Origin of the sequence: Zunongwangia endophytica (assembly GCF_030409505.1) — a bacterium.
In the GTDB taxonomy this organism is placed as follows: Bacteria; Bacteroidota; Bacteroidia; order Flavobacteriales; family Flavobacteriaceae; genus Zunongwangia; species Zunongwangia endophytica.
In genome coordinates this window covers 230,687-346,029 of sequence record NZ_JAUFPZ010000002.1, presented here as the reverse complement: position 1 = coordinate 346,029, position 115,343 = coordinate 230,687, and the positions used below count along the sequence as shown (strand labels likewise).

91 protein-coding genes (2 of these 91 running past the window's edge) are annotated in these 115,343 nt (G+C 34.9%); 40 read left to right on the top strand and 51 right to left on the bottom strand.

What is annotated here, in order from left to right:
- The 21 genes from ilvN to QWY91_RS01615 all read right to left on the bottom strand — a co-directional run.
- Positions 1–244: the beginning of an acetolactate synthase small subunit gene (gene ilvN, locus QWY91_RS01715; protein ID WP_290231101.1), read on the bottom strand. Its footprint begins 296 nt before the window's first position; the window shows 244 of its 540 coding nt (coding positions 1–244); its start codon is at positions 242–244; its stop codon lies beyond the left edge, outside the window.
- Positions 244–1,977 (bottom strand): biosynthetic-type acetolactate synthase large subunit, encoded by a 1,734-nt coding sequence (ilvB, locus tag QWY91_RS01710; RefSeq protein ID WP_290231098.1) that lies wholly within the window; start codon positions 1,975–1,977, stop codon positions 244–246. Before ilvB ends, ilvN begins: the two co-directional genes overlap by 1 nt.
- Positions 1,978–1,988: 11 nt before the next feature.
- On the bottom strand, positions 1,989–3,662 hold the full coding sequence (ilvD, locus tag QWY91_RS01705) for a dihydroxy-acid dehydratase (protein WP_290231096.1): 1,674 nt from the start codon (positions 3,660–3,662) through the stop codon (positions 1,989–1,991).
- Positions 3,663–4,112: 450 nt separating this feature from the next.
- Positions 4,113–5,633, bottom strand: a complete 1,521-nt coding sequence (locus QWY91_RS01700; RefSeq protein ID WP_290231094.1) for a carbon-nitrogen hydrolase family protein — start codon at positions 5,631–5,633, stop codon at positions 4,113–4,115.
- An 86-nt stretch (positions 5,634–5,719) separates the two neighbouring features.
- Positions 5,720–6,346, bottom strand: a complete 627-nt coding sequence (locus tag QWY91_RS01695; RefSeq protein WP_290231092.1) for a response regulator transcription factor — start codon at positions 6,344–6,346, stop codon at positions 5,720–5,722.
- Positions 6,347–6,864: 518 nt separating this feature from the next.
- Complete coding sequence (locus QWY91_RS01690) at positions 6,865–7,716, bottom strand: 5-oxoprolinase subunit C family protein (protein ID WP_290231090.1); 852 nt, start codon at positions 7,714–7,716, stop codon at positions 6,865–6,867.
- A gap of 1 nt (position 7,717) precedes the next feature.
- Positions 7,718–8,452: a 5-oxoprolinase subunit PxpB gene (pxpB, locus tag QWY91_RS01685; protein ID WP_290231088.1), complete on the bottom strand. Its 735-nt coding sequence runs from the start codon at positions 8,450–8,452 to the stop codon at positions 7,718–7,720.
- On the bottom strand, positions 8,449–9,186 hold the full coding sequence (gene pxpA / locus QWY91_RS01680; RefSeq protein ID WP_290231085.1) for a 5-oxoprolinase subunit PxpA: 738 nt from the start codon (positions 9,184–9,186) through the stop codon (positions 8,449–8,451). Before pxpA ends, pxpB begins: the two co-directional genes overlap by 4 nt.
- A 105-nt stretch (positions 9,187–9,291) precedes the next feature.
- Entirely contained in the window at positions 9,292–10,503 is a 1,212-nt protein-coding gene (locus QWY91_RS01675) for an Nramp family divalent metal transporter (protein ID WP_290231084.1), read from the bottom strand.
- A gap of 1 nt (position 10,504) precedes the next feature.
- On the bottom strand, positions 10,505–11,659 hold the full coding sequence (locus QWY91_RS01670; RefSeq protein ID WP_290231082.1) for a DUF2891 domain-containing protein: 1,155 nt from the start codon (positions 11,657–11,659) through the stop codon (positions 10,505–10,507).
- Positions 11,660–11,744: 85 nt separating this feature from the next.
- Entirely contained in the window at positions 11,745–13,280 is a 1,536-nt protein-coding gene (locus QWY91_RS01665) for a YifB family Mg chelatase-like AAA ATPase (RefSeq protein WP_290231080.1), read from the bottom strand.
- A 54-nt stretch (positions 13,281–13,334) separates the two neighbouring features.
- The gene (locus QWY91_RS01660; protein ID WP_290231078.1) at positions 13,335–14,192 is read right to left on the bottom strand and encodes an N-acetylglucosamine kinase; all 858 of its coding nucleotides are present in this window, start codon (positions 14,190–14,192) and stop codon (positions 13,335–13,337) included.
- A gap of 97 nt (positions 14,193–14,289) precedes the next feature.
- Complete coding sequence (gap, locus tag QWY91_RS01655) at positions 14,290–15,288, bottom strand: type I glyceraldehyde-3-phosphate dehydrogenase (RefSeq protein WP_290231077.1); 999 nt, start codon at positions 15,286–15,288, stop codon at positions 14,290–14,292.
- Between the two features lie 17 nt (positions 15,289–15,305).
- Entirely contained in the window at positions 15,306–16,292 is a 987-nt protein-coding gene (pfkA, locus tag QWY91_RS01650) for a 6-phosphofructokinase (RefSeq protein WP_290231075.1), read from the bottom strand.
- Between the two features lie 123 nt (positions 16,293–16,415).
- A complete protein-coding gene (locus QWY91_RS01645; protein WP_290231072.1) occupies positions 16,416–17,861 on the bottom strand; it encodes an alpha-amylase family glycosyl hydrolase in 1,446 nt (481 codons plus the stop codon).
- Positions 17,862–17,863: 2 nt separating this feature from the next.
- Positions 17,864–19,711, bottom strand: coding sequence for a glycoside hydrolase family 13 protein (locus QWY91_RS01640; RefSeq protein ID WP_290231070.1), 1,848 nt, complete (start codon positions 19,709–19,711; stop codon positions 17,864–17,866).
- A gap of 270 nt (positions 19,712–19,981) precedes the next feature.
- Positions 19,982–22,093 (bottom strand): glycoside hydrolase family 97 protein, encoded by a 2,112-nt coding sequence (locus tag QWY91_RS01635; RefSeq protein WP_290231068.1) that lies wholly within the window; start codon positions 22,091–22,093, stop codon positions 19,982–19,984.
- A 38-nt stretch (positions 22,094–22,131) separates the two neighbouring features.
- Positions 22,132–24,432: a glycoside hydrolase family 65 protein gene (locus QWY91_RS01630; protein WP_290231066.1), complete on the bottom strand. Its 2,301-nt coding sequence runs from the start codon at positions 24,430–24,432 to the stop codon at positions 22,132–22,134.
- A gap of 12 nt (positions 24,433–24,444) precedes the next feature.
- Positions 24,445–25,101 (bottom strand): beta-phosphoglucomutase, encoded by a 657-nt coding sequence (pgmB, locus tag QWY91_RS01625; protein ID WP_290231064.1) that lies wholly within the window; start codon positions 25,099–25,101, stop codon positions 24,445–24,447.
- 24 nt (positions 25,102–25,125) lie between these two features.
- A complete protein-coding gene (locus QWY91_RS01620; protein WP_290231063.1) occupies positions 25,126–26,481 on the bottom strand; it encodes an MFS transporter in 1,356 nt (451 codons plus the stop codon).
- Positions 26,482–26,619: 138 nt separating this feature from the next.
- Positions 26,620–27,642 (bottom strand): LacI family DNA-binding transcriptional regulator, encoded by a 1,023-nt coding sequence (locus QWY91_RS01615; RefSeq protein WP_290231061.1) that lies wholly within the window; start codon positions 27,640–27,642, stop codon positions 26,620–26,622.
- A 237-nt stretch (positions 27,643–27,879) separates the two neighbouring features.
- Here QWY91_RS01615 and QWY91_RS01610 point away from each other — a divergent pair, with 237 nt between their 5' ends.
- From QWY91_RS01610 to QWY91_RS01580, 7 genes are all read left to right on the top strand, one after another.
- Positions 27,880–30,807, top strand: coding sequence for a SusC/RagA family TonB-linked outer membrane protein (locus QWY91_RS01610; protein WP_290231058.1), 2,928 nt, complete (start codon positions 27,880–27,882; stop codon positions 30,805–30,807).
- Positions 30,808–30,818: 11 nt separating this feature from the next.
- Positions 30,819–32,441, top strand: a complete 1,623-nt coding sequence (locus QWY91_RS01605; protein WP_290231056.1) for a RagB/SusD family nutrient uptake outer membrane protein — start codon at positions 30,819–30,821, stop codon at positions 32,439–32,441.
- Positions 32,442–32,457: 16 nt separating this feature from the next.
- A complete protein-coding gene (locus QWY91_RS01600) occupies positions 32,458–33,603 on the top strand; it encodes a SusE domain-containing protein (RefSeq protein WP_290231054.1) in 1,146 nt (381 codons plus the stop codon).
- A 51-nt stretch (positions 33,604–33,654) separates the two neighbouring features.
- The gene (locus QWY91_RS01595; RefSeq protein ID WP_290231052.1) at positions 33,655–35,094 is read left to right on the top strand and encodes an alpha-amylase; all 1,440 of its coding nucleotides are present in this window, start codon (positions 33,655–33,657) and stop codon (positions 35,092–35,094) included.
- 368 nt (positions 35,095–35,462) lie between these two features.
- Entirely contained in the window at positions 35,463–38,015 is a 2,553-nt protein-coding gene (locus QWY91_RS01590; RefSeq protein WP_290231050.1) for an adenosylcobalamin-dependent ribonucleoside-diphosphate reductase, read from the top strand.
- 230 nt (positions 38,016–38,245) lie between these two features.
- The gene (locus QWY91_RS01585) at positions 38,246–39,355 is read left to right on the top strand and encodes a hypothetical protein (RefSeq protein WP_290231048.1); all 1,110 of its coding nucleotides are present in this window, start codon (positions 38,246–38,248) and stop codon (positions 39,353–39,355) included.
- Positions 39,356–39,457: 102 nt separating this feature from the next.
- Entirely contained in the window at positions 39,458–40,333 is an 876-nt protein-coding gene (locus QWY91_RS01580) for a sterol desaturase family protein (RefSeq protein WP_290231046.1), read from the top strand.
- Between the two features lie 29 nt (positions 40,334–40,362).
- Here QWY91_RS01580 and QWY91_RS01575 read toward each other — a convergent pair whose 3' ends face one another.
- Complete coding sequence (locus QWY91_RS01575) at positions 40,363–41,250, bottom strand: hydroxypyruvate isomerase family protein (RefSeq protein ID WP_290231044.1); 888 nt, start codon at positions 41,248–41,250, stop codon at positions 40,363–40,365.
- A 100-nt stretch (positions 41,251–41,350) separates the two neighbouring features.
- A complete protein-coding gene (locus tag QWY91_RS01570) occupies positions 41,351–42,055 on the bottom strand; it encodes an NUDIX hydrolase (protein ID WP_290231043.1) in 705 nt (234 codons plus the stop codon).
- A gap of 124 nt (positions 42,056–42,179) precedes the next feature.
- On the opposite strand from QWY91_RS01570, the gene galK reads away from it, so the two are divergent.
- On the top strand, positions 42,180–43,343 hold the full coding sequence (gene galK / locus QWY91_RS01565; protein WP_290231041.1) for a galactokinase: 1,164 nt from the start codon (positions 42,180–42,182) through the stop codon (positions 43,341–43,343).
- Between the two features lie 22 nt (positions 43,344–43,365).
- Positions 43,366–44,403: a UDP-glucose--hexose-1-phosphate uridylyltransferase gene (locus tag QWY91_RS01560; protein ID WP_290231039.1), complete on the top strand. Its 1,038-nt coding sequence runs from the start codon at positions 43,366–43,368 to the stop codon at positions 44,401–44,403.
- 87 nt (positions 44,404–44,490) lie between these two features.
- Here QWY91_RS01560 and QWY91_RS01555 read toward each other — a convergent pair whose 3' ends face one another.
- From QWY91_RS01555 to tilS, 5 genes are all read right to left on the bottom strand, one after another.
- On the bottom strand, positions 44,491–46,173 hold the full coding sequence (locus QWY91_RS01555) for a sodium/sugar symporter (protein ID WP_290231037.1): 1,683 nt from the start codon (positions 46,171–46,173) through the stop codon (positions 44,491–44,493).
- A 179-nt stretch (positions 46,174–46,352) separates the two neighbouring features.
- Positions 46,353–47,339 (bottom strand): aldose epimerase family protein, encoded by a 987-nt coding sequence (locus QWY91_RS01550; RefSeq protein WP_290231036.1) that lies wholly within the window; start codon positions 47,337–47,339, stop codon positions 46,353–46,355.
- Between the two features lie 54 nt (positions 47,340–47,393).
- Positions 47,394–49,214, bottom strand: coding sequence for a DUF885 domain-containing protein (locus QWY91_RS01545; protein ID WP_290231034.1), 1,821 nt, complete (start codon positions 49,212–49,214; stop codon positions 47,394–47,396).
- A 6-nt stretch (positions 49,215–49,220) separates the two neighbouring features.
- Positions 49,221–51,074 (bottom strand): CocE/NonD family hydrolase, encoded by a 1,854-nt coding sequence (locus tag QWY91_RS01540; RefSeq protein ID WP_290231032.1) that lies wholly within the window; start codon positions 51,072–51,074, stop codon positions 49,221–49,223.
- 233 nt (positions 51,075–51,307) lie between these two features.
- Complete coding sequence (gene tilS, locus QWY91_RS01535) at positions 51,308–52,618, bottom strand: tRNA lysidine(34) synthetase TilS (RefSeq protein ID WP_290231030.1); 1,311 nt, start codon at positions 52,616–52,618, stop codon at positions 51,308–51,310.
- 293 nt (positions 52,619–52,911) lie between these two features.
- On the opposite strand from tilS, the gene QWY91_RS01530 reads away from it, so the two are divergent.
- Positions 52,912–54,060, top strand: coding sequence for a zinc-dependent alcohol dehydrogenase (locus QWY91_RS01530; protein ID WP_290231028.1), 1,149 nt, complete (start codon positions 52,912–52,914; stop codon positions 54,058–54,060).
- A gap of 74 nt (positions 54,061–54,134) precedes the next feature.
- On the opposite strand, the gene QWY91_RS01525 is transcribed toward QWY91_RS01530, so the two are convergent.
- On the bottom strand, positions 54,135–55,442 hold the full coding sequence (locus QWY91_RS01525) for an anthranilate synthase component I family protein (RefSeq protein WP_290231026.1): 1,308 nt from the start codon (positions 55,440–55,442) through the stop codon (positions 54,135–54,137).
- Positions 55,443–55,447: 5 nt separating this feature from the next.
- Positions 55,448–55,981 (bottom strand): NADPH-dependent FMN reductase, encoded by a 534-nt coding sequence (locus tag QWY91_RS01520; RefSeq protein ID WP_290231024.1) that lies wholly within the window; start codon positions 55,979–55,981, stop codon positions 55,448–55,450.
- 159 nt (positions 55,982–56,140) lie between these two features.
- Here QWY91_RS01520 and QWY91_RS01515 point away from each other — a divergent pair, with 159 nt between their 5' ends.
- On the top strand, positions 56,141–57,013 hold the full coding sequence (locus tag QWY91_RS01515; RefSeq protein WP_290231023.1) for an aldose 1-epimerase family protein: 873 nt from the start codon (positions 56,141–56,143) through the stop codon (positions 57,011–57,013).
- A gap of 72 nt (positions 57,014–57,085) precedes the next feature.
- Positions 57,086–58,429: a DEAD/DEAH box helicase gene (locus QWY91_RS01510; protein ID WP_290231021.1), complete on the top strand. Its 1,344-nt coding sequence runs from the start codon at positions 57,086–57,088 to the stop codon at positions 58,427–58,429.
- 245 nt (positions 58,430–58,674) lie between these two features.
- Here QWY91_RS01510 and QWY91_RS01505 read toward each other — a convergent pair whose 3' ends face one another.
- Positions 58,675–59,736 carry a sensor histidine kinase gene (locus QWY91_RS01505; protein WP_290231020.1) on the bottom strand — a complete coding sequence of 354 codons (1,062 nt, stop codon included), beginning with the start codon at positions 59,734–59,736 and terminating at the stop codon, positions 58,675–58,677.
- Positions 59,737–59,838: 102 nt separating this feature from the next.
- Entirely contained in the window at positions 59,839–60,912 is a 1,074-nt protein-coding gene (locus QWY91_RS01500; protein WP_290231019.1) for a serine hydrolase domain-containing protein, read from the bottom strand.
- 238 nt (positions 60,913–61,150) lie between these two features.
- On the opposite strand from QWY91_RS01500, the gene QWY91_RS01495 reads away from it, so the two are divergent.
- Together QWY91_RS01495 and QWY91_RS01490 are read left to right on the top strand one after the other, a co-directional pair.
- Complete coding sequence (locus QWY91_RS01495; protein WP_290231017.1) at positions 61,151–61,549, top strand: hypothetical protein; 399 nt, start codon at positions 61,151–61,153, stop codon at positions 61,547–61,549.
- 69 nt (positions 61,550–61,618) lie between these two features.
- Positions 61,619–62,329, top strand: coding sequence for a LytR/AlgR family response regulator transcription factor (locus QWY91_RS01490; protein WP_290231015.1), 711 nt, complete (start codon positions 61,619–61,621; stop codon positions 62,327–62,329).
- A gap of 114 nt (positions 62,330–62,443) precedes the next feature.
- On the opposite strand, the gene QWY91_RS01485 is transcribed toward QWY91_RS01490, so the two are convergent.
- The 3 genes from QWY91_RS01485 to lpdA form a co-directional block, all read right to left on the bottom strand.
- Entirely contained in the window at positions 62,444–63,589 is a 1,146-nt protein-coding gene (locus QWY91_RS01485) for a sensor histidine kinase (RefSeq protein WP_290231014.1), read from the bottom strand.
- A gap of 315 nt (positions 63,590–63,904) precedes the next feature.
- Complete coding sequence (locus QWY91_RS01480; protein ID WP_290231012.1) at positions 63,905–65,128, bottom strand: alkaline phosphatase family protein; 1,224 nt, start codon at positions 65,126–65,128, stop codon at positions 63,905–63,907.
- A gap of 117 nt (positions 65,129–65,245) precedes the next feature.
- Positions 65,246–66,658 (bottom strand): dihydrolipoyl dehydrogenase, encoded by a 1,413-nt coding sequence (gene lpdA / locus QWY91_RS01475; RefSeq protein WP_353958660.1) that lies wholly within the window; start codon positions 66,656–66,658, stop codon positions 65,246–65,248.
- 312 nt (positions 66,659–66,970) lie between these two features.
- On the opposite strand from lpdA, the gene nhaC reads away from it, so the two are divergent.
- The 13 genes from nhaC to QWY91_RS01410 all read left to right on the top strand — a co-directional run bounded on the left by nhaC (position 66,971) and on the right by QWY91_RS01410 (position 79,422).
- Positions 66,971–68,455 (top strand): Na+/H+ antiporter NhaC, encoded by a 1,485-nt coding sequence (gene nhaC, locus QWY91_RS01470; protein WP_290231008.1) that lies wholly within the window; start codon positions 66,971–66,973, stop codon positions 68,453–68,455.
- 163 nt (positions 68,456–68,618) lie between these two features.
- Positions 68,619–69,257, top strand: a complete 639-nt coding sequence (locus QWY91_RS01465; RefSeq protein ID WP_290231006.1) for a peroxiredoxin — start codon at positions 68,619–68,621, stop codon at positions 69,255–69,257.
- 108 nt (positions 69,258–69,365) lie between these two features.
- Positions 69,366–69,680: a thioredoxin family protein gene (locus tag QWY91_RS01460; protein ID WP_290231003.1), complete on the top strand. Its 315-nt coding sequence runs from the start codon at positions 69,366–69,368 to the stop codon at positions 69,678–69,680.
- A complete protein-coding gene (locus QWY91_RS01455; RefSeq protein ID WP_270062001.1) occupies positions 69,661–69,912 on the top strand; it encodes a DUF6952 family protein in 252 nt (83 codons plus the stop codon). Before QWY91_RS01460 ends, QWY91_RS01455 begins: the two co-directional genes overlap by 20 nt.
- 138 nt (positions 69,913–70,050) lie before the next feature.
- Positions 70,051–70,551 (top strand): thiol peroxidase, encoded by a 501-nt coding sequence (tpx, locus tag QWY91_RS01450; protein WP_290230998.1) that lies wholly within the window; start codon positions 70,051–70,053, stop codon positions 70,549–70,551.
- A gap of 1 nt (position 70,552) precedes the next feature.
- Positions 70,553–70,921 carry a diacylglycerol kinase family protein gene (locus QWY91_RS01445; protein WP_290230996.1) on the top strand — a complete coding sequence of 123 codons (369 nt, stop codon included), beginning with the start codon at positions 70,553–70,555 and terminating at the stop codon, positions 70,919–70,921.
- 84 nt (positions 70,922–71,005) lie between these two features.
- Positions 71,006–72,001 (top strand): alpha/beta fold hydrolase, encoded by a 996-nt coding sequence (locus QWY91_RS01440; RefSeq protein WP_290230994.1) that lies wholly within the window; start codon positions 71,006–71,008, stop codon positions 71,999–72,001.
- Positions 72,002–72,116: 115 nt separating this feature from the next.
- On the top strand, positions 72,117–74,531 hold the full coding sequence (locus QWY91_RS01435; RefSeq protein WP_290230992.1) for a DNA translocase FtsK: 2,415 nt from the start codon (positions 72,117–72,119) through the stop codon (positions 74,529–74,531).
- A 16-nt stretch (positions 74,532–74,547) separates the two neighbouring features.
- Positions 74,548–75,189, top strand: coding sequence for an outer membrane lipoprotein periplasmic chaperone LolA1 (gene lolA1, locus QWY91_RS01430; RefSeq protein ID WP_290230990.1), 642 nt, complete (start codon positions 74,548–74,550; stop codon positions 75,187–75,189).
- Positions 75,190–75,199: 10 nt separating this feature from the next.
- The gene (locus QWY91_RS01425) at positions 75,200–76,645 is read left to right on the top strand and encodes an LptF/LptG family permease (RefSeq protein ID WP_290230988.1); all 1,446 of its coding nucleotides are present in this window, start codon (positions 75,200–75,202) and stop codon (positions 76,643–76,645) included.
- A gap of 35 nt (positions 76,646–76,680) precedes the next feature.
- Entirely contained in the window at positions 76,681–77,829 is a 1,149-nt protein-coding gene (ribB, locus tag QWY91_RS01420) for a 3,4-dihydroxy-2-butanone-4-phosphate synthase (RefSeq protein ID WP_290230986.1), read from the top strand.
- Between the two features lie 531 nt (positions 77,830–78,360).
- On the top strand, positions 78,361–78,990 hold the full coding sequence (locus QWY91_RS01415; protein ID WP_290230984.1) for a SanA/YdcF family protein: 630 nt from the start codon (positions 78,361–78,363) through the stop codon (positions 78,988–78,990).
- Positions 78,991–79,065: 75 nt separating this feature from the next.
- Positions 79,066–79,422, top strand: coding sequence for a phage holin family protein (locus tag QWY91_RS01410; protein ID WP_290230981.1), 357 nt, complete (start codon positions 79,066–79,068; stop codon positions 79,420–79,422).
- Here the strand turns inward: QWY91_RS01410 and QWY91_RS01405 are convergent.
- Entirely contained in the window at positions 79,409–80,548 is a 1,140-nt protein-coding gene (locus QWY91_RS01405; protein WP_290230980.1) for a PepSY-associated TM helix domain-containing protein, read from the bottom strand. The two genes, QWY91_RS01410 and QWY91_RS01405, sit on opposite strands and share 14 nt — an antisense overlap.
- 97 nt (positions 80,549–80,645) lie before the next feature.
- Positions 80,646–83,108: a TonB-dependent receptor gene (locus QWY91_RS01400; RefSeq protein ID WP_290230978.1), complete on the bottom strand. Its 2,463-nt coding sequence runs from the start codon at positions 83,106–83,108 to the stop codon at positions 80,646–80,648.
- 208 nt (positions 83,109–83,316) lie between these two features.
- Between QWY91_RS01400 and QWY91_RS01395 the strand changes: the two genes are divergently transcribed.
- Complete coding sequence (locus tag QWY91_RS01395; protein WP_290230976.1) at positions 83,317–84,108, top strand: HAD family hydrolase; 792 nt, start codon at positions 83,317–83,319, stop codon at positions 84,106–84,108.
- A 35-nt stretch (positions 84,109–84,143) separates the two neighbouring features.
- On the opposite strand, the gene QWY91_RS01390 is transcribed toward QWY91_RS01395, so the two are convergent.
- Together QWY91_RS01390 and QWY91_RS01385 are read right to left on the bottom strand one after the other, a co-directional pair.
- Entirely contained in the window at positions 84,144–84,893 is a 750-nt protein-coding gene (locus QWY91_RS01390; RefSeq protein WP_290230974.1) for a hypothetical protein, read from the bottom strand.
- A 37-nt stretch (positions 84,894–84,930) separates the two neighbouring features.
- Entirely contained in the window at positions 84,931–85,842 is a 912-nt protein-coding gene (locus tag QWY91_RS01385) for a L,D-transpeptidase (RefSeq protein WP_290230972.1), read from the bottom strand.
- 459 nt (positions 85,843–86,301) lie between these two features.
- Between QWY91_RS01385 and QWY91_RS01380 the strand changes: the two genes are divergently transcribed.
- Positions 86,302–87,240, top strand: coding sequence for an oxidoreductase (locus tag QWY91_RS01380; protein ID WP_290230970.1), 939 nt, complete (start codon positions 86,302–86,304; stop codon positions 87,238–87,240).
- A 93-nt stretch (positions 87,241–87,333) separates the two neighbouring features.
- Here the strand turns inward: QWY91_RS01380 and serA are convergent, their stop codons facing one another.
- Positions 87,334–89,226: a phosphoglycerate dehydrogenase gene (serA, locus tag QWY91_RS01375; RefSeq protein WP_290230968.1), complete on the bottom strand. Its 1,893-nt coding sequence runs from the start codon at positions 89,224–89,226 to the stop codon at positions 87,334–87,336.
- A 326-nt stretch (positions 89,227–89,552) separates the two neighbouring features.
- Here serA and QWY91_RS01370 point away from each other — a divergent pair, with 326 nt between their 5' ends.
- The 3 genes from QWY91_RS01370 (at position 89,553) to QWY91_RS01360 (ending at position 95,204) form a co-directional block, all read left to right on the top strand.
- The gene (locus QWY91_RS01370) at positions 89,553–90,776 is read left to right on the top strand and encodes an exonuclease SbcCD subunit D C-terminal domain-containing protein (RefSeq protein ID WP_290230966.1); all 1,224 of its coding nucleotides are present in this window, start codon (positions 89,553–89,555) and stop codon (positions 90,774–90,776) included.
- 2 nt (positions 90,777–90,778) lie between these two features.
- Positions 90,779–93,802, top strand: coding sequence for an AAA family ATPase (locus tag QWY91_RS01365; protein ID WP_290230965.1), 3,024 nt, complete (start codon positions 90,779–90,781; stop codon positions 93,800–93,802).
- A 124-nt stretch (positions 93,803–93,926) separates the two neighbouring features.
- Positions 93,927–95,204, top strand: coding sequence for a carboxypeptidase-like regulatory domain-containing protein (locus QWY91_RS01360; protein WP_290230963.1), 1,278 nt, complete (start codon positions 93,927–93,929; stop codon positions 95,202–95,204).
- A 148-nt stretch (positions 95,205–95,352) separates the two neighbouring features.
- Here QWY91_RS01360 and trhA read toward each other — a convergent pair whose 3' ends face one another.
- The gene (gene trhA / locus QWY91_RS01355; RefSeq protein ID WP_290230961.1) at positions 95,353–96,006 is read right to left on the bottom strand and encodes a PAQR family membrane homeostasis protein TrhA; all 654 of its coding nucleotides are present in this window, start codon (positions 96,004–96,006) and stop codon (positions 95,353–95,355) included.
- Positions 96,007–96,256: 250 nt separating this feature from the next.
- Between trhA and QWY91_RS01350 the strand changes: the two genes are divergently transcribed.
- Positions 96,257–96,499 (top strand): hypothetical protein, encoded by a 243-nt coding sequence (locus QWY91_RS01350; RefSeq protein WP_290230959.1) that lies wholly within the window; start codon positions 96,257–96,259, stop codon positions 96,497–96,499.
- A gap of 43 nt (positions 96,500–96,542) precedes the next feature.
- On the opposite strand, the gene QWY91_RS01345 is transcribed toward QWY91_RS01350, so the two are convergent.
- The 3 genes from QWY91_RS01345 to QWY91_RS01335 are packed head-to-tail and all read right to left on the bottom strand — an operon-like array spanning position 96,543 to position 100,812.
- A complete protein-coding gene (locus QWY91_RS01345; RefSeq protein WP_290230957.1) occupies positions 96,543–97,811 on the bottom strand; it encodes a glycosyltransferase in 1,269 nt (422 codons plus the stop codon).
- Position 97,812: 1 nt separating this feature from the next.
- Positions 97,813–99,660, bottom strand: coding sequence for an ABC transporter ATP-binding protein (locus QWY91_RS01340; protein WP_290230955.1), 1,848 nt, complete (start codon positions 99,658–99,660; stop codon positions 97,813–97,815).
- Between the two features lie 27 nt (positions 99,661–99,687).
- Complete coding sequence (locus tag QWY91_RS01335; RefSeq protein WP_290230954.1) at positions 99,688–100,812, bottom strand: glycosyltransferase family 4 protein; 1,125 nt, start codon at positions 100,810–100,812, stop codon at positions 99,688–99,690.
- Between the two features lie 410 nt (positions 100,813–101,222).
- Between QWY91_RS01335 and QWY91_RS01330 the strand changes: the two genes are divergently transcribed.
- From QWY91_RS01330 to QWY91_RS01315, 4 genes are all read left to right on the top strand, one after another.
- Positions 101,223–101,588, top strand: coding sequence for a hypothetical protein (locus QWY91_RS01330; RefSeq protein WP_290230952.1), 366 nt, complete (start codon positions 101,223–101,225; stop codon positions 101,586–101,588).
- Between the two features lie 154 nt (positions 101,589–101,742).
- Positions 101,743–102,294, top strand: coding sequence for a hypothetical protein (locus QWY91_RS01325; RefSeq protein WP_290230950.1), 552 nt, complete (start codon positions 101,743–101,745; stop codon positions 102,292–102,294).
- On the top strand, positions 102,294–102,710 hold the full coding sequence (locus tag QWY91_RS01320) for a hypothetical protein (RefSeq protein ID WP_290230948.1): 417 nt from the start codon (positions 102,294–102,296) through the stop codon (positions 102,708–102,710). The genes QWY91_RS01325 and QWY91_RS01320 overlap by 1 nt, the downstream gene beginning before the upstream one ends.
- Before the next feature lie 123 nt (positions 102,711–102,833).
- A complete protein-coding gene (locus QWY91_RS01315; RefSeq protein WP_290230946.1) occupies positions 102,834–103,286 on the top strand; it encodes a glycine zipper domain-containing protein in 453 nt (150 codons plus the stop codon).
- Positions 103,287–103,405: 119 nt separating this feature from the next.
- Here QWY91_RS01315 and QWY91_RS01310 read toward each other — a convergent pair whose 3' ends face one another.
- Entirely contained in the window at positions 103,406–104,509 is a 1,104-nt protein-coding gene (locus QWY91_RS01310) for an SGNH/GDSL hydrolase family protein (protein WP_290230944.1), read from the bottom strand.
- 177 nt (positions 104,510–104,686) lie between these two features.
- On the opposite strand from QWY91_RS01310, the gene QWY91_RS01305 reads away from it, so the two are divergent.
- Together QWY91_RS01305 and QWY91_RS01300 are read left to right on the top strand one after the other, a co-directional pair.
- On the top strand, positions 104,687–105,439 hold the full coding sequence (locus QWY91_RS01305; RefSeq protein WP_290230942.1) for a hypothetical protein: 753 nt from the start codon (positions 104,687–104,689) through the stop codon (positions 105,437–105,439).
- 278 nt (positions 105,440–105,717) lie between these two features.
- Positions 105,718–106,776 carry a succinylglutamate desuccinylase/aspartoacylase family protein gene (locus QWY91_RS01300; RefSeq protein WP_290230941.1) on the top strand — a complete coding sequence of 353 codons (1,059 nt, stop codon included), beginning with the start codon at positions 105,718–105,720 and terminating at the stop codon, positions 106,774–106,776.
- A gap of 76 nt (positions 106,777–106,852) precedes the next feature.
- Here QWY91_RS01300 and QWY91_RS01295 read toward each other — a convergent pair whose 3' ends face one another.
- From QWY91_RS01295 to QWY91_RS01270, 6 genes are all read right to left on the bottom strand, one after another.
- Positions 106,853–107,989 carry a cytochrome-c peroxidase gene (locus QWY91_RS01295; protein WP_290230938.1) on the bottom strand — a complete coding sequence of 379 codons (1,137 nt, stop codon included), beginning with the start codon at positions 107,987–107,989 and terminating at the stop codon, positions 106,853–106,855.
- Positions 107,990–107,992: 3 nt separating this feature from the next.
- Entirely contained in the window at positions 107,993–109,585 is a 1,593-nt protein-coding gene (locus QWY91_RS01290; protein WP_290230936.1) for a DUF6850 family outer membrane beta-barrel protein, read from the bottom strand.
- Positions 109,586–110,935, bottom strand: a complete 1,350-nt coding sequence (locus QWY91_RS01285; protein ID WP_290230934.1) for a DUF4876 domain-containing protein — start codon at positions 110,933–110,935, stop codon at positions 109,586–109,588.
- Between the two features lie 16 nt (positions 110,936–110,951).
- A complete protein-coding gene (locus QWY91_RS01280; RefSeq protein WP_290230932.1) occupies positions 110,952–112,064 on the bottom strand; it encodes a TonB-dependent receptor domain-containing protein in 1,113 nt (370 codons plus the stop codon).
- Positions 112,024–113,613 carry a carboxypeptidase-like regulatory domain-containing protein gene (locus QWY91_RS01275; protein WP_290230930.1) on the bottom strand — a complete coding sequence of 530 codons (1,590 nt, stop codon included), beginning with the start codon at positions 113,611–113,613 and terminating at the stop codon, positions 112,024–112,026. Before QWY91_RS01275 ends, QWY91_RS01280 begins: the two co-directional genes overlap by 41 nt.
- A gap of 626 nt (positions 113,614–114,239) precedes the next feature.
- Positions 114,240–114,602 (bottom strand): hypothetical protein, encoded by a 363-nt coding sequence (locus tag QWY91_RS01270; RefSeq protein ID WP_290230928.1) that lies wholly within the window; start codon positions 114,600–114,602, stop codon positions 114,240–114,242.
- Positions 114,603–114,927: 325 nt separating this feature from the next.
- Between QWY91_RS01270 and QWY91_RS01265 the strand changes: the two genes are divergently transcribed.
- Positions 114,928–115,343 carry the 5' end (the start) of a sensor histidine kinase gene (locus QWY91_RS01265; protein WP_290230925.1) on the top strand. It continues 676 nt past the right edge of the window, so only the first 416 of its 1,092 coding nucleotides appear in the window; it begins with the start codon at positions 114,928–114,930; its stop codon lies beyond the right edge, outside the window.

The window sequence follows — 115,343 nt, the reverse complement described above, 5'->3', positions numbered from 1 at the left end:
CATCGGTATGATAAAAAGCTTTAATCACTTCTATTTGCTTTTCAATCTGACCGATTATTTTTTTGACTTGCTCCTCGGTAACCTCTATTACGATAATAAAACGCATTACTTCTGGCACCTCACTTGGCGACGCCGTAATACTTTCTATATTAATATGTCTCTTTAGGAAAATAGCCGCTATTCGGCTTAATAGTCCTAAGTTATTTTCGGTATATATTGAAACGGTGAAATTTTTCTTTTCCATTATTCTAAAATTATATCTGAAACAGAAGCACCTGTAGGCACCATTGGGAAAACATTTTCTTCCTGTTCTACTTTAACTTCTAGGAAGTAAGGTTCTTTCGATGCAATCATCTCTGCAACTGCATCTTTTAGCTGGGATCTATCGGTTACCCGTTCGGCTTTAATATGATATCCTTTTGCTATGGTCACAAAATCGGGATTAGTCATTTCTGTAGAAGCATATCTTCTATCAAAAAACAGCTGTTGCCATTGTCTAACCATTCCTAAAAATCCGTTGTTTAAAACCACAATTTTAACCGGAACTTTAGTTTGAAAGATTGTTCCTAATTCCTGAATAGTCATTTGATAACCTCCATCACCAATCACAGCAACAACTTCCCGTTCTGGTGCTCCCATTTTTGCTCCAATAGCTGCTGGCAATGCAAATCCCATAGTGCCTAGACCACCACTAGTGATATTACTTCTGGTTTGCTTAAACTCTGCATATCGACAAGCCGCCATTTGGTGCTGGCCTACATCTGAAACAATTATAGCTTTACCGTCTGTATTTCTATTGATTTCCTGAATAACCTCAGCCATTCCCATATCTTTCTTATTCACATCAAGATTTAGGCTTATAACTTTATCGTATTCAATTTTGTATAATTCTTTGAACTTATTATGCCACTCTTTATGTTCTTTCGGCTTCACTAATTCTAAAAGCGATTTTAGAGTCTCTTTTACATTACCTAAAACAGGAAAGTCAGCTTTAACATTTTTATCTATTTCCGCAGGATCGATTTCCATATGGATAACTTTAGCCTGTTTAGCATAATAATCTAAATTACCAGTTACCCTATCATCAAAACGCATCCCAATAGCGATAAGTACATCACATTCGTTAGTTAAAACATTTGGGCCGTAGTTCCCATGCATGCCTACCATGCCAACGTTTAAAGGATGTTTAGTTCCTAAGGCAGAAACACCTAAAATTGTCCATGCCGCAGGAATCCCTGTTTTTTCTACAAATTCCTGAAAAAGCGATTCTGCTTCACCAAGAATTACTCCCTGACCATAAACAATTAATGGTTTTTTTGCTGAATTTATCGCTTCTGCAGCCTGCTCCATCTGAGCCATATCAACCTCAGGATTTGCCTTATAACTACGTATTCCTTTACACTTTTTATAGTTGAATTCTAATGAAGCGAATTGCGCATCTTTAGTAATATCAACCAAAACCGGCCCTGGACGACCCGATTTGGCTATATAAAATGCCTTAGCAATAACTTCGGGAATTTCTTCTGCTTTTGTTACTTGGTAATTCCATTTAGTAATTGGTGTGGAAATACCTACAATATCGGTTTCCTGAAAAGCATCGCTACCAAGTAAATGCGATCCAACTTGCCCGGTAATACAAACCATTGGCGTCGAATCGATCTGAGCATCGGCTATACCTGTTACTAAATTAGTTGCACCTGGTCCTGAAGTCGCCACTGCAACTCCTACTTTCCCTGTTGCTCTTGCATATCCCTGTGCTGCATGAGTAGCTCCCTGCTCGTGTCTTGTAAGGACGTGGTGAATTTTATCCTGGTATTTATACAATTCATCATACACCGGCATAATGGCACCGCCAGGGTAACCATAGATCGTTTCTACACCTTCCTCTAACAAACACTTAATTACTGCTTCTGCTCCAGAAACTGTGGTTGATGTATTTGTCGATGTCTTTTCAAAACTAGCTGTTTTTACTTCCATAATTCACCTTTTTAAAACTCATCGGTTACGCAACCTTTGGATGCCGATGAAACTGTTCTCGCATATTTATATAACACACCCTTACTAAATTTTAATTCGGGTGCTGTCCAGCTTTTTCTTCTTTCTTCTATTTCTTTATCAGTAAGATCTGCATGGATAGAATCGTCTTCTGCACTAATTGTAATTTTATCTCCATCTTTCAGTAAAGCGATTAAACCGCCTTCCTGAGCTTCCGGAGTAATATGTCCTACCACAAAACCATGCGTTCCGCCAGAGAATCTACCATCGGTAATTAAAGCAACGTCTTTCCCTAACTTTGCTCCCATAATTGCTGAAGTTGGTTTCAGCATTTCTGGCATACCAGGACCTCCTTTTGGACCTTCATACCGAATGACGACGACATCACCTTTCTTTACTTTTCCTTCTGAAATTCCGTCGTTCGCTTCGTATTCACTTTCAAAAACTTTAGCAGTTCCTGTAAAACTCATTCCTTCTTTTCCGGTAATTTTTGCTACCGATCCTTCTTCAGCTAAATTTCCATGAAGAATTCTTATATGTCCCGTTTTTTTAACTGGCTGATCTATAGAATAAATTACATCCTGACCTTCTTCTAAATCTGGTACATTCTCAAGATTTTCAGCTAAAGTTTTTCCAGTAACCGTCATACAATCACCATGTAATAAACCATGTTTTAGCATGTATTTTTGTACTGCAGGTATACCACCAATTCTATGAATATCTTCCATAGCGTATTTTCCACTTGGCTTCAAATTGGCTAAAAATGGCGTACAGTCTACGATTTTACCAAATTCTTCTATTCCAAGATCAATTTCTGCTGAACGTGCGATAGCTAAAAAGTGAAGTACCGCATTTGTAGAACCTCCAAGAAGTGTTAGCAATCTTATTGCATTCTCTAGAGATTTTTTAGTTACTATGTCCCGAGGTTTCAAATCCTTTTCTATTAGGAGTCGCATCGCCTCACCTGCCTGAATACTTTCGGCCTTTTTTTCTTCTCCTACTGCAGGATTAGAACTATTATAAGGTAATGACATTCCCAGCGTTTCAATTGCTGAAGCCATAGTATTTGCAGTGTACATTCCGCCACATGCACCAGCACCTGGACAAGCTTTTTCGATTACACTATCGTATTCTTCTTTATCTATATCGCCACTAACTTTTGCACCCCAGGCTTCAAATGCTGAAACAACATCAAGTTTTTTACCATTATGGCATCCTGAAGCAATTGTTCCTCCATAAACTAAAACCGAAGGTCTATTTAAACGCAACATCGCCATTAAAGCACCAGGCATATTTTTATCGCAACCTACAACAGTTACTAAGCCATCGTAAGACATCGCGTTTACCACAGTTTCCATAGAATCTGCAATAATATCTCGCGAAGGCAGGGAGAAACGCATTCCAGGAGTTCCCATAGAAATACCGTCACTTACCCCAATAGTATTAAATATCAAGCCTACAAGATCTGCAGAAAGCGTACCTTCTTTTACCAGTTTTGCAAGATCATTTAAGTGCATATTACAAGGGTTACCTTCGTACCCAGTACTCGCAATACCCACAAATGGTTTATTGAAATCTTCTTTAGTTAAGCCTATGGCATGAAGCATGGCTTGTGACGCCGGTTGGGAGTCACTCTGAGTTAAAATACTACTATACTTATTATTCATTACCTATTTTTCTCTTCTCGTTATATAAAATTACCTTCTTCAAAATGTCTCTATATTTTCGCTCAGTTTTCTTAATTGTCTTCGAGCACACTTTTAATCAAATAAACCACTGAATTACAGATTATTATATCGATCATTGTTACGATTGCTGAAATTCTTAAAAACATTCAATTGCTTCAATATTTAACAATAACTATTACAGTATCCCTAAGCAATAACAATTTTTCACACCAATGAGGTATTTGAAATTATTAAAATCAGATAAATTAAAAACTGAGTATAAAAAAAGCCATCTCGAAAGATGGCTTTTTTTGCTATAATAGTACACATCTTTCCCCGGTCAGGTTTTCAAAATGAAAATGACTTCAATAATCGAAGAAATAATGCGCTTGTTTTCTAAATTCATAAGATAAACTTAAGTATAAATTTTGAAGTAATTCCTCTGAAAATCTATTTTTTCAGTTTAATAGTATATAAATCTTTTCTTCGATCTTTTAAATTTCGAACACTTCCGAAATTATGCAGTTCTTTTAGTAGATCTAGATCAACATCGGCCAATAATGTGCTTTCTGTATTTGGAGTTGCTTCTGCTTTAACACCATTAACCGGAAAAGCAAAATCAGATGGAGTTAAAACCGCACTTTGTGCATATTGAATATCCATATTATTCACTTTTGGCAAGTTCCCTACAGATCCTGCTATCGCAACATAACATTCATTCTCCACTGCTCTGGATTGCGCACAAATTCTCACTCTGGAATATCCATTTTGAGTATCTGTCATAAATGGCACAAATAGAATATTCATTCCTTCTTCAGCTAAAAGCCTTGGTAATTCGGGGAATTCTACATCGTAACAGATAAGTACACCAATCTTTCCACAATCGGTATCGAAAGTTTGTAATTTAGTGCCTCCCTTCATTCCCCAGGCAGATTCTTCAGCCGGAGTTATATGCAATTTCTCGTATCGCTCGTAACTTCCGTCGCGACGACAAAGAAATCCTACATTATACATATGTTCACCAATTACCTGTGGCATGCTTCCGGTAATAATGTTTATGTTGTAATTAATCGCAAAATCAGTAAAAACCTCTAATAATCTTTCAGTATAAGTTGAAAGCCCTCGAATTGCTTCTGCTTCATTTAAGTGATTAAATTCAGCCATTAGCGGCGCATTAAATAGTTCAGGAAAAAGGATAAAATCGCTTTGATAATCACTTACCGCATCTACAAAAAATTCAATTTGTGATACTAGCGCGTCAAAATCTTTAAATAATCGCATCTGCCATTGCACCAAACCTAATCTTACAACAGTTTTTGTGCTTTCAATTAGTTTTTGAGGTTTGGTATAATAAATATTATTCCATTCCATTAAAACCGCATATTCTTTGCTTTCGTGATCTCCTGAAAGGTATCCTTTAATGACTTTCTTAACGTGAAAATCATTCGATAACTGAAAAGATAAAACAGGATCATGAATTTCCTGTAATTTCACCTTTTCGATATACTTTTTGGGTGTGAGCTCGTTGGCGTATTTCGCAAAGTTGGGAATGCGACCTCCAAAAACAATCGACTTCAGATTAAGTTGTTCGCAAAGTTCTTTTCGAGCTTCATACAATCGTCTCCCAAGTCGTTTACCTCGATATTCTGGATGTATAAAAACATCAATTCCGTATAGAACATCTCCGTTTTTAGAATGCGTCGAAAAATTATCGCCTCCTATAATATCATCGTAGGTGTGATTTTCATCAAATTTTTCATAATCTACGATAATCGAAAGTGCGCAACCTGCAATTTTGTTATCGATCACGATACAAAACTGACCGTCTGGGAATTTTTTGACTAGGGTTTTTATTTCAGCTTCACTCCAGTAATCTTCTGGCATGCCGCTGTAGCTTTTAATCATTGAAACTTTTAGCTCTTTATAATCCTGAACTTTTAGGTTTCTAAGCTCTATTGTTGGTGTCTCCATCTTATAAATAGAATGTTTAATTCTGGAAACGAAGATACTATGTAAATCTTTACATTATCTAAAAAAGACGCTAAAACAAACGAATATTATATAGTACAATAATGATTCTTAATTGCATAAACTGCAAGACCTACCCTGCTTTTTATATTCAGCTTATTAAATAGACTTTCGCGATATCCATCGATGGTTTTTGGACTAAGATTCATTTCTGAAGCTATTTCCTTGTACGTCATTTCTGAACAAACATACTTTAGTAATTCTACTTCTCTTTCAGAAAATTGATCTTTGATGCGCTCTCTCTTAGCCAGCTCGTCCATTGCTTCCCGATCTACAAAATATCCTGTGGTTACCACATGATCTAAGGCCAACTTAAACTTATCTGGATCTATATCTTTTAAAAGATAACCTCTACACCCAAAACTAAGCATTCTTAGTAGCGTTTCTTCGTCATCTTCCATGGTGAGTGCCATTGTTTTTTGCTTCGGAAATTCACGTTTAAGCCACTGCATCGTTTGTAGCCCATCCATCACTGGCATACGAACATCTAATAATATAAGATCTGGCCGAAGATCCATTTTTCTTAGATTATCCTGAAGTTCCTTTCCGTTGGTAAAAACTCCTTTTACGCGATAATCTTTATACGAATTAATCAAAACCTTTAAGGATTGACCAAAAAGCGCATGATCATCAACAATAACTATCGATTTACTCATATTACTTACTAGGTTTGCTTTGGATGTTACAAAGATAAAGAAGTTAAACAGCTAAGAAAGATATTTAACGCGAAACGATAACAAACATTGCCCTACAACCATGAGAATAATTACATTCAGAAAATTAAAAATCAACCTCTCAAAATAACCTCACATTTGCCTGTAAAATTTCTTTTTCTAAACTAAAATGATATTAATTTTCTTCCCTAATCTACTTTTCCTACCATTTTAGTGTGCTTTAGCCGATTTTAAAGTTAATGCTAATCAATTATTTTTTAACGTTTTTGACAAAAAAGTGCTTTTAAGACAATCCTGAACGTATTTTTTAACGTTTAAAAGAATTTTTAACGAAAACAGGGGTTTTTCCCCTTTGCCATACGAATCTTTTAAATTACTTTTGAAGTATCATTTTAGTTAGCTAAGGTGTTTTGGGGCAAAAAAGTGTCGATAGAATGTGAAGTAATTCTGAGTAGGGTCTTTATTACTTCGTTAAACGTCTAGTCGGCACTTTTTTATTTTTATATAGATTCTTCAAAAGAAAACTTCACTTTTTCGTTAGTCAATTTTTGTGCAATAGCATTAATTCCGTTACTCGTTAATTGCAATACTCTGGGATAACCGCCTGTAGTTTGACAATCCATCATTAAGACAATTAATTTGCCAGAAGGCGTTAACTGAACTGTTCCTGGCAGCACCGGTCCTGTTATTATAGGATCTAAATTATTTTCTAACTGTTCCTTCAATTGTATCGCCATTCTGTTATTATTTTGATCGATACTAAATGCTGAAGTTCTTAATACCTCTTTTTGACTTTCTGAAAGCGCATCAAATTCTGGTCCTTTGTCAACTTCAACTTCATTAGACTCTAAATAACTTTTCTCAAACTTTAAGGACGCGTTAGTTTCAATTTTACTTACTGCATCTTCGTTAAAAGCAATCTCCATTCCTTTTTCAAGCTTAGAAAATTCAGTAATACTTTCATACCAACTTTTACTTCCCAAAACCTCTTCAGTAGTAAAACCTCCAGAAATCGCAAGGTACGCTCGACATCCTAAAATTCTTCTTCCAAAACGGAGAATATCACCTGCGGCAATTTCGATAATTTCATTATTCTCTACTTCTTCCCCATTTAATTTTGGTGAAAGATAGGCTCCCGAGATTACAATTTTTGTAGCTACAGAAAATTCTAATTTTGGTCCCATCATCGTAATTTCCAAAACAGAATCGTTCGCATCGTTCCTCAACATTAGGTTTGCAGTACGTGCTGCATATCGATCCATAACTCCGCTTACAGGAACACCAAATTTCATGTTTCCGAATCTTCCATAATCCTGAATACTGCTAAAAAGTCCTGGTTGTAAAACTTTCATTTTACCCATTGCGATCTTGTTTTTTTAATTGATATTTCCCTTGTTTTACCTCTTCTTTTATCTGGCTGAATTCTTCTCGATCTACGCTTTTAAATTTGATGTAATCTCCCGCTGAAATTTCCGTTGGAATTTCTTGATTTTTATCAAAAAAATCGATTGGGCAATTACCTATAATTTGCCATCCGCCGGGACTTTCTTTTGGATAAATTCCGGTTTGATTTTCACCTATCCCCACGGCTCCTTTTTCGATCTTCATCCGGGGTTGTGATTTTCTTGAAATTTGAAGCTTTTTATCAAGCCCGCCCAAGTATAAAAATCCGGGTAAAAAACCCATAAAATAAACGCGATATTCCGGCTGCGTATGCAATGAAATTATTTCTGAAATAGTTATGTTTTTCTCTTCACTAATTAGTTCTAAATCTATCCCAAATTCAGCATCGTAACATACCGGTATTTCAAGTAAACGACTATTATTATTTTTTGTATTATTGTCTTGTTGAAAAACCGCTTTTACAGCCTGAATATCACCATAAACATCCTCTATAGTGACAAAGTAATTAATTAATATCGAGTTATATGTATTAATTACTTCAACCTTTTGTTTAATAAACAAGTTTTCAATCGCTTTCTTATAAAAGAGAATTTTATCCAGCAATTTTTCACTAATAATTTGTTCAAACTGAATTAAAATGGCGGTATCTCCCAGTGGTGTTATTTGTGGTAATTCCTTACTCATGTGTTTTTAATCTTTATATTTTCTTCTGAAAAACGCTGATGCAAAAATCTTAGAATTTCAACCGAATTCTTAGTGTCGCTATGAAGGCAAAAAGTAGCTGCATTACAAGGTAGATTTTCGCCATTTTCAATAGTAATTTTACCATGCTTAAACATGCTAAAAACATGTTTAAAAACGGCCTCTTTTTCTTCAATTACCGCATTGGTTTTAGACCTGCTCACCAATGAATAATCAGCCTCATAATTCCGATCTGCAAAACCTTCAAAAATGATATTTATTTTCCCTTTTGCGACTTCAGAAATAACAGAATTTAATGGTACAAAAAGGCTAAAACCAGCATCTATTTCAAGCAAACTTTCCACTATAATTTTAGCGATTTTTTCATCTTTTGCAGCATCATTATATAACGCTCCATGCGGTTTTACATGATGGATTTTCACTCCTTTGTCCGAAGCTATTTTTTGTAATTCTAAGACCTGATTTTGGATACTACTTTTAAGTTCTTCCGTAGAAATTTGCATTGATTTTCTACCAAAATTAGCTTTATCTGGATACGAAGGATGCGCTCCTATCTTGGTATTATTTGCAATAGCCAAGTCTACAGTTTTCGACATAGTTTCCACATTTCCTGCATGGCCACCACAGGCAATGTTACAACTGGAAATTAATGGCATTAGTAAGTGATCGTAATCGCCACCTTCGCCAAGATCACAATTAATATCTATTTCTTCCATAGTACTTTTTTGATAGAAAATTTAATATAAAGGTTTTTCGATAAAAAAGTGTAAAAGAAATGATAAGCCTTCAATTGCATATATTTTAATTATAATCGAATGAATTTACCACACGGTAATAATAGATTTGACTCCCAAAAATATGGCAATGGTTATCACCACAAAACCGAAAATATTCTGAAGAAGTGAATTTTTGTTATTACCTAATACCGAATCTTTATTGACCACCCAAAACAAGAAAATAGCAATAACGGGAAGTAAAATTCCGTTTGCGATTTGAGCAAACTGAATTAGTTTTATTGGCTGAATTTTTAAAGAAGAGCAAAATATACCTACAATGAGAACGAACGCCCAAACTGCCTTGAATTTTACAGACTTCAGGTCCGTTTTCCATCCTAAACAACCTTTAACCACATAGGCTGCAGCAAGAGGGGCGGTAATTGAAGATGTAATTCCTGCGGATAGCAAACCAATCGCCATAAACCAAGTGGCGTATTTACCAAAAACAGGTTTTAAACCTTCAGCTAAATCTATTGCACTATTTACACTTTCCAATCCTGAAGCTGCACCGCAAACCAATATCGCCATTGAAACGATACCACCTAAAACAATTGCTATGATCAATTCAATCTTAGCTGTTTTAAGATACTTTTTATCTTTCCACTTCTCACTAACTAGTGATGCGTGCAAAAATAGATTGTACGGCACGACAGTAGTTCCTACTAAAGCAATAACGCCTAGAATCCCTGTAGATATATTATTGGGAATAAATCCACTTAGTAATTGGCTAATATCAGGTTTTACTACTATAGCTGTAATTATAAAAGCCAGACTCATTATAAGAACTAGCGCAATAAAAATCTTCTCGAGCACTTTATAATTCCCTATCCATAGAATTATAAAAGCAATACTACCAACCAGCAGGCTCCAAAGATTAATATCGAAATTAGCGAAGCTTAGATATTGCTCTCCAAATACCACTTGTAATCCTAAGACTGCTCCTGTAATATTGCCGGCTTCGTAAGCCGCATTTCCTATAACAATTGCAGAAAATATTAAACCTAAGGCTAAAAACCGCGAAACTGGCTTTTTAAGCTCTGCACGAATATTATCACTTAGCCCTTTCTGAGAAACAACACCAAGCCTGGCCGCCATTTCCTGTAAAATGATGCAAGAAAAAATGGAAAGTAATAATGCCCAAAGTAAAGAATAGCCAAAGTTGACTCCGGCTAAAGTACAGGCCGTAACGGTTCCCGGACCTATAAAAGCAGCAGAAACTAAGACTCCAGGCCCTAATTCTTTCAGATAATTTTTCAAATTACTTTTTATCTCTGCTTAACGCATAGATCGCAAAACTTCCTAACCAATGGCCGCCTTCGTACGAATCTCCTACCAGATTAGGAAAAGAATAAGATAAATGACTATCGGCAAGTGAGCTTAAATGGCTAAACTTTTCTGGATAGGTATCAGCTAAGCCATTAAAAACCCAAGCTCGACTAAAATTTAGACCGTCTAAGTGTACAAGTTTACCATCACTTCTATCAGATACCTCGCCTACTTCAATAGAGAAATCTTTATTCATAAGTTCTGGCATAAAATCTTCTACCCATAGAAAAAATGCATTTTTAGGCATGATTCTTCGCATAATATCTACTTCTTCTAGACATGGCGATAAGAAGTCGTAACCACTAGGCTCCCAGGCGATCGGACAATTATCATCTTTTAAATAAAAATCTTTAGCTCTTTTAGAGATGATTTCCTGAAGCTCTTTATTTTCAGCAGCTACCGCGTAATCGTAAGCGAAACCTAAACCGAAAGCGGTGTTGGTATGCTCTCCAACTCTAATTGGATAGTTTAATTTTGGTAAGAATTCTAGATATCTCGATACAATTAAATCGGTAAGTGGTTGTAGATTTTTATCAAGCTTGGTTGCCATTGGATCATCCCAGGTTTTCAATTCTTCTGCAAGTTTTAAAAGCCACGCCCAACCATACGTTCTCTCATAACTTAATGCTTGGGGTCTTTTAAAGTATTCTACTTCAGACTTGATATTTTCAGCCGTTAAAGAGGCTTCCAGTTTTTGACGAATTTCATCTGCTTTTTCAAGATTTGGGAAACTTTTTAAAAGTGCCACCAACGACCAATGCCCATGCACCGAGCTATGCCAATCGAAACAACCAAAAAATGCAGGGTGCAATTCTTTTGGTTCCCCCATGGCTTCAGCATTTTCGAGCGTCTGACTCAATTTATTAGGATATTGCGTTCCAACGCATTCTAATGGGAGTTCTGCGAGACGATTTGCTTCTTCCAGCGTAAAATCGATAGTAGTTTCAGGAATTATAGTCTCGGTAATTGAATCTATATCTATAATGGAATCAGAAGAGGTTTCCTCGGTTTGCTCTATATCACTGGCTGTTTCCTTTTTGCAGCTAAAAAGACCAAAAGCGACAAAAACAAGCACTAATTTTTTCATGAATTGGGATTGATTGAAAATTCAGGAACAATTTATCAAAAATTAATTACAAAAATTTAAAGGTCTTGCTAAAAAGAAAAAAGATTTAGCCTAACCACCCCTCTCTGTCTAAGCTTCTATATTGAATCGCTTCGCTTATATGCATTGCTTTAACATCTTCGGAAGCTTCTAAATCGGCAATTGTTCTGGAAACCTTTAAAATTCTGTCGTAAGCCCTTGCTGAAAGATTTAAGCGCTCCATCGCAGTTTTCAGCAGTGCTTTTGAAGCCGAATCTAATTTGCAGAAACTTGAAATCTGTTTAGTTCCCATCTGGGCGTTATAATGAATATTGTCAAAATCAGCGAATCTCATTGTTTGAAATTCTCTGGCAGTAGTCACTCGTTTTCGAATGTCAATACTACTTTCTCCTTTACGCTCATCACTTAATTTATCGAAAGGAACCGGAGTTACTTCAATGTGAATATCTATTCGATCCAAAAGCGGACCGCTAATTTTGCTTAAATAGCGTTGCATTTCTGCAGGTGAAGAAGTTACTGGAGCATCAGGATCATTAAAATATCCACCGGGACTAGGATTCATACTTGCAACTAGCATAAAACTGGAAGGATAAGTCACCGTAAATCTAGCTCTAGAAATGGTGACTTCTCGATCTTCTAAAGGCTGTCGCATCACTTCTAAAACACTGCGTTTAAATTCTGGTAATTCATCTAAAAATAAAACACCGTTATGCGAAAGGGAAATTTCTCCCGGCTGCGGATAAGCCCCACCGCCGACAAGTGCAACGTCAGAAATAGTATGATGTGGACTTCTAAAAGGTCGCTGCGCCATTAAACCATGATCTTTTATTTTACCGACAACACTATGAATTTTCGTCGTTTCAAGTGCTTCATGCAAAGTCATGGGTGGCAAGATGCTCGGTAATCTTTTAGCCAGCATGGTTTTACCGGCTCCGGGTGGGCCAATTAAAATAATATTGTGCCCGCCTGCTGCGGCAATTTCCATACAGCGTTTAATAGACTCCTGTCCTTTTACATCTGCAAAGTCATGCTCAGGATGATCTAAATGATTATAGAACTCTTCTCGAGTGTTGATGATGGTCTCAGGTAATTCTGAAGCTTTATCAAAGTGATCGCAAACTTCCTTTAAATTATTTACACCAAAAACTTTAATATCTGAAACTATCGCTGCTTCTTTTGCATTTTGTTCTGGTAAGATGAAGTGTTTAAAACCTTCCTGTTTCGCCTTTATGGCAATAGGAAGTGCTCCCTTGATGGGTTGTAAACTTCCATCAAGGGATAACTCTCCCATTATAATATATTCTGAAATATTTTCGGCTTTTATCTGGCCAGAAGCTGCCAAAATACCGATAGCAAAAGTTAGGTCGTAAGCCGATCCTTCTTTTCGAAGATCGGCGGGAGCCATATTCACTATAATCTTTTTTCCCGGAAATTTGAATCCGTTATTTTGTAATGCTGCTGCAATTCTAAAACTGCTTTCTTTTACAGCATTATCTGGTAATCCTACTAAATGGTAGCCTATGCCTTTGTCTATATTTACTTCAACTGCAACAGTTGTTGCTTCTACTCCAAAAACAGCACTACCATAAACTTTTACCAGCATTTAAAGAAAGTTTCTCTAAATCTAGTAAATTATATCCCTTCAGTCAACTGTAATTTAAGCAGTTAACACATTTTTACGATAGTGTTCTACTAATGCATCGATAGGACGTCTTACAATATTCCCTACTTCTATACCGTAAGGTTGAAGCACTGCTTTAATGATGTCTTCACTAAAATAAGCAATAGTACCTATAAAATGTACCGGTGTAGTACGACATTCTGGGTAACAAAGTACTCTAGAATGTATAAAATCGGTTAATCCTTCGTGTACTAGTTTGTAGAAATATCCATTTCTTTCATTAGCAAAAATAAATTCTGCGAAAGAAGCTAAATAAGTATTTGGATTATCTTTTTGGTAGATATTTCTCTTTATTTCATCACTAGTTAAATCAAATTTTTCTTCAAATTTAACTGCTAGTTCAGGAGGCATTCTTTTGTAGTAATAATCGCGAATTAATCTTTTTCCGAAGTAATTACCACTAGCTTCATCCATCAAGATGTATCCTAAAGATGCTACAGATTGATGAATATTCTCTCCATCAAAATAACAAGAGTTAGATCCTGTTCCTAGAATACAAACGATACCAGGTTCTGTAGTAGCAGCGTAAACAGCAGCGACCATATCTTCTTTTACCATTACATCATCTGCATTCGTAAAGAAATTACCGATGATTCCTGCTAATAGCGCACTAGGCTTTGCGGTACCACATCCTGCACCAAAAAAGTGAACGCGTTGTACTTTGTCTTTTACTTCCCTTAGGTCAGCATTTTCTTCTATACGTTGTTCTAATACTATTTCTGGGAATACAGCCGGATTTAATCCTTTAGTTCTGGTTTTAAAAATCTTTTCTCCGGAAGCGTCCATTAAAATCCAGTCGCACTTTGTAGAGCCACCATCTGCTATTAGTATCATTTGTGTTAAGTATTGATTAGAGATAAAAAAGCCTGAAAAACTATGCAAATTCAAGATATTGAATTACCGCACAACTTTTCAGGCTCAAATTAGTTAATTATAGAGAAGCTACGTGAGCAGCTAAATCGATAAGTTTTGAAGAGTATCCATACTCGTTATCGTACCATGCGATTAACTTGAAGAAGTTATCGTTAAGTGCGATACCAGCTTCAGCATCAAAGTTACAAGTATGAGCATCTGATACATAATCCTGGCTTACAACAGCCTCGTCTGTGTAAGAAATTACACCTTTGTAATCTCCACCAGCTGCTTTTTTGAAAGCTGCTTTAATTTCTTCGTAAGAAGTAGCTTTTTCAGTTTTCACTGTAAGATCCACAACAGAAACATCTGTAGTTGGAACTCTAAAAGCCATTCCAGTAAGTTTTCCTTTAAGTGAAGGAATTACTTTAGTTACAGCAACAGCAGCACCTGTAGAACTAGGGATAATGTTAGCCATAGCACTACGTCCTAATCTAAAGTTTTTCTTAGATGGAGAATCTACTGTAAACTGAGTTGAAGTAGATGCATGAACAGTTGTCATTAAACCTTCTACTAAACCAAACTCATCATCAATCACTTTTGCAAGTGGTGCAAGACAGTTTGTAGTACAAGATGCGTTAGAAACGATGTCCTGATCTGCAGTTACTTCGTTATGATTTACTCCCATTACAAACATTGGAGCAGTTTTAGAAGGTGCAGAAATTACAACTTTTCTAGCGCCTGCTTCAAGGTGAGCTTTTGCATTATCTAAATCTGTAAAGATACCAGTACAGTCTAAAACAACTTCTACTCCTGCATCTTTCCATTTAAGGTCTGCCGGATTTTTTTCAGAAGTTACTCTGATAGTTTTTCCGTCTACGATAAGACTTCCGTCCTTTACTTCAACAGAACCTTTAAATTTACCGTGTACAGAATCATATTTTAAAAGATAAGCCAAATGATCTACATCTAATAAATCGTTGATAGCTACTACTTCTACTTTCTCACTTTGAGCTGCTATTCTAAAAGCAATACGCCCTATACGGCCAAAACCGTTAATTCCAATTTTTGTACTCATTTTTCTATTTTTAAAATTTAAACTGAAGTGATGTCTGCCACCCTCCTTAATTCTTTATCATATTTTGCCTCACCATCGATAGCGGTGGTAAGTGGAACGCGAACAACTTTTTGATGGCTTAAGCCAATCATAACTTTAGAGTCCCCGTCTATCAAAGCTTCTACAGCTCCTACTCCTAATTTGCTGGCAAGAACGCGATCAAAACAACTTGGTCTTCCTCCTCTTTGTATATGTCCTAAAACAGATACTCTAATATCGTAACCTTCTAGCTGTTCTTCTACATGTTCTGCGAGCTGAAATATATTCTTTCCGCTTTTCTCACCTTCAGCAACTACGATAATACTAGAAAGTTTACCGGACATTTTACTTTTTCTAAGCGATTCAAGCATTCGCTCTAATCCCTCATCTTCTTCAGGAATTAAAATCTCCTCAGCTCCTGCTCCAATTCCACTATTTAGTGCAATATCACCAGCATCTCTTCCCATAACTTCAATAAAGAATAATCTATTATGAGAACTTGCTGTATCTCGAATTTTATCTATTGCATCGACAACTGTGTTTAAAGCAGTATCATAGCCTAAAGTAAAATCTGTACCACTAATATCATTATCAATTGTGGCCGGAATACCGACTATTGGAAGATCAAATTCCTGGCTAAAATATATTCCACCAGTAAAAGTACCATCTCCGCCTATAACAACCAAAGCGTCAATGTTATTTTTTGTTAATTGCTCGTAAGCTCGTTTTCTGCCCTCTTTGGTTTTAAACTCCATAGAGCGAGCAGATTTAAGGAAAGTACCACCTTTATTTATGACGTTACGTACAGATCTGGCATTCAGCTCTTCGAAGTCACCTTCCATTAAGCCCTGATAGCCACGATATACTCCAACGCAGTCAATTTTATAAAAAGAACAAGCTCTAACGACCGCTCTTATTGCGGCGTTCATTCCGGGGGCATCGCCACCAGATGTTAAGACACCAATTTTCTTTATTTTATTTGCCATCACCTCAAATCTATTTTAAATCTTAATTATAACCTAATTTAAGACACAACTAAATCGATTGCGGTTAATAACTAATAAAAACAGCCTCAAAATGAGACTGTTTTTAGGATTTTGTGAATTTTCTTATCGGTTTATTAAAATTTTATATTCCCAAGGAGAAAATAGCAATTTTTGATTTTCTTCTATTACGAAAACTTTTTCGTTATTCATATAATCAATAAATTCGCCATTGAGATTGATTTTAAACTCTTTATCCTTCCCACTCAAATTTCCGATAAAAATAACCTCTTCATTATTTTTCTTTCTTTTGAAACTGAAAATTGTATTCTGAGCCAAATTTTTAATTTCTAAAAAGTCAGCTTCCGTTTTTGAACCATCTAAAGCCGGACTTTCATTTTTCAGTGAGCCAAGTTTCGATAAAATCGGCCAAAATTTACCTCTTTGATGATTAATGGTATCTTTTTCAAAAAATCGTAATCTTTTTTGCATGTCATACTCTTGTCCGCTGTAAATTAACGGCATTCCAGGTAATGTAAAGGTTAAAGCCGTCATTACTTCAGCGGCATCTCCCATTCGTTCGTTTAATGTTCCATTCCAACTGTTTTCATCATGATTCGTGACAAAATTCATAAGGTAATCGTCCTCCTGATAAGTGGTATCAATTTTCTCCATATAATCGCTTAGATCCTTAGCATTTTGTTCTCCCTGCGCAATTGCATTTAAAATATGATGTCCTTCCCAGTTGTATCCCATATCAAAAGCTTCTTCAAAAAGATCTTTATCTTCAGATTCTGCTAACATGAAAATCGGTTTCACCTGTTTGATTTCTTTTACCGCAGATTCCCAAAACTCCGTAGGTACTTCTCCGGCTACATCACATCTGAATCCATCGATATTCTGTTCTTCTACCCAATAACGCATCTCCTTACGCATTTCATCCCATAATTCTTTGTTATCGTAACTAAGATCAGCGACATCTGTCCATCCCCAGCTTTCACCGGTTTCTGGATTTATAGGATCGATAATTTCACCCGCTTCGTTTTTTGTATAAAATTCTGGATGTTCTTTAATCCAAATATGATCCCAACCGGTATGATTTGCTACCCAATCCAGTATTACATAGATATCATTCTCATGTGCCGTTTTTACTAATTTCTGAAAATCTTGCAGCGTTCCAAATTCAGGATTAATCCCAGTATAATCTGAAATTGCATAATAACTACCTAAAATCTTTTCGCGCTCCTTGGGATCTTCAATTTCCTCAGCAAACCTACCATCGGCAGCTTTTCTTTTTACTGAAGATATCGGATAAACCGGCATTAACCAGATTACCTTTACGCCTAACTCTTTTAACTGCGGAATATCCTTTGTAAACTCATTAAAAGTACCTTCTGGCGAATATTGCCGAATATTAGCTTCGTAAATTACCGATTGTCCTAAAATACTATCATTTATCGGAGCCAATTTTTGAGCTTTTTCACTCTCATTTTTAACCGGCTTTTCTGAAGCTTCGTTTTTACAGGCTGCAAACATTGTTAATGCTAGCGCCGCTATTATAAATCTTTTCATTTTTATTGAAGTTGAATTAATAGGGCATCCTGTGCACGAATGCTTAAATTTTCTTTTAGCTGAATATCTTCTCCTGAAATAATTTCTTTCCCAGATGTCGAATCTTGAATTCCCTCAGCATATTTTTTTAGATCTAAAGTCTGTTCTTCAGCACTGTTATTGATCACCACCATTACGCGATTTTCATCGTTATACCTAAAATACACATACACATTATTTTTAGGCAAAAACTGAAGCATTTCACCAAACTGCAGTGCTTCATTTTCTTTTCTGAAATTCAACAATTTTGAAGTTAAATCGAAATATTGCGACTGAGTTTCCGTTCTTTCTTCCGCAGAAAAAGCAGATTGTTTATCACCTTTCCAACCACCAGGAAAATCCTGTCGAATTGCACCATCACCTTTTCCTTTATCGCCACGCATTCCTATTTCATCTCCATAATACAATTGCGGAGTACCTCTTACCGTAGCAATCATCGTCATTGCCATTTTATATTTTTGAAAATCACCATCATAAATTTCATTAAATCGACCGGTATCATGATTTCCCATAAACACCATTAGATTATCGGTATCAGCATATAAAAAATCATTCACAAAATTGTCATAAGCTTTAATCATTCCGCGATCCCAACTGGCATCTTCCTCATGGAACATCGAGGTTATTGCATCATGAAGCGTAAAATCCATCACCGATGGTAAATTAGAATTGTAATCCTGAATTGCGCCTATTGGGCTATCTTTTTGCCAATAACTAATTTGCGCCTGGTCGTGCATCCAAACTTCACCAACGATATTAAAATATGGATATTCATCCATAATCGCTTTTGTCCATTTCGCGATGCCTTCTTTATCATTATAAGAATAGGTATCTACACGAAATCCGTCTAATCCTGAATATTCGATCCACCAGATCGCGTTCTGAATCAAATAATTAAGCACCAACGGATTACTTTGATTTAGATCGGGCATTGTACTTGTAAACCAACCATCTACACAATATTTAAAATCATGTTCCGATTTGTGAGGATCGTATTGCGTAGTCATTCTATAATTTGAATTTTCATAACCCGGGAATTGATGTATCCAATCGTAAGTTGGTAAATCCTGGATCATCCAATGTTCACTACCCCAATGATTGGTTACATAATCCATAATTAGCTTCATATCCTTTTTATGAAGCTCATCGGCTAAGCGCTTATAATCTTCATTAGTTCCGTAACGGGGATCGATCTTGTACACATCACTTTGCGCATAGGTATGATAAGAATATCCTGCATCATCATCTGCCAGTAAAGGTGTACTCCAAAGCGCGGTAATCCCAAGATCATCTAAATAATCCAGATTATCGATCACCCCTTGCAAATCACCACCATGACGACCTCCTTGCTTAGAACGATCGGCTTTTTCCTGCATTTCTGGCGCGGAATCGTTTTCTGGGTTTCCGTTCGCAAAACGATCTGGCATAATTAGATAAATCGCATCACTTGCATCAAAACCTTCTCGAAGCGCGGAACCTTCAGTTCTTTCTTTTAATTCAAAAGTTTTTTTGAGGTTCTTTTTTCCTTTTTTACTAAAGGTAAATTCGTAATCTCCAGCAGCAAGATCTCCAGAATTGATAGTGACAAACACATAATTTGGATTCTCAGTTTTTCTGATATTATTGATGATTACCTCATCTTCGGTGGAAACCTCATACGTTCCAATATCTTTTCCGTAGAACATAATCTGAAGTTCTTCCAGATGCATATCGCTCCACCAAAAAGGCGGCTCCATTTTATCGATTTGAGCTTGCGTAATTCCTGAAAATAACATCAGGAATAACATAAGATTATATAATTTAGTTTTCATTTTTTTGTTTTCAGCTTACAGCTTTTAGCGAATAGCTATCAGCCGTTAGTTTGGGTTAAATAAGATTTCTGGACACTAATTTTAATTCGTGGAAAGATTTCTGCGCTTCACTTTGTTTCAGTCGAAATGACAACGTATTTCAATAATAATTCAAAATTTAAGATTCAATATTAATTTTCAAATTGACACATCTGCACATTTTCAAATTAAGCTCATCTATTTTCTTTAATCTAACAGCGTAGCGATCTAAATTCTAAATATCACTTCTAGTTATTTTTTCTCAAAAATGCTTATCGCATAACCGCCACCAGGCGCTGAAGTAAGTTTTAAAGTTGACTTGCTAGTTACGGTTTTCGTGGTGATCTTATAAGCCTGTGGATTGGTTTTGTAATGTGCATCTTTAGCATCAGCATAAATCGTCGCTTCATACTTTTTACCATCTTCTAAGAAATCAAGCTTAATTTTTGATTTTCTGGATTCATTTCCATTCACATTTCCAACAAACCAATCTTGGGTTCCCTTAGCTCTTCTCGCTACAGTAATATATTCTCCAGGTTCTGCTTCTATATATTTACTTTCGTCCCAATCTAAAGCTACATCCTTTATAAACTGAAAAGCATCTGGAAAACGCTTGTAGTTTTCAGGAAGATCTGCTGCCATTTGCAGCGGACTATACATCGTTACATAAAGTGCCAACTGATTGGCCAAGGTTGAGTTTACATGCGAATTGTTATCTGGATTGATCTTGCTAATATCCATCTCAAAAATCCCCGGTGTATAATCCATTGGTCCACCAATTAAACGGGTAAATGGAAGAACGGTCACGTGATTTGGCTTAGAACCACCAAACGCCTGAAACTCGGTTCCTCGTGCAGATTCGTTTCCAATTAAATTGGGCCATGTTCTACGCAATCCTGTAGGTCTAACTGCTTCGTGCGCATTTACCATAATATTATAATCGGCTGCTTTTTTAACCGCATATAAAAAATGATTTATCGCCCATTGTCCATAGTGATGCTCACCTCGTGGCACAATATCCCCAACGTATCCACTTTTCACCGCAGGATAATCATACTTATTCATAAACTGATACGCCGTATCTAAATGACGTTCGTAATTACGAATTGAAGATGAAGTTTCATGGTGCATAATCATTTGTACGCCTTTAGATTCAGCATATTTATGTATTCCTTCCACATCAAAATCTGGATAAGGTGTTACAAAATCGAAAACATAATCTTTAGAATGTCCAAACCAGTCTTCCCAGCCAACGTTCCAGCCTTCAACTAATACGCCATCAAAACCATTTTCAGCAGCAAAATCTATATATTCTTTTACATGCTCGGTTGTAGCACCATGTTTTCCGTTAGGCTTAGCATTTTCAAAATCGGTTTCGTCTAATTTTACAGACGGAAATTCATCGGTGTAATTCCAGGTACTTTTTCCGGTGATCATTTCCCACCAAACACCAATATATTTCATTGGTTTGATCCAGGAAGTGTCCTCAATTTTATTAGGTTCGTTAAGATTTAGTGTGATGTTAGACGCTAAAATATCTGTCGCATCATCACTAACCATAATTGTTCTCCAAGGAGAATTGGCTGGCGCTTGTAAATACCCTTTATTTCCTATCGCATCTGGCGTTAGCCAGGATTCAAAAACAAGATTCTTTTCATCTAAATTCAGATTCATTAAAGAATATTCCTTTAAAGCAGCTTCATGAAGGTTGATATAAATTCCGCTATCAGTCTTCATCATTAATGAAGTCTGTACCCCTGTTTTTGCAAATTGTTCTTGAGAAGCATTATCAGTCAAAGCTTCATCGAATTTATTGCTAATTTCAGAAAGTTTAGATATGGTATAATCATACTCCTGAGAATCGTAATCTCCAGGAATCCAATAGGCAGTATGATCTCCCGTCATCGCAAACTGAGTATGTTCTTCTTTGATTACGAAATAAACGAGATTATCTTGCTGCGGAAACTCGTAACGAAAGCCTAAACCATCATTAAACATTCTAAATCGAATTATCATTTTTCGATCTTCTGAAGGCTGATTTATTGTTACTGCCAACTCGTTGTAATGATTTCTAATTTCAGCCTGTTCTCCCCAAACCGGCGTCCAGGTATCATCAAAATTCGATGTTTTTGAGTCAGAAATTTCAAATCCGCTCATTAAAGATGCTGAATCGTCCTTAAGTTCTAAACCAAGTTTACTGGTTTTAATAACTTCTTCTCCCTTGTAAAATAATTGATACGCCGGAGTTCCGTTTTCTTTTAAACTGAATTCCATCTTAAGGTTACCGTCAGGAGATTTTAACTCCTGAGCCTGCAATCCTAAAACAGAAAAACAAATTGTAATTACTGCTATAATATTTTTCATCTATAAAATTTTTTAATCAAATACCTCTAAAAGGCTTTTTAGCTATTTACGGTGTTTTGCACATTCACCTGTTCTCCGTTTAATAATACGTTCATTGGCTCATTTCCATCTACAGAAAATGTAGTCTCATTTTTACCAATATTGATCTTTAAAATCTGGTTTCTAAAGTTTATTTTAAAGCTGAAACTATTCCATTGCTCCGGTAATTGTGGCGTAAACGATAATTTTCCATCTACTACGCGCATTCCTCCAAAACCTTCTACAATACTCATCCATGTTCCTGCCATACTGGTAATGTGGCAACCTTCTTTCACTTCGTGATTATAATCATCTAAATCCAATCGCGATGTTCTTAAGTAAAAGGTATAGGCCTGGTCCATTCTGCCTAATTTCGCTGCCTGAATACTATGTACACATGGTGACAATGAAGATTCGTGAACCGTAATTGGCTCATAAAAATCGAAATGCTTCTCTAAGTTTTCTTCGGAAAAATGATCTTCAAAAAAGTAGAAACCCTGAAGCACATCGGCCTGTTTAATGTAGCAACTTCTTAAAATACGATCCCAACTCCAATTTTGGTTAATTGGGCGTTGTTTTTTAGTGAGCGTGTTTACCGGTTCGATTTCTTTATCTAAAAAACCATCTTGCTGAAGGTAAACGCCAAATTCTTCAGAATATGGAAAATGCATATTTTTAGCTACCTCATTCCATTTGGCAATCTCTTCAGCTTCCAAATTGGTTTTAGCCATTATTCGGGCATAATCTTCAGCATAATCAGCTTTAATTTTCTCGATATTTTCGATACAATATTCGATACACCATTTCGCTAAATAATTAGTGTAAAAATTATTGTTCACGTTATTTTCGTACTCATTAGGACCGGTAACCCCAAGAATCACATACTTATTTTTGTTTTTACTGAAGTTAGCACGTTGCTGCCAAAACCTTGCAATTGCAATCATTACTTCTAAGCCCATTTCTGGTACGTAGCTATAATCGCCTGTAAAACGAACATAGTTGTAAATGGCAAAAACCATAGCACCGTTACGGTGAATTTCTTCAAACGTAATTTCCCATTCGTTATGGCTTTCTTCACCATTCATCGTTACCATCGGGTAAAGCGCTGCACCATTATCGAATCCTAATTTTTGTGCATTCTCTTGAGCTTTTTCTAAATGATTGTAGCGATACGTCAACAAATTTCTAGCGACCTGCTGATCTTTAGTTGCCATGTAAAACGGAATACAATACGCCTCGGTATCCCAATACGTACTACCGCCATATTTCTCACCGGTAAATCCTTTAGGACCAATATTTAATCGCTCATCTTTCCCTAAATAAGTTTGATTAAGCTGAAAGATATTAAAACGTATTCCCTGTTGCGCTTTTACATCACCATCAATTGTGATATCTGCCATTTCCCAGATGTTAGCCCAAGCGTCTTTTTGCTCCTGAAGTAATTGTGCAAAACCTGATTTTGTAGCTTTTTCGAGTACATTTTTTGCTGCTGAAATTAACGAATCTTGCTTATGATTCATATCAGTTACATAACCGGCATATTTTTGAAGCGCAATTTTTTCTCCTTTATTTACTTTAACAGCATAAGCAATACTCACATGATCTTCAGTTTTATCGACTTCACCTTCAACCTGAATTTTTTCTCCATCTAGGGTGATTTCAGACTGCATGTACGTGCCAATGTGATATTCTGTCTTTAAAGTCTTAGAAACAACAAAAGCCTGATTGTTTTCAGCTTTAACGGCTAAAGTTTCCCAAAAACGTTCTTCCCAATTGGCATCGCGGTTGGTAATCCCGCCGTCCAAATACGGACTGAATTTTACAACTGCATCATCATTTAGGACCTCAACTTCATAATTTATGGCTCCTAATTCATCATTTACAATCGACAAAAAACGAGTTGCGGTTACTTTTACTTCAAGATCATTAGGCATCACTGCTACAAAACTTCTTTTGTGATAGCCTTCTTTCATATTCAATTCACGAATAAAATCTTTAACTTCTTTACAAGTGTTTAGATCTAAAGCTTCCTTATTAATGTGAACATTGACACCTATCCAACTTGGAGCATTTAATACTTTTGCAAAATATTCTGGATAGCCGTTTTTCCACCAGCCAACTTTAGTTTTATCGGGGTAAAAAACTCCGGCGATGTAACTTCCCTGAAAAGTCTCCCCTGAGTATTGCTCTTCAAAATTGGCACGTTGCCCCATAGCTCCGTTACCTAAACTGAATAAACTTTCTGAAGATTGAACGTGAGAAGCGTCGAAACCTTCTTCTATAATGGACCATGCATCTGGTTTAATATAATCCTGATTCATTGTTAATTGTATTTATTTTTGGAGTAGATTTTGTAAAAATTCAATCGAGATTTCTGTAAAATCCTTGAAAATATAATCGGCTTCGTGAAGTGTTTTTTCTTCACCAATACCAATACTTGTCATTTTGCCTTTATTGGCTGCCTGAATTCCTGCAACCGAATCTTCGAATACGATACAATCTTGCGGAGCAACATTCAACTTTTCAGCAGCAATTAAGAAAACTTCAGGATCTGGTTTAGCTTTGCTAACATCTGTACCGTCAACAATAGCATCAAAACCATCCTTTAAATCGATTTTCTCTAAAATATGGCGTGCATTTTTACTGGCAGATCCCAGTGCATAAGGGATATTTTGTTCTTCTAAATAATCCAAAACTTTTTGAACTCCCGGAAGCACTTCACCTTTATCCATCTTATTTACATAAGACAGATAATTCTCATTTTTTAATTGCATTTGGTGATTAAACTCTTCTTCAGAAAGTTCTTTATTTCCCCAATTAAGAATCTTCTTTAGAGAATGTACACGACTTACTCCTTTTAACTCTTCATTTTGTTCTTTGGTAAAATCGAAACCAAGATCATTTGCCAGTTTTTTCCAGGCTAGAAAATGAAATTTGGCGGTATCTACAATTACACCATCAAGATCGAATATGATAGCTTTTTGACTCATATTAGTAGTATGTTCTTTTTAAATTTAGTTTGTGACTTGTTCGTCTACATCGTCTATTCTTATGGTTAGAAGCGCAGCAATAAGAAAGGCTCCACCGCTCATCATTAGCGCATAAATGGGATTTCCTCCGAAAAGGTATTTAACCATAGGACCACCTATAAGAGCATTTATGATTTGGGGAACAACAATAAAAAAATTGAAAATCCCCATATACACTCCCATTTTTCTTGGTGGGATAGCTCCGGCTAAAATTGCATAAGGCATTGCAAGAATACTTGCCCAAGCAATACCAATCCCCATCATACTTAAGATCACCCAGTTTTCATCTGGCATAAAATAAATAGAAAGCAATCCTGCTGCTCCGACGATTAGAGAAATAATGTGTGTCCTTTTTCGTCCGACTTTCTTCGCTATTACCGGTAAGAAAAATGCAAATACTGCAGAAACGGCATTATAAACACCAAAGAGAATCCCAACCCAATCCCCGGCATCCTGATAGGTTTCGCTACTAGAATCTGATAGTGGTAATCCATAAATGTGATGTGCTATAGCAGGAGTAGCAAATACCCACATTCCAAATAATCCAAACCATGAGAAAAATTGTACCCAACTCAGCTGGCGCATAGTATGCGGCATTTTTACAAAATCAGTAAAAATATCAGTGATTTTAGACTTTTCTTCATCTGGAACTATATTGCCTGGTTTGTCTTCTTGGGAATGGAAATTTTCTAATTCCTCTGGACTATACTCTTTGGTAGTAAAAACAGTAATCAATATACTTATCACTAAAACTACAGCCCCAATTATAAATGATAATAATAGATTTAATGGAATTTCTCCTTCAGCAGCGCGATTAGTAAATCCAATCCAGTTGGTTAAGACATACGGTAACCAAGATCCTATTACAGCACCAATACCAATTAACACCGTTTGAATACTGAATCCTAAGGTACGTTGATCGCTAGGTAAATTATCTGCAACAAGTGCCCTAAACGGCTCCATTGCAACATTAAAAGAAGCATCCATGATCATTAGCATACCAGCGCCCACCCACAAGGATGGCATAATGGCAATAAATAGATCGGCATTGGGCATTAGTATCAAACCAATAGCGGCTAGAATCCCTCCGGTTAGAAAAAATGGGCGACGTCTCCCTAATTTGGTCCAGGTACGGTCGCTATAATAACCAATGATTGGTTGAACAATTAAACCTGTAACAGGAGCAACTATCCAAAACCACGAGAGATGTTCGACCTCTGCACCAAAAACCTGAAGGATACGGCTGGCATTTGCATTTTGTAATGCGAATCCCATTTGAATCCCGAGAAATCCGAATGTCATATTCCAGATCTCCCAGAAACTTAATTTGCGTTTCTGCATATCGTAATATTAAATGGTTACGATAAGCACTAAGACTTATCAAAACTTACTTTTGGTAGGAAGTAAAAATATAAGTTCTGATAAATTAACTAATTTGGCGATAAATATAGCTAATTAATTAAAAATAGCGATATTAAATCATTTTTTTGTTGATTCTCTCTCTATTAGACCTGTTTCAACTATAATCGTCTTATAGCTTTCTTCTTCTTGTGGAGATTTCTCTAATTTTTCAATTAATAATCTGGCCGCTTCCTCTCCCATTCGGCTACCATGCTGACTTATGGTTGTTAAACTAGGTATAAAACGTTTCGATAATTCGCCATCGGTAAAGCCTATTACCTGAACATCTTCTGGTACTTTTTTTCCTTTATTCTGAATGGCTCGTACCGCAGCGGCTGCAAAATGTTCATTTACCGCAAAAAGCGCATCTAATTCAGTATTCTCAATAAATGAAGCAATCTCTTCGTCTACACGATCCATATCTTCTATTTTCAGAATAAAGTTTTGATTTACTGGTAAACCATTGTCTTCTAGAATCTGGGTATAGCCATGAGTTCTTAACTTGCCTACACTTACGTAATCTACGGTAGAAATAATACCAATATTCTTTGCTCCTTTATCAATTAAGAACTGAACAGCCTGCTTCGCTCCTCTTACATCGTCAATAATTACCTTATCTGATGGTACTTCTTCTACCGATCGATCAAATAACACCAATGGCATGCCTTGATTTACTACTTCAATTAAATGATGGTAATCTCCTTTTTGCATGGTTTCTTTAGCCACCGATAGAATAAAACCGTCGATGCTTCCGTTGGCTAACATCTCCATATTCAGCACTTCTTTATCAAAACTATTATCAGATAAACAAACCATTACACTATACCCCATCTCATTGGCTACATGTTCTATCCCGCTAATTACAGTAGTAAAAAAATGATGTACGATTTCTGGAATAACGACTCCTATCGTCTTAGTCTTTCGATTCTTTAGACTAAGAGCGATATTATTAGGTTTGTAGTTGTACAATTTAGCAAACGCCTGTACTTTTTGTCGAGTATCTTCTCCGATCTCAGGACTGTCTCTAAGTGATTTTGAAACAGTTGAAATGGATACATCAAGTTCTCTTGCAATTTGTTTCAACGTAAGTTTTGGCCTCATAAATTTAGAATCTTCTTCTTTGAATCGCTTTCAATGTAAAAATAGCAATAAACAGGACTTTAATTTTACAAATTGAGTAAAAATACAGTTCAAAATCGAAAAGTTGTCAACACTACATCGTTGTAGTGACTGTTTTTTGAGATATCCGCAATTTTTATGTCTTTATTTTACATAGTTTTAACCTCAGGAAGTAAAAATATAAAGTTTATAATCTAAGTGAAATTCAATAGGAAATTTATGAGAACATTTATTAAAAGCACATTGTTTTTGCTGTTTATGCTGCCGATGAGCTTTTTTGCTCAAAATTCCGTTTCAGGAACGATAACAGAAGCCGAAACTGGCATGCCTGTTCCTGGAGCAAACGTAATTTTGAAGGGAACAAGTAATGGAACCATTACAGATTTTGATGGTTTATACACGATCGAAAACCTTGTAGTTGGAGACACGATAGTTTATTCTTTCTTAGGCTTTGCTACAAAAGAAATCGAATTTGCAGGTCAAAAAACAATCGATGTAAAGTTAGAAGAAGACCAGGCCACACTAGATGAAGTGGTTGTAGTAGGATATGGTACTGTTCGCAAAAAAGATGCAACTGGAGCTGTAAATCAGGTTTCTACAGAAGACTTTAACCAGGGACAGGTAAACACTGCCGGGCAGTTAATAACCGGTAAAATAGCCGGAGTTACCGTTACATCGGGTGGTGGAGCGCCTGGTGAGGGACAAAATATTAATATTCGTGGAATTGGGTCTATTTCTTTGAATAGTTCTCCGCTTTACGTGGTTGACGGAATTCCATTAGATAACAGTAATGTTGGTGGATCCCGAAACCCATTAGACTTCATCAACCCGAATGACATTGAAAGCATGACGGTATTAAAGGATGCATCTTCTACTGCGATCTACGGTTCTCGTGCTGCAAATGGAGTAATTTTAATTACCACCAAAAAAGGAAAAGGAGGAGAATTCAAATTTAATTATTCTGGCAACACGACAGTTTCAAGACCTACCAATTATGTAGATGTTATGAATGCTGAAGAGTTTACATCATTAGTAAATGAAGTAGGAAATGAAGCGGCGATCGAAAGATTAGGAAATGCCGATATGGATTGGCAAAAAGAAATCTATTCTGAAGCTATTGGTTTTGATCACAATCTAAGTACGACTGGAAATATTGGAGGTTTTATGCCAACTCGTGCATCTCTTGGTTATACAGATCAAGATGGTATTTTATCTGGTGATAATTTCTCCAGAACTACAGGATCTGTAAGCTTGCGACCTAGTTTTATGGAAGGTCATTTAAAAGTAGAGCTTAATGGACGAGGTATGTATACAGAAAATACATTTGCAAATCGTGATGCTATTGGAACTGCTGTAGATTACGATCCTACTCAGGCTATTTACGATGAAAACTCTCCATTTAGCAACTATAATTCCTGGTTAACATATAGTGAAGATGCTGACAGGTTTGTATTAAACAATTTAGCTCCCGTAAATCCTATTGCATTAATTAACGAAAAACATGATGCTGCAGAAGTGCGAAGATTTATAGGAAATGCTAAAATAGATTACAAACTGCATTTTTTTCCAGATTTAACTGCTACCGTAAATGTTGGTTTAGATAAAACGAATAGTAACGGAAGAACTATAGTTTCAGAAAATATGCCTTCTTCGCAATTAGATTGGGATGGATCGTATGTTACTTATAGCAACATTAGTACTAATAAACTTTTTGATGCTTATCTAACTTATGATAAGGATTTTGACGAACACAGTCTTAATGCTGTTCTTGGATACTCTTATCAAAGTTTTGAAAGAGCAGATGATAGTTATAACAGCGAAAGATTACAAGATGGATTTGATCCTGTAGTGATCGATAAAAGCGAGAATACTCTTCTTTCTTATTTTGGAAGAGCAAACTACAATTATGCAGATCGCTATTTATTAACTGCCACTTTAAGAGCCGATGCATCTTCAAAATTAAATCCTGATGATCGTTGGGGATATTTCCCTTCGATGGCTTTGGCATGGAACATCAATAACGAAGATTTCTTTAAATCGAATACGGTAGACCAACTAAAAGTTCGTGTTGGTTATGGAGAGATTGCAAACGTTAACGGTTTAGGCAACTACTTATTTTTAACTCGATATACCGCATCTCAACAAAATGCATACTATCAATTTGGTTCTTCATATTATCAAACATATCGTCCAGAAGCTATAAATGAAGATCTAAGATGGGAAGTTGGTAGAACCATTAATGCAGGAATCGATTATTCCTTATTTGATAATAGAATTTCAGGTTCTTTTAATGCGTATCTTAAAAAAACCGAAGATATGATAAGTTATGTTATTGTAGATCCATTTACCAATTTCTCGAATGGAATTGATAAAAATATAGGTGACATGGAAAATAAAGGAATTGAATTCGAACTGAACGTCATTCCTGTACAAACTGAAGATTTCAAATGGAGTATCGGTTACAATATTGCATACAATAAAAACGAAATTACCAATTTACCAGATCAAACCGAAGTTGGTGGTATTAACGGTGGTACTGGTAACAATATTCAATTACATAAAGAAGGATATTCTCCTTTTAGCTACTGGGTTTACAAACAAGTTTATGATGAAGCAGGACGACCAATAGAAGGTGCTTATGTAGATCGCAACGGAGATAACCAGATAAATGATGAAGACAAGTATTTGTATAAAGATCCATTTGCAGATATAACTATGGGATTAAATATGAATGTAAGTTTCAACAACTGGGATTTAGCGGTAGTTTCTAGAGCAAGCTTAGGTAATTATGCATATAATAATATGGCCTCTGCTAAATCGTACGAGATCAGAGCTACTGAAAATAGTATTCTTACAAATTTACACAGCAATTATTTTGATACGGGTTTCCAGAGTTTAACTGAGACTAACTTACAAAGTGATTACTATGTTCAAGATGCTTCTTTCTTCAAATTAGATAATATAACACTTGGTTATACTTTCGACCAGATTTTTGAAGAATCGAGTCTAAGACTTTATAGCACCGTACAGAATGTATTGACTATTACCGATTATGATGGTCTTGATCCTGAAATCAATGGAGGTATTGATAATAATTTCTACCCTAGACCAAGAACATTTACAGTTGGTGTAAATCTTAATTTCTAAAATAAAGAATAATGAAAATGAATTATATAAAGAAATTAGCACTTGTCATTCCGACACTCATTTTAGTGTCTTGCCATGACGATTTGGATCAGACACCAATCGATCCAGATAGCTTTACAGAAAACGATGTTTTTACTAATGCCGAGGAAGCTAGAGGTGCTTTAGCTAAACTTTATGCAAGTTTAGCCTTAACCGGCCAAGAAGGTCCTTCAGGGCAACCCGATATATCGGGAATAGACGAGGGTACTTCTCAATATTCTAGAATGCTATTTAACTTAAACGAGCTTACGACAGATAATGCTGTGGTAGGTTGGGGTGATCCGGGACTTCCCAATTTGCATGCTATGAGCTGGGGAGCTGGTAATGATTTTACAACAGCGATGTATTATCGACTGGCTCAGGAAGTTTCATTTTGCAACTCATTTATTTCAAATGCATCAGCTTTAGAAGATCCTGTAATAGATTCTTATATCGCAGAAGCAAGATTTCTAAGAGCTTTTGCTTACTATAACCTTATTGATCTCTACGGAAACGTTCCTCTAGTAACCGTAGTTTCAACTGAGTTACCTGCGCAAAATTCTCGAGAAGAAATATTCAATTTTGTGGAAACTGAATTAACTGAAATTCAAGATATTTTAGTGGAAAGCGGTGCAAAAGAATATGGACGCGTAGATCGTGTTGCAGCTTGGGCTTTACTATCTAAATTATATTTGAATGCAGAAGTTTGGATTGGGGAAGATCATAATAGCGATGCTATTACTTTCGCTAATCAAGTTATAAACTCTTCTTACAGCATAAATACAGTAGATGCGAATGGAAACGGTTCAGCTTACGACGAACTTTTTCTTGCTGATAACGATAGAAATGGTGCTCAGAATGAATTTATTTTTGCACTTAATTTTGATGGAAATAATTCTAGAACTTATGGTGGTACAAGTTTTCTTGTTCATGCTGCCATCGGTGGAGACATGGATCCTTCTTCATTTGGAGTTAATGGTGGATGGTCTGGACTAAGAACTACCAAAGCCCTAGTGAATAAATTCGATTATGCAGTATCTGCTTCAGACGAAGATGGAAACCCTACAGAGTGGGCAGATCAAAGAGCGATGTTCTTTACTGAAGGACAAAATTTAGAAATCAATACTATTGCCAACACTTTTAGTGATGGATATGCAGTTACCAAGTTCACAAATATTGATTCTGAAGGTAATGCTGGTAGTGATGAAGGTGGTGACTTTGTGGACACCGATCTTCCTTTAATTAGAATGGCAGAAATCTATCTTACCTACGCGGAAGCGGTAACACGTGGTGGCTCTGGAGGTAACGTTCAGGATGCAGTAGGTTATATTAATGAACTGAGAGAAAGAGCTTTTGGTAATTCTGAAGGCAATATTTCTTCAAGCGATCTTAATACGGACTTTATTTTGGATGAAAGAGCACGCGAATTATACTGGGAAGGACAAAGAAGAACAGACCTTATTCGCTATAACGATTATACTTCTGGCAACTATTTATGGCCATTTAAAGGTGGTTCTAAATCAGGAACCGCTGTAAGTGACTACAGAACTTTATTTCCATTACCAAGTAATATCATTTTGATCAATCCTAATTTAACACAAAATACAGGCTATTAATAAATATCAAGTTACAATGAAAAAGTTAAGACTATTATTCATCGCGTTTATCGCATTATTAAGCTTTACAGCTTGTACCGAAGATGATGACTTTACGTTTACTGCAAAGCCAGATCCCGACGGAATTAATTTTATGAATACTCCTGCGGAAACCTATACATTATCTGCTGCTAATAGCAATAATCTTGCGGAAAGATTTGTTTGGAACGAAGTTGATTTCGACGTTCAAACTCCTGTAAATTACGAACTCCAGGCGTCTACTGAGGAAAATTTTAGTAGTTACGATGTCTTGGGAGACATAACACAAACGAATCTGGCCGTTACTGTAGGACAAATGCTAGAATTAGCAGAGGAAGCTGGTTTAGATAATGATCCTGAAACCGAAGCTCTAAATACTGGCAATGTATATTTCAAAGTTAGAGCTTATGTTGGTGCCAATGCTGGCAACGTAGTAGCGCAAACTTCAGAAATTCTAATGGTATCGGTTACACTACCAGAAGAAACAGGAGATGTTATAGAGCTTAAAAGAGAACTCTATCTTGTTGGAGATGCCACAGCTGCCGGTTGGAACAATAATAACAACAATACACCATTATTTAGAGATGCTGAAAATGATGACCTTTATTATTTTGAAGGACGATTTGCAGGAGGCGCTGATGTTCAAGGTTTTAAACTGTTAGAAAGTTTAGGAAATTGGCAACCACAATGGGGTCTTAACGAAGGTGTCGCTACAAGTAGTGAGGACTTGGATAACGATCCTCAGGCTTTCACTGTAAGTAATGATGCTTATTATAGCTTTACCATTAATGTTGCTGATGGAACTTACTCTTTCGATGAAGTTGATGCTAGTGCATCTGCTACTTATGAAAGCATAGGGATCATTGGTGATTCAACTCCAGCAGGTTGGGATGCCGATACCGACATGACTCAATCTGAGTTTAATCCTCATATTTGGTATACCAAAGATTTCGTGTTTAACGATGGCGAATTTAAATTTAGAGCCAACGATGCATGGGATGTAAGTTGGGGTATCGCTTTAGCAGCAATTAGTGGAGAAACTAATTTAGGAGGTGAAAATATTACTGCAACTCCAGGAACCTATAGTATTTGGTTTAATGATCTAGATGGACGCTTCTTATTAATCCCACAGGTTGCAGAATAAAATTTACTAATAAAAAGGCTGCCATGGCAGCCTTTTTTAACTTCTTTTCTTATGAAAAAAATCACAAGTACACCTCTACTCTATTTTCTGGTTTTGGCTCTTATATTTAGTTGTTCTTCAGATGATGATACGGTTGTAGATTCAGACGATGATAATGGTATGGAGCAACCCGAACCAGTTTCAGCATTAAACTTATCAGATTACGATAATGGATCTAGAGTAATGATGCAAGCTTTTTATTGGGATGTAGAACCAAGGTTTGAATGGTGGAATACCATTTCAGGAAAAATTGAGGGCTGGGCGAATGTAGGTGTTAATCGAATATGGATTCCGCCAGCAAGTAAAGGACAATCTGGTGGATATTCTATGGGTTACGATCCATCCGATTATTTTGATTTTGGAAATTACGAGCAGCATGGTACTATTCCTACACGATTTGGAACTCGTGAAGAGCTAGAAGGTATGATAAGCGTGGCTCACGATAATAATATTGAAGTAATCGCTGATATCGTTTTAAATCATAATTCTGGTGGTGGTTTGGAATACAATCCTTATCGTGAAAGAGATACATACACGCTTTTCGACGAAACTCATGGCAATGCTTCAGGAATGTTTAATAGAGATTACGAAGATTTTTATCCTAATAGCGTAAGCGAATACGATCCGCCAAGTTTATTTTACCAAGAAACAAACTTAGATCATCATAGAGAACGCGTTCAAGACTGGTTATGGAAAGATGAAAATTCTGTTGCCAAATACTATAAAAACGTGATGGGATTTGATGGATGGCGTTTCGATTATGTTCTTGGATTCGAAGATTTTGTAATTCAGGATTGGTTAGAAGAAGTTGGCGGATTTTCGGTAAGTGAACTTTGGGATGGTAATCCTGAAATTATCAGGAATCACATTGATGCTACCGGAAGCGGCGCATTCGATTTTGCTGCTTTTTACACTATGGAACAGGCATTCGATCGCAATGACGATCTTACAGAGCTTACTAATGATCAAGTCTGGCAAACACATCCTGAAAAAGCGGTTACTTTTACCGCAAACCATGATACCGAAAAAGATGATAATGAAGACAACATTATTGCTTCAGAAAATAAACTTAAAGCTTATGCTTTTATAATGACTCATCCCGGGTATCCTACAATTTTCTATTTAGATTATGAAAACCCGGAATTCCAAGAGCAGCTAAATAAATTGATAAGTATTCATAATAGTTTGGCTACTGGATCGGTAAATATTATATATAATGATAACGATGAATATATTATGCAAAGAAACGGCGATGGTAATAATCCAGGGCTTATTCTTTACATAAATACATCCGGAAATGCGAAAAGAAGAACAATTACTACAAGTTGGAATAGTACTATTTTGATGGACTATTCAGAAAATTCTTCCTATTATCCAATGGCAGATGAAAATGGAGAAGTGACTATTGAGGCACCTGCTAATGGCTATGCAATCTGGTCTGTAACTGAATAAAAAAACAGGATTTATTGAAAAAGGGAATAATAGAAATATTATCCCCTTTTTTATTCTTAGTCTATAAACTTTTTAATTATCTAAACAAATACTTCCTTTTTAAGAATGAAAAATTTCAAATTCATTTTTCGCATCAGAAGTTAAAGCTGTTAAAATTCAGCAATATCAAAACCGCCAAATTTTCATTCCATTATATTTTTCTTATTTGTAAACCATCGCCTGTTGATAAATTTTTAATTTATTGAATTTCAATTTATTAACAACTTTCTATTGATAACTTTCGTAATCTACCCCCAGATTACTCTTAAATATTTAGTTACATTTACCTTTCCAAAAATTACCTTCCAAATTTTTAAAAGACGTGATTTATGCCTGTAGAAACAACTCCTAAGACTGCAAAAACATACACTCAGGATGAAGCTTTTAAAGCTTCATTAGAATATTTTAAAGGAGACGATCTTGCTGCTCGTGTTTGGGTAAATAAGTATGCACTAAAAGATTCTGATGGTCATATTTATGAGCTTACCCCTAATGATATGCATCGCAGAATTGCAAAAGAAATTGCAAGAGTAGAGCAACGCTATCCAAATTCGATGTCTGAAGATGAAGTTTTCGATCTTATAAAAGATTTTAAATATATCGTTCCACAAGGTAGCCCGATGGCCGGGATTGGAAATCCTCATCAAATTGCATCGCTATCAAACTGTTTTGTTATTGGCAATGATGGAAGCTCAGATTCTTATGGCGGAATCATGAAAATAGACCAGGAACAGGTGCAACTTATGAAACGTCGTGGCGGTGTGGGACACGATTTATCCCATATTCGACCAAAAAGTTCACCGGTAAAAAATTCAGCGTTAACATCAACAGGTATTGTTCCTTTTATGGAGCGCTATTCTAACTCTACAAGAGAAGTAGCGCAAGATGGTCGCCGTGGTGCTTTAATGCTTTCTGTATCGATTAATCATCCCGATTCAGAAGATTTTATCGATGCCAAAATGGAACAAGGTAAAGTTACCGGCGCAAATGTTTCTGTGAGAATTGATGACGAATTTATGAAAGCTGTAAAAAATCAAACAGCTTATACGCAAAAATATCCGGTTTTCAGTGAAGCGCCTAAATTCAGTAAAGAAATTGAAGCAGAAAAACTTTGGAAAAAAATTGTTCATAATGCCTGGAAATCGGCTGAACCGGGGATTTTATTCTGGGACACCGTAATTAACGAATCGGTACCCGATTGTTATGCCGATCTAGGTTATAAAACCGTTTCGACAAATCCTTGTGGTGAAATTCCGCTTTGTCCTTACGATTCTTGCCGCTTGTTAGCCATCAATTTATTTTCTTACGTTGATGATCCTTTTACAAAGAAGGCAAAATTCAACTATGAGCTTTTCAAAAAGCATATTAGCGCAGCTCAGCGTATAATGGACGATATTATTGATCTTGAATTAGAAAAAATCGACGCTATTCTTGATAAAATTGAAGCCGATCCTGAAAGCGAAGAGGTTAAGGGAGTAGAGCGAAATCTTTGGTTAAACATCAAGAAAAAAGCACAGGAAGGTCGTAGAACAGGAATTGGAATCACTGCTGAAGGTGATATGCTTGCCGGTTTAGGAATAAGATATGGAAGTGAAGAAGGCGTAGCTTTTTCAACCGAAATTCATAAAAATATCGCACTAGCTGCTTATCGTGCTTCCGTAGATACTGCAAAAGAAAGAGGTGCTTTTACTATTTTCGATTCTGAAAGAGAAAAAGAAAATCCATTTATCCTTCGATTAAAAGAAGCTGATGAAAAATTATATTACGACATGTTAGAGCATGGCCGTAGAAATATCGCATTACTAACTATTGCACCAACTGGTACTACTAGTTTAATGACGCAAACAACATCGGGAATAGAACCTGTTTTCTTGCCAGTTTACAAACGTCGTAGAAAAGTAAATCCTAATGATAAGGATTCTCGCGTTGATTTTGTAGATGAAGTTGGCGATAGCTGGGAAGAATATGTGGTCTTCCACCATCGTTTCAAAGAATGGATGAAGATAAATGACCACGATATAGATAGAAATTATACCAATGCCGAGTTAGACGAATTGGTAAAAGCTTCTCCCTACTACCAGGCTACCAGTAACGATGTAGATTGGTTAAGTAAAGTAAGAATGCAGGGAGCTGTACAAAAATGGGTAGACCATTCAATTAGTGTTACGATCAATTTACCAAATGATGTGAGCGAAGAGCTTGTAGGTAAACTTTATTTAGAAGCATGGGAAGCGGGATGTAAAGGAGTTACCGTCTATCGTGATGGCTCCCGCTCTGGAGTATTAATTTCGAATGAAGAGAAAAAGGAAGAAAAGAATGATGCTGAAGGCATATTCCCTACTAAACGCCCACAGGTTTTAGAAGCTGACGTGGTACGTTTTCAGAATAATAAAGACAAATGGATTGCCTTTATTGGTTTAATTGATGGTAGACCTTATGAAATTTTTACCGGATTTTCAGATGATGAAGATGGTATTCTTATTCCGCGTTGGGTTAATGAAGGATTGATCATTAAAAACCGAAATGATGATGGTTCTTCCCGTTACGACTTTCAGTATAAAAATAAAAGAGGTTATAAAACAACTATAGAAGGATTATCACATAAGTTTAATCCGGAATTCTGGAATTACGCGAAACTTATCTCAAGTACGCTTAGACATGGTATGGCGATCGACAATGTTGTAAATCTTGTGAATAGTCTGCAATTAGACACAGAATCTATTAATACCTGGAAAAACGGAGTCGCTAGAGCATTAAAGCGCTTTATCGAAGATGGTACCGTTGCGAAAAAAGAAAAATGTAGCAATTGTAATTCTTCGAATCTCATCTATCAGGAAGGCTGCCTAACCTGTAAAGATTGTGGTTCTTCCAAATGTGGATAAACAACTAAAATAGTTACGTTATAAAAGAGCTGCCAAATGGCGGCTCTTTTCGTTTTAGAATCACTCCCCTAACCTTCTGAAAATTTTATATTTAGCATTTATTTTAATAGTTCTATATCAAGAAAATTATATACTTTTAACCGTTATTTATAACTATTTATTTATTCATTTTTAAATTATAATTTATATCGATCAAATTTACTTATTGGATGCATAATCCATAATCATTAATGAAAATCAAACATTTTTGTATCATCATCTACTTCGCTTTTGTAGGGGTACACAGTCAGGTTTCCAGAAAAGACTGGAAAGAAGGAAATTTAACCTGGAGCGACTTTCAGGAACGTGAAATCGCTTTTGAACATTCTATTTCAGAATTAAAATATACTATTGGGTATACTACGGAAAAACAAAAACGCAAGGATACGGTAATTTTAAGATTACAATCATTCTGTTACATCGATCCGCAGATATCTTGGGTGCATCCAGATTTTAAAACTGAAGAAAACCTAGAGTACAATCAGGTTATATTTGATATTGCTGAATTATACAGGAGAAAATTACAATACGAACTAGATAGATTAGGCTCTTATTATTCAGCTGAAACCGTTTTTCAGAACATTTATCAGAACTTAAATGATGAAGTTGCTATGTTCCAAAAACAAAGTGACTACGGTAGAGACTATGCTGTAATACTACAATGGAAACCCAATATCGAAGACCGGCTGGATATTTATAATAATAATAAATTGCCGGAGTACGAGAAAGCAAACTTTGGAATTGGATTTAACGTAGGCGCGCTCTATAGCTTTCGTACTGGCGAGGTAGAAGAACATTTCGGTAATTCTATAAGCTTTTTATTTGGTTTCGATTTAGCATTTAAAAATTCGATTTTAAATATAAACACAGCGCTATCTGGGGGACGCGTAGAAAATGAATATCTAGGGAACACCTATTGGGAACAAAAAGAACGATTTACGTTGGCCTTGATAGATATTTCTTACGGTTACGCCATAATTGACAATTCGAAATTGAAATTAGCACCTTTTGCAGGTTTCGCAATTACAGAATTTTCACAAAATGATGATGATGATGATGATGATGATGATATAATTATCACTGATTTTAATTTTCTATTTGGGTTAAGTGCCGATTTTAAATTTAGAACTTATATTAATACGGTTCCTAATTTATTTCTAGGAAGAAAAGAAATTTCTTTTAGCGCAATTAGAGCGAAATTATTCGTTTCTAAGAATGATTTTTATGAAGATTTAAATGGATATTCTGTAAATTTATCTATAGGTTATTCTTGGTTCGGAAACATGCTGAAGCCAGATTAAACAAGCCCTGAAAGGCAAACGTTAAAATTTAAAATCTTGTGATCTTAAATTTGTTGATGGAAATAATTTCTGTTATAATTCAAAAAAACAAAAATTACCCCCATGAAAGAGGAAATCACCTTAGATAGTGTTGTTTCCAGTGCCCCCGATTTAATTCTATATGCCGCCCCCCTTATGATTGGTTTGGCTCTTTTAGAATTTTATTACAGCTGGAAAACAAAACGAGAATGGTATGAGAAAAAAGACTTTCTTACATCATTAAGCATCGGCCTGGTTTATGTGCTCCAGGGACTTGTAACCAAATCTATAATGTTTGGATTGGTGTTATGGGTTTATAATATTGTACCATGGAGCATACCAACAAATTGGTTTACGAGCATTTTATGTTTCGTTATTTTAGACTTTTGTAGATATTGGGCGCATCGATATGGACATGAAATTAATTTTTTATGGGCCACTCACGTAACGCACCATAATTCTGAAAAGTATAACTTATCGACATCTTTTAGATTATCCTGGACCCAGCAGATTAAAGTGATATTCTTTATTCCAATCAGTTTTTTAGGATTTAACCCTATCGTCTTTTTTATCTGTCACCAAATTGCTGTGCTTTACCAGTTTTGGATACATACCGAATTAATTGACAGAATGCCTAAATGGTTTAGCTTTCTATTCGTAACGCCTTCCCATCACCGTGTGCACCACGGTCGTAACGAACAATATTTAGATAAAAATTATGGTTCTACATTTATAATTTGGGATCGTTTGTTAGGAACTTTTGAGCCTGAAAGAGAAAAGTCGATCTACGGAATTATAGATCAACCTAAGCATTTTAACCCTGTAAAACATGTATTTCATGTATGGGTGGATATCTTTAAGAATATGCGCCACGCAAGTAGCGTTAGGGAAGCTGCAAGAATATTTGTTGGACCGCCGAGTTCTTTAAAGAAAATTCCGAAGCAACAACGTAGAGATTAAAATATGGAATATGTGATGTATGATCGCGATTATACATCACATATTTTAATTCCTTCTTTTAAAGCTGCCAGTTTATCATCATAAGTAGGTACAAATTCCTGAGCAAGATACCCATCAAAACCGGTTTCTATAATCGCTTTAACTATTGCCGGATAGTATAATTCCTGTGAATCATTAATTTCATTTCTTCCCGGTACTCCGCCGGTATGATAATGATTGATGTATTTATGATGTTTTTTTATAGTTGCGATAACATCACCTTCCATAATTTGCATGTGGTAAATATCATAGAGCAATTTAAAATTTGGCATTTCTGTACGTTTTGCTAGTTTTACGCCCCATTCGGTATGATCACACATATAATCGGGATGATTCACTTTACTATTTAAAAGCTCCATTACTAAATTCACATTGCGTTCTTCAGCATATTCTAAAAGTGGTTTCAAGCCGGTAACACAATTTTTAAATCCGGTTTCATCGTCCATTCCTCTTCGATTTCCAGAGAATACAATCACATTTTTGATCCCTCGTTTAGCAGCCTTTTCGATTAAAGGCTTATAAGATTCCTGAAGATGTTGATGATTTTTAGTTTCATTAAAGCCGTTTACAATATCAGCAAACGTATCGGTGGCCATCGAGCATTTTAATCCATACTTCTCTACCGTATCCCATTCTTCTGGTCTTAAAAGATCAATTCCCGTTAAGCCAATTTTGGCAGCATTTTCAGCAAATTCTTCTAGAGGGATATTTTGGTAACACCATCGGCATGCAGAATGCTTAATGTTATTTTTTAAACGCTTAGGATTTAAGTCTATGGTTTTAGTTTCTGCCTGTAACGTAGAAAACGGACTCAATCCCAAAGCTCCGGCTCCAAGCGTCATGGCTTTAATAGCAGATCTTCGATTGGTTTTGCTCATTTTTCTAAATTTGATTGTAGTTTACAAATAAAGCTTAGAAATTAAAAATACACTTTAAAAGCTATATTTCTATTGAAATGTCAAATATAATCTCAATAAATTAAGCTATTTCAAAATTATAACCAGATTTCGCCAATTTTTGGTAATTCGTATAATCGAATTTATGCAAAAATGCCCCACGTCTGGATCCGCTTTTGTCTTTTTCATTCAGCTTAATCAACAAACCAAGACTCATCAATTTTTTTCTGAAATTCCGATCATCAAGCTTTTTCTGATAAATCGCTTCATAAAGGGATTGTAATTGCGGTATAGTGAATTTTTCAGGAAGAAGTTCAAATCCTATCGGTTGATATCTGGCTTTTCTTTTTAATCGAGCCATGGCATCAATTACCATTTGGTTATGATCCAAAACAAGTTCGGGCAATTCTTCTACATCAAACCAATGCGCGCCATGCTTTTCGGTTAATTCTTTATCGTATTCATCGATTCTAATTAATGCATATTGTGCAATAGAAACGCATCTATAACCTGGATCTCTATCTGCGACTCCGTAAGCTTTTAGCTGTTCCATAAAAACATTGTCTAAACCTGTAATCTCGGCAAGCACACGTTTTGCTGCGTTGCTTACATCCTCCTCCATTCTCACAAAACTTCCAATTAAAGACCATGTGCCTAAAAATGGAGCAACCCTACGTTTAAAAACAAGTAATTTCAACTTTCCGGCATCAAAACCAAAAATAATACAGTCGGTTGCCACATACATCTTATCTTTCTGAACATATTGATCTTTTAAAGTTGGGGTCATAAACGTATTTTAGACAATTTTCAGATAAATATAAGGAAATAGTTGAAAAATAATCTTTTAAAAAGATGAATGTAAAAATTACGTTTATTATATTTGAGTTATAAATTTACTAAAAATAAGCATATTGAGTACTTCAGCAAACGCGCATAATTTACCAGAAACTTTTACCGATTTTAAGCCTGTAATTAAAGTTGCCTCACCAGGAAGAATAAATCTTATTGGCGAACATACAGATTATAATAATGGCTTTGTGATGCCCACAGCCATCGACAAAAAAATCTATTTAGAATTTAAAGAAAATGATACAGAAAGTACGTGTCGAGTTTACAGTGCTACTTATAACGCCTACTTAGAATATGATGCTAATAATCTTTCGATAAGTGAAAATTCCTGGGAGAATTATGTCCTTGGAGTGACTAACGAATTAAAGGCGCTTGGAAAATCTATTAAAGGTTTTGATTGCGTAATTGAAAGTGATCTTTCTACGGGCGCCGGAATAAGTTCTTCGGCAGCTTTAGAATGTGGGTTTGCGTCAGGACTAAATGCACTTTTCAATCTTGGATTAAGCAAAACTGAAATTACCAAATTATCCCAAAAAGCGGAACACAATTTTGTAGGTAATAAATGCGGAATTATGGATCAATATGCATCAGTAATGAGCAAAAAAGATCACATCATTCTTTTAGATTGTGAAAGTTTACATGCTGAATATATTCCGGCAGATTTCAAATCTTGCAAATTACTTTTACTGAATACCAATGTTTCTCACAATTTGGCCGACAGCGAATACAATACTCGCCGACAAGAATGTGAAACTGCGGTTGAAGTTATTCAGCAAAAATATCCTGAAGTAAAAAGTCTTCGTGATGTAAATTTAGAAATGCTTTCAGAATTCGAGGATAAATTAGAAGGAAAGCAATATCAACGCTCGCGTTACGTGATTGAAGAAAATGAGCGCGTGATGAATGCTACAACTGCTATAAAATCTGGCGAACTTAGCGAATTTGGAACGCTGATGTATGGTTCTCATGACGGGCTTCAGCACGATTACGAAGTGAGCTGCCCGGAACTTGATTTTCTAGTCGAATTTTCCAGAGATAAAGATTATATCTATGGTTCTCGAATGATGGGTGGCGGTTTTGGTGGCTGTACAATCAATTTAATTGAAGCCGATAAAATCGACGAATATGTTGCTGAAGCAGCAGAAGCTTACTACAAGAAATTCAATATAAAATTAGATACGATTGCTGTTTTACCGAGTGAAGGGACAATTGTAGAAAAACTTTAATTACTAACCGAAAATCATAAAAATGAGTCACGATATTAATTCGATTCCTCATAGACGATATAATATTTTAACTGGCGAATGGATACTTTGTTCGCCACATCGTACTAAAAGACCCTGGCAGGGAAAAACCGAAAAAGACACCACACCTAAAAAGGAGACTTACGACCCTAGCTGCTATTTATGCCCTGGTAATACTCGAAGCACAGGTGACACTAATCCAGATTATAAAGAGCCTTATACTTTTATAAATGACTTTTCAGCATTATTAATCGATAGCCCTGTAGAAACTCAGGAAAACGGTTTAATGAAAGCTGAAACCGAAGTTGGTATTTGCAAGGTTGTTTGTTTTTCTCCAGATCACTCGCTTACGCTACCTTTAATGGAAGCAGAAGATATTACCAAAGTAGTTAAAACCTGGAAAAAAGAATATGCTGAATTAGGAAGCCAAGAGAACATCAATTACGTTCAGATCTTCGAAAATAAAGGTGCAATTATGGGTTGCAGTAATCCGCATCCACATGGGCAAATCTGGTCACAAATGTCTATTCCTACTGAAGTTCAGAAAAAATCTGCCCATTTTAAAGAATATTGGGAAAAGAATAAATCGAGTCTTTTAGGCGATTACCTTAAGCAAGAATTAGAGGCGAAAGAACGAATTATAGTTGAAAATGAACATTTTGTAGCCTTAGTTCCTTATTGGGCGGTTTGGCCATACGAAATTATGATCGCGCCTAAAAAACATCAGCAGCACATTGGTCAGTTAAACGAAGAAGAAGAAAAAGCTTTTGCTGAAATTCTTAAAAAACTCACCATAAAATATGATAACCTTTTTGAAACCTCCTTCCCCTATTCTAGCGGAATCCATCAAATACCTACAGATGGCGGAGAATACCCAGAATGGCACTGGCATATGAGTTTCTATCCTCCGTTGCTAAGATCGGCTACCGTGAAGAAATTTATGGTAGGATACGAAATGTTCGCAGGACCTCAACGTGATATCACTGCAGAGCAGGCAGCAAAAACCCTACAGAATTTAAGCGATATTCATTATTTAAAATAGTAAACAATAGCATCCAACTAACCACCAATAAAAAATCCCGAAGCATATTTGCTTCGGGATTTTTTTATATCATCTACTTTGTTTGTTCTACCAGAACATAGCATATAGCATCGCAATTATTAAAATGATTGCAAAACTACAAATATTGAAAACTGGTCCTGTTTTAAATAGCCCTCTCGACAACACAATCGATTTCTCCTGAACTTTACCACCAGTTTCAGCATAAGTGATAATTGCCATGATAATCATGGTAAGAATCCATGTAGCCATCATTTGGTGCATAAATGGCCAGGTAATAAATAGTGGAGAATCAATCCATCCATTCGGCCCAATTTTAAAGTATAGCGCTATAGGAATTGAAACTAAAACTCCCCAAATTGCAGCTTTATTGGTTGTTTTCCTCCAGAAAAGACCTAACATAAATACCGCAAGAATACCTGGGCTAACTACTCCCGTGTACTCCTGAATATATTGAAAAACCTGTCCTAAACTTTTTAATTGTGGCGCCAATATTATCGCAATAATAAGCGATATAGTAGCGGTAATTCTACCAACATTTACCAATCCTTTTTCTGAAGTTCCTGCTTTCTTCTGGAAGTAAGGTTTATAAATATCCATCGTAAAGATAGTCGCTGTAGAGTTCAGCATGGAAGCTAAAGAAGAAACGATTGCCGCCGCTAGTGCTGCTAATACAAGTCCTTTTAAACCTGCTGGAATAAACTCTTTAATAAGCCAAGGAGAGGCGTTATCGTTTATGATACTTCCGTTTTCACTAAAGAAAGAAATATCGGTAACACCTTCTGCAATATTACCACCTGCATCAGTATTCATAACGAATGCTATGATTCCAGGAATTACCGTAATAAGCGGAATTAATATCTTTAAAAATCCAGCAAGTACGATTCCGCGTTGAGATTCTTTTAAACTTTTTGCAGCCAGCGTTCTCTGAATAATATACTGGTTGAATCCCCAATAGTAAAGGTTAGCAACCCAAAGACCTCCAACTAAAACAGCAATACCTGGCAAATCCCACCATGCATCTTTACCATTTGGAGTTATGATTTCACCTTTATCTAGAATCATAGAAAATTTCTCTGGTACCTGATCATAAACTTCTGCCATACCAGTAAATATATTACCATCACTAGAAACATGTTCTAATGCAATATAAGTGGTTATAAGACCACCAATTACTAACAATACCACTTGCACAACATCTGTCCACGCTACAGCAGATAGACCACCGTAAAGCGAATAAGCAGCTGCAAATAATGCAAGACCGATAATACATTGCATAAAGATTTCGCCATCACCATTACCGATAATGGTATCTAATGCTGTTGCTCCTAAATAAAGAACTGATGTAAGATTGACGAAAATGAATAAACAAATCCAAAAAATCGCTAAAATCGTCTTCAGGTTCTTACTGTAACGAACTTCAATGAATTCTGGAATCGTATAGAGTTTCTTTTCAATAAAAATGGGTAAGAAAAATTTACCAACTACAATTAAGGTTATGGCCGCCATCCACTCGTAGGAAGCAATAGCTAAACCAAGTGCGAAACCAGAACCGGACATCCCTATAAATTGTTCCGCGGAAATGTTTGCTGCAATTAGAGATGCTCCAATCGCCCACCAAGGCAATGATTTACTTGCCAGGAAATAATCTTCTGATGTATCCCCTTTCCCACGAGAAACCCATAATCCTACACCGATTATAAGTAGACCGTAAGCAATGAATACTATCACATCCAGTAATTCAAATTCCATAAAAATTAGTTTAATTTATTTTTTGAGAAAATATCAAGTGTTGATCATATATCGATGTAGTCTCCCAATTTTAGGAAATTTCACCCTATATCAAATGAAATAAAATTTTCACAATATTATGCTAAAGATATCACTTTTTTAAATTATAACTGTAAAAATTACAGTTATAGTCATTTTCACTATTTTTTGACACTAAATTTGAAGCTAATTCTATTATAATAATCCTCACCCGGCTCTAAAATGCTATTAGGAAAATTTCTGAAATTTGGTGCATCGGGAAAATTTTGTCCTTCAAAACAAATAGAAGGAAATTCTGATATTCTTGTTTGGTAGGTTAAATCGTCAGGAAGCGATTCAGGCGCATACACAACTACTCCGGGTTGATTTGTAGACATATCTAACTTAATTCCGGTAAGCGGTGCAAAAAGCTGAGCAGATAGTTCGTCACCATCACTGTTTAATACAAAAGTATCATCTAGATTTCTATTTCCTATTAATCGATTTTTACCAAAATCTTTAGCATGGCCACGCAGGTTATTCAAATTACCGGTTGGCAATTGTTTTTCATCTATCTCAAGAATCTTATCGGCATTGATTTTCAGAAAATGATCGCTTACACTACCTTCTCCGTTTAGATTGAAATAAGCATGATTGGTTAAATTAACTACCGTTTTTTTATCGGTTTTCGCTTCGTACTCTACAATTAAGTTATTATCCTCATTAAGTGTATAGGTTACAAAAACCTCTAGATTACCGGGATAACCTTCTTCGTTGTGCTTACTAAAGTATTTTAGTTTTACTGATGGATTATCTTCATGTTTTTCTTCTACGATCTCCCAGTATTTATAATGAAATCCATTTTCACCACCGTGTAAATGCACCCCATTTTCCTGATGCAAACTGAGTTCTTTTCCGTCTAATTCAAATTTACCTTCTGTTATTCTCCCAGCATATCTTCCTATAGAAGCACCAAAACATTGATTATGGGTTTTGTTTAGCGCCGATGGCAAATCTTCAATTAGTGGCGAAACAATAACATTCACCATTTTTTGATTTTTATCGTAAAACTTTATGCTACCAATGGCAGCTCCAAAATTTACGATGCTTACTTCTGTATTGGCAGTATTTACTAACTTCACAGTTTTTAACTCCGTTTTATTTTCCAATAGTATCTTATTTAAAGAAAAATCGTTCTGCAAATTTACAGAACGATCAATTATTTATTTGTTATTTTCAATCCAGTTATCAACTTTAGTCTCCAAGACGTTCAGCGGTAATGCTCCATCTAAAAGCACGACATCATGAAATTCTTTGATATCAAAATTATCTCCTAAAGCAGTTTTGGCCTTTTCTCTTAAGTCCAGGATCTTCTTCATTCCTATTTTATACGCAGTTGCCTGCCCCGGCATAACGATATGACGCTCTACCATCTTAATGCAGTCACTTTCGGCATTTGGTGTATTCTCCTTATAATACTCGATCCCTTCTTCTCTTGTCCATTTCTTGTGGTGAATACCTGTATCGACAACTAATCGACAAGCTCTCCATAATTCCATCGCTAAACGTCCAAAATCAGAATACGGATCTTTATAAAAGCCTATTTCTTTAGGAATATATTCGCTATAAAGTCCCCAACCTTCAACATACGCGCCATATCCTCCGTATTTTCTAAACTTAGGAATACTATCTAATTCTTGCGCGATGGCGATTTGCATATGATGTCCCGGTATACCTTCATGATGCGCTAAAGCTTCTAATTGATACGTTGGCATCGCTTGCATATCGTAAAGATTTACATAAAAAATACCAGGTCGCGATCCATCTGGTGCAGGTTGTTGATAGAATGCTTTTCCTGCACTTTTTTCACGAAAACTTTCTACTGCTTTTACTTTAATTTTAGCCTTTGGCTTAGTTAAAAACAGTTCATCTAAACTGCCACGCATTTTATTGACAATCCCTTTGGCATCATCTAAATATTGTGTTTTAGCTTCAGGAGTATTTTCATAATAAAACTGCTCGTCGGTTCTCATAAATTCGAAAAAATCCTGTAGCGATCCTTCAAATTTCACTTCATCCATAATCTTTTGCATTTCCCCATGAATTCTGGCCACTTCGCTTAGCCCATATTCATGAATTTCATCTGCAGACATATTGGTGGTCGTGGTCCTTTTAAGCGCTAACTCATAGAATTTATCTCCTTTAGGAAACTTCCAGGCTCCATTTTCAGTAGTAGCCCGTTTTTGCTGAGTTTCTAAGAGATCGATTAAAGACAAATATGCAGGCTGAACATGTTCTACTAAAGCTTTTTCTGCTTCAGCAATTAACTGATCTTTATCAGAACTTTCAATCTCTAATTTATTGAGCTTCTCCTTAAAGTCTGCTAAAAGTGTACTGGCATTTTCAGACTTCTCGAAAGGTTTCCCCTTTATAATATTGCGACTATCATCAATTACTTTCTCGAAAACAAATTTGGGAGGTACGATACCATTTTGTTCTCTAATTTTAATGCCTCCAATAACCTGTTCAAAAGCTTTTGTAAATCCGTTTAATCTCGAAATATAGGCTTTGGCATCTGCAACTGAATCGATCCTATGATTATTAATTAAAAAAGCAGGAAGATCGGCGTGGTAGCCAAACATTTGATTTACCGGATAGTTATAAAATCGAAATTCATAATCCTCGATTTCATTTTCTACATTTTGCTTATATAATTTATAGCTAAGATTGGATTCTGCATTTAATGAAACTGGATCTATCTTATCGATATAATCTTTGCGCTCTCTCGCCTGTTTTAGCTCTTTTGCATAGCGCAAATGAGAGAAATTATCCCACTTCCCATAATTTGTCTTTCTACCCAACTGGGTTTGCATCATCGGAGATTCCTCCACTTCAATCTCAAACTGATCTTCAAAATATTGATTCAGTTTAGTGGATGCTTCCGCAATCTCTTCTTCAGAATACTCCGCCTGCTTTTGATTTTTGCAAGAACTAATCGCCAAAATGGCAAAAGCAGCACCTATAATTCTTAGATTTCTGAACATTCGCTGTTATCTTTTTAATACTGAAAATTTAATGGCCGAATCACCAAATACGGTGTGTGTCTGTTTCTGAAAATCTTCCTTTTCAGCTCTAAAAATATTATCTACATAGGTTTGAGGATTCAAATCGATTAAAGGAAACCATGTACTTTGAATCTGAATTTGCATCTTATGCCCCTTTTTAAATGTATGGTTTACACCCTGAAGCGTAATATTTACATCGGTCTTTTTGTTTGGTTCGAATGCTTCAGGCTTAGAAAAGCTATTTCTAAAACGTCCTCTCATCACTTCGCTACGTACCATCATGTGGTAGTTACTCATTTTAAGATGATCCATAGTTTCAGGATAATTTTCAGCGTCAGATGGATATACGTCGATTACTTTTACTACCCAATCGGCTGCGCTTCCTGTGGTAGCTACTTTCAACATTGCTTCTATTTCGCCAACTACAGATAAATCTGCATCTAAAACTTCAGTTTCGTAAACCAAAACATCTGGTCTTCGCGCAGCAAAACGTTGATCGCCCGTCATGTATTCTCTTGGAGTGAAAACCGTTTTAATCTCGTTATTATAAGAAACCGGTTTTTCCGGATCGCTTATAAATTCTTGTTTTGTAGCTGTAGGCTGAGTAGTAAGTTCCTGATCATCTCCTAAATAAAATGTTTTTTCTACGGAATTTTTTGGAGGCCATTGATTATAATCTGTCCATTCTCTTTTTCCGGTATCATAGATATGAGCTTCAGCTAAATCTAAAGCACCTTCACCGTTTTGTTTTAAGAAATGGTTGAAGAATTTTGTTTCGTAATCTTGCTGAAATCTAGTTGATAGACTATCGCCAAAGTAAACATTCCCTACCGATTGTCTTCCACTTTCGCGAGCCCAATCCCCATGGCTCCAAGGACCGTAAACTAAAATATTGTATGTATTACTGGTTTTCTCAATCTTTTTGTACTCATTAAAAGGACCGTAAAGATCTTCGGCATCAAACAAGCCACCAACAACCATAACTGCTGGTTTTACATCATCCAAATGCTGAATAATTCCTCTAGATTCCCAAAATTCGTCATAATTAGGATGATCTTTTAGTTGTTGCCAAAATTCGTTGTCTTCTTTATAATATTCATCTAAAGAACTAAGCGGAGTATGCTCTAAGAAAAATTGATATTGATCCTGAGTACCAAGTCCCGGAAGTTCATACCAGCTTTCTGTAGTTGGTTCGTCTTTTTGATATCCAAAAAGTGCTGTTGCTCTCCAATAACTTAATAAGTAAGCGCCATTATGATGAAAATCGTCAAAAAAGAAGTCTGAAATTCCTGCTTGTGGAGATACCGCTTTTAAAGCAGGGTGAGAATCCACCAAAGAGTATACAGAATAGAACCCGGGATAAGAGATTCCCCACATTCCTACATTTCCGTTATTATTATCAACGTTTTTTATTAACCAGTCGATAGTATCGTAGGTATCACTAGATTCGTCGAATTCTTTTGCTTTTTTATTCGGGATATAAGCACGCATATTATCGTACTTACCTTCACTCATCCAACGACCACGAACATCCTGATAGACAATAATATTGCCTTCTTTCATCAAATATTCGTTAGGACCAACTTTAGATCGCATTTGCCCTTCACCATAAGGTCTGGAACTATATGGCGTTCGCTGCATAATCATTGGATATTCCTGAGAGGTATCTTTGGGAGAATAAATAGTCGTGTGAAGCTTAGTACCATCCCTCATTGGGATATCAACCTCTGTTTTGGTATAATGCTCTTTTATATCGTAGGCATCATCGTTTTGAGCGGTAACATGAAAAACAATAAAAAGTAAACAGGTATAAAGAATTGATCGCTGGTATAATCTCATATGTTAGATCTTATTTTTTAATCCATAAAGATAGAAATTACACCGCGAAACTTAAAGGATTTTCTTTCTTAGCTATGTGCTATCAGTAATTACTGCTGATTTTTCGAAGATTATGGTTCTATAGTTATTTCAAAAAATGTTTAATCACTCTAACTTATTCCATATTAGTCTTCACATTTGCAATAAATAAAAGTTGAAATTCACAGCGATCTTTATATCTTCGCTACTTTTGTTTAGTGCGAAACAATCTTTAAAATTCTTTTACTTTTAGAAGTAATCGCAAAACGATTGTCTGCACGTTGATTTACGATCCATACAATTTTATTCTCTGAACAGAGGAGCCAGGTATTTTCTTTTTGCGGCAAGGATAGTTTATTGTCTTTAAAAAAGTCACTGAGTTTTTTACGTCCTTTCATTCCAAAAGGATGAAAAGTATCTCCTTCCTGCCAGCGCCTTAAGGTTAACGGAAATTTTAGCTTTTCATAATCCACATAAATCGTATGATTATTTTTTTCCTGAATTTCACTCACCTCGTGGAAACTTAGCGAACCAGAAGGAATCATAAAATTATCCTCATTTTGGTGAATTTCGTAAGATTTTTTAAGGTGAGATTGATCGATTTTGGTTAAAATTAATTCGTCTCGATCTTTTACCAAACGATGTGTATGCGAAAAAACCATTTTACCAGATTGGGCGGTAAGTAAATGATGTACGTCATCCCATTCTGTAAATCCAAAACTTTTTAAAAGCTGATACAAAACCGCTTTTGTATTTGGTAAACGCTCCAAAAAAAGAACATCTAAAGAATATCCGAATTCGACCTTTTTGACTGCTTTTTTATAAATTATTTCTGTGTAATCTTCGACTAAATTAAGCTGTTGTTTTAGGTAATCCTGAGTATTACTGAAACCTTCCAGAAATTTTGGATTCATTTCTTCCAATAATGGAATAACCTGATGTCTTATCTTATTCCGAAGATATTTTGTAGAAGCATTACTACTATCTTCACGCCACATAATTTTATGTTCTTTAGCATAAGATTCTATCTCATCTCTACTGAAATTCAGTAATGGGCGCAGTATTTTTTCGTTCTCTTCTTTTATTCCTGCCAAACCTTCTGGGCCGGTACTTCTAATAAGATTAATTAAAAAAGTTTCTAGTGAATCATTTGCATGATGCGCCACTAAAATATAATCGGCACCTTCAGAAGCTCGTAATTCTTCAAACCATTGATAACGCAACTCGCGCGCCGCCATTTGTATGGAAAGCTTATGTTCTTCAGCAAATGCTTTCGTATTAAAATTTTGAACATGAACTTTGATATCCAGATTTTGAACCGCTCTCACCACAAATTCTTCGTCTCCATCACTTTCATTATTGCGTAAATTGAAATTACAATGCGCCACTGAAAAATCAAGTTTTGCTGTTTTGCAGAGATGCATTAAAACCATACTATCTACTCCCCCGCTTACCGCAAGAATTACTTTGGAATTAAATAGATAAGGAAGGTTTGATTTTAGATGATTTTTAAAGGCTTTTTCCATAAATCAAATATACGAAAATCGGGTTGCAGAAATTTCAAATTCGGAAATTTAGGATCAAAATTAATGCTGAAAAAAAACACTTCGGAAGTTTAGCATTTTTAGTTTAAAACTACAGATTATTTCAATTTAAAAACATTTTTTATTCTGAAATTTAACTCGATTGCTAAGTTTTAGAATCCTTTTCAGTTAAAATCATAAACTACCCAGTAAACACATGTTAAACTTATTGAAATAGATACAAAAACAGTCTTCCTATCATCTACCTTTAGAATAAACCAAAAAAAATTGAAGCTATGAAAGCATTATGTTATCACGGAAAGGAAGACGTTAGAATCGATAACGTCCCCGATCCAAAAATTGAAGATCCAAGAGATGTTATCATTAAAGTGACTTCTACCGCAATTTGTGGATCCGATCTCCATATTTACGGCGATCTAATGCCTACCATGAAAGATGGTGATGTTCTTGGTCACGAGTTTATGGGAGAGGTTGTAGAATTAGGAAAAGATGTCAAAAAATTAAAAAAAGGAGACCGTGTTGTAGTTCCGTTTACGATTGCCTGCGGAAATTGTGATTATTGCGATGATCACAAATATTCTCTTTGTGACAATTCTAACCCGAATGAAGAGCTTTGTAGAGAAAATTTAGGCCACTCTATTTCCGGACTATTTGGATTTTCTCACATGTTAGGCGGATTTTCTGGAGGACAGGCTGAGTATGTAAGAATTCCTTACGCAGATTTTGGACCAATTAAAGTGCCGGATTCTTTAAGTGACGAACAAAGTTTATTTCTCTCTGATATTTTCCCAACCGGTTATATGGGTGCAGAAAATGCAGATATTAAACAAGGTGATACGGTTGCCATTTGGGGTTGTGGTCCTGTAGGGCAATTTGCAATACAAAGTGCCTGGATGCTAGGCGCAAAACGTGTAATTGCTATAGACGTGGTTAAAGAACGTCTAGATATGGCTGAAAAACATAGTAAGGCTGAAGTTATTAGAACTGTAGATGCAGATGAAGTATATGCCAAACTGATGGAAATGACAGGTGGCAAAGGCCCCGATTGTTGTATTGATGCGGTTGGTGCAGAAGCTCATGGTACAGAAGGTTTCAAAAAAGATCTAGATAAAGGACAGCCAAATGCGTTGGCTCAAATATTTAAATCCTGTAAAAAAGGAGGAAATGTTTCTATACCCGGCGTTTATGTAGGAGAGGTTGATGGTCTACCGATGGGAATGGCAATGAACAAATCCCTTAATTTAAAAATGGGACAAACACATATGCAACATTACCTAGATCCTCTACTTAAAAAAGTAGAAGAAGGAAAAATAGATCCATCTTTTATCATCACACACCGAATGAAATTAAGTGAAGCTCCAGAAGCTTACAAGAAATTTAGAAATAAAGAAGATGGTTGCGTAAAAGTGGTTTTAACACCGTAATCATTCTGAAATTAAAACCTATAAAAAATCCTTTGAAGGAATGCTTCAAAGGATTTTTTTATTTGTATCTCAAACTAAGTTCTATATTGTTCTAAAACCTGTCGCATGGCTTTAGCTTTAACCATACATTCGTCGTATTCTTTTTCTGGAATAGACTGTGCGGTTATAGCACCACCTACCGAAAATGAAGCATACTTAAGTTCTGCATTATAAAGGATACTCCGAATTACGACATTAAAATCAAAATCTGATTCTGGAGTGAAATATCCAATTGCGCCACTGTACAAACCTCTTTTCGTTTCTTCTAGCTCTTCGATAATTTTCATTGCTGAAATTTTAGGAGCCCCAGTCATACTGCCCATAGGAAACGTAGTTTTTAAAACTTCAACAGCAGGAATTCCTTCTGAAATCTCTGCCGAAATTGTCGAAACTAACTGATGTACCTGTTTAAAAGAATAAACTTTACAAAGTTCTTCTACTTTCACACTTCCTTTTGAAGCTGTTTTAGAAAGATCATTCCGCACCAAATCTGCAATCATGATATTTTCTGAACGCTCTTTATTATCTTCAGATAGCTTTTGTGCTTTTTCAGCATCAATTTTTGGATCGCTATCTCTCGCTGCAGTTCCTTTAATAGGTTGCGAAATAACGTGATTTCCTTTTTTCTGAAGGTAACGCTCTGGTGAAGCGCACATCGCGTAGTAATCTTCCAACTTTAGAAAACTAGCAAAAGGCGGATTCGAAATCTCATTTAATTGATCAAAAACCTGAATCGGATTTAAATCGATATCTTCAACATAAAATTCCTGGCAAAAATTAGCTTCATAAATATCGCCACGATGTATATGCTTCAGCATCTCGCCTACTTTCTCTAAATAAGCTTCTCTAGAAAGCCGAGATTGAATATTAATCGATTTTTGTTGATTTTCGGTAATTTTTTCAGCAATTACAATCTCGTTAATTTCAGTAAAATCAAGTTCGATTTCATCATCTACCATTCGTAAATACTGAACTTCAAGCTGATTTCCTTTCAGTAAAAATAATTTTTGAGGCTGAAAAAAATAAAGCTCTGGAAAATGAAGTCCGTCGCTATTCTGACTTTTTAAATACTCCGTATCATTCTTTAAATCATAAGAAAGATAGCCAAAAATCCAATCAGCCGTTGTTTGCTGATATTCTTTCAGTTTCTCAAAAGCATCCTGCGTATCCGTTTTTATTGCAGTAAAAGCTTCTATTGCCAAAACTGCATCGTACTGTCGATAGGTGTCTGGATAAGCATTGCTGTCTAACCAAACCACCTCTTCGCAAGAAGATGCCCAGGATAGCAATTGTTGTTTAAATAAAAGAGGATCTGAAATATCAAATATCGCTTTTGTACGCACACTAATTAAATTTGTTGCGCAAAAGTATTTAATTTTGAATCAATTTCTGATGCTATCTCAGAATTGGTGATTTCTCCTTCTTTAAAGTTATCGTAGAAATTAGGAAAACTTAGCGTTTCCACTACATCTCCTCCAAAAATCCCAAACGCCGTTTTAGCATAGGCCATTGCAGTTGCGGCACCGCTTCCGCCTGGTGATGCTGCTACAAGGAGTATTTTTTTATCGGTTAAAAAACCACGATTATGTCTAGAAACCCAATCGATTAAGTTTTTAAAAACTGCCGAACGACTTCCGTTATGTTCGTTGATTGCGATTATCACGGCATCGTTCTTTTCGATCTCTGCAGCAAAATCTTGTGCTTTATTAGGAATTCCTTTTTCGTTCTCTAGATCTTCTCCATAAAAAGGCAACTCATAATCACGAATATCAATTTGCTCCGTTTTAAAATCAGCCGAAAGTCGATTTAATAAATTAGCTACCAATTGTGCATTTATAGATTTACTGCTATTAGATCCTGCGAATCCTAGTATACGTTTCATAATATTGTTTTTCTAGTCCAAATTTACTTCTAATATAGCACTTGGCTTATTGCTTTCAAAAGAAACATTCTATCTTAATTATAAGAAATATTTATAGTTTTATACTTCTTAATAACCAATTAGAGGTTTTATATTTATCTCCTAAACTAACCAAAGACTATGTACACCTTAAAAAACGACCAATTAGAAGTTGGAATTCAGCATAATGGCGTCGAACTTTGCAGCATTAAAAACCTGGAAAACAAAAAAGAATATATGTGGCAGGCAGATCCCGAAATTTGGGGAAGCCACGCTCCTAACCTCTTTCCGGTAATTGGTGTTTTAAAAGATGGAAAATATAAATTTCAAGGAAGTTTTTATGATATGCCGAAACATGGCTTTGTAAGAAACAATGACAATCTTGAAGTGAAAAATCAAACAGAAACTTCAATTACTTTCATTTTAAAAAGTTCTGAAGCGCTTGTAAAAATTTATCCTTTTAAATTCGAATTTGAGCTAACATTTACGCTGAATGGCAAAACGATTGAAGTTCATCATTTAGTGAAAAACCTGGATAATCAAAAAATCTACTTTCAGGTAGGCGGACATCCAGCATTTAATGCGCCACTATTTGAAAACGAAACTTACGAAGATTACTATTTAGAGTTCGACCAAAATCAAAATTTAGAATCTTACATTTTGGGAGATAGCGGATTAGTAAGCGATCAAACCAAAACAATTACTAAAAACGATAATAAAATCCAGCTTACTAAAGATATTTTTAATGAAGATGCTTTAATTTTTAAAAATATAGCTTCTAAAAAAGTGAGCTTAAAAAGTACCAATCACGGTGAAATTTTAAGTGTTTCGTATAGCGACTTTAAAAATCTTGGAGTGTGGGCAAAACCGGGCGCTCCTTATGTTTGCATTGAACCCTGGTTGGGAATTGCAGATGTTGAAGGTACCGATCAAAACATCGAAACTAAAGAAGGAATTATAGCACTCGCTGCAGAAAAAGAATTTAATGCTAGCTATAAAATTAGCATTGCATAAGATTTATACCGCAAAAGGAGCTAAAACTTTGGGATTCATAACCTACCTTTGCAAAAAATTAAACCTCTCGTTGTGAGTTTTCAAGATCTTAATTTAAATACACCTTTACGTAATGCGCTGGAAGATTTAAACTTCCAAAAGCCAACACCAATCCAGGAACAGGCATTTGCGCCTATTATGTCTGGAAAAGATGTAGTTGGTATCGCACAAACCGGTACCGGGAAAACCTTCGCGTATCTTTTGCCAATGCTAAGAATGCTAAAATATTCTACGCAAAAGAATCCGCGTATCCTAATTATGGTACCAACGCGAGAACTGGTAGTTCAGGTTGTAGAAGAAATTGAAAAACTTACCGCATACATCAACATAAGAGTAGCCGGTATTTATGGTGGTGTAAATATTAACACTCAGCAACAGGAGTTAATGCGCGGTCTGGATATTGTCGTCGCCACACCTCGTAGACTTTACGATTTGGTTTTGCGAAGAGCGGTGCAGCTAAAATCTATTCAGCGATTTGTGATTGATGAAGTTGATGTGATGCTGGACCTTGGGTTTAAATTTCAGGTAAATAATATTATAGAATTGCTTCCTGCCAATCGCCAAAGTATCATGTTTTCGGCAACGATGACAGAAACTGTGGAACAAATGATTAGCGAGAATTTTAAATCTCCTGAAAAGATTTCGATAGCCGTAAGCGGGACTCCGCTAGAAAATATCGATCAGCAAAACTATCTTATTCCCAATTTCAATACGAAAGCCAATCTTTTAAAGCATTTACTTGCTGATAAAGATATTTATAAAAAAATATTGATTTTCATCTCAGATAAGCGAATTGCAGATCGACTTTTTGAAAGTTTGGGACAAAAATTTCCGGGAGAAATAAGCCTGGTACATACCGGTAAAAGTCAGAATTACCGACTTAAAAACGTGAGCGATTTTGATGAAGGCTTAAGCCGAATTATGATTGCGACCGATGTTATGGCACGTGGTCTTGATATCGAAGATGTTTCTCAGGTAGTCAATTTCGATACGCCAAATTACCCTGAAAACTATATGCACAGGATTGGTAGAACGGGAAGAGCCGAGAAAAAAGGACAGGCGCTTTTATTTACTACGGAAGCAGAAATGGATTCTTTGAAAGCGATTGAAGAATTAATGAAAATGGAAGTTCCCAAAGTCGAAATTCCTGCGGAAGTAAAAATTTCTTCAGAATTAATTCCTGAAGAAAGACCAAGAGAAATCGAAATTAACAATCCAAACAAATCACTCGAAGATGGCGGTGCCGCGTTCCACGAGAAAAAGGATAAAAACAAAAAAGTAAATCTTGGAGGATCCTACCGAAGAGAAATTGCTAAAAAATATAAGAAGCCAAAAACTCGCGGTGATAAAAACGCGAACAGAAGAAATAAGAAATAAAAAAAGGAGCGAATTCGCTCCTTTTTAATTTATACCTTAATTCGAAGATAAAACTGCTTAGCTTCTATTTTTCTTTTTCGCTGCTTTGGCAGCCCTCTTTTCTTTAAGTGTAGATGCTGGCTCTTTTTTAGCCGAATTTTTCGATGGTGATTTTTCTTTTGCCATAATTTCTAATAGTTAGAATAATTAGCTAAAAGTAGTAAATCTTATCTTACAAAAATCATAATTTTTTAATTTCTAAAAACTTAGAAATCAGTTGGTATTTTAAGCTGAACTATATAAAAACCCTCCACTTCTGAAATTTCTAAACGATAAGCATCTCCATAAATATGTTTCAGTCGTTTTTGGATATTTTCGAGTCCAATTCCTGAATTGCGATCGAGTATTTCTTTCTGCTCGGGAATCGAGTTTTTCAGCATAAAATTGAGTTGATTTTCAACGATTTCAATCTTCATTTCAATTTTCAAAATTTCTTCAGAAGCCTTTCCATGCTTAAAAGCATTTTCTAAAAAGGGTAGAAACAACATTGGCGGAATTTCGATATTCGACGAAAATTCAGCAATTCGTATTTCAATAGTTAATCGCTCTCCAAAACGCAACTTTTCTAGTTCAATATAATCTTTTAGATGCTGAATTTCTCTTTGCAACGGCACCTTATTTTTCATGGTTTCATATAAAATATAATCGAGTAGATCGGCCAATTTCAATATCATTCCCGGCGCCGAATCTTTCTTTGTGAGCGTGAGCCCGTAAATCGTATTAAGTGTATTGAATAAAAAATGCGGGTGGATTTGCATTTTCAAATACTGTAATTCCTGAATTTTGAGCTGTAATTCGCTTTCTAAAAGGGTGTTTTTTAATTCTTCATTTCTGTTTAAAGTTTTAAAATAATCTTTGACAAGACTAAAACCACAGCCTAAAACAATCACCAAATAGACAGCGAAAAATATAAAAGTTAAGCCTTTAGATACGGGATAATTCCCTTCCCATTCTAATCCCAGGCTCAGTAAATAACCATAAAATGCTGAAAAGATAATTAATGAAGCTGAAATTACCAGCGCATAAAACGAATATAGGCTGAATAAAAAATACTTTCTTCTAACCAAGTAATTTGGCAGAAGTACATAGGAGAACGTATAAGTGGTCCCTATGGTTACCGGCATTAAGGCTAAAGAAAATTGTGCTGAAATCCACAAATCTGAATCTTTGATCGCAAAGAAAAAAGTATAAAAAAACAGTACTGCCAGCCAGAATAAGCCATGCAGTACGACTGTTTTTAATAGTGCTAAAAAAAGCTTCAGTTTCATTCTTTTCAGTAAATGCGGATACTCTTAAATTTTTAAACTCTATAAAACAGGTTGTGCCACCAAAAACGTCAGCAGATCTTATAAATACTCTTTTTATACGTTTCAATACTGAGATTGCATCAATTCTAAGCATAGTTGATCGATGTTTCTAGCATTCTCATTAAATGTTGATACATTCGATAAGATAATAATTCCTATTTCATTCTCAATATCTAATGCAAACATAGTGCTATAGCCACTGGTGCCGCCATTATGCATATACCATTTATTTTCAGGATCTGGTTTTAATATTTTCCACGCCAAACCAACTTCCATCTGATATTCTGGTATTTCAAAAGTAGTTTTTCTGGTTAACTCAAGTTCTTTATTTTCCTGATTAAGTTGCGCTATAGCAAATTTTGATAGATCTTCTACGTTCGATAAAATTCCACCAGCTCCTACTAAAGCATTTAAATCCCAGTTTGCCGTTTTATTGCCATTGCTGTCTAAACCTTCAACTAGATCTGAATTAATATTATTAAGAATGGTAGACGTATTTTTCATATCATATTTTGCTACAATATACTTTTTAAGTAATTCTTCATAGGTCAAATCTGTTTGAACTTCAAGTAAATATCCAAGTATTCCGGCACCTATATTTGAATATTCGTAAGCTGTTCCTGGATCACTAATAATTTCCAGTTTATTCCTCAGCAATTCTTTCAAATCTTCCTTACTATAATTCTTGTAGGGATTAGATTGATCTGCTTTATCTAAATCTAAGTTAGAAGGTAGTTTCGGCAATCCAGAAGTATGATTCGCTAATTGTAAAACAGTAATTTCTTTGTTGCCTATCGGAAAATCAAAATAACTGTGTATAGGTTTATTTAAATCTATTTTGTGCTGAAGAACTAAATTAGCCAATAAGGTTGAAGTAAATACTTTGGTTAAAGAACCAATCTCAAATACTTTATTAGAATTATCTACATATTCTATTGTATCATCTATTCGCTTGGCGCCATAAAAAGATACTTCTCCATTTTTAATAAATGCTATTGAAAGTTCAGTTGCTTTAGGAAAATCTTTAATTTTCTCATCAATAATACTAATTTGACCTTTGGAAATTGATTCTTTAGTCTGACTGATACTAGTAGAATAGATAAAAACTGCAATTGCAATTAGTAGTTTGTGTTTCATAAGAAGCTGTTTTTAGATGCTCAATTATCAAACAAATATGTTTCCTTTAATTAAACTATCGGGAGTTTTGCGATCAACTACATATTCTTAACGGGTTTCTGCAATTTTTCTAGATATTTTTTTCAAAACGCTATCTTTAGCGTAGAAAAGCACCAAAATGCTGCAATCCATCGCAAAGTATATGTTTAAGTCTACAAGCCCGGTAAGTTTGTGATATTAACCTTAAAAAAATCAAATTATGTACTTAACATTACTATTTCAAAATCCGGGATTTTTCAACGAAATAGGAAAAAGAATTGATGAAGGTGGTCCTTTCGCGATGTGGACTATTCTTATTTGCTTCTTAGTGACTATTGTTTTAATAATTTTTGCCGGTATAAAATTATCGCAAGATCATATATTCAAAAAAACGCTCAGTTTAATTCATCACATAGGATTATTTGCTTTGGTTAGCGGATTACTATTTCAGTTTGTTGGTTTATTACAATTATTTGATGCGATAGAAACTTGGGGAAATGTATCTACTGAATTACTAGCTGGCGGATTGAAATTGACACTCCTTACCATCATTTTTGGAACATTTACCTTTCTTTTTGGACGATTGGGCATCATCATTCTAACCGCTTTAAAAAAATAATATGAATTATATTCTTAGAAAATATAAGCTGAAAATCTATCTTTTTAATAAGTCTTAATTCTGAAAAGTATGAGCGCATCCATTAATTGTATTCTTGTTGACGACGAGCCAGTGGCCTTAGATATTTTGGAAAGTCATCTTTCTAAAATAGACGACATCCATATTCTAGCCAGATGCAATAATGCTACAGAAGCTTTTAATGTGATTAGTAAAGAAAATGTTCAGCTCATATTTTTGGATATTAATATGCCGGGAATTTCAGGAATCTCATTTGCCAAATCCATTAATAGTACTATTCAAATAATATTTACCACTGCCTATCGCGAATATGCTATTGATGGATTTGATTTACATGCCGCAGATTATTTGCTCAAACCGATCTCTTTTGATCGTTTAATCGATGCAATTAGTAATTTTAGAAATCAGCATTCAACAAAACTAAAATCAAAATTACCCAAAAAGGAAGCTGAATTTATTTTCGTAAAAATAGATCGGCAAATGGTGAAAATCGATTTTAATGACCTGCTTTATATTGAAAGTTATTCTGATTACTTAAAAATACATTTACTTACTGAAACTAAAATTACCCGAGAAACTATCACTGCTATTGAAGAGAAACTTCCCCGCTCGAAGTTTATAAGAACGCACAGATCTTTTATTGTTGCAATCGACAGCATAGATTCCTATACGAACGAGCAGGTTGTTATTCACCAAAAATCTATTCCAATTAGTAGAAGTTATAAAGAACAGGTATTAGAGAAATTTCAGGAATTTCATTAGTTGTTCTTAGAACTTCACTAATTCTTAGTTTTTAAAATACTATAGCTAAATCTTTTATCGATTTCAAGTTTTTTGCTAGGCAATACTTTTAATAGAAATCCTAATTTTAGCGATTTATTGCATGCTTACGTAATTCAATTTTGAAGTTGTTCTGCCTGGAATATTTAGAAATTTTTCTAGAGTAATTGTGAAAGTAGTTCCGTCTTTTTCATTACTGCTAATTTTTGCATTTCCGCCGTGAGCTTCGGCTACAATTTTAACCAAGGTAAGTCCCATTCCCCAACTTTTATGCTGACCCGTTTTTTCGTCATGACTCGAGTTCAAAAAGTCGAAGATTTTTTCTTGTTTTTCTTCTGGAATAGAATCACCACTATTATGAACTTTTAACGATACTTGGCTCTCATCTTCATCAACTTTTACAGTGATTGGTTGATCTAAAGAACCATATTTCACACCATTATTAATAAGGTTTTCTAATACTCTTCGAATCGCCGTACCGTCAAAAACGCCTTTAATTTCGGTGTCTGGAGCTACCAATTCAATTTTATTATCATAAACCTCTTGAGCTTCGTCTCTAACCCATTTGATATCTTTTAGAAGATCTATTTCGTCAAAATTGAGGGTGATTCCATCCCCTGCCTGCACAGAAATAGCATCTAACAGACCTTCCATTAGTTCGATCGATTTGCGTAAACTACGCTCGGTCATTTTCTTAACTTTATTGAATCTTTCTTCACCATGCTCATACCGCATGATATCGATTGCAAAGAGCGCAGCTGAGATCGGATTTCGCATATCGTGAGCGAGTGTTCCCACCAATTTTTGACGCATGTCCTGCAAAGAATTATTAAAAGAATCTGCCGAATTAAGCATTGCCGTTTCTAGGGTATATTTTAATAAGATCCCAACTTCTGCAGTGTAACAGTCATTTTTCCTTAAAACATCTGTAATAACGCGATGGAATAAAATATATTCTTCCAAAATATGCTTTACCGTATATTGTGAAGATGTGGCTCTATGCCTACCGTGATCGATACTATTGTTAATTATTTCTTCGTAATTCTCATCTTCTTTTACATGCTCAAATTCTTTATAACGGCTCATTATATCTGCAATACCATCTAGAAGATGTGGTAATTGATTTCTTAAAACCAGTTGCTCTGTATTTTTAGATGCTAAAATTTCCTTTTTAGCTCTCTTTTCCCACTCCTCTATTATTTGATGATTTTGACTGAATAATATCTCTGAAGCCTTTTTCATTCTTAAATGAATTTAATCAATGGTTTAGTTAATTATATTGTAAAATTAAAAAAAACCTGAAAATCTGAAAGAAAACAGACTAAATGAGTCAATTATAATGTTAAATGGTATAAAATATATCTCTTACGTTTTCGATTCAATTAAATTATTAAGATTTTGATAATCAGAAACTTATAAACATATACTGAATTCCATACATTTTTTCTAACCAATTACTTCTTTTTTAATCAATTAAAGGATCTCGAAGTTGGTTTCTTTTTATAACTCAATTAAAAATAGACTTCAAAAACCGCTAAAATTAGCTCAAAGCATTTTCTATTCTGACTTATAAAATTCTTTTATATTCTCAAATTCGCCATCAATTTCAGGATTTTCAAATCCCAGAATCTTAGTGATTAGTGGATAAATATTGACGTTTTCTAAAGATTCAGTTTTTATGCCTTTCTTAATATGAGGACCTTGAGCATATAAAATTCCATGCATTTCTTTAGATTTTGAAGGATCGTAACCATGCACACCTCCGGTTTCTGTCAAATTGCGATAATTTAATATAAAACCTGGGTCGGTAAGAATCACTAAATCTCCGATTCTATAATGATCATCATAGTGCCATGATTTCGGCATTTCGCCTTTTTTATAGACTTTAAAATGAGATTCTAACTTTTTCAATTTCGAATAGGTTCCTTCTATTTTCTTTTCAGGTAAATAAATTTGGGTGATAATTTGGCCTGGCACAACTGTAGCCTCTTCTGGAATTAATTTCAGTAATGCTTCGGGATCAACACTATTTGTTTTTGGCTTCACCTCTTTCATTCCGTGATCTGAAGTAATTATTACATCCACTGGAATACCTGTTTTTTCTAAATTTTTCATCAAAAATCCAACAAGCTTATCGGCTTCTTTCACCTTCCCAGCTAAGGCCTTAGAATTTGGGCCGCTGTGATGCCCTTCAGAATCGACTAGTGAAAAATATAAAGAAATAAAATGTGGCCGTTCCTGCTCTGGCAGCTCGAGCCATTTTACAACCTGTCTTATTCGTTTTTTATTTGGAACTTTCCCATCGTAGGTGAAATAATAATCTGGAAAATTTCCCTTTATTGGTGCTTCAGAGCCGACCCAAAAATAAGAGGCTGCTTTATAACCGTTTTGCTGGGTTAATTGCCAAAGTGGTGTGCCTCCATAATAAAACGGATCTTCTACTAGTTCTCGTTTTCCTATTTTGTAGGTTGTATTTTTGATACTGTCATAAAAAGAATTGGCTACCAAACCATGATTTCCAGGATATAAACCGGTAACAATGCTGTAATGATTGGGAAAAGTTTTACTGGGAAAACTAGGAACTAGACTTTCGGCCGCAGCACCTTTCTTCATAAATTCCTTTAAATTCTTTGCATCGTATTTTTCTACATAATCATGTCTAAATCCATCAAAGGAGACCAATAGCACATAACCCGGCTTTGCTTGCTGTGAAAAACCACTTAAAAAGTTTAATACTAAAATACTAAAGAGTAAAACTGACTTCATCCTAGTTGCTTTCATACCGGCAAAATTAAAATTACGTTTAAACATATAGCTTACCAAATCATTAATTTATTTCAATAAAAAAGCCGCTACCTAAAATTTTAGATAGCGGCTATATAATTTAGAATTTAAATATTACACGTGTAAAGCACGATTATCTGTAGCGGCAAGTGCAGCTTCTTTGACAGCTTCAGCAAAAGTTGGATGCGCATGGCTCATTCTTGCGATATCCTCGGCAGAAGCTCGATATTCCATAGCGGTTACAGCTTCAGCAATAAGATCGGCTGTACGTGCACCTATCATGTGTACGCCAAGAACCTCATCGGTTTTCTCGTCGGCAAGAATTTTCACCATTCCGTCTAAATCTCCACTTGCTCTAGATCGTCCAAGTGCGCGCATTGGGAATTTTCCTTCTTTATACTTTACGCCTTCTTCCTTCAGTTGTTCTTCAGTTTTACCTACAGATGCAACTTCTGGCCATGTATACACAACCCCTGGAATCAGATTATAGTTAATATGTGGTTTTTGCCCAGCGATAGTTTCAGCAACAAAAGTTCCTTCTTCTTCGGCTTTATGAGCTAACATCACTCCTTTTACAACATCACCAATAGCGTAAATGTTATCGACATTAGTTTTTAAATGATCGTCTACTTTTACACGACCTTTATCGTCTACTTCTACTCCTGCAGCATCAACATTCAACCCGTCGGTGAAAGGACGACGACCAACAGAAACTAAACAGTAATCTCCTTTTAGTTCTACTTCTTTGTCTTTTTTATCATCTGCTTTCACGATAACCTCATCGCCATTGCGTTCTACAGATTTCACTTTAGTACTAGTGTAGAATTTAACACCTTGCTTTTTAAGAACTTTAGCAAGCTCTTTAGAAAGTGCACTATCCATCGTTGGGATAATTCTATCCATAAATTCTACTACAGATACATCGGCTCCAAGACGTTTGTAAACCTGTCCTAATTCAAGACCAATGATACCGCCACCGATAATCACTAAATGCTTCGGAATTTCTTTTAGCTTTAAAGATTCCGTAGAAGTAATAATACGTTCTTTATCAATATCAATAAAAGGCAAATTAGCAGGCTTAGAACCTGTAGCTATAATGATATTTTTAGCTTCGATGGTTTCGTTATCGCCTTCGCTCTTCTCAATATTGATATGCGTTTTATCTTTAAAAGAACCAATACCTTCAAAAACATCGATCTTGTTCTTATCCATCAAAAATTTTACGCCATCACAAGTCTGACTTACAACAGAGGATTTACGCTCCATCATTTTTTCAAGATTCATTTTCACTTCTCCTGAAATTTCAATGCCGTGATCCTCAAAATGCTTTACCGCATCATGATAATGATGGGAAGAATCTAATAGTGCTTTACTTGGGATACAACCTACATTAAGACAAGTTCCACCAAGGGTAGAATATTTTTCTATGATCGCAGTTTTCATTCCCAGTTGTGCGCAGCGTATGGCTGCCACGTATCCACCGGGGCCAGAACCTATAACTGCAACATCATATGTACTCATAACAATAAGTTTTTGTGTTGATTTCTAAACAATACTTACAAAAGTACGACTATTCTCTAAACCTCCAATACCGGGCAAACGCCTTTCTATATTTTTAAGAAAAGTAAAATTTCAAACGATATTGTTAATAATTCTTCGAGATTATTCTAATTTTGCCACTTTTTTTTCGATTTTCTATCGCTCTCAAATAACGAAACCTTGCATACTTTTAACTAAAATCGTAACATTACAAACCAAAATTTAATTTAGACCAAACTTTTACTTTATCTAAAAAACATCTTTTTGATTTTTTTGGAAGATAAAACTCTCTCATACTGAATGGAAAACCAAACCACCCAGCCTAAGGAAACTGTAGAAAAGAAAGAAATAAGTATAGGAGCAGCGCTTATACCTGTTTTCGCTTTAATAATCATGCTTGGTTTTAATGTTTTGGTCGTTTATGGCGATGATGCGTTAAGTGGTTCTAATCAGTTTATTTTATTATTAGGTGGTGCTGTAGCGGCTATTGTTGGTTATTTTAATAAAGTAAAGTTCGATACCATGATCGACGAGGTTGCCAAAAACATCCAAAGTACGGCTGGGGCAATTCTTATACTCTTAATGGTTGGTGCTTTAGCAGGTACATGGTTAATCAGCGGAATTATACCCACCATGATCTACTACGGTCTACAGATATTAAATCCTACTATTTTTCTTGCTGCAACGGTAGTTATTTGTTCGGTAATTTCTGTCGCTACGGGGAGTAGTTGGACTACTTCTGCCACAGTTGGTATTGCGCTTGTAGGTATTGCCGATGCGCTTGGTATTCCTTTAGGGATGACGGCCGGAGCTATTTTATCTGGAGCTTATTTTGGTGATAAAATGTCTCCTTTAAGTGATACTACAAATCTGGCTCCCGCTATGGCAGGAACAGATCTCTTTACACATATTCGCTATATGGCGATCACAACCGTACCAACAATTACCGTAACCCTAATTATTTTTATAATTATTGGTTTGAATATAGATACTAGTGGATCTACAGATACCAGCTCTATTCTAAATGCCATCGATGCTTCTTTTACAATTAGCCCATGGCTATTTGTCGTTCCCGCATTAGTTATTTTCTTAATCGTAAGAAAAACATCTCCATTGATTGCACTTTTAATTGGTACATTATTAGGTGCAGCTGCGGCTTTGATATTTCAACCAAATATCGTTCTTGAAATTAGTGGAAGCGACGAATTAACTTTTGTAAGTGCTTATCGCGGACTTATGGATGCCATAACCGTAGATACAGCTATAGAAACGGAATCTGAAGCTTTAAACGATTTGTTTGCTTCTAGTGGAATGGCAGGTATGCTAGGAACCATTTGGCTAATTATCTGCGCTATGGTTTTTGGGGGAATAATGGATGCCATAGGTGCTTTAGCTAGAATTAGTAAAGCTTTACTTAATCTATTTGATAGCGTATTTGGACTTTTTGCAAGTACTGTTGTTAGTTGTCTTGCGCTTAACGTAACGGCATCAGATCAATATTTAGCGATAGTGGTACCAGGTAAAATGTTTGCTAAAGCCTATAAAGATAAAGGTCTTGCGCCTGAAAACTTAAGTAGAACTTTAGAAGATTCTGGTACGGTAACTTCGGTATTAATTCCTTGGAATACATGTGGTGCATACCACAGTGGTGTGTTAGGTGTTCCAGTTGTATCTTATTTTGGATATTGCTTTTTTAATTATTTAAGTCCGTTTATGACTTTACTATTTGCAGCTTTCAGAATAAAAATCAAAGAGCTTTCCTCATCAACTCCTCGTACAGCATAATCCTGAACTGAAATAGGGTAATTTTATACCTGGTAACAGACACGATAGTCAAATTCTATCACAGTATAAAAATTAAGAATTTCATTTCTATCGATACACGCTAGCCTTAGCTTATATTTGCATCAGATTTAAGAAAGAAAGTAAAATTTAAAAACAACAACATATGTCTATTGTAGGTAAAAAATTTCCAAACCTAAGCGTAAATGCAATGAACGATTTAGGTGATACATTTAAACTAAATGTATTAGAAGAAGCTCAGAAAAACAACAAAAAAGTGATCTTGTTTTGGTACCCAAAAGATTTCACATTTGTATGCCCAACTGAGTTACATGCATTTCAGGCAGCTATGGAAGAGTTTGAAAAAAGAAATGTAATGGTGATTGGTGCATCTTGTGATACTCCTGAAGTTCACTTTGCATGGTTAAATACCCCAAAAGATGATGGAGGCATCGAAGGTGTTACTTACCCAATTATTGCAGATTCTAACCGTAATCTAAGTTCTCGTTTAGGAATTTTAGATATTACAGGAGAAGCATTTGATGAAGAAACAGGAGATGTAACTCTAGAAGGTGATAATGTAACTTATAGAGCTACTTACTTAATCGACGAAGAAGGAACTGTATTCCATGAAGGTGTAAACCACATGCCACTAGGACGTAATGTACAGGAATTCATCAGATTAATCGATGCTTATACTCACGTTCAGAAAAACGGAGAAGTTTGTCCTGCAAACTGGGAAGAAGGAAAAGATGCAATGAAAGCTGATAGAAAAGGTGTAGCTGATTACTTAAGCTTAAACTAATATTCCAGTGTCTCAGTTTCTTGAGATATTCTATAAAGTTTAGAAAAATATTTTCACCCCCGGAAGAAACTTCCGGGGTGTTAATCCTCACAAAAGAAAAAAATTGCTATGATGAAGACACTAGATCAAGATAATTTAAGTGAAATTGTTTCCAATAATGACACTGTAGTAGTACAGTACATGGCTGGATGGTGCGGTAACTGCCGACTTATGAAGCCAAAATTCAAGAAGCTTTCAGGAGAGAATGAAAATGCTGAATTTATTTTAGTTGATGCTGAAAAATATCCAGAAAGCAGAAAAATGGCAAATGTAAATAACCTTCCAACTTTCGCTACGTTCAAAAATGGAGAATTTGTAAATCAAGCTCAAACTAACAAGTTTGACGTTCTAAAAGACTTAGTAAATGAAGTTACCAGTAATTAAACACTTACAGCGCAACAACGAAGCTGAAAAACTTCAGGCGACTGTAGACGTTTTAGAAAACTTTACCGAACATAGATCTGTTTCCGAAGAAGAAATGGATGTAATTGGTGAATTAATAACTAATATTTGTGGTGCTATTGAAGTACACAGATTAGTTGATGAAGAAGGAATGAAAGATACCGATGCTGCAAACGCATTTGTAAAAAAAGTTTTAGGGTCTATAGATCAATAAAACTTTACTTGAAAATATCGAAAATCGGGTTAACTGTTAATTCAGCTAACCCGATTTTTGTTTTAAGATAATTTTAGTATCACTCCATTGAGAATAGCCTAAATTTATCTGGACTAATTTTTATTCAAATCAACTACTATGTCTGAAATATCGTTTAAAGGCGAAAGAGTGATCACATACGGGGATCTGCCTGCGATTGGTGAAAAAGCACCTTATTTTGATCTTATAAAAACCGACCTATCAAACGCTAAGCTTGAAGATTTTAAAGGGAAAAGAGTGATCTTAAATATCTTCCCAAGTATCGATACCGGAACTTGTGCAACTTCTGTGAAAAACTTTAATGAAAGAGCTACAGAGTTAGAAAATACAGTAGTTCTTTGTATATCCAGAGATTTACCATTTGCACAAAAAAGATTTGTAAACGATGCAGATTTAAAAAATGTTACTAACTTGTCTGACTTTAAAGAACGTAATTTTGGGAAAGACTACGGGGTAGAAATGATTACTGGACCTTTAGAAGGTCTTCTTTCTCGAGTTGTGATCGTTCTGGATGAAAATTTGAATGTAATCCATACTCAGCAAGTACCAGATATTGCACAAGAACCAAATTATCTTGCTGCGTTAAAAACGCTTTTATAAGATGAAAGATAGTTTCCTTGGGAAACGCATAAAAGGTGGTGGCTATGCTCTAAAAGGTGCATGGTTGCTCTTAAGACATGAACCCAGCATACAGGTACAATTTGCCATTTCTATCGTTGTAACTGTAGCCGGGTTTTATTTTGATATTACCAATACTGAATGGATGTTTCAATGCATCGCTGTGGGCATGGTAATGAGTGCTGAAGGTCTTAATACTGCTATTGAAGCTATTGCCGATTTTGTTCATCCCGATTTTCATCATAAAATAGGACATATTAAAGATGTAGCCGCAGGAGCAGTTTGCATTGCCGCTTTTATCGCCATTATAATAGGTTGTATTATTTACATCCCCTACTTTTCTGCGCTATAATTTTCTACGTTAAATTTATTTTAAAGTAGTTTATAAAACCTTCATCAGGCTGATATCTTCTTACATTTCAGCTAAAAGATTTTTATGAAAAAATTATCTTCAGTATTTATTTTCCTTTTTTCAGTATTAACTACTTTACAAGCACAAAAAGTTAAAGAGCATGGTTTAATGCTCGAAGATTATGAATATCCTTATCCTGTTTCATTTTATCATTTTAATGCGCAACAGCATGAGTACAAAATGGCATATATGTACATTCAGCCAAAAAATGATAATGGTAAGACAGTTACGCTACTTCATGGCAAAAACTTCAATGGGGCGTATTGGGAAACCACTATCGACGCATTAACTAAAGAAGGTTTCAATGTTCTTGTACCCGATCAAATGGGTTTCGGTAAATCTAGCAAGCCGGAATATTTTCAATATACATTTCAGCAATTAGCAGAAAACACTAAAGGATTAATCGATTCTTTAGGCATCAAAAAAACAACTATCCTTGGACATTCTATGGGCGGGATGTTGGCTACACGTTTCAGCTTAATGTATCCTGATGTTACTAAAAACCTGGTACTGGTTAATCCAATTGGGTTGGAAGATTGGAAACTTAAAGTTCCTTATCAAAGCGTAAACGACTGGTATAAAAATGAAATTGGTAAAACCTACGAAGACATTAAAAGTTACCAAAAGGAAAGCTATTACGCCGGGGAATGGAACGAAGATTATGCAAAATGGGCCAAGCTTTTAGCAGGTTGGACAATTAATAAAGATTATGATCGTATTGCATGGAATGCGGCTTTAACTTACGATATGGTTTTTACGCAACCCGTAGTTTATGAGTTTAGTGAGATTAGTGTGCCTACGCTTTTAATTATCGGTACAAGAGATCGCACCGCTCTGGGAAAAAACCTGGTTTCTAAAGAAGTTAAGGCGGGAATGGGCTTATACGATCAACTTGGCAAAACCACCCAAAAGAAAATACCGAATGCCAAACTGGTAGAAATCCCAAATACCGGACATTTACCACATATCGAAGTTTTCGAAAAATTTATTCACCCCCTACTTGATTACCTTAAAAAATAAAGCGCAAAATTTTGCGTTTTTTCATAAAGTTAGCCTCTTTTAAAATTGAATTTTATTTTCTTTATTTTAGAAGAGGCTAATTTGTATTTTTGCCAAAATTTCCGAAAAACCACATATGGCCAAAAAGAAAACCAGAACTAAGAAAACTACTAGGAACAAGAAAAAATTCTCGTTATCGCTTAACCGACATCAAAAGGTGGTATTAGGCAGTTTTCTTATGCTATTTGGAGTAGCCTTAATGGTAGCTTTCATCTCCTTTCTATTTAATTGGAAAGCCGACCAAAGCACCTTACAGGAATTTGGTGATCGTAGTATCGAAGCAAAAAACTGGCTAAGTAAATTTGGTGCTTTAATTAGCGATTTCTTTATATATCAGGGATTTGGTGTAGCTTCATTTTCTATCGCTGCGCTGGTAACACTTTCAGGAATTTATCTATTTTTTGGGATACCCGGCAAAAAACTGGCGTCTTATTGGTTTTGGGGAATTTTAGTGATGATTTGGTTATCTATCGCCTTAGGCTTTTTCACTAATCATGCTATTCTTGGAGGTACCGTAGGTTTCGAAATGAATGATTTCCTACAAGATTACTTAGGATTTTTTGGAACTGTTCTTCTACTCTTTTTCCTTTTTATTGCCTACGTGGCATTACGACTTAAGCTTACCCCAGAGATGATTGGCTCTTTCGTAAAAACAAAATCGGATGATATTAATGCTGAATTTAAAGCGGCAAAAGAAGCTTCTGCCAGTAAAATGACGGCAAATGAAACCGACGAAGAGCAGGATTGGAAAGAACAAATAGTAACTACTGAAGAAGAAAAGCCGAAAGACGAATCTGCGCCAGAAATAAGCTTTGAAAATGATCTTGCTGAAGTAAATAAAACTAACGAAACTGCAAATACCGCTAAACCTGCACCAAAAGAAAAGCAGGAAGAACCTGAAGAACTTGCGATGGAGGTAGAAACTGCTCCTGAAGAAGAAGAGGTTGAAGAAGACAAACTGAGCAAAAAATTAGTCAGCGATTTTGGCGAATTTGATCCAACTTTAGAATTGGGGAACTACAAATTCCCAACTTTAGAACTATTACAGGATTACGGTGGTGGTATCACTATAAATCAGAAAGAACTTGAGGAAAATAAGAACAAGATTGTAGATACCCTCAAGAATTATAAAATTGAAATTGCACAAATTAAAGCCACTGTTGGCCCGACGGTAACTTTATATGAAATAGTTCCTGAAGCCGGAATTAGAATTTCCAAGATCAAAAATCTTGAAGATGATATTGCACTTTCGTTAGCGGCACTAGGAATTCGAATTATCGCCCCTATTCCAGGAAAAGGAACTATTGGTATTGAAGTACCTAATAAAAACTCTACTATCGTTTCTATGCGATCGGTAATCGCATCGCCTAAATTCCAAAATGCTGAAATGGAACTTCCAATGGCACTAGGAAAAACGATTAGCAACGAAACATTTGTGGTCGATCTTGCCAAAATGCCTCACATGCTTATGGCAGGTGCGACAGGGCAAGGTAAATCTGTTGGGTTAAATGCCATTCTTACTTCCCTACTCTATTCTAAACATCCTGCGGAAGTAAAATTTGTACTGGTCGATCCTAAGAAGGTAGAATTAACGCTTTTCAATAAAATTGAGCGTCATTATTTAGCAAAACTGCCAGATACCGAGGATGCAATTATTACTGATAATGCGAAAGTAATTAATACACTTAATTCGCTGTGTATAGAAATGGACGATCGTTACGAGCTACTTAAAGATGCCATGGTTCGTAATATTAAAGAATACAATGTAAAGTTTAAAAACAGAAAACTGAATCCAGAGAACGGTCATAAGTTTTTACCCTATATCATTTTAGTGGTAGATGAGTTCGCCGATTTAATTATGACAGCCGGCAAAGAGGTTGAAGCTCCTATCGCGCGTTTAGCTCAGCTTGCTCGTGCTATTGGTATACATTTAATTATCGCAACGCAGCGTCCATCGGTAAATGTGATCACTGGAATTATAAAAGCGAACTTCCCGGCTCGTATTGCCTTTAGAGTAACCTCTAAAATTGACTCCAGAACTATTCTTGATGGCCCGGGAGCCGATCAATTAATTGGTCGAGGAGATATGCTATTTACACAGGGAAGTTCGATGAAGCGATTACAATGTGCATTTGTTGACACCCCTGAAGTTGATAAAATAACGGAGTTTATCGGGTCACAAAAAGCTTATCCAGATGCACACCAACTGCCAGCTTACGAAAGCGAGGAAAGTGGCACAGGACTTGATATAGATGTAAGCGAGCGCGATAAGCTATTTAGAGAAGCTGCTGAAGTAATTGTAACCGCACAGCAAGGTTCGGCTTCATTATTACAGCGAAAACTAAAACTTGGGTACAATAGAGCTGGTAGAATTATAGATCAATTAGAAGCTGCCGGTATTGTTGGCCAGTTTGAGGGAAGTAAAGCTCGACAAGTTTTAGTGCCAGACCTTTTAGCTTTAGACCAATTACTTGATGAAAAACCTAAATAAAGATTTAATAGAACTAATGAAAAAGATAGCATTCCTTATAATTGCATGTTTTAGCCTTGGATTACAGGCCCAAAATTCACAAAAAGCAGAGCAACTTTTAAATGAAGTTTCAAAGAAAGTGAGCAATTACAATAATATGGTAATTGACTTTAAATATGCTTTGGAGAATACTTCAGAAAATATCCATCAGGAAACTCGTGGTGATGCAAGTATTAACGGTGATAAATACGTGTTGAATTTTATGGGAACCACTCAGCTTTTTGATGGTAAGAAAGTCTATACGATAATACCTGAAGATGAAGAAATTAATATTTCTAATTATGTTCCTGAAGATGAAAATAACATTACGCCTTCTAAAATGTTTACCTTCTATCAGGATGGATATAATTTCGCTTGGGATATCACTCAGAATGTCAATGGAAGAACTATTCAGTATATAAAATTAACGCCTAAAGATAGCGAAGCTGAAGTAAAAAATATTTTGTTAGGAATTGATAAAGAGACTAAGAATATTTACAATCTTATCCAAACTCAGCCTAACGGAACTAAAATAACAATTACCGTAAAAAGTTTTAAAACCAATCAACCTCTTGCAAAGAATCTATTTACTTTTGATGAGAGTCGATACAGTAATTATTATATTAATCGCTTAGATTAATCCTACACTTTTGAAAATATTAGACAGGTACATATTAGTTAGTTATCTAAAAACATTCTTTACCGTCTTTATCATCTTAATGTTCATTTTTGTGCTCCAGGCTATCTGGTTGTATATTGGTGAACTTGCAGGTAAAGATTTAGATGTTGCTATCATCCTAAAGTTTTTATTGTTTACAACACCTAAATTAGTTCCTATGGTGTTGCCGCTTACTATTTTACTTACATCGATTATGGTTTTTGGTAGTTTTGCTGAAAATTATGAGTTTGCCGCCATGAAGTCTTCAGGGATTTCCTTACAAAGAGCAATGCGCAGTCTTACCTTATTCATTCTTTTAGTAAGCATAACCGGTTTTGTATTTGCTAATAATGTAATACCCGCAGCCGAGTTTAAAATTCTTAATTTACGTAAGAATATCGCTAAGATGAAACCTGCCATGGCAATATCTGCCGGGGTTTTTAATGATGTTGGTAATATCAATATTAAAGTAGATAAAAAAACAGGAGATAATGATCAATATCTACACAATGTCATTATCCACACAGGTACTGAACGTGGCGGAGATTATACGGTCATAAAATCTAAAGAAGGAGAATTGGTAAGTAGTGAAGAATCTAATGTTTTGTCATTAATACTTAGCGACGGAAATTACTATAGAGAAGTACAACCCAGCGATTATTCTAAGCGAGATCACAAGCCATTTGCTAAAAGTCATTTTAACGAATATACAATGAATATCGACCTTTCTTCTTTAAATCAGGTTGATATGGAAGATGAAAGTTATACCTCTCAAAGTATGCTTCGCATTGGGGAGCTTACAAAAAGTATCGATAGCTTCTCTACGGCTTTAAATAATCGCAAAGAGGCTTTTGCCACTTCAATGTATAGCAGAACCGGAGTACAGACGCTTGATAGAAATTTCACTCCGGCCGATTCTGCTACGCCTAAAGAAATTAAAAATTCCATTTTAGATAATTACGATAGTGAACAATCGCTAAGAATGATAGATGATGCTATTAGAACTACTAATGCAGCTGTTTCTCATTTATCGATAAAAAAACAGGAATTTAAACAAAGTGTAAGACGTTTAAATAAATTTGAAATTGCATTACATGAAAAATATGTTTTAGCGGTTGCGTGTATCGTTTTATTTTTTGTTGGAGCTCCATTAGGAGCTATTATAAGAAAAGGTGGAATGGGGTTACCTATGGTAATCGCAATTATCATATTTCTATCATATCACTTTATAGGTATTTTTGCTAAAAATAGTGCCGAAGATGGCAGTGTAAGCCCATTTATAGCAACCTGGCTTAGCACGCTAATTATGCTACCACTGGGAGTCTATTTTACTTATCGAGCGACAACAGATCAAGGGTTATTTTCATTCGATTCTATTACCAGACCAATTTCAAAGTTCTTGAAAAAGATGGCATTGGTAAAGCATAAAGATAAATAGATTAAATACCTTTGTTAACCTAAAAAAATTGCAGGATGTCAGTAAATAATGAAGGTCATAAATCCTTCAAATTAAATACTATAAAAGAGGCTATTGAGGATATAAAAGCTGGAAAAATAATTATCGTTGTAGATGATGAAGATCGCGAGAATGAAGGCGATTTTATAGCTGCAGCAGAGAAAGTTACTCCAGAGATGATCAACTTTATGGCCACCCATGGTCGCGGATTAATTTGCGCACCTATTACCGAAGATCGTTCTAAGGAATTAGGATTAAACCTGATGGTGAATGAAAATACAGTACTTCACAATACTCAATTTACCGTTTCTATAGATCTGATTGGTCATGGATGTACCACAGGTATTTCTGTTCATGATCGCGCTAAAACTATTAAAGCTTTAACTGAAAACGATACGAAACCAGAAGATTTGGGACGCCCGGGACATATTTTCCCATTGCGCTCTAAAAATGGCGGCGTTCTAAGAAGAACAGGACATACAGAAGCTTCAATAGACTTGGCGAGACTTGCAGGACTTCAGTCTTCAGGTATTTTAGTTGAAATTCTTAATGAAGATGGTACGATGGCGAGACTTCCGCAGTTAATGGAAGTGGCTAAAAAATTCGATCTAAAGATTATTTCTATTGAAGATCTTGTTGCTTATCGTATGCAGCACGATTCCCTAATTATTAAAGAAGAGGATTTTCAAATTCAGACTCGATTTGGCGAATTTAGACTTCGTGCATTCAAACAAACTACAAACAACCAGATTCATATTGCGCTAACAAAAGGATCTTGGACAAAGGATGAAGATATTCTTGTTCGCATGAATTCTACATTAGTCAATAACGATATTCTTGGTACGTTAACTAACGATGCCGATAAAAAATTGGACAACATGTTCAAAGCCTTAGAGAAAGAAGGCAAAGGAGCTATTGTATTTATAAATCCTGCAACAAAACCACTAAGTTTACTTAACAGGCTTGCAGAATTAAAAGAAAGCCAGAAGGAAGGGAAGATAAAAGCTCCAAGTACTTCTATGGATAATAAAGATTTTGGCATTGGAGCGCAAATATTGCATGATTTGGGAATCCATAAAATAAAACTACTTTCTAATTCCAAACAAACCAAGCGTGTGGGTATGATTGGCTACGGCTTAGAAATAGTAGATTACGTAAACTATTAGGAGTTCAAATTTCAAAATAATTATTGCTGAAATCATCTAATATCGGTAATCAATTTATGAAAATTTATAATGATATCTTCTTCTGCTCAACTTACTTTTTAAACCGAAGAAGATATCATCTTTTACCTTATCATTTATTCAAAATTGATTAAAATCTTCTGCCTTTTTAATTTTAATAGTTGTTAGAATTAAAAATCTTATTTTGAATTTCCTGAAAGCAACTGTGACTTCCGTAGAAATTTAACTAATTTCTCGAACAGCTTCATTTAATTCAGCAGAAATCTTTTTTTGATATTCTATGGAAATAACAACCACACCTTTCACTTTAGATTACTAAAGCTGAATCTCTTATATTTTAAGTTTACTACATTCCCTACTTTTATATCTGATAAACCTTATTGGAAGAATTTCACCTTGTTTTTTATAATTTGAACAATGCTTATTGCAATTATAACGTTAATGAATAGAAATAGGTTATTCATCAAATAATATTAGTTATATTCGATATTTATATGAAAAAGAAAGGGATGCATGCGGCTTCTTAAGAAATCTATTCTTTATACAGTAATTATTATCGTTCTGGGTATTTTAATTACGCTGGGCCTGGAAGCTTTTATAAAACAAGATACTTCTAGTCGCATTTATACTGAAATTAGAAACGTGCCTAATGCCAAGACCGCAATTGTCTTAGGTGCTAGTGTGTATTCTAGCGGAAAACTGTCGCCAATCCTTAAAGATAGAGTGGATAGCACCATAGATCTTTTTAACAACGGAAAAGTAGATCAAATTTTAATAAGTGGAGATCATGGCAGCGACGATTATAATGAAGTTGACGCCATCGCAAATTATTTAATTGATCATGGCATTCCTCAAACCAGTTTACTTTTAGATCATGCCGGTTTCAATACTTATGATAGTATGTACAGGGCTTCTAAAGTATTTCAAATAGAAGATGCTGTTGTGATTACCCAAGATTTTCACCTGCCTCGTGCGATGTTTATAGCAAAGCATCTTGGTTTAGATTATTACGGTTATCAGGCAAAAGAGCGTGCCTTCAGAATAGAAACAAAAATTATGAAGCGTGAGAAACTGGCCAATTATAAAGCGCTATTTGAAGTTATATTCAAAACAAAACCTAGCCTTTCCAGAAAAAAAGTTTAGTTAAGCTTTTTTTAAAAGTCAGCCATCTATCTTTTTGGTTTCGTAATTTTCGAAAAAATAACCAAAAGACTTACTATGCTATCAGCTATACTTCATATTTTACTTGATGCTGTGATCTTAATGATCGCTGCAAAATTTCTAAACAAAGTACATTTAAAAGGTTTCAAAACCGCACTTATCGTAGCTTTATTAATTGGTGTTTTAAGCTTTTTCTTAAGCTGGTTACTAACAGCAGTACTAAATATTGCAACTTTAGGAATATTTTACTTTTTAGGTCTCGGCTTTATAACCAGAATGGTGGCTTATGCGATTATTATTGAAATTGCCGATCAAATAAGCAGCGATTTCAAAACGGAAGGCTTTTTACCTTCACTTTGGTTAGCGGTGATTTTGGCTTTATTTGGAAGTATTTTGGATGCTATGATTTTCTAATACTTTTAATTTTCTTAGTCGATTTATTGAACTTTCTGCCATACCAGATCGCAAATCCGCTTAATGGCAAAGCAGCTACGAATAAACTGCATAGAAAGACTATGATTTTTCCGGCAAGTCCAAATAGCTGGCCGGTATGTATTCCATAATTCATCTCCTGAAGTTTTAAACCTGCACTTTTAGAATCATATTCAGATTCGTATAAAAGCGTTCCAGTTTTTGGATGAAATTGGAAATTAGATTGGTGATCAAAATGCAGAGATTTAGGATATGCGCCAGTTATTATTGTAGCGTTTTCAGGTTGTTTCCAAATAAAATACATTTCGCTATCTGGCTTTAATTGCTGAGTTTGCCGAAAAGCAATATCTAGCGGATTTTTAGCATCACTTCTATCCGGTAATAAATTTTCTATTTCAGAAATAAAAAAATCGGTTTCGTATCGTTGTCCTAAATTCGCTACGGAATAAAAAGATTCGTGAACCGTTTCGTAAACAAAAGCTAATCCTGTAATTGCTAAAATAACAGCTATTATTGAAGTATAAAACCCGGTAACATTGTGCCAATCATAATTGATCCTGCGCCATCTTGCACTCCATTTCACGGCCAGTCGCTGTTTTAAGTATTTAAGCTTTTTGGGCCACCAAAGTATCATTCCGCTAATGAGTAAAATTATAAAAACGATGGTCGAGATTCCTACGATTTGCTTCCCAATTTCCGGCGGAAGAAGTAAATACATATGTAGTTCTTCTATAACATTAAAAAATTCAGTTTCTAAATTTACATTTTGAATTAGCTTACCGGTGTATGGATTAAAATTCAGTAAATAATTGGTTTCCTTTTTAGTGATAAATACAGTTGCTGGACGATTAGTTCCATTGTAAACTACCATCGATGCTTCAAAATCTGGCTGGAAGGCATTTGCTTTTTTCAATAAAAAAGAAGGTTCTATAAATGCTGCATCTTGGACTTCTACAAATCGATATTCGTAAAAAACATCTTTCAATTCATCATGAAAAGTAAAGATGCAACCTGTAATGGCAACAATAAAAACGACAAGTCCTGAACATAATCCAAGCCACAAATGGATTTGCTGAACGATCGTTTTAAAAGCACTTTTCCCTGCCATTATAAAATTTTGCGTAAATGTATAAAAAAGAAAAAGCCGGATGTTTTAAAAACACCCGACTTCTACACAAACTAACTAGAATAATTATTGTAATTCGTTAAAACTTATAAGTAAAGTTTGCTGCTAGATTTCTTCCAATCTGTGGATTTATCGTAGACCAACCATTATAATATTCTTCATCATTTAAATTGTTCAGTTTTAAAGTAATCCCGAATTTATCGGTTTGATAAAATAACGAAGCATTCAAAACCGTATAATCATCTAAAGTAAAAGTACCAGCGGTATTTCTATTGAAGATCATGTTTTCACTTCCGTAATTTCCACCAAAACCAGCTCCAAATCCATTTAGAACATTCCCAGAGAACTCGTAAGTCGCCCAAAGATTAGCTAGGTTTTGAGGACCTGCACTTTCTGGACGTCGACCAAGAAAATCATCTCCTACAGATCCTTCAGTAAGTTCGCTCTCGTTATAACTATAATTTGCAACAATATTAAGTCCTTTTACGGGCGAAGCGGTAATGCTCGCTTCGAAACCACGACTATATAATTCACCACCCTGAGTGTAAACCTGTGGAGCAACCGTTATCACTGTGTTAGAAACTTGGATATCGTAATAAGATAAAGTTGCTGCAACTTTGTTGTTTAGAAGATTCAATTTCACACCACCTTCCAGTTGTTTAGCATGTTCAGGATCAAATTCATAATTTACAGAATTTCCATCCAAATCTTCACCTATTTGCGGCGCTACGTTACTAAATCCATCCTGGTAATTTGCAAAAAGAGAAACTTTATCTAGAATTGGTTGATAAACCACTCCTAATTTAGGAGACCATGCAGTTTGGCTATTGCTTTCGCTTTCAAAACGATCTACGCGCACACTTGCCATTATTGAAAGTGCCTCTATAGGATTAAAAATATCTGAAACATACGCACTGTAAATTTCCTGTCTTGAAATTGAAGGAGAGATATCTGAATCTGCGAATAATGCATCTACACCAGTCTCAGATAATATTCCGTTATCATAATTGGTCGTATAGTTAGTAGGATCTGTAATTCCGTAGACACTTTCATTTATATTTTCTACGCTGGCATCACCAATATAGATTAGTCCATTTTGAAGATAACCCGTTCCGCTATTTCTAACTTCCTGATTGTAATAATCTAATCCGGCAACAACACGGTTTCGCATTTCTCCGATCTCAAAATCTCCAATAAAATTTTGCTGAATATCACTTGTTAGCGTTGTAGAATTCTGGTGATTCATTTGTCTTCCAAAAACTACTCCCTCTTCTAGCGCAGTTCCATTTGTTGGATCATCGCCTTTAAAAGCTGAAGTTCCTTCATACAAATAAGAATAATCTCCTTTTGCTTTAGCTGAACTTTGAGAAAATGCGGTTTGTGAAGTCCAATTATCAGACAATTTATAATTCATCTGTGCTTGTATGCTATACATTGGATTTTCGATACTTAAATCATCTGAGGTATATGACTTATCATTATCATAACCCAATTCATCCAGATTATTCACCGCCAATTCGTTTGCTCTATCCAAGAAAAGCATGGTTTGATTGGTGCTTTCAACTTGATAAATTTCAGTATTAATTAAAAATGAAAGACGATCGTTTACCTGGTACGATAAAGAAGGAGCAAAGAAAAAAGATTTTCTAAATCCTGCATCCTGAAAACTTTCCTGCGAATGATATGCTGAATTCACTCTTAAATTCACACCTTCACTAAGTGGTAAATTAACATCTGCAGTCAATCTGTTTAAACCGTAGCTTCCTGAAGTGTAAGACACATTACCACCAAAATGGTTATAAGGTTTTTTAGTGACTACATTAATTAAACCACCGTAAGATATTACAGAGCTACCATATAAAGTTCCAGATGGCCCCTTTATTACTTCTAAAGCTTCAATATTTTGTGGATCTGGGCTTCCATTGGTTAAAGCTGGTAAACCATTCGTCAAATTTGGTTGTACAGCAAAACCTCTTAAAGAATAATAACCTGCACCATCAGAACCACGACCTGTAGATTCCCATAATTTAGTGATTCCAGCTGCATTTTTAAGTGCATCATCAAAGTTAGTGACTACCTGACTCTGTAATAATTCTGAAGAAATAGAATTATAAACCTGTGAATTTTCCATTCTGGAAAGCGGCAGTTTTGATACATACGCACTAGAGGTTTTAGTAAACTCATTCACTTTATTATCAGCGTTAAGAAGTACTTCTCCTAATTGTTCTTCGCTACCAATTAGTACAACAGGAGCAACTTCTGTAATAACTCCACCTTCTACGGTTACATTTATTTCTGAAGATTTATAACCTACATAAGAAAACTTGATGGTATAGGTTCCTTGGTCAACATTACGCAATTCGTAAAAACCATTGTTGTTAGTTTCAGTTCCTCGAGAAGTACCTTCTAAAGAGACATTCACATTGAAGATTGGCTGACTGGCGCTATTTACCACCCGACCTTTAAGAGTTCCCGAATTCTGGGAAAATCCGAGCGAACAAATAAATAATGAAAAAAATAATAAAAGATGTTTTTGAGACATTGGTTCTAATATATTTATTTAGACTTTCTTTAAATAACACCGCAAATGTATAAATGCTTATCGATTCAGAAAAGCTTATTAAGAATTATTTTAAATAAAAACACCTTACAGTTTATGCAAAATCGCTTCTTAAAGAAACATTAATTTCATATTCCCCTACTCCATTTCTGCATATAAACAGCTATATTTAAGTTTTTAAAATACGGATATGATCAAATTAATTATAACAGATATGGATGGCACATTGCTTAATGATGAGCATAAAATCCATCCAGAATTTTGGGAAGTAGAGAAAAAACTGAGAGATAAAGGGATAATGTTTTCTGTGGCCAGCGGTCGCCAGTACTATAATCTAGCGTCCAAATTTGAGCAACTGAAAGGACATATGATGTTTTTTGCTGAAAACGGAAGCTACGTAGTGCATAAAGATAAAGAGTTGTATACCGACACTATGGATCGAGAGCAAGCGAATGAATTTATCAAACTAGGACGTGAAGCTGAAAATTGTAATCTGGTATTATGCGGTGTAAATTCTGCTTATGCTGAAAGCGATAATGATGAGTTTATAAATGAAGTAAGTAAGTATTATCACCGACTAGAAATAGTCGAAGATCTTACTAAAGTAGACGATAAAATATTGAAAGTTACTTTGTGTAATTTTGAGGGTGTAGAAGAAAACACCTTTCCGAAATTCGAGAAATTTAAGGATGATTATAAAGTAGCGATCGCTTCAAGAATTTTTATAGACATTATGTCGAATACTGCTAATAAAGGGAATGCTATAAAAGGCGTGCAAAAAGAGTTGAATATCTCTCCTGAAGAAACAATGGTATTCGGTGATTATTTAAATGATCTCGAAATGATGCAGAATGCCAAATATAGTTACGCCATGAAGAATGCTCATCCTGAAATTATTAAAGTAAGTAATTATATTACTAAATACGATAATAATGAAAATGGTGTGGTAAAAACCATACGCGAGATGGGACTTTTGGATTAATAAGATCAATAAAAATCCCGCAGAAGCGGGATTTTTTAGTTTATAATAATGTTTGTTTTATCTACACCGCTATTTCCCGTCTTGGGATCGAAAGCATAGACGGTTAGCGTATAATTTCCTTTATTTAAATCGATATTCCCTGAAAATGTACTTGATTTTTCAGTTTGGTTTAACTCAATTTCCTTAAAAAAACCTTCAGATTCTATTACCGCTTTTATTTCAAATCCGGCGGCATCCCACATGCCACCATCTTCTACCGGGCAACCACACATCATCACTACATTTGCTTTTATTTCCGTAGAAATCTCACCGGGTACGCGCTCATGTGTTTGCGGACTAATAATATCGATTACAAATCCTGGAATTTCAAGTACAACACCATCTCCCACAATATCTTTGCCGGGAATTACCCATAGTTGCGTCGTAGATTTAACTTTGGCTTGACTTTTATTGATTGGCGCGTGCGCTTCTACTTCTACAAAAACAGGCTGCTTAATATCTAGTTTTGCTAAAAATCCCGCTGTATTATCATCTGAAATATCCTGATAGCGCTCTTTTGGCTGCTTCATTATCTTTTCAGAATTTCCAGTGCTTCCAGTAGTCACTCCTTGAGCTAGAATCTTTTTGGTTAATACCTCTCTAACGATAATTTTAGCTCCACCTATCGAGGTTCCAATAAACTTCGCATCCTTTGCTTTTGCTCGCACCATGATATTAGTTTGCGCAAAATTATTGATTGAAGTAAAAAAGATTGTAAAGGTTAACAGTTGAAGAAGTTTCATCATTTTCCAATTTTATAGAAAGATAAGAAACTTAAATAAACTAGGTTAAGGGTTTTTCCAGTTCTTCCGCAGTAACAAAATTCTTTGGATCTTGCTCATAAGATTTAACGTAGTCCCCTAAAAGTTTAATTTCATCTTCGGTAAAATCATTAGTTTCTACGCTATCCGCTAGTTGTAACCATGGCTTTTTTGCTTTATAATCGTAAGCACTAAAAACAATAAAAGGTGTACCATTAGCTTTAATACTGCTGCCCTCAAGTGACCACATTCTTGCCCAATCATAAATAAAATTCGCATCATCCATATACAATCTAACGCAAGCATGACTTGCAGGATAACCTGGTAAGGAATATTGGTGAGTACCAACCCCTTCAAAATTCATAAAATTGAAATAATAAGGTAAAATCCAATCTTTATTTACAGAACTAACTTTACGCTTGGCTTTATAATTTCCATAATGTAACCCATTTGGTGTTGGCGTAGACTGTTTACCGCTACTCACCGGGCCCCATTTAATTAAATTTCCGCTTTCATAAAGTCCGAATGCCTGAATTCTCTGTGAGATTAAAACCAATTTTGGGATCGTATCAACCATTCCTAATTTTTTAGGAAACGGGCTATAATCCATAATATCGTTACTTACTGAATCTGGAATCACAACTTCCTTACCGGCCCAAAGCTTACGTTTATCAATACGATTGATGGCATAAATTACTTTACGCTGTTCTTCTGTATATCGAGAATTGAAACTATCTAAGGCTGTTTTAGATTTAAGTGAATCTATGGTATACACCACATCCAATCTCTCTAAAGGCGGATCTATTTTTAAAGTATCTAATATTTTTTCGGGAACCTCGACAATTTTAGTAGATTTCTGTTCTTTATTACAAGCTATTAAGCAGCTTAAAATAAAAATTAAAACAAACGTATTTTTAAAGATTTTCGTCATCATATAAAACCAACCCTTGCATTAAGGGATTATTATCGTAGACCACAAATTTAGCAGATTATAACGCCGGATATTACTAAGAACGAGTTAATTATTTGTTGAATTCTTATTAAGAGCTTGAATCTAAAACTAAACATAAAAATTGCCATTTCTGAAACCGAAGAAATTAATGTAGTAATAATGATAATTTAAAATGGAATTACTGTCAATTTATTTAATTTGAGCGGTTCAAATTGTTTAATCCGTAATTATATTTCGTTTAACAAAATAATTGAATTTTCAGTTTTACATTTATAGTTAATTATCAATGAAATTAGACATTTACAATCCGAAAAGTGGAGATGAAAATCTTAAAATTATACCTTTTTATTTCTGAAAAACAATGAATTATCTCCATTTCATCTAACGCTAAAGTTAGTGTTCATCCAAAAAATCTGAATCAAATCCTCTAACAAAATTTTTATGAACTTTTGGTCTTTAAATAAAGCTAAAAATAAAGAAGGTAAGATAGCTATTGTAACTGGTGCTAATAACGGTATAGGTTATGAAACAACCAAAGGCCTAGCCAGTGTGGGTATTGAGGTAATCATGGCTTGTCGCGATCTTAAAAAAGCAGAGAATGCCAAGCAAAAAATATTAAAGCTGAATCCTGAAGCTAAATTAAAGTTGATGGAAATTCATCTTGACAACCTTGCATCTGTACGGTCTTTTGCTGAAGAATTCAAATCTCAGTATGATAAGTTGGATATCCTCGTAAACAATGCGGGTGTTATGATGACTACCTATCAAAAAACCAAAGATGATTTAGAACTGCAAATGGCTACTAATTATTTTGGACATTTTTTACTTACCGGATTATTAATTCCTGTTTTAGAAAATTCTTTTAGATCCCGAGTAATTAGCCTTAGTAGTCTCGCTCATAAATGGGGCGATATTCATTTTGATAATCTTAATGCCGAGAAAGGATATGACCGTCGACAGTTCTATGCACAAAGCAAATTAGCATGCTTAATTTTTGCCTATCAATTGGATAAAAAGTTAGTAAAGAAAGGTTACGATATACATTCTTATGCTGCGCATCCCGGAGTTTCGAATACCAATCTTATGCAAAATTTGCCTAAATGGCTCAAGTTTTTGTCTCCGGTATTAATGCCAATATTATCGCAATCTGCTGAAAAAGGTGCCTTGCCTATTTTAAGAGCTTGCTTAGATGAAACACTTAACGGTGGTGAATATATAGGACCTTCGGGAACTAAACAATACAAAGGACATCCAGTTATTGTAGATTCAGATTATAATTCTAAAGAAGATGATAAGGCGAAAAAACTATGGAAAGTTTCAGAAGCAATAGTAAACTTCAAGTATTTCCAAAATTCAAAAGACAAAGCTAAGGCTTCGTAAATTTCAAAATTAGTATAAAAAGAAACATACATAAATTAAAAAGCAGCATCAAATTGATGCTGCTTTTTGTTCACATATAATAAAAAGAAAATCCTAGTAAAGAACTCTAAATCTAATAGTTCCCTCTATTCCTTTTAATTCTTTGATCATATCGTTATCATATTCTTTATTGATATCGATAATCACATAACCAATTGTTTCGTTGGTCTTAAGATGCTGGCCAACAACATTAATATCGTTAGCGGCTAAAATTCTATTCATATGCGCTATAATTCCCGGCTTATTATGATGAATATGAATTAGCCTATGTGCATCCTCCAATCTTGGCAGCTGTAAATTAGGGAAATTTACACTGTTAGTTGTGCCTCCAGTATTTATGTATTCAATTATTTTTCCAGGAACAAAATTCCCGATGTTTTCCTGAGCTTCTTCCGTACTTCCTCCAATATGCGGAGTAAGAATTACGTTAGGCAATCCTTTCAGCTTAGATACAAATTCTTCATTGTTGGTTTTTGGCTCTTTTGGAAAAACATCTACACCGGCTCCTTTTATTTTCCTTGAAGAAATATGCTTATGTAAAGCTTCAATATCGATTACCGATCCACGACTCAAATTCAGTAAATAAGATCCATCTTTCATTTGAGAAAGTTCGTGATCGCCGATTATATTTTTATTTTCCTTTCTACCATCGACATGAAAGGTTACGATATCTACCGTTTGTAACAATTCATCTAAAGAACTACACTTGGTTGCGTTCCCTAATGCCAATCGCTCTACAAGATCATAGTAATATACATCAAAACCTATACTTTCTGCCATTACAGAAAGTTGCGCTCCAATATTACCATAACCTACGATCCCTAATTTTTTTCCACGAACTTCAAAACTTCCATTGGCAGATTTATTCCAGATGCCTTTGTGCATTTCTCCTATACGATCGGGAAGATTACGCATTAGGAAAATAATCTCTCCAATAGCCAATTCTACTACAGAGCGTGTGTTACTATATGGCGCATTAAAAACAGCAATACCTTTGTCTAAACAAGCCTCTAAATCGATTTGGTTGGTCCCAATACAAAACGCACCAACTGCCATTAAACGATTAGCATTTTCTAATACTTTCTTTGTTAGTTGTGTTTTAGATCGAATTCCTAAAACGTGAACATCCTTTATTTGTTCACTCAACTCTTCTTCGTCCAAAGCTCCGGGAATAGTTTGTACATTATAACCCTCTTCTTTCATGATTGCCACAGCATCGGGATGTACATTCTCAAGTAGCAATACTTTAATTCGGTTCTTTGGATACGAAATTGCTTTATTCATTTTATTTAGATATAAAAATTCGTCGAAACTTGGAGTGATGTGATCGGCATTTTCAGTAACCTTATCACGCTCCACATTTTCGGTAAAGGCGTAAAATTTGTTCGCTAAGCCGGCAGCTTTAATTTCGTAATCTGTATAGCCATCGCCTATCACATAAACATCGCCCTTAAGATCTAGTGATTTTAATTGCTTTACTTTGCCGTTATTACTACTTAATACGTTCTCTGTATTAAAACCAACAATTTTGCGATTCTCATCAAAAACAAAATCGTTCGCAAAAACATGTTCAGCTTTCACACCTAATTCAGCAACAATTGGAATAATAAATTCTTTAAATCCATTAGACATTATATAAATATTGTCGCGGTTTTCTCTAAAGAATTCTTCGTTCCGTCTAAAGGATTTCGAGATTCGTGTTTTTAGATTTTCAATAAGTGGTTCCAGATGTTTTTCTTCAGCTTCTAGAATATCAAGACGCTCTCTAAGCGAATCTCTAAAAGCCAGTTTTCCTTCCATACCACGATCGGTTAAAGATTTAAGCTCTGCTAGCTTCGCATCTTTATCTTTGGCACCTGCCAGGGAAATTTCTCCCAAAACATCCAAAGCTTCTACTTGCGTAAAAGTACTGTCGAAATCTATTACGTAATTTCTCTTAGTTTCCATTGGTTAGTGTAGTTACTCTTTTAATAATGAGTTTCCCAAAACTACTATTTTTAGTACAGTTTACAGCTTTTAAAACCGTAAAAATCTAGTTAAATCCCAAGCAATCAAAGTTTTTAAAAAGTCTTTATTTTTTAATCTGCTAAGAGATTTTTTGTAGATAAAAAGCAAGGTTTTCAGGATTTTGTTCAAAATACTATAATTTAAATGAACAATTTATTTTTAGCAAAGCGAACCTAAATCGTATTAGTCCTTTTTAAAATGGATTTTTATTTAAATACCTTTGCCATTGTTAGCCTAATTTTCCTTCTTTAAACCAAAATTTCTGCATGAAAATTCTTCATACCGCCGATTGGCACATTGGTAAAAAACTGCATAAGCACGATCTTTTTGCTGATTTCGAATTGTTTATTGATTGGCTTTGCCAACTCATTACGGAAGAAGAAATAGCGCTATTATTAATTTCAGGAGATATTTTCGATCTCGCAAATCCCTCTTCTGATGCTCGCAAACAGTATTATCAGGCACTTATAAAATTGCAGAAGTTAGACTGTAAGATCGTCGCAACGGGCGGCAATCACGATTCGCCGGCCATGCTGGATGCACCTAAAGAAATTTTGCGAGAGCTTGATATTAGTATCATTGGTGGATTGCCTGAAAAGTTGGAAGATACCATTATCCCTGTTTTTAATGCTGAAGAGAAAGTTGAATTAGTAATTGCTGCAATTCCGTTTTTACGGGATGCCGATTTACGCTCGGCTAACGAAGGCATTACTTATGAAGATCGAATTGAAGCCATTCGAAATGGTATCGAACATACTTTTAAAAATGCGGCTGAAATTTGCCAGGATCAGTTTCCCGATGTTCCCGCTATTGCCATGGGACATTTATTTGCTGCCGGCATCGAAACTTCAGATAGTGAACGCGATATCCAAATTGGGAATCAGGCGGCTTTTAGTGCCTCGCAGTTTGGTAATTTCTTCAACTATGTGGCTTTAGGGCATATTCATAAACCGCAACGCGTTTCCGCAGAAATTCCGGTTTTTTATAGTGGCTCCCCTATCCCACTTTCTTTTAGCGAGCGCAAAGATGACAAACGCATTCTAATTTTAGATTCCGCGAACTCCTGGGAACCTAAAAGCGTGAATGTTCCAAATTTTAGAAAACTACTTAGAATCACCGGCGATCTAAACGAAATAGAATTCAAATTAAACACGCTTGAAGATCACGATCATCTGGATCATTTAATTGAAGTTGATCTTTTGGAAGAGCAATACGACGCTCAAAAAATCTATGCCCTAGATGTACTTGTAAATTCCTTTAATAAACCCGGCTACGAGATTGTAAAGCAGCGAGCTGAATTTAAGAATAAGCTGAAAGGTACAGCCGAACTTTATGCGCAGTCCCAGCAATTACAAGATTTAAAACCTACTGATGTTTTTTCTGAATTAATCACCACGCATGATTATGATGAAGCTACCAAAAATGAAATTTGGAGTGCCTTCAACGAAATTTTAGAAGAAATCCATCAATCTGATAATACCGCCGAATAAGCATGAAAATATTAAAAATTGAATTCGAAAATATCAATTCACTGCGTGGAGCGCAGAAAATCGATTTTACTGTTCATCCATTTTCTGCAAGCTCATTATTTGCGATTACCGGTCCCACCGGAAGCGGAAAAAGTACGATTTTAGATGTGATTTGTCTGGCACTTTTTAATCATGTGCCGCGATTAGGAAAGATCACCAAAAACGAAATTATTGCCAAAGGCGCCATTCTTACCCGCAATCAAAAAGAAGCTTTTGCCAAAGTGACCTATAGTTGCAAAGCAGGAATTTATGCTTCAAAATGGTCGATTTCTACCAATAGAAACGATAATCTGCGTGATTACGAAATGGAAATTGCCGATTTGGCAACCGATAAATTGATCGATCTAAAAAAATCTGATGTTCCTGCGAAGAATGAAGATTTAATCGGTCTCAGTTACAATCAATTTATAAAAGCAGTTTTACTCGCTCAGGGTGAATTTGCACAGTTTTTAAAAGTAAATAAAGCCGAACGTGGCGAGCTTTTAGAAAAAATCACAGGAACCGGAATTTACCGTGAACTTGGAAAAAAAGCTTACGAAAAAAATAAAGAAGCCGGTAAGGAAATTTTACAACAGCAGCAAGAGATCGAAATTATTCAAAAATCATTGCTGAATGAAGAGGATCATGCTGAAGTTTCTAAAAATTACGCAACTCAGCAAGCGGCATGTGAACCCTTGGAAAAAGAAATTCAGCGGTTAACGAAATTTGTAGATCTAAAAGAAGAAATTAAAAATCAGCAATCCACGATTACTAAAATCTCTTCGGAAAAAACACAATCTGAAGCACGGCTGAAACATTTTAATGATACTAACGGAAAGTCACTCACTGCGCACGAAGAACTGCAAGAACACGGCAGTGATCTTAGAAAATGGAAACTCGGAAAAGATCAGCAAAACGAAATTGCTAAAGAAATCACTGAAATAGAAAGAAAGATTGGCCAAAATAAACATGATTTTTCTAATTTATATACCGAAGTTTCGCAATTACTAAAAACTGAAATTTCTACTGATGATTTTGAATCAAAATTAGATGCTTTTACCGCCAAAGTACAGCAGCTGGAAGAAGAGCGAAAAGAGAAACTACGGAATTACAGTCAGTTAATGGAAGAATTTAAGTTGAAGACTTCAGACTTATCCTTCAACTACAGCAAAAAGCCAGATGAAAATATTGTGCAGTTGCAAGCCATTTGTAATGCTGCTTCCAACCGAATTAAAAATTATGAAGCTGAATTATCGAATTTAGATCTTTGCGATCCTGAAGCTTTAAAAATTCAGCTAAAGGAGTTTACCGAAAAAACACGCGCTGCGCAAAAAGCGAATGCGAAAATTGATGAAAGTGATAAAGAGTTAAACCGAATCGCTTCAGAAAAAACGAATATTGAAAAACAAAGCGAAGCGCTTCCGCAGCAAATAAAAGAAGTAGAAACGAAAGTTCAGTTTCAGGAAAAAGACCTCAAAAATCTACAATTACAGCAAAAAAATCAGCTTTTAGAATCGAAATTAGAAGATTTACGACATAATTTAGAAAATAATGAGCCTTGCCCACTTTGTGGCGCAACGCATCATCCTTTTGCCGAGCATGCTCCTGAAAAGGACAATCAACTTGAAGAAAAAATTGCAGCACTTCAAAGAGAATTACAGACAAATTCATCGAATCTGGCTAAACTTCAGGCAAATTTAGAAAGTTTCCAGTCGCGACTTCAAAATCTTCAGAAAGAAGAACAACAATGGAAGTCGACTTCCGAAGAAAAAAGAGAAAGTTTTAGAACCATTTTTCAGGAATTTGAATTTGCTAGCGAAACGGTTTGGGAAGAAAAAATCACTGCCTTAAATCAACAATTTGAACTAATTGAGCAATGGGAAAAAGAGCAAAAACAATTAGTAATCGCCAAAGATGCGATTCCGCAGCAAGAAAAAACGCGGGAAGTTGTAAAAGCAGGAAGCGAAATTGCTAAAAAACTCAAAGACTTATATTCGGGTGACGATATTGCTGAAAAAAACCGAAAGTATCACCGCAGCTTTACCGAATTAAAGGAGCAAAGAAAATCTCTTGATGGACAACATAAACAGCTAAATAATCGGATTGAAAAAATGGCTTCAGAATTAGCAATTTTGGAGCAGCAGTTAAATGCGGTTTTACAGAACAAAGGCTATGCGTCAATAAAACAGGCTATTGAAAATTTACTGCCAGAAAAAGAGTATTTGCAGTTGCGTGAAAAGCGTGAAAAACTTCAGCAGGAAATAGCGAAATTAAAGACATCGCTGCAGTTGCTAGAAAAGCAATTTGCAGAAAAGAAAAAGCTTGATATCGAAGAAACCTCAGCGCAATTACATGAGCAGCTTAACGAAAAACGACAGAAACTAAACGAGATCAACGAGGTTTGTAAATCTTATTACCGCCAGTTGGAAAACCAAAAAGCAAGCCTACAAAAGATCGAAGAAATTAGTGCCGGAATTACCGAAAAAGAGCAAAAAATAAAGCGTTGGCGATTGCTTAATGAGCTGATTGGTGATGCAACCGGTAGAAAGTTTAATGAATTTGCACAGGATTTAACGCTTACACAGCTTATTGCTTTGGCTAACAATCGACTTGCAGATCTTAGCGATCGCTATGTGATCGACAAACCGATGAGCGAGGAAGATGATGGCCTTGTTGCAATCGATGAGCATATGGGCGGGCAGCGACGTTCGGTAAAAACTTTGTCGGGTGGTGAAACTTTTATTCTTAGTTTATCGATGGCGCTTGCTTTATCTGATCTAGCGTCTAAAAATGTAGAAATAAACAGCTTGTTTATCGATGAAGGTTTTGGGACATTGGATCCTGAAACTCTAGACCAAACTCTGGACACTTTAGAAAAATTACAGGCAGAATCATCAAAAACTATTGGTATTATTAGTCATGTGGATTCTCTAAAAGAACGCATTGCAACACAAATTCAACTAACACGTAATGGACAGGGCTACAGCTCTATAGAAATAAAGGGATAGAATTACAGATTTGCTACTGTTAAAAGGTTTTAGTTATTAATTTAACATTTTAAGCGCTTTCCATTAAGTATTTATTAATATATTTAAAGATACTTAACAAGTTCTTAATTAAAACCTTACAGCAATGAAAGCAAAAATTAATACTCTACTAGGTTTTTGTTTTTCTGTTTGGTTACTGACTTTCCTAATGGTGAGTCCGGTTATGGCGAAAAGCCTACCATCAGAAAATAACGATCCTTATCAATCTTTTAAAGGACAGGTAATAAATGCAGCTACGGAAGATCCAATTCAATCGGCGCATATTAATGTAAAAGGCACTACAATTTCGACAATTTCAAATTCAGATGGAGAGTTTTCTTTAAAACTTCCTAAAGATATGACAGATGCCTTAATTAGTATTTCGGCACTTGGTTACCAAACTAAAGAGCTTCAGCTAGATTATTTTAAACGTGCTGATGTGATCATCGCAATGCAGGAAAGCGTACAGGAATTAGACGAAGTGAGTGTTTATACAAAAGGTGACGCCACAGGATTGGTTAGAAAAATGATGTATAATCGTGATGCAAACTATGTAAGCGACGAAGCCTTGATGACCGCATTCTATCGGGAAACTATTAAAAAAGGAAACCGAAATATTTCTTTATCTGAAGCGGTGACTGAACTACATAAACAGCCTTATCTTTCTAGCAAGGATGATGATATTTCTATTTTAAAAGCAAGAAAAAGCACCGATTACAAACGTCTTGATACGGTTGCTTTAAAATTACGCGGCGGCCCTTTTAATGCACTCTATATTGATGTGATGAAGTATCCTCAATTTCTTTTTGATGTAGATAAATTAGAGGTGTACAGTTTTACCTATAACAAGCCTACTAAAATTGGCGCTCGCAGTCTTCATGTAGTAGATTTCAAACAAAATGAAAGAGACAGACCATGGTACTTTGGTAAACTTTTTATAGACAGTGAAAGTTTTACTCTGGTAAAAGCGGTTTATAGTTTAAATACCGATAATCGCAGGGTAGCAAGCAGAATGTTTACCAGCAAAAAACCGAACGGTGTAAAAGTACATCCAGATAACATCCAATATCAAGTAGACTATCGTGAAAAAGATGGAAAATGGTTTTATAGCTACGGAAAAGCAGATCTGGAATTTGTAGTAAACTGGAAACATAAAATCTTCAATTCTCGCTACAAAGTTCATAGTGAAATGGCTATTACAGAATGGGAAAAATCAAATATTATTATTGCTGAAAATAAAGACTTTATAAAACCTGCTATTGTTATGGTAGATGATATTGATGGATTTGCTGATGTTAACTTTTGGGGAAGTAGTAATATTATCGAACCCGATAAAAGCATACAAAATGCTATTGAAAAGATTCAGAAGAAAATAATGGACTAAAAATATTGTACCTTTTTGGAATACTCCTGAAGGACTAAAGATGGTTTAAGTTGTTTGGATTGAAAAACGGGATGAAACTTTAATTGTATGGTTTTGTCCCGTTATTTTTTGCTTTTTAATTCAACAAAGATTGAAAATCTGATGTTCACTAATTAGGAATCACATGATAATAAATAGCCAAAAAATGGCAAAATGTACCGAACAATACGAAGAAATGAAAAATCGCATGGTTGAATTTTAATCGATCGATACTAAAAATTATGGCTCCAATGGTATAAGAAATTCCACCAGAAAAAAGCCAAAATAAACCATCTCCAGAAAGATTATCAAGTAGAGGTTTTACCGCGAAAACAATAATCCATCCCATTGCTACGTACATAATCGTACTCAAGGTTTGAAATCTACCGGTGAAAAATAACTTCAGTATAACTCCGGTTACGGCAAGCGCCCAAATAACACCAAATATGATCCAACCCACCAATCCTTCCAAAGTTACAAGCGCAAATGGTGTATACGTTCCAGCAATAAGAATATAGATAGAAGCATGATCTAAAATATTGAGTCTATATCGAAGTTTGCGTTCTCTAACGCTATGATAAAGTGTAGAAGCCGTATAAAGAATGACCATACTACTCCCAAAAATCCAATAACTTATTTTTAATATTGTTCCGCCTAGCTCAGCCGACTTGATGATAAGTAGAATAAAGCCTAAAATACTTAGTAGCAAACCTGAAGCATGCGAAATCACATTTAGCCGTTCTTCGGACTTTGTATAATATTTTATTCTATCGCGATCTCTCATTGCTTCTCATATACATTACAAAAATATAGATTTTTAAGCTATTAAAAGTTATTACATGAATCGCAAGAGCTAGAGTTTTAAGAACTTTAATATTTTCAATTTTAAGATGAGTTTGAACAAAATCATCTTAAAAGATAAACTAAACAAATTGTAAATCTTGCTAACCATTGTTTAATGTAAAAACACTTCAATTTAAAATTCAGCTAACCTTGTGAAGCTACTTTGAGATTAATTTTGAAAAAAAATGACAATGATTTCAGAAGAAAAAAAAGCAGTGCTGGATACGATTAATTTTCCGGTCAATTACGAGAAGAACGGACAATCCATTAAAGATGCAAACGGACTTTTCGTTTGTGATGTAAGAGGATGGAGTAAAATACAATTTATGGATAAAGCCGAAGAACGGCATGATGCTATAGGATCTATAATTGCTGAATTATTAAACGATTTACAAACCACTGAAAACTCAATTTTAACGAAAAGTAATATTTAGCTTTTCATTTAAATTAGGCAATTTTATTTTAAACTTTTCAACTTTAAACTGCGCTCCATTTATTTTTGATCAACCTTGTTTGATTTTTTAGAAATAGCACAAATCGGATAATTAAATTTTTCTTCATTCGTTTTATTTCTCTTTTGAGATGTGCATTTTCAGCTTTTGTATACTGCAGTTGATTTAGCAAATATGCATTTTGGTTCGAAATAAGATCTCCACTTAGTGTATAAATAATCTCAAGTCGATTTTTGATAATTTGGCCTACGTTTTTAAAGGAAAGTTTGTTTTCTACATAAGATTTTGCGCTAGTTGCTTTATGATCCCTGCTGAATTTATCAAAGTAAGCTTCTCTTAGTTTTTCAATTGCATCTTCCAAAAGAGGATGTCCCCAAACGGTACTCTCGCAAAAATTCTTATCTGCATTCTGAATTGATCCCAGTTTATAATCTACCAAAAAACTATTTTCAGCATTCATAAATTGCGTATTCCCAGAATAGTTTGTCGCTATGGTTGGCTTTCCTAAATACATAGCTTCGGCAAGGGTTAAACCAAAACCTTCTGAATGATGCATAGAAACATAACAGTCACAATCATTTATTAAATGATTTATTCCATCTTTATTTAAATCTATATCATAAATTTTTACGTTTTTGTGTTGCGCTGCTGTTTGTATTAATTGGCTGCTATCCTTTTTAAAGGATGCTGCTCCTACGGTTTTAATTACCAGTTCTACAGGATCGGCTTTAGAAAATGCTTTGGTAAACGCATCGAGCAGAAACATGGGGTTCTTCCTTTCCATAGAACTGTGATAACTAAAAACGAATAGAAAACTAAACTTTTTAGGATCGAAAAAACTACGTACGCTATCCTTACCGATACCATTTAGTTTAAAAGCTACCGGATGCGGAACGATCGTTATCGGATTATTGTAAACTTTTTTAAATATATTTTTGCAGAAAGAAGAGGCCGTCCAAATCTCGTTGAATAAACTAAGATTCTCGGCATGCTCTGGTGGCAAATATTCAGATTCCCACATTAGGAACAAAATGGTGTATCGAAATTTGAATAATTCGGGATCTATAATTCTAAAGAAGTTATCCAAATCTCTCAAAGAAATTTGTACTAAATTTACCGAATATTGAAACTCCACAGCACGTTCTGGATTTTTCTTGATCTTTTCATAATCGATCAAATGAAGTGGTATTGCCTGACTTTTGGCTGCTTCAATATTTAATCGAACTGCTTCCCCTAACCCAAACTCACCATTTGTATAACCGATGATGTTTAAACCTTTATTTTTTGTATTCATATTAATCAACTAAAACAGGCGCGGTATGTAATGATTGGAGAAAAACAAGATTTTTATAAGTCCCATTTTGTGCTAAAAGTTCATGATGTGTTCCTTTTTCTATAATCAATCCGTTTTTCATCACTACAATTAAATCTGCATTCTGAATTGTGGAAAGTCGATGTGCAATGACGATAGAGGTTCTATTTTCCATCATATTCTCCAACGCATCCTGAACAAGTTTTTCTGATTCGGTATCTAAGGCTGAAGTAGCTTCATCGAGAATCATAATTGGGGGATTTTTCATTACTGCTCTCGCAATTGCTATTCGTTGTCTTTGCCCTCCCGACAATTGATATCCGCCATCGCCCACACAATATTGATAGCCCTTAGGAAAAGAACTTATAAAATTATGAGCGTTCGCAATTTTTGCAGATTCAATAATTTTACTTTCTTCAGGCTCTTCAATTCCCAGAGAAATATTATTGGCTATAGTATCATTAAATAATATAGAATCCTGAGCAACAATCCCCATTTGATCTCTTAGCGAAGCTGCAGTTACTTCTTTGATATCAACACCATCAAATGTTATGCTGCCCTCGGTAACATCATAAAAACGCGTCAGTAAATTAGCTAATGTTGATTTTCCACTGCCCGATTCTCCTACCAAGGCCACGACTTTACCTTTGGGTACCGTTAGATTGAAGTTTTTTAAAACATAGTCTTCTTTATATTTAAAGGAAACGTTCGTAAATTTTATTTCTTTATTAAAACCTGTGATAACCTTCGCATCCGGTTTTTCTTCTAATGGATCTACTGCATCCAAGATCAAAGCGACTCTTTCGTAAGCAGCATTTCCACCTTGCAATGCATGGTTTGCTTTGGTAATCGCTTTAGCCGGAGTTAAAATTTGATAAGCCAATCCCATATAAGCAATAAATGCACCTCCGCTTAAAGACTGATCGACCAAAACAAGAGAACCGCCATAAATTAGCAAAATCGAAATTGCAAAAATTCCTAGAAATTCACTGGCCGGCGCAGCAAGACTCATTGTTTTACCAATAGAATTATTCAGGTTGTTTATATTGTCTGTAAAATCAAAAAACTTTTTAGAAAAGAAACTTTCAGAATTGAAGTTTTTGATGATTTTTATTCCGCCCAAAGTTTCTTCAATATTCGATAAAAGCTCCCCTTCCATTGCAAAAATATTCCCCGACTGACTTTTTATTCCTTTAGTAATTTTAGTAATAAGAAACCCGGAAATAGGAATAAAAAAGAAAACGAAAATGGTTAATTTCCAACTTATTGCTATCATTCCTATCAGCGTAAATAAGATTGTTAGGGGTTCTCTAATCATCATTAAAACACTCATAAAAGAAACTTTAATGGTATTTATATCAGAAGTCATTCTAGCGATAAGATCTCCCTTTCGTTCATTAGAGAAAAAACCTACGTTTAAGCCTATAACTTTATTATAAACATCCTGTCTTAGATCTTTTAAAATTCCGTTATTTAAATACGTCATGTATAAAATTGAAAGATAGTTGAACAGATTTTTCAGTAAAAATGTACTCAATACAAAGCCTACGACAATAATTAAGGTGAATAGCGGTCCTTTAGAAATCTGGGTAGTTGTAATAAAATAATTAAGGTAATCTTCAAAATAATGAAGATCAAAATCTCGAATTCCTTGGTAAACCGGCTTTACGGTTAATTTCTCTCCATCTTCAAACAACACCTTTATCATAGGTAATAAGGAGAGCATTGATAAGGAAGAAAAAAGCGCATATAAAATATTGAAAACAATACTTAGTATCTGATAATTTCTATACGGAATAAGGTATTTCAGAAATCGTTTAAAATTTTTCATTGAAAGTTAAGTAAGTACATAAGGTTTCTAAATTGGGGATGCTTCAAGAATACTTTTATACACTTCAATGTATTCTTTCGCCGCTTTTGTCCAGGAGAAACTTTTGGCACGTTCAGCATAAATTGAGCTATATTTTTCTTGATCATCTTCGTATTTCGACATTCCCTCTTCAAAGAGATTTGCCATATATTTAGGATCGAAGTTTTCCCAATAAAAGGAGTGCTGCCCTCCTATTTCAGGCAGAGAAGAAAGGTTGGAAAGAAAAACAGGTTTACCAAACGTCATTGCTTCGATTACCGGTAATCCAAAGCCTTCTCGCAAAGACGGAAAAGCAAATGCCATACAGTTTTTATAATAGAAAATCTTATCTACTTCACTTATATGCCCGGCTAGAAAAACTCTATTTTCTAATTTGTCTTTTTTTATTTTCAATTTCAACTTTTCAGCATATTCACTTTTTGCGCCTCCCGCGATAATCAGATTGATACCTTTTAAGTGTTTGATCATCTCGACCAGAGTATGAAAATTCTTTTTTTCATCTACATGTCCTATGCAAAATATAAAAGGTCTTAGGGATTCATTCTTTTTAGCAGCCATATCGGTTATGGATAAGCTGTTGTTAGTTATTGGATTGCCATTATAAATAACATATTCTGGCACTTTTGGAACATCAAAATATTGGTGAGTCTGATGTTTAGTAAACTCTGAAATATAAACCAGAGCAGTACTTCTATTTAGCTTTTCTTTAAAGAGCTGGATTCGGGTATCCAATCGTTTCCCGTTGTCCTCCTCCATAAAATTTATATCATGAATAGTAAGTAAATAAGGAATCTGATCTGAAAACGGTTCGATCTTAGTGTTCTGATTAACCGAATGCCACAAATTAAACTTACGCTTTATGCGGAAAAACGGATATCTTGTAATCTGATGATACGTATTATATCGTAAGTTTTTTCCGATTTCCCTTTTTGCATCGGTGTTATTACAGTTTAAGGTGACCTCGTGCTCGGTTAAAAATTCGCTCTCATCACTTAGAGATTTAGCTAAATTCAAATTGAATTGTCCAAAACCAGAATGCAAATTTTGAATGTTGTGGGTTTCCAAGAAAACCTTCTTCAAGCAGCTAGACTCATTACCAAACAGTGTTCCCATAGCATTTCAAATTAAATGATCAGATGTAGTATTCTTATTTACTAGTTAATTTGAAGATGAATAAAATATGATTTGGTTGCGTCTATAAAGCCTTTCTCATTTCACAATTTTTTAATTATTAAGATTACTTAGTTATAAAAAAAAGAGAAAAGGATTTACTATCTACATCCATAACTTAAATGAATTTTGAAATCATCTTTTGATTTTTTGACATTCAGGAGTTTTTTTTATCGATTTCTAGCAAGTGAGATAGAATACAATATTTAGACTGTAAAAAGCTAACGAAGAAATAATAACAATGAATATCTTAAAAAGATAAACCACTAAAAATAAGTCGTATAAAAAAAAAGCTTATTTTTATAAAGATTCAACACAGTTAGAATATTATTATTAATCTCAAACCAATCAAAATGAACTTTAAACTTCTACTTTTTACATTATTGCTTACCTTTTCTCTTCAGACAATAGCTCAAGAGAAAGTTTCGAATACTAGCAGCGGAATCACTTCTTTCGAAGTAGAAACAGACAATATTGAGGAACTTCGAAATTTCAAATGGAGTACTGTTTTGGAAATGATTAGAGAAAATCCAGATAACGATACTTTTGATTTTTCGATGGCTTTTATTAACCCAGAAAACAAAAAAGAAGGTGAAATTAAATATGATAATTTCAAATTTAAAATCTCTGGTAAATCTAGTAATGTTGAGGAATTAGTTGAACGTTCTAAAAAAATTGTTCAAAATTTCATCACTGCTTATGATAAACAACATTCTTAATTTCCTTGGACTTATCAAACTTTGAATTCAGGCAGTCTTGAAATCAGACTATCATCGACATTAAAATTAGAATTATTCCTCTATTAATAGCTATCGAAATTCTTTTCAATTTTGATTTTAGTTTTATCTCAATACCTTTGTGGAAAATTTAGTCTTGAACAAGATTTTAAAAGCAATTGCTTTCTTTTTATTCATCGGGTGTCACCTTGCATTCCTTACTTCCGTTTTGTTTGAAAAGGTTAATAATCTTTGGCTAATATTAGGAGTACTTTGTTCCAGCTTATTTATAACTTACGCATACTATCATAAAAGCATACAAGAGGAAGAGCATTTTCTAGAGGACCTTCAGGATATTGTTTATGTGAGTTTAGGTGGTTTAATCACCTATTTTATTAGTACCGATTTAGAATTTGGAGCGGTAATCGCTGCAGGTTTTACGGGAACTGTTGCTTCTTATTTGCCTTCTATCTCAAAGAGCTCAGAATGGCTAAAGAGAACTCCGGTTCCGCTTTATTGCGGCGCTTTTGTTGGGATGACGGCGCCTAGTGTTTCTTCAGGATACTCCTTCATTATTTTTAGTTGCTTTTTAACTGGTGTGCTATTTATTTCAGCAAAAAATGTTTTTAATGGATTTGGCGGCAAATTAGGCACCATAGCATTTGGTGGCGTAGCGCTATCTTCACTATTAATTTATCTTTTGTTCTAATGGAAACAATCCTTTTAACGTTAACCGGAATCTTTGGAAGCCTGCTTACCTGGTTTATCAATAATCATAAAGCAAAAGGAGCAGTTAGAGCTTCTGCGCTACCTTCCTTGATCGTTGGATTATTTTTCTATCTTTTTCCGAATGTAGTTTCTGACTATCTTACTAAGCACATTCCGCTTGTTTTTATAGGTGCGTCTTTTGTTGGTATGGTTTCTATTAATATCATTTCGAAATGGTTTTACGTAGCCATTTCGGGACTAATTTTTAGCATTATTTATCTCAATACGGGTAAATTTTTCAATGGATTTGGAGGCGCCTTAGGTACTACTGCTTGCATTTCTGTTTTAGTAGCAATTGGTCTTGCAAAAATCATCGAGCATCGCGGCATCAAAAAGAAAACAAGTCTTGAAAATTAGAGATGACTGCGAATATTTAATTTTCTATAGCTATTCATACTAATTATGAATTTCAAAAAATATAGAAAATCCAAATTCGGAAATTAATTCTTCTATTTTTGCCCAAAATTAAATGTAGTTCTTATGGAATTAAAAAGTATAAAGCCAAGAGCTGATATTGCACAAAACAAGAAAGCTTATAAGACTTTTTCGCAATTTATGGGCTTTATTGAAGTAATTAAACAACAAGAACTTACCAATCCTGTTATTGAAAAACTTAACCTTGAAATTGATAAAACAAACGAGGCGCCGATTAAAAAGCTAAAAAATCAGATACGTAAAAGTCAGTTAAAAATGCTGCAGATCATAGAAAAAGATTTGAAGCTGGTTCCTAAAAACTATTATAGAAATACATGGGTTGCGATAGGTATCTCTGCAATTGGTATTCCGTTGGGAACTGCTTTTGGCTTAGCCATAGATAATATGGCATATTTAGGACTTGGTATTCCAGTTGGTTTAGCCATAGGCGTTGCAATTGGTACGCAGAAAGATAAAAAAGCCGAAAAAGAAAACCGTCAAATGAATATGGAAGTGTAATACTTCAAATTTGATAAATCTGAGATAATTTTCAGTAAATAAATCTTCAACAAGCTTGTATAAAAAAAGCCAGAACCGTAAACAGTTCTGGCTTTTTTAGTTTAATTTCTTCAGAAGAATTACTTCTTAGAATCTAAAATTTCTTGGTAAAATGGTACAATTTGATCTGCCATCATTTTATCTTCTTCAATAGAAGGGTGCGCACCACAACCAGTCTCAGGAATCGGTTCAAAATCAAAAACATGAATTTCCTTTCCTTCTCCTTCAAAATAACTAGCTACGCTATCTAAGCATCTATGTAAAATTTCTTCGCGCCCTCCAGATACCATTGGGCTGTCCAAAATGGCAATTTCAGGATTATCTCTGGTGTCGATTAAATGCTGAACAAATTTTATATAAGCGCCAACGTAATCATCTTCGCTAAACGGTAAACGTTCATGTTTACCATCACCTTCTGATAAATCGTTAGTTCCTAAATTGATACTAATTAAATCTGGATTAAAATCTTTGGAAGTATAACTTTTTGAGCTATCCTCATTAAGATAAAGATTGTCATAAACATCGGGCACTGTTGGTCCCGGAACGTCCCAATTTCTATACATTCCCCAACCAGAAATTGAAGACAATACGAAATCGGCGTCCAATCGATTTGCTGCTATCGTAGCATAAGAATAATACGCATTATGCGAATCGAACCAACCACCTTCGTCACATGGATACTCTTTATTATCATTTCCAAACCCAGAGGTAATCGAGTTCCCTATAAATTCAATTTTAGCTTCCGGTTTAGTAGGCGCTTTTGCTAAGTTTTTAGCTTTAATACCGCTTAGCACTAAATTTCCTGTACTGGCTTCTGTAGCTTTGTACACTTCTATTAAAGTATCACTTTTGCTAACAGGGATCTGTAGCGAATTTATTGTGTCGCCTTCTACAATGGTTTTACCTTTATATTCACCATTTACTGCAACCGCCCAAAATGCGTGTTGCTTAGGATCGTCGGTTTTAGAATACACTACGATGGTATCTTCTGTAGTATTTTTAAAAGTAACTTTAGAGGCCGGACTAATCATTACTAAAGAAGAATCCCTTTGATCTGTTCTTCCTGAAACCGAAAAATATTGAGTGTCTTGCGGTGAATGCAATTTTGCCTGGGCTTCTTCGTTTGTTTGTTTACAACTTAATAAGCTGGATAATGCAGCTATGGTAAGTACAATTTTCTTCATTTAATATGATGTTCTAAGGTGGTTACAAATTCTAATTGGAGTAAAAATAAACTTAATTTTAAAAACTTAAATATATCCAGACTTTTTTAACTGACTAAGATATTCTTCTGTAAAAAATTGTAGTCTTGTATTTTCAACAAATCAGCCTTCAAATTCAAATATCTCCGCTTTATAATTATGAAAAACGCTTTAAAAATAGCATCGCTAAGTATTGTTCTTTTCTCATTTATACTTGGTTGTAAATCTCTGCAAATCTCTTCTAGCACTAATTTTTGCGTTTTAAGATGGGGAACTTTAGGTCTCATAAAGAATAAGACTATTCAATTTTATGAAGTTGAAGAGAATGCGTGGAAACCATGTGACCTTCCAGATTTTAAAATTCCGAAAAATGATGATCTTCTTTTTGTAGGCATTGGAGAAATTGGAGTGATCAAAGATCAAAACATTTCATTTTATTCTGTGAATGATAAAGGAAATTGGGCACCAGACACCGCTCCCGATTTCCAACTAAAGAAACAGCAAAAAGTGATTTCAGTTGGTTTAGGAACAATTGGTGTTATTCAGAATAAAAAGATCAGGTTTTACAATGTGAAAGATGGTGTGTGGACAAAAATTGATGATAAAATCAGCGATTTTGATCTTCCCGAAAATGTTACAATTGTGCCGCTAATGCTAGATCCTTTAGGCATAGCCTCAATTGGAGTTGTAGATAATTCAGATTTGAAAATCTATCATTTCAATACGAAGACGAAATCATGGAAACTAAGTAATCTTGATTTCAAGTTACCGCCTTATGAAGAAATTGTTTCGGTTGGTTTCGGAAATATTGGTATCGCTAATTCAGAAAAAATCGAGTTTTTTCCACTAGAAGCTTCTATGAATGGAAAACTGATTCGTGATGAAATTCCGCAGATTCCAAATTTCAACTGATCAACAAAAACCTTTATTTTACTTAAAGAATGAGCTGATAACATTCTCTTTGCTGATTTCTTCAGAAATTAATATTGAATAAAATCAGCATAGATTTTATCTTTTTTCTGAAAAGTTTCAGCGCTTTATCTGTATTTCAAATCGTAAAGACTGTTTCAAATTTTGAAAATTTTCGAAATAACACGCTGGTTTTGTTAATTTTTAAAAAATAAAACGACACAGTATTTTAATATTGCTTACTATTGAAGCATAATAATGATCAATTAAATTTTCACATAATGAATATCATTAAATCCCAGTTGAGAAGAGTTCTAATTTTACTCTTTATAAGCATTTCTGCTGTTGGTTTAGCGCAACAAAAGAATTTTGAATTCGCGGAACATACCATAAAACCAGGCAGTAAAACCGAACTTATGTTGCCCGTTAGCACTGCTAATGATAGCACAGTAATTCCTGTTACCGTATTTCATGGAAAGGAAGAAGGTCCTGTATTAGGAATTGTTGCTGGTGTACACGGCACCGAATTTGTGCCAATTTTAGCTGCACAACAATTGGCTAAAGACATCGATCCTAATAACTTGTCAGGAACGATTATTTTAGTACATATAGCAAATGTTGAAGGTTTTTTAAATCGATCATTTCGGGTAAATCCAATCGATCAAAAGAATTTAAATCGCGTATTCCCAGGCGAGGAAAATGGAAGCATGACCGAGCGTCTTGCGTGGACAATTTCGAACAAGATAATCCCTTTTTGTGATTTTTATATCGATGTGCATGCGGGTGATTATAATAACGATCTACGTTCCTACGCGGGTTACTATAATTACTTTGATAAACCTGAAGTTTCTAACAAAGCTAAAGATATTGCAGTTGCCATGGGATTTCCATTTATCGTGCAATTTGGCAATCAAGAAAGCCTAAATAACAAAGCAACGTATACTTCTCGAGAAGCTTTTATACAAAATATTCCCGCTGTAGATATAGAATGTGGTAGAATGGGGATTGTTGAAGAAAATTTTGTGCAAAGAATTCAGCAAGCTCTATGGAATGTAATGGGGCATCTTAACATGATGGACTTTGAAGTCCCAAAAAATGAAACAGCGGTAATGATAGGAGAACGAACAACCGTAAATAGCCAGGATACCGGATTTTTCTATAGCGATTTTACCAGCGGAGATTATGTAAAAAAAGGAATGAAATTAGGCTATACTACCGATCTTTTTGGAAATCCCCTTAACGATGTAATCTGCCCTGTAGACGGAATGATTCTTTATAAAACATTTAATCCTCCAATTGAAAAAGGAGACGGCTTGTTTAACATTGGCCACATAGATTAAATAACTAATATTAATTAAAATAACAAAGCCCCTTAATTGGGGCTTTGTTGTTTTAAAAAAATTGTTGAATCTCAAATTATTCAGGAAGCTCTGGTGGTGTCTCGCGATGATTTACTGATTCTAATGTTCGTAGAAAAGCGACCAGAGCATACTTTTCTTCTTTAGTTAAATTCAATTTCTGTAAAATAGGAGAAGTTGTTGGGAATAATGTATCGTTCTGCTGATGATCTTTCCGTTTTGGTTGTGGCATTCCGGCGCTATATAAATTTACAATTCCGTATAAATTTTGGAATAACCCATTATGCATATAAGGACCGGTTCTGCTTATTTCTCGTAAAGTTGAAGTTTTAAATTTCCCTACATCTTCTTTGTTTCCGGTAACTTCATAGCGTCCTAAATCTTCAAAAGGTCTTCCGTAGTACGTTAATCCAGTATTATGAAATTTATTATCTGAAAAATAGCCGGTATTATGGCAGTTGATACATCGAGCTTTGGTTCTAAATAGATGCATTCCTAAAACCTGCTGATCAGTAAAACATTTACTCTCCCCATTTATAAATCGGTCAAAACGAGTGCGCCCGCTTACAATAGTACGCTCGTAGGTAGCAATTGCTTTTTGAATGCGTTCTTTACTAGCTGTTTTGTCTCCAAAGGCGGCTTCAAATAAAGCTTTGTAGCCTTCAATTTTTGCGATATCTTCAGATGCCAAATTAATATGGAAATTCATTTCTAAAGTATCCTGAATAGGAAATTGCGCCTGATCTTCTAAAGAACTGGCACGACCATCCCAAAATAATGTTTCAGCATAAGCTGAGTTTAAAATTGTCATTGAATTTCTTCGGCCTTCTCTCCTCTCATGTCCATAACTATGCCTTCTTCCATCTCCCCAACCTAATTCAGAATCATGGCAACTGGCACAAGCTATTTGTCCGCTTGATGATAATCGCGGATCGAAAAACAGGCTTTTCCCTAAATCTTTTTTTGCTTCGGAATATGGATTATCTGCTGGAAATTGAACGTCAGGTAAACTTCCTATATCTTTAAAATCAGCCTTATTTATTGTAGAATCTAAGCTAGGTTCTGGCCAAGTAGATGGGTCTCCACTACTATAAACCTCACGTAACCGATCTATATTATATTCCTGGTAAGCTTTAAAACCAAAAAAGCTTACAACTATCGAAAAAATGAAAAGTTTAAATATCGTGTGTCGCATTATTTAATAATATACTTTTAAGCTTGCTGAAAAATTCCATCTATTTGGGGTAGCATTATTGAAATACTGCAAATTACTGAAGCTTTCTTGGTAAGAACCTTTTATAGAAAAATAAGTATCCAGATTTTGAATTGACTTTAAGTTCAATCCTAAATCGATACTACTTTGCCAGTTTGAGGCTGAAAACAATTCGCTATTTGGAAGTGTTACCTCTTCATAAAAAAGCTTTTGTGTTAAACCGAAAAAATCTTTATCCTGTATCGAATTAAAATAAGATGCATTCGGGTAATTAAATTGATGGTTTAGAGAAATATTTACTTGTCCACTTACTTTTGGTAAAAAGTCTAAATTCGGGTTTATTTCTATTCGTTTCATAGCGTAAAATTCAGGTTTTACAAACGAAAAATTTAAACGAGATTGCTCTAAAACATCTTTTTGTTCTGAATTTGTATAACCGACACCTAAACCAAGATCTGTTACCGATTTTCCTTGTTTCGTTTCTAAATACCCAAAAAGTAAATTAACTTTTGTAATAGATGCCGAATAAGATTGCCCTCCTTGATTGGTAAGTGTGTTACCTGCTTTAGTATGCAATCCAGAAAATTGAAGTTTTAAATGACTATTTTCAGTTTGCCTTTTTAATATTAAACCATCTAAAGAATAGGTTTCAGGCTCGTATTCAGCAAAAAAATCTTGTTCATTATGCTTATTATTTACATTGCTATTTTTGTAGGTATCTTGTTTTTTCTGAAGATACCCAACATCTAAATTTATATTGTACGTTTCATACTCTAGTGTATATCCAAGAGTAATACCTACCTGATGATAATTTCGCATGGTAGATGTCCAAAATGGATTGGAAAATGAGCCATAACCTGTTATCCACTTAATATACCGTTTATAATTTTTTGGTGAATCGTCATTGCTATTGGTATAATTTGTTTTGTTGCTTATATCGGTAGTCCCATAGCTTCCCTTTAGGCTTACGTACTGATATGCAGTAAGTTGATAATTAAGCCCTGCATTAAAAACTAATTCATTAAAGGTTATTTGATCACGAGGGTCTCTATCGTTCCTATATTTATTGAAGAGATTGTAATTAACCTCAGCTAAAGCGTGCCACTTATCGTTTATAGGAAATAAAATTCCTCCATTAATATCGTAATCTTGATTACTCCAATTACCAGGTCTGGCCACTCCAAAATAATGCGGGTCTTCCATAAGTCCGTTTTCCGGAAGCTGGTAACTTAAATTCCATTTTAAATTTTTGTAGTATGATTTAGTAATCGATAGATCGCCATAAAATAAAATTCCGTTTTCATTTTTATAGATCCCATTGGTTTGTAGACCAAAATCCTGCATTTCGGAAGGGATTCTAGCATCTTTAAAACCCCCTCCTTCAGCAGTATAGAATAATCCTGTTTCGGTATAGTTTTTTACCGGTAAATACAAATAATTAAATGGATTAATTTTTTCAGCAGTTAAAATATCAGAAAAAAAAGTATTTCCCGCCGGTGTAAATTCCTGAGCGTTTAACCACCCTATATTTACACAACACATTACTATACATATTCGTAAAAAACGATACCGTTTCATTTAAAAAGTGGTTGTAATTTCTACAATTGGTCTATCTAGTACTTCAAAATCGTTACTACTGTTATTCGTATCCTGATAAAATATTTTTCCATCCTTATCAGATTTCACTTTACGAATTATCGATTCTGAAGAAAATTTCCCGCTAATTGTTGCTATTTCACCAGCATCCACACTATTTGGTAATCTTGGTGGTTTTGGCTTAGCCGGATCTGTATTTTGTATTTCTACCCCATCTAAAACGTATTCTACTGGTACCTGCATGTAAGTAGAAGTTTCTTCGTCGAATCTATCATCGTTGATAGATGGAAGTGGTACTGAGTTTATTTGTTGATATGCTTCTTGGTTAGCTCTAAAAATAACTAAAGCCTCACGCCCATTGGTATCTAATATTAAATCGTCTCCTTTAAAGGTTTTAAAAATGATGTTTAAATTTATCGAATTTGGATTGTCAATATCAGAGTCGATTCCATTTCCGCCAGTAGAGGCAAAATAATCCTGATAAAACGCTTCAAAAGGAGCCTGACTTAAATCTACCGTTAATGATGGATCTTCTACTTCGTAAGTTACCGGTTCACCATCACTGTCTACTGTATTTAATGGAGCTTTATGATTTACTGCAGTAGCTGCAATAATTACACTTTGTCCTGATGCTAATGGATATTCTTCTCCGCTACCCGGAATTTGTAATACTTCTTCCGCATATACATAAGCAGTATTTGCATTGTCGGGATCTTGTTGATTTATGGACTGGCTCCAATCGTATTGCCCATTAGGTAAATTATAATCTCTAACAGTGGAACTAATACTACTTTGTCCTTTTATTTGCGCAAAATATAATCCATCTAAATAAATGGTTTTATTAGAGTTATTATGAATTTCTACAAACTGGTCGCGGAATAAAGCTCCTTTTTTTACATCAGAACCCGAAAAATAAATTTGCTTAAACACTAAATCTCCAATCTGTCCCGTCACTAAAGAAATTTCGGTAGTTGTGTTTGTTTCTGAAATACTTACATTCGATAAACTTCCATTAAATATTACTTCGTTAGTAACTTCTTTGCCAGAAAATGCTTCATATTCTGCTGCCGTATACTGCTTACTTACATTAATATTATAAGTTCCAGGAACTACTTCTATGGTGGCATTTCCTGAAGCATTGGTTGTTATGTTGTAAGTTTTACCATCCTCTACGTTTTCTAAAGAAATTGTAGCTTCTTCTGCCGGTTTATTATCTTCATCTGTACCAAGGTCTATGGTAAATTGATGTGAAACAACATTTATAAAATTATCATCGTCACTACACGATAAAAATAACAGCCCAATAAGGCCTAACAAATAAAACTTTCTCATTGATTATATATTTAGATTAGAATTGATAATTAATTTGTGCTCCAAAACTTATAGGTTCATTTTGTAAGTTCTCATGATTTCCAGTAGCTACCAGGGGTCGATAATTTAAAAAGTTGGTAACATACATCGATAGACTTAAATTATTTTCAAATTCTTTTGTAAGTCTTAAATGAAAATTGTGATAAAGATGCGTGACTTTATCACGTGAATTAGATGGATTTTGAAGTAAACCTTGAAACTCCGGATTCTCCCGATTCTCTTCTGTTAAAGGGATACGATCCCCATTCCCATTTATATAAGCAAAGGGATAAGTCGATTTCAAAGTTGCATATGTGGTTTTGCGCGTAAACTGTTCTGCCGTTAACGAAATTAGTAAACCTAATTCAGACAAATGATAGCTAGCAGTTCCTCGTAATTTTAGATCGTCAGACTTACCAGGATATTTTGTAAAAATTCCATAAGGAACCGCCGTATTTGCTTGATCTGAATTAGAGTTTATGATTTCGTTGAAAGATTTATTCTCTGTATATACATATCTTCCTGAAAAACTAAAAGAGGTATTAATAGCTTCAATTTTATTGAAGGTTGCAAAAAACTCTATCCCGGCATCTGTTGTTTCTTGAGAATTTTGTGGTAAACTATAAGTTTCTACCCGATTGGAATAACCCGTTACCTGATAATCTGGAGCCGAATTATCTTCGGGATACATAAATTCGACTTCAGGATAATCAAAATTTATTAATTGGTCGCGCCCAACAATTCCATCAAAAGTTCGGTTATAATAAGCGGTTAAACTAAAATTAGCAAAATTGGCATTGTAATTAGTTCCTAGCTCGTACTTCCAAATTTTAGAAGGTTCTAAATCTAATTTGTCAATCGCAATTTTATAGGTTTGTATTAAATTAAATGCATAATCATTGGTTCGAATATCCCGAATTAAATAATCGTAGTATTTATCACTTGGGAAAATTTGTGAAAGTGAGGGTGCTTTAGAAGCAAAACCTATACCACCTCGTATACTCCACTTTCTTGACAATTCATACCCAAAATTTATACGCGGGCTAACGCTTGAAAATCCGTTTTGATTATCATAGCGTACCCCCGATATTCGCAAATAAATCGTGGCCATTTGCAAAAGTATAGGTGCTATTATCTTGAAAATAAAATCCGTAATTCTTCCGTGGAGTCACTAAATTTCTATACGAAGTAGGTCTAAAGCCTACATCTTCTGCACTTGTGTTTTTAAAAGTAAAATCTGAATAAGCCTTATCAGGATCAAATCCTGTACCTCTACCTTTATTATCACTATAACTAAAATTGAATCCGGCTGATATATTATGACTTAATTTTTCGCTATTCAGCGATTTTCTAAAAGATAATTTAGCATTTAAATTCAGCGGTTGACCGAAAACTTCTTTTACAGACAAATAAGAAACGGGGGTGTAATTACCCGTATACAAACTGGTTTCCATTGCTGTAGGGACTACTCGTCCTCCGTTATTTATAAATGATTGATGATAAGAGTGTTGTTTGGCATACGAAAATCCGGTGTTAAATTCGATATTATCGATTATAGACGTATTAGCATTCCAAAATAAACGGTTACTGAGTCGAATTCCTTTATCCTTTTTAAATGTAGCTTCTCGTTTTCCGGTATCATTTTCTTTATCGTAAGAGATATCATTTAAATTATCATGAAAATTAAGAGAAAATGAATTTCGAAGTTTTTTGTCGTGAGAATTTACCGTCCAAATAGCAGATGCCGTTATCCGATCGTAGTTATTTAATTGATCGGTAGGATTATTATTCGCATTTAAATAATTGATAGAAAAACTTAAGTTTCCGGCTTTTTCTCCTAAATTATATCCTTTATCTAAACTTACCTGAGTAGTCCCTTGGCGCAAACTAGCCATTACTCGATACGGGCTTACCCCTGCTTTTCGGTCTATTTTAATTAAACCGGTTGTTAAATTTCCATATTCAGCATCCGGTATTCCGGCTATTACTTCTATTTTTTCAATATTAGAAGCGGGAATGGTATTTAAATCTAAACCATTAGAAGGATTATCTAACTTGGTTAGCCCATTATTACTTCCTTTACTATAGGTTTGCATATTTTCATCATTAGAAATTTGCAAACCATCAATCATATAAGAAATGCCGAATTGATTGGTCCTTGTCTCACCCGCCGTTCTTAAATTTAAAATTTTAGTTTTAGTAAAATTAGGTGGCTGTATTTCTTGCCCAGGTAATTGTTGTAAAATATCAGATAAACTAAACGATTGCCGTTGGTTAACCGCATAATCGCCCAAAACTACAGCAGATCCCACTTTACTTCGTTTCGGTACAGCGGTTACTGTTACATCATCTAATTTTAGGTTGTCGTCTTTTAAACGAATAGTAAGAATTTCATTAAAATCTTTAATATCATCTTGCGTGATTTGCTGTTCTTTTTTCCCCAGAATCTTAAAATTCAATTCAAAATTTTTGAGATTAAAGATTTTAAGCGAAAAATAACCTTTCTCATTAGTTACCGTCCAAGCATTACTGTTAGCATCGGTAATTAGGACACCTTCTAAAAGTTGATCATTTTCAGCACTAATTACTCGTCCTGCTAAGCGCTTTTGGCTAAACACTACTGTAGAGCTAAGAAGAAAAAATAGTATAAGAAACCGCATATTGTAGGGATTTGCGGCTGCAAATATATTTTTATTTAGAATTAGTACAAATAAAAATAATAATAAATTTAACAAAATTATTAAAATCCAATCCAACTAATTCATTACCTGAAATTTATAGTAGTGATTTAAACCTTTATTTGTTTCTGAAAAAACGAATAAAATCGAAAATTGAGTAGATTGTACTTAAATTGACTTTTCTAAATGCTCATTTAAATACGTGTATTGGGTTTTAAATTTGAAACAAGATCTCAAGAATCAATAAGTTAAATCTTATAGAAAAGAAATTAAACGGATCAAGAAATTGGATATCAATAGTTTTTATGGAACAATGTCCGAATAGGAGCATTTAGCTAAAAATTAGGTAACATAAGAAGCAAAATAGTGAACTAACGCAAAGTCAATAATTCAGCGCAAAGTAGAGATTCTACAAAATAGGCATTAAATGTTCTTAGTAAGTGTCCTTTCCTGGATTAAGAGAAGCAATTATTAAACCTTTTTAAAAAAGACTAATTTTGAAATATTGGCGCCGGAAATAGCCAACACAACATTAGAATACTTGAAAAAGCAATTAATGTAAGAATAAAAAGAAATTTTAATCGTGACAAAATATACATTTTTAATATTTATTTTTTTCGCTCTAACACTCGTTTAAGCATATCCTTTTTTAGCAAAAAATATTTTTCAGAAATCCTTAGATATCGCTTACGATGCATTTCATATAAATTGATATGTTGGTCTCCGTATTCATTTTTTCCATATTCAAGTTCTTTCTTAAGTTCCTGTTCAAACTTGCATAATCCTGCTGTACATAGAATAACCTCTCTACGCATTCCCTGTAAATTACCAGCTAATCTTAGATCATTTAGTATTCCTTTTTCAAGTTTTAGAAGATCCCCTAATTCATCATTTATTTCTTCAAGAAAAAGCTCCCACATCGCTATTTCTCTTAAATCCTTTTTAATACAGAGCTCTCTATATGAATACACCTGTTTAAAAAAATTGATTTTCAATTGCTAATTCCAATAGTTAAACGTGCAATCACAAAAACAAAGCTTGTACCGATATAATTAAATAATTCCGGATATTCCTTATAATTCTGATTAATAACTAGTTAACTAATCACATTTTAAGCTGAAAAATTATATTTTTGGGTAAAAAAGTACCACCGGGTAAAAACACCTCAGAGTAAAATTCAAGCGAAAAGAAGTATACTTTTGATTTTAAACAACTTATGGTATAATTTAAAATTTTGGATCATAGTATTATAATTATAGCCCGATTATCGCTGTTGATCCCATAGACTATTACAAAATGAACAAAGAATTTACGGTTGAAGATCGCTTAAAAGAAAGGGTAAAAGAATTAACTTGCCTTTATAGTATATCGAGTGTTTTAAGGAAGCATTCTAACGATATCCAAAAGACCTTAGAAGAAGTTTGTGAAATCACCAAAAATGCCTGGCGATATCCTAAAGCTACTATAGTTCAATTAAAGTATACTACTTTCCAAATTGAAACTGCTCTTATCCCTAATCATCATATTTTCCAAGAAAGTAAACTATCAGACCATAAAGCCAATTCGGGAAAAATTAGAGTCTATTATAATGCTGAATATTATGACCAAAAAGATTTCTTGGAGGAAGAACAGCAGTTATTAAATCAAATTGCTATAGAAATTAGTGACTTTTTTGAACGAGAAAGTATTAAAGAACGAGAAGAATTAGTACG

Bases quoted from the DNA above. Each gene is read 5' to 3' on its own strand.
- QWY91_RS01400 (WP_290230978.1), bottom strand. From the start codon at position 83,108: ATGTCTCAAAAACATCTTTTATTATTTTTTTCATTATTTATTTGTTCG.
- nhaC (WP_290231008.1), top strand. From the start codon at position 66,971: ATGGAAAACCAAACCACCCAGCCTAAGGAAACTGTAGAAAAGAAAGAA.
- QWY91_RS01320 (WP_290230948.1), top strand. From the start codon at position 102,294: ATGGAAACAATCCTTTTAACGTTAACCGGAATCTTTGGAAGCCTGCTT.
- pgmB (WP_290231064.1), bottom strand. From the start codon at position 25,101: ATGAGTCAAAAAGCTATCATATTCGATCTTGATGGTGTAATTGTAGAT.
- QWY91_RS01590 (WP_290231050.1), top strand. From the start codon at position 35,463: ATGCCTGTAGAAACAACTCCTAAGACTGCAAAAACATACACTCAGGAT.
- QWY91_RS01300 (WP_290230941.1), top strand. From the start codon at position 105,718: ATGAATATCATTAAATCCCAGTTGAGAAGAGTTCTAATTTTACTCTTT.
- QWY91_RS01660 (WP_290231078.1), bottom strand. From the start codon at position 14,192: ATGATACTAATAGCAGATGGTGGCTCTACAAAGTGCGACTGGATTTTA.
- QWY91_RS01575 (WP_290231044.1), bottom strand. From the start codon at position 41,250: ATGAGCAAAACCAATCGAAGATCTGCTATTAAAGCCATGACGCTTGGA.
- serA (WP_290230968.1), bottom strand. From the start codon at position 89,226: ATGGAAACTAAGAGAAATTACGTAATAGATTTCGACAGTACTTTTACG.
- QWY91_RS01435 (WP_290230992.1), top strand. From the start codon at position 72,117: ATGGCCAAAAAGAAAACCAGAACTAAGAAAACTACTAGGAACAAGAAA.
- QWY91_RS01695 (WP_290231092.1), bottom strand. From the start codon at position 6,346: ATGAGTAAATCGATAGTTATTGTTGATGATCATGCGCTTTTTGGTCAA.
- QWY91_RS01670 (WP_290231082.1), bottom strand. From the start codon at position 11,659: ATGAAAAAATTAGTGCTTGTTTTTGTCGCTTTTGGTCTTTTTAGCTGC.
- pxpA (WP_290231085.1), bottom strand. From the start codon at position 9,186: ATGGAAGAAATAGATATTAATTGTGATCTTGGCGAAGGTGGCGATTAC.
- QWY91_RS01480 (WP_290231012.1), bottom strand. From the start codon at position 65,128: ATGAAAGCAACTAGGATGAAGTCAGTTTTACTCTTTAGTATTTTAGTA.
- QWY91_RS01445 (WP_290230996.1), top strand. From the start codon at position 70,553: ATGAAAGATAGTTTCCTTGGGAAACGCATAAAAGGTGGTGGCTATGCT.
- QWY91_RS01295 (WP_290230938.1), bottom strand. From the start codon at position 107,989: ATGCGACACACGATATTTAAACTTTTCATTTTTTCGATAGTTGTAAGC.
- QWY91_RS01415 (WP_290230984.1), top strand. From the start codon at position 78,361: ATGCGGCTTCTTAAGAAATCTATTCTTTATACAGTAATTATTATCGTT.
- QWY91_RS01700 (WP_290231094.1), bottom strand. From the start codon at position 5,633: ATGGAGACACCAACAATAGAGCTTAGAAACCTAAAAGTTCAGGATTAT.
- QWY91_RS01615 (WP_290231061.1), bottom strand. From the start codon at position 27,642: ATGAGGCCAAAACTTACGTTGAAACAAATTGCAAGAGAACTTGATGTA.
- QWY91_RS01285 (WP_290230934.1), bottom strand. From the start codon at position 110,935: ATGAGAAAGTTTTATTTGTTAGGCCTTATTGGGCTGTTATTTTTATCG.
- QWY91_RS01640 (WP_290231070.1), bottom strand. From the start codon at position 19,711: ATGAAAACTAAATTATATAATCTTATGTTATTCCTGATGTTATTTTCA.
- QWY91_RS01460 (WP_290231003.1), top strand. From the start codon at position 69,366: ATGATGAAGACACTAGATCAAGATAATTTAAGTGAAATTGTTTCCAAT.
- tilS (WP_290231030.1), bottom strand. From the start codon at position 52,618: ATGGAAAAAGCCTTTAAAAATCATCTAAAATCAAACCTTCCTTATCTA.
- pfkA (WP_290231075.1), bottom strand. From the start codon at position 16,292: ATGGCAAATAAAATAAAGAAAATTGGTGTCTTAACATCTGGTGGCGAT.
- QWY91_RS01520 (WP_290231024.1), bottom strand. From the start codon at position 55,981: ATGAAACGTATACTAGGATTCGCAGGATCTAATAGCAGTAAATCTATA.
- QWY91_RS01380 (WP_290230970.1), top strand. From the start codon at position 86,302: ATGAACTTTTGGTCTTTAAATAAAGCTAAAAATAAAGAAGGTAAGATA.
- QWY91_RS01330 (WP_290230952.1), top strand. From the start codon at position 101,223: ATGAACTTTAAACTTCTACTTTTTACATTATTGCTTACCTTTTCTCTT.
- QWY91_RS01340 (WP_290230955.1), bottom strand. From the start codon at position 99,660: ATGAAAAATTTTAAACGATTTCTGAAATACCTTATTCCGTATAGAAAT.
- QWY91_RS01335 (WP_290230954.1), bottom strand. From the start codon at position 100,812: ATGGGAACACTGTTTGGTAATGAGTCTAGCTGCTTGAAGAAGGTTTTC.
- QWY91_RS01530 (WP_290231028.1), top strand. From the start codon at position 52,912: ATGAAAGCATTATGTTATCACGGAAAGGAAGACGTTAGAATCGATAAC.
- QWY91_RS01495 (WP_290231017.1), top strand. From the start codon at position 61,151: ATGTACTTAACATTACTATTTCAAAATCCGGGATTTTTCAACGAAATA.
- QWY91_RS01600 (WP_290231054.1), top strand. From the start codon at position 32,458: ATGAAAAAGTTAAGACTATTATTCATCGCGTTTATCGCATTATTAAGC.
- QWY91_RS01365 (WP_290230965.1), top strand. From the start codon at position 90,779: ATGAAAATATTAAAAATTGAATTCGAAAATATCAATTCACTGCGTGGA.
- QWY91_RS01485 (WP_290231014.1), bottom strand. From the start codon at position 63,589: ATGAAAAAGGCTTCAGAGATATTATTCAGTCAAAATCATCAAATAATA.
- QWY91_RS01620 (WP_290231063.1), bottom strand. From the start codon at position 26,481: ATGCAGAAACGCAAATTAAGTTTCTGGGAGATCTGGAATATGACATTC.
- lolA1 (WP_290230990.1), top strand. From the start codon at position 74,548: ATGAAAAAGATAGCATTCCTTATAATTGCATGTTTTAGCCTTGGATTA.
- pxpB (WP_290231088.1), bottom strand. From the start codon at position 8,452: ATGAGTAAGGAATTACCACAAATAACACCACTGGGAGATACCGCCATT.
- QWY91_RS01465 (WP_290231006.1), top strand. From the start codon at position 68,619: ATGTCTATTGTAGGTAAAAAATTTCCAAACCTAAGCGTAAATGCAATG.
- QWY91_RS01440 (WP_290230994.1), top strand. From the start codon at position 71,006: ATGAAAAAATTATCTTCAGTATTTATTTTCCTTTTTTCAGTATTAACT.
- tpx (WP_290230998.1), top strand. From the start codon at position 70,051: ATGTCTGAAATATCGTTTAAAGGCGAAAGAGTGATCACATACGGGGAT.
- QWY91_RS01505 (WP_290231020.1), bottom strand. From the start codon at position 59,736: ATGAAACTGAAGCTTTTTTTAGCACTATTAAAAACAGTCGTACTGCAT.
- QWY91_RS01500 (WP_290231019.1), bottom strand. From the start codon at position 60,912: ATGAAACACAAACTACTAATTGCAATTGCAGTTTTTATCTATTCTACT.
- QWY91_RS01405 (WP_290230980.1), bottom strand. From the start codon at position 80,548: ATGGCAGGGAAAAGTGCTTTTAAAACGATCGTTCAGCAAATCCATTTG.
- QWY91_RS01580 (WP_290231046.1), top strand. From the start codon at position 39,458: ATGAAAGAGGAAATCACCTTAGATAGTGTTGTTTCCAGTGCCCCCGAT.
- QWY91_RS01645 (WP_290231072.1), bottom strand. From the start codon at position 17,861: ATGAAAAGATTTATAATAGCGGCGCTAGCATTAACAATGTTTGCAGCC.
- QWY91_RS01275 (WP_290230930.1), bottom strand. From the start codon at position 113,613: ATGCGGTTTCTTATACTATTTTTTCTTCTTAGCTCTACAGTAGTGTTT.
- QWY91_RS01570 (WP_290231043.1), bottom strand. From the start codon at position 42,055: ATGACCCCAACTTTAAAAGATCAATATGTTCAGAAAGATAAGATGTAT.
- QWY91_RS01540 (WP_290231032.1), bottom strand. From the start codon at position 51,074: ATGAGATTATACCAGCGATCAATTCTTTATACCTGTTTACTTTTTATT.
- QWY91_RS01345 (WP_290230957.1), bottom strand. From the start codon at position 97,811: ATGAATACAAAAAATAAAGGTTTAAACATCATCGGTTATACAAATGGT.
- QWY91_RS01560 (WP_290231039.1), top strand. From the start codon at position 43,366: ATGAGTCACGATATTAATTCGATTCCTCATAGACGATATAATATTTTA.
- QWY91_RS01290 (WP_290230936.1), bottom strand. From the start codon at position 109,585: ATGAAACGGTATCGTTTTTTACGAATATGTATAGTAATGTGTTGTGTA.
- QWY91_RS01635 (WP_290231068.1), bottom strand. From the start codon at position 22,093: ATGAAAAATATTATAGCAGTAATTACAATTTGTTTTTCTGTTTTAGGA.
- QWY91_RS01305 (WP_290230942.1), top strand. From the start codon at position 104,687: ATGAAAAACGCTTTAAAAATAGCATCGCTAAGTATTGTTCTTTTCTCA.
- QWY91_RS01410 (WP_290230981.1), top strand. From the start codon at position 79,066: ATGCTATCAGCTATACTTCATATTTTACTTGATGCTGTGATCTTAATG.
- ilvD (WP_290231096.1), bottom strand. From the start codon at position 3,662: ATGAATAATAAGTATAGTAGTATTTTAACTCAGAGTGACTCCCAACCG.
- QWY91_RS01595 (WP_290231052.1), top strand. From the start codon at position 33,655: ATGAAAAAAATCACAAGTACACCTCTACTCTATTTTCTGGTTTTGGCT.
- QWY91_RS01315 (WP_290230946.1), top strand. From the start codon at position 102,834: ATGGAATTAAAAAGTATAAAGCCAAGAGCTGATATTGCACAAAACAAG.
- gap (WP_290231077.1), bottom strand. From the start codon at position 15,288: ATGAGTACAAAAATTGGAATTAACGGTTTTGGCCGTATAGGGCGTATT.
- QWY91_RS01605 (WP_290231056.1), top strand. From the start codon at position 30,819: ATGAAAATGAATTATATAAAGAAATTAGCACTTGTCATTCCGACACTC.
- QWY91_RS01395 (WP_290230976.1), top strand. From the start codon at position 83,317: ATGATCAAATTAATTATAACAGATATGGATGGCACATTGCTTAATGAT.
- QWY91_RS01665 (WP_290231080.1), bottom strand. From the start codon at position 13,280: ATGCTGGTAAAAGTTTATGGTAGTGCTGTTTTTGGAGTAGAAGCAACA.
- QWY91_RS01690 (WP_290231090.1), bottom strand. From the start codon at position 7,716: ATGAAAGTTTTACAACCAGGACTTTTTAGCAGTATTCAGGATTATGGA.
- QWY91_RS01455 (WP_270062001.1), top strand. From the start codon at position 69,661: ATGAAGTTACCAGTAATTAAACACTTACAGCGCAACAACGAAGCTGAA.
- QWY91_RS01385 (WP_290230972.1), bottom strand. From the start codon at position 85,842: ATGATGACGAAAATCTTTAAAAATACGTTTGTTTTAATTTTTATTTTA.
- QWY91_RS01555 (WP_290231037.1), bottom strand. From the start codon at position 46,173: ATGGAATTTGAATTACTGGATGTGATAGTATTCATTGCTTACGGTCTA.
- QWY91_RS01490 (WP_290231015.1), top strand. From the start codon at position 61,619: ATGAGCGCATCCATTAATTGTATTCTTGTTGACGACGAGCCAGTGGCC.
- QWY91_RS01390 (WP_290230974.1), bottom strand. From the start codon at position 84,893: ATGATGAAACTTCTTCAACTGTTAACCTTTACAATCTTTTTTACTTCA.
- QWY91_RS01515 (WP_290231023.1), top strand. From the start codon at position 56,141: ATGTACACCTTAAAAAACGACCAATTAGAAGTTGGAATTCAGCATAAT.
- QWY91_RS01545 (WP_290231034.1), bottom strand. From the start codon at position 49,214: ATGTTCAGAAATCTAAGAATTATAGGTGCTGCTTTTGCCATTTTGGCG.
- QWY91_RS01370 (WP_290230966.1), top strand. From the start codon at position 89,553: ATGAAAATTCTTCATACCGCCGATTGGCACATTGGTAAAAAACTGCAT.
- ilvB (WP_290231098.1), bottom strand. From the start codon at position 1,977: ATGGAAGTAAAAACAGCTAGTTTTGAAAAGACATCGACAAATACATCA.
- QWY91_RS01280 (WP_290230932.1), bottom strand. From the start codon at position 112,064: ATGGCCACGATTTATTTGCGAATATCGGGGGTACGCTATGATAATCAA.
- QWY91_RS01350 (WP_290230959.1), top strand. From the start codon at position 96,257: ATGATTTCAGAAGAAAAAAAAGCAGTGCTGGATACGATTAATTTTCCG.
- QWY91_RS01610 (WP_290231058.1), top strand. From the start codon at position 27,880: ATGAGAACATTTATTAAAAGCACATTGTTTTTGCTGTTTATGCTGCCG.
- trhA (WP_290230961.1), bottom strand. From the start codon at position 96,006: ATGAGAGATCGCGATAGAATAAAATATTATACAAAGTCCGAAGAACGG.
- QWY91_RS01630 (WP_290231066.1), bottom strand. From the start codon at position 24,432: ATGAATCAGGATTATATTAAACCAGATGCATGGTCCATTATAGAAGAA.
- QWY91_RS01360 (WP_290230963.1), top strand. From the start codon at position 93,927: ATGAAAGCAAAAATTAATACTCTACTAGGTTTTTGTTTTTCTGTTTGG.
- ribB (WP_290230986.1), top strand. From the start codon at position 76,681: ATGTCAGTAAATAATGAAGGTCATAAATCCTTCAAATTAAATACTATA.
- QWY91_RS01585 (WP_290231048.1), top strand. From the start codon at position 38,246: ATGAAAATCAAACATTTTTGTATCATCATCTACTTCGCTTTTGTAGGG.
- QWY91_RS01310 (WP_290230944.1), bottom strand. From the start codon at position 104,509: ATGAAGAAAATTGTACTTACCATAGCTGCATTATCCAGCTTATTAAGT.